Genomic DNA, 115,343 nt, shown 5'->3' on the forward strand with positions numbered 1-115,343 from the left:
TAACCAACGAATTCCTAAGAAAAATAGGTCTTCAGTCGATAAACGAAAGGTATTCACAAGTACATTAATTCTATTGAACCGCCGTATACCGAACGGTGCGTACGGTGGTGTGAGAGGACGCTGAATTAATTAATTATTCAGCTCCTACTCGACTTAAATAATGAATCAAATATTTAAAGCAGAGCGCAATGCTTCTGGCAAAATTTTAATAAGGCTGTAGTTTTGGGTTTCCGTATAAATTCTAAATAAAGGTTCCGTGCCAGAAGGCCTAATAAGTACCCAACTGTCGTCTGCTAGAAGTATTTTTACCCCATCTATGCGAACAATCTCCTTTACATCAATTCCCGCTAAGTCCTTGGGAGCATATCCTTGTAATAAATTCAAAGTCTTTTCCTTAATTTCCCGGCTAGTATGAACATCAATTCTAGCACTGTGGAAACGGCCAAACTCATCGGCTAATTCCTGCAGATTCCTTTGCAAAGATTTCCCTGTAGCAGCTCTAATTTCCGCCATTAAAGCAGCCGCCAAGATCCCATCTTTTTCTGGAATATGGCCGGCAATACTTAAACCTCCGCTTTCTTCTCCGCCTAATATGCTGCCTTTTTCACGCATCATTTGTCCAATATATTTAAAGCCAACGGGAGTTTCTACAACTTCTTGCCCAAAGGAATGGGCCATTTTGTCTAAAAGGTGGGTAGTAGCAACAGTTCTAGCCACTGGGCCTTGTAGACCTTTCCTTTTGACTAAATGATAATAAAGAAGAGATAAGACCTGATTAGGGCTAATATAAGTTCCATCATCATCGATAATGCCAAAGCGGTCAGCATCTCCATCCAGGGCCAAACCTAAATCAGCCCTGTCCTGAAGTACTTTTTTGCGTAAAGTGCGTAAAATGGGCCCTGTAGGCTCCGGCAAGGTGCCTCCAAAGAGGGGATCACGATAATCATGAAGAGCTGCACAAATAGCCCGGTTCTCTAGTAACTTTTCTAAGTAGCCGATTCCCGCTCCAAACATTGGATCTAAAACTATTTTTAAACCGGCTCGGCCGATTTCCCCTAAATCTACTATTTTAGCTAACTGGTTTAGATAACTCTCTTTAGGATCTATTTCCTTCCAAAGTCCTGCTTCCAAAGACTTCTCTTTCGTGGTCTTGTTAACTTCCCCTGCTGCCATTACACTTTCCAAACATTCTTCAATGCGGTTTGTAATAGCCGGAACTGCCGGACCAGCATACCAGGGAATAAATTTAATGCCGTTATATTCAGGAGGATTATGGCTGGCTGTAATCATAATTGCCCCAGCCGCCTTCTCTTCTAAAATAGCATAAGCAGTAACCGGTGTAGGACAAGGAGCAGCTGTAACGAAAGCAGGAATTTTATTCCCAGCCAGTACTTCTCCTACCCTCTGGGCAAAATGCTCAGATAAAAAGCGATTATCATAACCGATAATTAAGCCTTGGGCACCTGAACCAATTTCGTTAACATAATTTGCAATACTTTGGGCTACAATTTCCACGTTAGCAAAGGTAAAGTCTTCAGCGATAATAGCCCTCCAACCATCTGTACCAAATTTGATCATTCTTTTCCTCCCTATCAAAGTCGTCTGTATATTTACATATTTTAACATGTAAATATATTCCATTCAACTACTTGATCATCCTTTTAAACTTTTTATAATCGATGCCTCTGCTTTTTGCCTGAAGGCTAAAATAATCTGCCGAAGGATACACTGTAAAGTGGGGTATTGGAGGAGCCTTCAGCTCTAAATCTTGCAAATAATGTTTAACCCTCTTGTTTTCCTGCTGCAGAGCAGCTAAAAATTCTTCGGGATCTTGAACTTTTTGCAGAGCATAGCCTAAAGCTTCGGCTACAACTTCTCTGCGGATAATTCTCCCTTGAGGCTTACTAGCAAACTCTAAAATAGTCCGAACAGCTTCTCTTCCTCCAATACCTCCTAAAGCTACGATGCTTCCCCGAACCACAAAAGGGTTAAAGTCGGAAAGGAGGGAGCCCAGTGTCAGTACACTTGACTCTTCCCCAATGAGTTGAATTAATTCTAAGGTATGGAGGCGAAATTCTTCACTTTGTTCTGTCTGTAAGATGGTATATAACTTAGGCAAAATAACGGGGTCGAAGATTTTTCGCAGAACCCCATATGCTTTGCAGCGAGTTAAATAATCCGGGTGCTTTAAGAGACTGCTTACAGCTAAAGCTTTTTCTTTGCTAGGGGTTAAACTTAACTGATCTAAATAAGCAATACATTCAGCGCCAGGCCGTTCTAAACTGAGTTTAGAAAGTATTTCTTGCTCATTCATAGCGCAGCAGCTCCCAAAGTAAAACTAATGCTCTTTGGGCAGCCTGGGCTTTAATACTAGTTCTGTCCCCAAAGAATTGTTCTCTCTCGATGACAATGTTGCCCCGAAAATTAATGGCAATATATACTAAACCAACAGGCTTCTCGGGAGTTCCTCCTCCAGGCCCGGCTAGTCCTGTAATAGCAATAGTCAAGTCGCTGTTAGTATATTCCCTAAGTCCTTTAGCCATTGCCTCAGCTGTTTCCGGGCTTACAGCACCATAAGCAGCTAATTTTTCCACTCCAACCCCCGCCAGCCTAGTTTTCCATCTGCTGGCATAAGTAACAGCACCCATTTGGAAATACATGGAACTTCCTGCTACGTTAGTCAGCCGATGGGCTAATAATCCTCCCGTGCAGGATTCCACAGTAGCAATTTTCAATTGATTACGAGTAAGTATTTCCCCAATTACTCGCTCCAAAGTTTCCTCGTCTGTTCCATAAATATAATCATCAAGCTTACTGCGAACCTTCTTTTCCATTTGCTTAATTAACTGCTGTACCTCCGAGCTATCCTTCCCTTTGGCTGTAATGCGTAAATGGACTTCTCCAAGTTTTACAGTAGGAGCCAGAGTTGGATTGGGGCAAGGAAGGAACTCCTTAACTTTATCCTCAACCTGAGGCTCTCCTAAACCTACTACTTTCAGCACCTTAGATTGAATGGTCTGATCCAAATGATACTTAGCCTGCAGATAGGGCATTAGCTGTTCTGTAAACATTATTTCCATTTCCCTGCTTGGCCCCGGTAAAAGGCAGTATGTACTCTCTCCTGCTGTTACTACAATGCCCGGAGCCGTACCTATTCTATTATCTAAAATTTGCGCTCCTTCAGGTGCTAAAAACTGTTTTTTCTTAATTTGGTCTAAGGGCCGGCCCTTTAACTTAAAATAGCGCTCCACAACAGCCTTAGCTTCGCTGCTTTCCACAAGCTTTAACTGTAAAGCATCTGCTAATGCTTCCCTAGTTATGTCATCTTCGGTAGGCCCTAAACCTCCATTAATAATTATTAAATCAGCCTTGCCCTGAGCCAAACTGATGGCTTCAGCTATTCTTTGTCTATTATCCCCAACTGTCACAAGAGTATAAAGATCAATGCCCATTTGAGCTAGCTCTTTAGCTAAATACCGGGCATTAGTATTGACAATCTGCCCCAGCAGCAGTTCAGTGCCTGTAAAAATAAGATAGGCTTTCATGGTTCCAACTCCTCATTTTTAACTTATATGACGAATACGACTGTAGTATAACACAAAAGCAATTGGTTATTTATTCTATAGAAAATTAACCAATTGCTTTAGCTGCAAAAATAATTTTTTAAATTTTTATAAATATTTATTTAATTTTTTGCTGCAATTCCTGAATTCTATTTTTTAAGGCTGCAATTTGCTGCTGTAAATTAAGTATTTTTTTAGAAGTGGCTTCCGTCACATAGCTTTTAGCAGCAATAGGGTCCTTAGCAGCAACATTTTCGTCAGCTTGTACTTTTTGTCCAAGCAAAAAGGCTCCTGCGAATAAACATAGGAAGGTTATGGATAAAAGCCATTTTTTCTTTAACATGTTTTATCCACCCCTTTAGCTTCTAGTTTTAAACTTCGGTTCCACAGCTGTAGGCAGCTGATAGGAAACTTTTCCCGATAAAACACCTAATTTGTTTGCCCCCACTATCGTAATCACAGTTAAAGCAATTAAAAACATATAACTATGGGCTGCTGAAAGTTTGCTTAAAAGTACTGCACTTCCCCCTAAGCACAGGTCAATAGCATAGATTACCAAAACCGTCTGCTTATGGGTTAAGCCTATTTCCAGCAAGCAATGATGCAAATGTTTTTTATCCGGTTGAAAAATAGGTTTGCCGTTATAAAAGCGGCGAATAATAGCAAAAAGCGTATCCATAATGGGAATTCCTAAAATCACAATAGGAATAAATACAGAGATAATTGTTGCTCCCTTAGTTAAACCTAAAATTGCCATGGCTCCTAGGTTGAATCCTAGAAACAGGGATCCGCTGTCTCCCATAAAAATCTGAGCCGGGTTGAAATTATAACGCAAAAAGCCTAAAATACTAGCTGCCAAAATCAAAGCTAAAACTGTAACTAAAATTTGTCCATCAATCCAGGCAACAACTGCCATGGTTACAGCTGCAATTGCTGAAGTACCTGCTGCCAAACCGTCTAAACCATCAATTAAATTAATGGCATTAGTTACTCCAATAATCCAAAGTATTGTTACCGGAATGGAAAACTGTTTGAGAAAAATTACCCCTTCCCCAAAAGGATAAGTAATAAAATGCACTCTATAGCCAAAATGCACCAAAATAAAAGCAGCAGCAATTTGACCTGCTAATTTTAATTTAGGTGATAAACCAAAGGTATCATCTACTACTCCGATAAGGACAATTAAAGTTCCTCCTAAGAGCAGTCCCACAATCTGAGTTGTCAATTCCTGAGTAAGCAGCACAACGGCCGTAAAAGATAAGTAAATGCCCAATCCCCCAATTCGGGGCATTAAGCTTTGATGCACCTTCCTAGCATCAGGTGCATCTGTAGCACCAATCTTGTAAGCCAGCTTTTTAACTAAAGGGGTTACCCCTAAAGAAATCAAGCAGGCACAAAGCAAAATCACCGGCAAAGAAATATGCAAAATTCTTTCCCCCTCTCACCAGCGACCACTGCAAAAACTGTTAGATATTAAGGTTTATGTAATTATTCATTTGTTAGATATTATAGTACTTTAGTTTTTAAAATTCAATAAAGAGAATTTTACTTTTCAATGGCAAACATTAATTCTACTTGACAAGCAAGCTCCTCTCCTACATAAGCTTCCCCTCTGGCTTTACCAATGTTGCCCCTTAATTTTAACAGTTCAACCTTTAGTTCTAAAGTGTCTCCAGGGAAAACTTGCCTCCGGAAACGGGCTCCATCAATTCCTGCTAAAAAAGCTATTTTCCCTTGATACTCAGGTTTACTTAGCATAGCAACTGCCCCTACTTGAGCCAATGCTTCAATAATCAGCACCCCTGGCATTACTGGATACTCTGGAAAATGGCCTTGGAAAAAAGGCTCGTTAATAGTTACATTTTTAATCCCCGTAATCTTTTTCCCTTCTTCAATAGAAATAACCCTATCAACTAATAAAAATGGATAACGATGGGGTAAGATTTTTTGAATTTCAACAGTATTTAACATAATTTCCTCCTTAATTTGCTATTTTATTTTTCCGCTTTAGTATAGCCAGAAAGGCTTGAATTTCATCTATTTTAAATGCTAGAACTAAAAGTACATAAAGTAAGGCACTGCAAGTGCAAGTTATAGTTAAGTTGATTAAATTACCAAGTTGGCTTATGCCGAACCAATTGCCCAGACCAGAATAAAGGGCTACTGCTACGGCTCCCATGGCTAAAGAAGCCCCAAAAGTTACTACAGTAGTTTTCACCAGCCCCTTGGAACCAATCCCTTTGACTTTAAGCTGCAAAGACCAATAGAGTTGAAACATATTTAAGACTGCTGCTAAAGAGTTGGCTAAAGCTAACCCATTATGACCCATTTTAGGCAGTAAGATTATACTTAAAACAATGTCAGCCACAACAGAAACTAGTCCCAAAAGAAGGGGAGATTTTAAATCCTGCATAGCATAAAAAGCTCTAGTTAAAATAGTATTGACGGCGATAAACCATAGTCCCAGACTAAAATATAATAAAGACGTTGAAGTCAGCACCGTAGCCCGGGCATCAAAAGCACCCCGTTCAAATACTAACCGCACAATTGGCTCTTTTAGAACTATTAACCCAATTGCTGCCGGGACAATGGCTACAGTCACCATGCCTAAACCTTTTCTGACAGTCTGGGCCAAAGCAGCAAAATCTTTTTTCGCTACTCCTTCAGCCATAGCTGGGAAAATAGCCGTAGAAACAGCTGCCGCAAAAATCCCTAAAGGCAAATTCATCAGCCGATTAGCAAAGTCTAAGGCAGTGATGCTGCCAGCAGTTAAATGGGATGCAAAAAACCTATTTAAAGCTAATAAAATTTGGTTAATAGAAATACTTAAGGACATAGGCACAATAGCGAAAATCATACTGCGGACCCCTGGATCCTGAAAATTCATTACCCAATGATAACGAAAGTTAATTTTCCTTAAATTGGGTATTTGAATTAAAAAGAAGCCCACAAAACCGGCTAAAGTACCATAGGCCAAACCTTCTACCCGGTATTCAGCACCAAAAACAAGCACCGCTAAAATAACAATAATATTAGCTAAAGCAGGAGCAAAAGCAGGTATGGTAAATTGTTTGCCTGCATTTAAAACGCCTGTTAAAAGCATTCCTGTTCCCATAAATATAATAGAAGGAAACATAATTCTGCTTAAATGAGCTGTTAACTCTACTGTTTGGCCGCTAAAGCCAGGAGCCATAATTCTAACTAAGAAAGGTGCAAAAATCATCCCTAAGATTGTTAATATTGTAAGGAGCAATGTAGTTCCATTGAGCATAGAAGAAACTACTTTCCAGCCCTGCTCTTCTTCCTTCCGCAGTAAATAACCGGTTACTACAGGTACGACTAAAGTAGCAAAAGCCACCCCTAAGATGGCTTGTAAAGAATATGGCAAAGTATAGGCAACTAAATAAGCATCGGTAGCACCACTTGCCCCAAATTGTTTGGCAATAACAGCGTCCCGGACAAAGCCAAGAACTCTGCTGATTAAATTCATAATTAAGACAATAAAAGCTGCTTTGGCAAGTTTGCTCATTTTTCCACCTCTAGCGATCCTCGTAATCTTTTCTTTGTCATTATACTGCCTAAAACAGCTGCTAGCAACAAAAGTGACTAATTCTGCCGGGGAGGTGTAGTGGTAAAATTAATAGTTTTCGTTGTCTCATCCCAGGAAAAACCAGCACTACAAGCTTCTGCTGCCAAACGCAGAGGAACCATTAAAGTACTGCCCATAATTTTCGGTGCTGCCTGTAACGTAACCTCTGTGCCGTTAAGAGTTGCCTTGGTAGAATTTAATTTAGCAATTGCTGTCCCGGCCCCTTTATAGACAGTTAATTGTTTGGTTTGTGGATCCCAGCTGAGTTTGGCTCCAAGAGCTGTGATGAATTCCCTAGCGGGCACAAAAATTGTTCCGTTGCTAATTACAGGCAATTTCTCAGAGTAGATCCATTGTCCATCTACATAAGATTTCATGGATTTATCATTAAATTCCACAACAGCTGATTTGCCGCTGGTATAACTAAGACTTAGATAGTATTTCCCATCATTACCTAAAGCTGCTCCCCAAAGATTCAGAATAGGCAGTGAATCTAAAACATCCTGCCAATAAATAATCTTCGTAACTTTGTTTTCTCGGTCTAAATCAATCATGCGGGCACTGTCTAAATCGATAATTGCAGTGCTGCCATCTTCATGGCGAACTGCCTCCGTTGGTCCCGAAAGTTTGCCTAAAGCAGTTCCTTTCTTGCCATCCCCATAGTGCCAAACAGTTTGACCAGCACTATCTACTTCAAAAACTCTGCCCCCACGATAACCTCGATCAACGATTAAAGTATGGCCGTTACTTAAACGATGGGCCTTGACAGGATTAACTAAACCCTGGGCAAAAGACCAAACAAGCTGTTTATTAGCCCCTACTTCCATAATTTTTGTGGGAGTAACTATTAAAACATTCCCGCTGGGAGTTTTTTCCGCATAGCGAGGTGCATTAGCCCGGCTAAGCAAATCATATTGCCAGATATTAACCCCCGAGGGATTTACCTCAATGACCCTTGGCTTACGAGGATACCCCGGAGCTCCGCTGTCAGCAATTAAAGTATTGCCATTAGGCAATCTCACGGCGCTATTGGCTTGCATCTTTTTATATTGCCAAATAGTTTTCTTTTCCCCGTTAACCTCCAGCACAGCCGGGCCGCTATACCCATTGGTTGTCACAAGTAGATTATTATTCTCTAAAACCTGTACATGTCCCGGGTGAGCTATACTAACAGTATTTCTCCATTCCCACATAACCCGTGAGGAAGCTGCCCAAGCATGTTCAGGTACAAAGGTGCAAACACTGAATAAAATTGCTCCAACTAGGAAAATACTTTTCAAGAGTCGACTCATCTAATCCCCACCTTATGTAAATTCTTTTTACTTAATCTCCACTGCATTTTTATCTGTCCAGTTTACTTCTTTCCCTAAGGCAGAGCTAATAAAACGAATAGGCACTAAAGTCCTGCCTCCTACTTCTTGAGCCGGCACATCCAGGCTTACTTCCTGTCCATCAATCAAAGCTGTACTGGCTCCAATGGTAAATTGAACCACTTTGCCGTCCTTCCGGGCTGTAATTGATTTACTAGCAGCATCGTATTCTACCTGAGCACCAATAGCCTCTAAAATGCCTCGAAAGGGAACTAATACTCTGCCTTGTTTCATTTGAGGAGGAACATCGAAATCGATTCTTGCTCCGTCAAGATAAACAGGAATACTTGCTAAAATTACAATTCCATTGTTGACGGATCTTTCCCTCCCATCGGAAGGTTTATTTACAACCTGATTATTGACAACCATTTCACTGGAGCCTCCGCCATCTAAGCCGATGGCTTCCTGGGCTCCTAAATCTGCCATTAGACAAGCTAATTCTTCTAAATTCAACCCTGCACTGCGGCCAGACTGCCGGCCGTCAACTACTAGTAATAACATTTGCTGATCCCTAGTTACACCTAAAGCAGTGCGAGGTGCTCTCTCTAGAACACCGCCTGTAAATCCTTCGGCTACAGCTTCCAGTACCGGCTGCCCTTCCTCCACCAGAAGCGGTCCGGCAGTAATTAAGTGTTTTAACCCTTGCCAATAGGCATCTGTACTGCCTGCCTGATAGCAGCCGACTTTCACAGTCTTATCGTTAAAAATACCCAGGCTGGCTCGAAGTATATCGGAAGAAGCCACAGTCTTTCCATTAATAATTAAATTCCCCACAGGATTATGTGGACTGGACATGCTAAAAAAGCCTCCATTAATGGCCCCTACAGCACCTGTTCTTTTGGCCATGGAACTAACTTTTTCAACGGAACCTTTGCCTCCCGCTGCTAAAACAGGCTGAACTTCTATATTATCCTTGGTTAAATCAGCCTTTAAAACATAAACCCTAAGGGGCGATCCTGCTGCTGTAGATCCTATATAAGTAGTATACACAACTCCAGGGGCTAGGGTTTTGGTGCCGCTTTGTTTCAATTTAGGCTGAAGCTGACTATAATCTGCCCAAGCTGCAGTTACAGCTAGGAACATACAGACTAATGTACTTAAAAGCATAAATAAAAATTTTCGGGAATGTTTTTTAACCACGCAATTGCAACCTCCTGTACAACTATTCCAATTTTTTTCAAACTACCACATGTTTTGACGAAAATAAATTCTAAATAGTTGCACTTTTCCAAAATAAAGCTAGAAAATAAGTTCTATCATATTTTGCGACAAAATACAGCTTGACATACTTTTGAAATTTTGTTAACTTGTTAATTATTAACATGGTAGATATATGCATATTGACTACTAATTGACTGCTATTAGATATCTACTGGAAAGAGGCGATGAAAATGGCAGAACATCATGCAGAGCACCAGTGGGATAACATGAAAGGTTATGCCTGGATTAAAGATATGCCCAGTCACTTATTAATTAATTTCGTCCGCACCTATAACATGATTGAGTTTATTCTCAATAAACACTATCAGGAATACGGCTTATCTGAGACCAAATTCAACGCTTTATTTTTACTTTATAAAGCAAGCGACGGATTGCTGCTCTCAGAACTAGGGGACCTAATGCTGGTTACCAGGGCCAATATTACAGGCCTGATGGACCGGCTGGAAAAAGATGAGTTGGTGCAAAGGCTTTACCATCCTAATGACCGGCGCAGTATTATTGCCAAAATTACGGAGAAAGGCCGAGAAATTATTGAGAAAATTATTCCCCGGCATATTAAGATTAACCAGGAATTGGTCTCTAATTTATCCGAGGAAGAAAAAAAAATAGCCAATACCATCTTAGAAAAACTTTATCAGCATCTGCTATCTATGGCAAATAAATAAAAGGGGGAGATTAATCATGCATAAACTGAAAAAAGTCCTTCCAGTCATTACATTTCCCTTGGTTTTAACTTTTTGCTCCTTTGGGTTAAGCCAGGCTGCCCAGAATAATGAGCCGGAGAAATTTACTTTGGATAGGGCTGTCCAATATGCCATTGACAACAGCTTAGAAATGGAGCAGGTTTATTTAACCTTAAAAGCAAATGAAGAAAATCAGGATAAGGCCTACTACAATGCTAAAAAACTGCACAAAGGAGAAAATTCCCTTGATCAAGGGAAATCCAGCCTAAATACTGCTAAAGACCAATTGGAAAATGTAAACCAAGCAATTGCCCAAATGGATGCTGCCGGGGCAGATAAGAATAGTCCGGATTACAAGAAGCTTGTCAGTACAAAAGAAAAGCTGGAAGCAGGAATTGCAGCTGGGGAAACTAATCTCAAAGCGGGCAAAGAAAGTTTCCAGGAAGGAATTAAAAAAGTCAGTACGGAGCTTAATTTAGCAGGTGTAACCACTAACAATTTAACTGATGCCTCTTCTGCCGCCGATTTAATGAAAACCAGTGCCGATATTGCTTTAAGTGTAACTAATGCCGGAGTTTTAATCCAAAAACAAGGTTTAGCCTTACAAGTAGAAAATGCCTACTACGATGTCTTAGAAAAGCAGAGATTAGTTAAGGTACAACAAGATACCCTTAACTTAGCAACGCAGCTATACCAATTCGCCAAGAACAGCTACGATACTGGTTTTAGCGCCAAAGACGAATATTTATTGGCACAGCTTCAGGTTAAGGCCGCCAAAATGAAGCTTCTACAGGCTCAACATAATTTACAGCTGGCCAAAAACCAATTAAAACAGCTGATGAATTATGACCTAAAAAAAGATATTGTCCTAGAAGACAACTTTACTACTAAAGCAGAGGAGCTTAATTTAGATCAAGGCTTGGAAAAAGGTTTAAACAAAAGATTAGAAATCCTTAAAGGCAATGGTGAACTTTTAATTGCCCGGCTTAACCTGTCAATTACAGCTAAATCCTACACTCCCAACACTTATTACTATCGGGAGGCAGAACTGCAGCAGGAACAAGCGGAACTTAATATTAAAAAGCAAAAAAGTGCAGTAACTAATTCCATTTTAAATTCCTATAACGCAGTTCAAACTGCAAAAGCTGCCTTGGAAACTGTCCGGGATATGGAGAAATTGGCTCAAGAAAATTTAGAAATTGCTACATATAAGTATAAAGCCGGTTTTGGAGAAGATTCAAAACTCTTAAAGCAAATGGATACGGAAAATTTATCCGGAACTATTGCGGAAGTCTTAGCAGCCCAGGAAAAAGTCAGCGAAGTCCAGGCAGCAGTTGTAAATGCTATTTACAATTACAATTTATCTTTAGCTAAATATAAATTTGATACTGGGGAGTATTAAAGCTTGTTGAACAAATGAGGAGGTAAAACCATGAGGAAGTTTGGGAAGATATTATCCATCTTAGGGATTCTTTGTTTAGGTTTAACAGGCTGTACTCAGGAAGCGCCAATTACAGGAGGATTTAACCCAGCTGATGGGCTAATTGTCAGCGGCAATGTGGAAACAGATGAAGTAGATCTAAATACTAAAATTCCCGGGAAAATAACGAAAATTTATTTTGAAGAAGGTCAAGAGGTTAAAGCAGGTGCACTCGTTGCCCAAATCGATAATTCCCAGCTATTAGCTAAGAAAACCCAAGTAGAAGCCCAGGTCAAGGCAGCCAAAGAAGCTGTTAGACTGCAAGCAAAAATTGCCCAGTCCAACATTGAACAGGCCGCAGGAGCCTACAAAGCTGCTCAAGCTCAGCTGGCTAAAGCCAAACAAGGAGCCAGGAGCCAAGAATTAGCCCAGGCTAAAACTGCTTATGAAGTAATGTTGAAAACATATAACCGGGTTCAGGAACTATATGCCAAAGGGGCTGTCTCCGCTCAAAAGAAAGACGAGGTAGAAGCCCAGCTGAAAATTGCTGAGGAAAAATATTCTTTAGCCAAAGAAGGTGCCCAAAAAGAAGATATTGAGGCAGCCAAAGGCTTAGTTGATCAAGCCCAAGGTGCAGTAACAGCTGCCAATACCAGTAAACTCCAGGTCCAACTGGCCCAGCAAAAGTATGAAGAAGCTTTGGGAGGACTACAGGAAATCCAATCCTTATTAGCAGATACTAAAATAATCGCTCCCAAAAACGGTACCCTTACGGAATTAAATTGCGAAACTGGAGAACTAGTTTCTACAGGAATGCCTATTGCCACTATTGCAGACTTGAAAAACATTAAAGTCAATTTGCAAGTTTTAGAAAGTGATTTAAGTAAAATAAAAATCGGCCAAAAAGTTAAAGTCCGTTTTGCCAGTACCGGCAATAAAGTCTTCCCAGGAGTAGTACATAAAATTGCCGCCAAACCTGACTTTGCTACTAAAAAAGCTGTTAACAACCAAAGCAGCGATATCTTAGCCTACGAGGTTAAAGTAGTAGTCACTGATTTACACGAATCTTCTATTTATCCTGGAATGACAGCTTATGTGCAGTTTGCCAAGTAGCTCTAAACAGGTGGTGTAACCATGAAAGGAATTTTTTTGGAATTTAATTCTATTCTTAAAAACCGCTGGAAGGCGGTCTTACTTTTACTTGTTCCTTTGATGATCACAATCTATTTTGACCTACTCTTTCAGCAAGGTACTGTCCAGCAAATTAGAACGGTCATTGTAGATCAGGATCAGAGTTCCCTCAGCAGAGGACTAACCCAGGAGTTTGCCAATCAAGATATTTTTCGGATAGTTCAGTACTCTAACAATTTGTCTGAAGCAGAAGAAGCTATTAAAAAGGAAACAGCGGACTTTATTGTCTATGTGCCTCCTAAGTTTAATCAAGATTTAAAAGAGGGCCGGTCTGTAGCCTGCACTGTCATTGCAGATACCAGCAATATGGCTGTTTCATCTACAGCACTGAAGGCAGCCAGCCAAATCGTTTTGGGCTATAATGCCATGGCTCAAGTCAGTATCTTGGAAGGGAAAGGCTATTCCAAAAAGGAGTCTCTTAATTTAGCTATGCCCATTACCTTCGAGCATTTACAATTGGCCAATCCCTCAGGCAATTATCCGGATTTTTTAATTTGGGGGCTAATTGGAGCTACCGGCCATTTTCCACTAATGCTCCTAAGCGCCTCAGCTTTAAAGGATGCTGATGAAAAATCCAAATGGACTACTGTGCTGCAAAAGATTTTTGTTTATGCTTTCTTGTGCTTTTGTGAGCTGACATGCTGTTTTCTAGTAACAGTTGGCTTTTTCCCTGTAACTTTTACATGCAGCATTGTCTATGTACTCCTTTTAAATATTTTCTTTGCTTTGGCAGCCGCTTCCTTTGGAGTATTTCTCTCGGCAGTTATTCCTAGTCCCTTTGTGGCCACAGAATTAAGTGTCATAATTGCCTTGCCGGCTTTAGTAATTTCCGGCTTTACCTGGCCCATTAGCAAATTCCCTTGGCATATCCAAATTTTAGGCTGGGCAGAACCATTAACCTATTATGTTAACCCTTTGCGAGAGGTACTGCTGAATTCAGTACCTACCCCCTATTTTTGGAACTGTCTGCTAGTTTTGGGCTCCATGTTTATGGGCTTCACCCTAACGAGCAGTTTAGTATTTGGAAGGAAGGTTAGGAAATGGCAAAAACAAGCTTTAGCCGCTTAATGGGACGAGAACTAACTAACTTTCAGGAAAATAAAATGGTTTTACTAAATATGCTTTTTACAATTACAGTTGTCTTTTTAATTGGTTTTGTTTATTCAGCAGCCGTAGTAGATGAAATTCCAGCAGGGATAGTAGACTTAGATCATACTTCCCTGAGCAAAAATATTGTCCGTCAGTTTACGGAAAATAATAAATTTCAGACTACCACCATCAGCAATTATGCTGCTTTAAATCAGCTGTTGAAGACAGATCAAGTAGACGTGGGAATTGTTATCCCCCCTGGGCTGACTGAGGAAATTAAAAAACAGCAAGGAGGAAAAATGCTGTTAATTGTAGATGGCACCAACTATATTGTAGCCAACTCAGCTTATGTGAAAGCTAATGAAATTCTCCTAACTATGAATGGAGGAATTACCTTACAAACACTAGAGGGGAAAGGTATTTTGCCGGCGGAAGCTGAAAAGTTAGTGCAAAATATTCAATTTAAGCAGAAGTTACTATATAATCCCACCAATAACTACAGCTATTATCTTACTTATGGAATAATTGCCACAGGGATCTTTAGTTTAATGATGACTGCCTCAGCCATAACCCTAGCCCAAAAATTCCTGAAACATGGCAAAGCTTCAAGCAAGGAACTTCTGGCTAGCATGATAGTTTTTGCTATTTTCGTTGCCCTTTCCTTAAATATCTGTTTTTTGACGGCAGGATTTTATTTTTCCCTGCCTCTAGAAAACTATCAGGGCTTTTTGCCCATTAGCATTGGGGCAGCAATGCTCGTTGCCATTTTAGGGGTTCTGCTTTTTGTCTTAGCCCGGAATGAACTGGCCATTTTTCAAGCCGGAGTATTTTTCTCCACTACTTTTATTTTCATTACTGGTTTTACCTGGCCGGTCCAAAGTTTCCCCCCTTTTCTGCTGCCTATTTATTATCTCTGCCCTCTAAGTCCCATCCTAAACGGCATTAGAGCAAGTTTAATTATGGGATTGGATAGTGCTTATTTAGTTAAATATTTCATTTGGCTAGGCTGCTTAATTGTACTTTATTTGCCTTTAGGAATCTGGTTATATGCTAAAAAGGCTTAAAAAAATGCAGCTCCTTTAGGCAAAGGCTGCTGCATTTCTCTACTTTTTATTTGCTATTATTTTAAAAGCTTTAAAGCTAAATTAGCCGTTTCCCGAGCCTCTACCCTCAGTTCTGCCACTCTCTCAAAGAGTTTAGCAACAATCTCCTCCCGGTGAGCTAAGGTCTCTTCTACTTCGGCGTTTAAAAGCTCATAATCTAATGTTTCTACCCGTCCGGCATTAGGCTGTTCAATTAGCTTAAGTATACTGTCTATTTTAGGATCATAGGAAATGCCAATGGCCGGCACCCCCATTACTGCTGCCATTATTAAAGCATGGAGGCGCATCCCAACAATTAGCTGCATTTCTCCGATAACACCTAACATTTCCACTACACCGCATTGTTCTTTAACAATGACAGGCTCTTCCTTCATTAACCTGGCAATTTCCCGGCAGACGCAAACGTCATCCGGAAAATGGAAAGGCAAGAGAACTACTTTATAACCTTGTTGGGTCAAATTATCTCCTAGCCGGGCCAATACCTTTTGGTAGCCCGTCAGTTTTTTCCACCCTCGGACAGAAATACCAATTAGTGGAGTTTTTTCCTCCAAGTCTACTCCGCTGCGAGTCAAAAGTTTCTGCCCCTGATCCCGCTCTATTTCCCGGTGGTATAAACTAAAAACCGGGTCAGCTGTCACATAAATTTGGGGATTAGTCACTTTTAAGCTAGTTAAAAGGTTTTTAGAATCCTGATCCCGCACAGTAATCAAATCCACGGAATTAGAGACTTTGGGCACTAAATATTGTCCCAAGCGGGTATTGATGGGGCCTATTCCTTGGGCGTAGTAAACTACAGGCAAACCAAGTTTTTTGGCCAGCCAGACTATTCCTAAATAGTAAATTAGACTTTTAGGACTAGTTACATCCTGTAAAAGGCTGCCTCCGCCGCTAATGAGTAAATCCGCTTGACGCAATGTTTGCCAAACCTCTTTTGGATTCCAGCGGTTAACTGCTTCTACATTGTACAGCTTACTTGTTTTAGCCGGATCGTTGGATAAAACCGTTAACTTTAGTTCCGGCCGCTGGGCCCGTAAAGTCCGTAAAATGCTAAAAAGTACCCCTTCATCCCCCAGGTTATTAAAGCCATAATATCCGGACAGTACAACCTTAGCCATGAAGTCCCCCCCGCCTTCCTAATGAGGCAACAACTTTATAAAGTAAAATCAGAATCACTCCAATCAAAATCCCCAGCCACAAACCATGAAAGGCTCTCAATAAAGATATGACAAGAGGAGTATGGATATGAGCAAAAGTGTTGACCATAGAGATCTGTCCAATTATGCCCAATACTAAAAGAGGCAAATAGCGATGTTTATATCCCAAATAGAAGGACAGCAACATTAAAGGATGTCCAATTAAAAATTCTTTTGTCCTAGGTCGAACCAGTAAAATTTTGTCCAGCCAACTTCTAAAAGTAAGTTCTAAACCGGATACCGGTGCCGCATCGTTGCCTGTACGCATAATGTAAATTGCCAAAGCTAAAGTCAAAAAGACTGCCATCAGCACCATAAACACTTTAAGATTAGCATTTAATATTTCTCGAATTTTATGCCAAAGATTATGCTTTTCAAGACGCCAAAATAAAGCACCGATAATCAGCACTATTGGGATCAGATGGGCTATTTTTACCCCACTAAACTGATCCAGCTTCAACATAAAGTTGCTGTCAGCTAAAAGGCCTACCATCAAAAGAGCGCCAATTAAGGAGATACATGAGGTACGAACCAGTAAGAGAATACTTTTTCCTAAATCCACACCTTCGTTGCGCAAGTTAAGCAACACGGCAGCACTGGGAAAAATAATTACTGACCCTAAAGCAAATAACTTTCTGACCATTATACCGTGTCCCGTAAAGAGCAGCCCCAGCCAGCCTAGTAACCCTAGGAGGCCTAAAAGGTAAGATAATTTTCCAAAACCTAAGAGCTTAAGAAGAACAATGCCTCCTGCTATAACTCCTAAGCCAATTAAAATAGTTAACCGCGCATGATATAGGGGACCTTGAATAGCCTGAGGGCTGCCTAAAGTATACCCCTGATTAGTTATGCTGTCCTTTAAACTCTCTAAGTAAAGTGTATTATCTCCTAACCAGTCTGTTGATTTGGTATTGAAAAACATTCGTACTAAAATACTGCGGATATTCCTTTCTGTAACTGCCAGTGTATATCTATCCCGAGCTGCATTGGGAGTCATTTTGCTCATCTGAGCCGGGGCAATAGAATGAAGCCTAACTACGTTTTTCTCCAAAGCATTGGCTAGCTGATTAAAACCTTCTTGAGGATAAAACTCAATTAAGCCGACAGGTACTCCCAACTTTTTAATTTCATTAGCTACGAGTAAATACTTTCCGGGGAAACCGGGAATAGTTTTATCGTTAAAAAGTACTAAATCCAACCTCTTTATTTTTTGCAAAGACGCAAAAACAGCAGCAATGTCTTCATCTTCTGTATTTGACCAAGACTTAATTTGCACTTGAATATTTAAACCTAAGCCTTCTGCCAAAGCAATTTCCTTTTCTGGAAATCCAAGTCCAATACTCCGCAAACTGCTTTTCGTTATCGGAGCCCCGATTAGGTAAGGTCCTTCCGGGCTGTGAACCATTTTCATAGTAGGCAGCTTAATGCGCAGCTGATAGTTCAGCCGCTGAGCTAATTTCTCATCCATAGTCAATAAATAGTTATACCGGGGGTTAATTTGCTGTTTGACTTTAGCAAAATTAGCGTCTGTCTGCAGCTCACCGCCCCCTTTTATCCAAACTAAAGGATCTAAATCATCGGCTGACTGTTCTTTGAAAAAGACCCCTGTAACGCCAGCCCCCTTCAAATTCTCTAATACCTGTTCGTAGCTTTTACCGCTCTGCTGGGCGATTTGCAGCACCTCAGCATATTCTACACTCATCTCAACTTGACGATTTTTCGTTTCCTGCACATACCGTTGATACCCCAAGATCCCTGCCGCAATGGCTGCTGCAATGATCGTTAGTAATAAAATGGCTCCAACTAACTTTCTAGCCATACTCTGCCTCCTCCACTGAGACTATTACTGCAAGTCTTGCCAAATCTACAATTCACTAAAAGTATAGCATAGATAAGGTAACTTAGTATACTTTCCCTTAAATTTTCACATCTAACTCTAAATTTGTACTTTGAGGTATTGTGGTAAATGTCACCCAGCCTTTTTTAACTCGATACATTTGGCCGTTAATTTCCAGCATTACATCATCAATAGGTGTCTTTTTCTTTTTATCCCGCACAGAAATGCTAATATAGTTAGGTTTATTGGGCTCAATTTTCCGGGATACAACCCCTACTAAATAAGGAAAATTCTGCGGAACACTTCCCCCTTGTTCCACATCAAAAAGCTGTATCTTTAACTTATAGCAGGACTCCCTTAACCCCCATTGTTCCAATGCAGGAGAGCTGTAGACAACTACCTCCCAGGTACCCGCATCCGGATTGGGCACAGTTTCCGCTACCCATTCCTTGGCATTACTGCCATCAAATCCTTTTCCGGCAAATTCGCTCATGGCATATTCTTGTCCATCAGGTTTGATTAGATGCATGCGCACCTGCCCATGTAAACCGACAGCATCTTCCGGTACATTTAAAAGAGCCTCAAGACTGCCTGTCCCTTCCGGCACTTTAAAAAAGTATCTTTCAAACTGAGCCGCTCCTAAAATTCCATTGTAGTCCACCCTGTAATTATTGTCTTCATTTAACAAGGATGGCTTAATCACCGTAGTCAGCATAGATACCTCGGGCCCAGGAGAAGATAAAAACCGGCCATTTAAAAATGCTGTATAAATCCCCGGTTGATCAGGCAATTCATAATCTACAGGCAATTCTCTTTGGGATCCTTTCGGCATAGAAGTCATTTTAAACCAGGGTTTTAACCAATCTGCTGTACTGCTCCAAAAAACTACCTGATCCTTTGGTGCTGTATTTTTAACTAGGAAGGGCACCTGCCTCGGCAAGTATTCCCGAGCATATAAGCCCTCACCTATGCCTAACTGCTTGTTCCAAGTGTGGCTGGCTAAAGTCGACTGGAAATCAAACTTAGCTAAATTCTTCCAAGTTTGATTTATACTGATTAAGCCATAGCCTTCTTCAGCTTCATTAAAACCGCTGAGCTTTTTAGCCCCATTGGCTAAAGCTTTCTTCATTAGATCCGGGCTTACTTTCAGCCCCTTTTGATTAGCTCCTGTTAAAAGTAAAGCAGCAGCTCCGGCAACATGAGGAGCAGCAATGCTTGTACCTTCAGCCAACTTATATGGAGTTCCCGACCAGGTTGGATAGCAGGAAATAGCACTGCCTGGTGCCACAATAGTAGGCACCACCATTCCATCTTGGCGGGGCCCCATAGAGCTGAAATACCACAGGCTCTCTTTCTCCACATTCCAACCATAATCACTTTCCCACATTTCAGGGGAAATATATGCACCTACCCCTATAGCTCCTTTGGCATTTCCCGGCGTAGCCAAAGAACCTATGCCTGGCCCTTTATTGCCTGCCGCAGCAATAAAGAACATATTATTTTGCTTACTATAGTTGTCAATCAAATAAGTTAAAGTGTTATTGCCAAAAGTATTATCTTGATAATAGCCTAAGCTAAGGTTAACAATATTTGCTTTTTTCGCAGCCGCAACCCGTACTGCCTCTTCCAGCATGTCCCAATCAGTTTCACCCTGTTTATCCAAAACCTTAATGATAAGAAGTTTGGCCCCTGGGGCAACTCCTTGCAAAGTACCATTGGCTGCAGCCACTCCTGCAACTTGTGTCCCATGTCCATTGGCATCAAAACCTAGGTTGACTTTTTGTCCCGTACTTGCAATTCCACTAACTACAAAACCAAATTTAGAGCCAACTTTAGCTGACTTAAAGCTTAATTTCCCATGGCTTTGGCTATAAACTTGGGAAGGGGGTTCATCGATTAAACTGCCGTTGCCATTAGTATCTACATAAACAGTATCATATTTGCCTTTAGTCACCCGATCTGTAACTACAACCAAAAAATTCTCATCTTTTTGTCCATCAAAATTTATATCTAGATCGATTTGTCCTTCCTGCAAAAAGCCATAATGATAAATGCCGCTTTGGGTTGGAATGGTGCCTAGTAGATAATTTTTTTGGTTAAAAGTGATACTTTGCCCCTTACCAACCGAAGCTTTTGTATCAATTTCTCCCTCTTTGGAAAGATCGATAAAGTCAACAATCTTTTCCTCTCCGTGAGTTGTCTTCTGCAAATCGGGATGCAGCGGGTCTACTCCGCTGTCGATAATAGCAATAGTTTGTCCGCGGCCATCTACTTTCAGATCATCCGCAAATTTACTGACCCCCATTACATTTTTCGTAATATTTAAACTCTTGCCAGCTTGGACAGCTGTAACAGGCAGCTCATTCTTGACGATTTGCAAAGAATCATCATCTAAACTTAGTTTTCCTCCATTTTTAGAAGCTGCAGAATCGACACTCTTCCGGGCAACTGTTTTTTCCTGGAAACCGTAAGTTAAAGTTAAATTTTCCGGAACCTTTTGTTCCACCACTTCTAAATAACCAACTTCCCCTGTAGCTGTTAGGACAAATAAAGCATTACAAGGAGCCAAGTCCCTTAACTCCTGAAGGGATATTTTTTTCCCTTGGCGGTAAGCCACTGTTTGTCCTGAATAGGTGAAAGTTGTTGTTTCCTTTTGCAGCTCCACATCCATGGTTTTGGTAGTTAATTGGACTTTTTTCACTAGGCCATAATAGTCAAAACGGCTCTTTCTCTGATCTAAAAAATTGTTAATAAAGACAGCTGCCTGAGCCCTGGTCACAGGGGAGGAAGCACGAAAGGTACCATCGGCAAAACCTCCTACCAATCCCCACCGAGCAGCCAAAAGAACGCTGTCTTTGGACCAGGCTGGAATTTGCCCTAAATCCTTAAACTGAACATTCTTCTCTCCCTGCCCAATATAGCGCAGTGCCCTAACTAGGGTAGAGACCATTTCATCCCGACGAATTTTTTGATCCGGTCGGAAAGTACCATCAGCATAACCGCTGACTATTCCCAGCTCCCAGGCTAACTGGATATAATCCTTGGCCCAATGATTGCCGGGAACGTCACGAAATAATTTAGCGGAACCATGGACAGCTTGGACGCTATATTTCATATTTAAGGCTTTAATTAACATGACGGCAAATTCACTTCTAGTTACTGCTTCGTAAGGCATAAATCTGCCGTCCCCATATCCCTTAACAATATCCTTCGCATTGGCATAATCTATTCCTTGACTAGCCCAGTTTGTCTCTCCAACATCAGAAAAGGCGTATGCCTTTGGTGATAGGACAACACAGAAAATATGAATTAATAGAATCACCAATGCATAACGCCTTATTTGTTTCACGATTTTATCCCCCACTTAGTATTTACAATTACAACCAATTGTTGCTGCTGCTTAGAAAAAAAGTCCATATCGGAATTGAGCTGCCGCTAAATTATAAGTATACAGTGCTTCCATTACTGCATCCTCTTGTTTATGTAAACTATCGGCGGCCATTTCCATTTCAATTCTAGTAGCTACACCGGCCTTATATCTTAAAGCTGCCACTCGGTAAGTTTCCTGGGCATTTTTTAAACTAGTTTCCAAAGTTTTATATGCTTTTTCTGCAGACAACATATCAAAATAAGCCTGACGGATTTTCAATTCCGCATTCGCTTTAGTATTGGTGTATTGGGCTTTGCTGTTAGCTACATCGAACTCGGCCTGCCGGTAAGCAAAAACAATGGAAGGATAGTATTTTTTAGTTTGTTCAAAAGTTGCCTCAGCTACTTTAATAGTTTCCTGGGCAGCGATGACTTCCACATTGTTTTTTAAACCCCGTTCAATTTCCGCAGCTAAATCAATTTTAGCCGGATTATATGTAAATTTAGTAACCGGCTCAAAGGAAGTATCTAAGCTAAGCCCCAAAGATTTAGCCATAGCAACTTTAGCTTTGTCGTAACTGTTTTGAGCCTGAAAAACAGCCGCTTCCTGATTAGCTACTTTCACCTCATCTGCTATCACATCGCTTTGGGCAGCTACCCCTGCTTTATATTTGCTTTGAGTCAGCTTTAATTGTTCATTAGCCCTAGTTAAAGCAGTCTGGGCATTTTTCAAAGCCGCCTGCTGTTTCAACATTTCATAATAATTTTTTTCAACTTCCAGCTTTAAACTATCGGTACTAACCCGAGCCTTATTTTCAGCAATGAGCAAATTCATTTCAGCACTGATTGGGACTACATACTTTAACTTTGCTAAATCCAAAGTTGTTAAATACTCGTCTTTATATTTTTTGGCAGAGTACTTGGCCTCTTCCAGTTGAAGTTTTGCTTTCTCAACACTTAACTTATCAAGTTCCATTTGGTGGTTATTTTTTACAGCCAAATCCAAAGCTTGATCTAAAGTCAGCTGCATTTGACCACTTTCGGCAACTGCAGCGCCTGAGAGCATAATGCTCATGAGAAATAAGGAAACAAGCAATAAAGCGATTTGTCTTTTTTTCTTCACTCTGGGCAACTCCTTTAATTTTTTCTAGTTCTTTTCTATCCCACTTAATACTGAATTTGGACACTTACTCCTTTTACGGAGCTACTTTTAAGTAACAATATGTTCCTTTAATTATACACATAATCATAACCATAAATATAGCTATAAATATAGACGTAAAAAAACCGGCAAAGTTCCCCAAAAGGGAAACTACCGGATTTATTTAACTAACATTATTTCTTGATTTGTTTTATCGTAGCTGACTGTATAGCCTAAAAACTTAGCTGCATAGCGTAAAGCGATATAAGCTTTGCCTTGGGCAATTTTTACCGGAGCCGTCATTTTTACTCGATAACTGCTGTCCACAGCTTTTTCCTTATCTACAGCAAAATTAACTACCTTAGTTCCTGTTCTAAAAACGATTTGATTATTTTGTTTTTGCCAGGAGACTTGCCCATTTAATGCCTGGGCTAAGCCTTGCACAGGGACCATAGTTACACCGTGCTGTAGGTACGGTTTAGGTTTCAAAGCAACTTTTTGGTCCCCAATTATAAACCGGTTCTCTTGCAAACTAAGTATGACTTTATTTGATGAAATGCTGGAAGCTGCACTTTTTAACTGCTGTTTCAGCAATTCTACTGCTTTGGTTAGCTGGGCCTCTTCACCTTCCACAACATAGTCAGGTTTTAATCCTATTTTATTTATTTCCCTGCCCTTGGGAGTTAAGTAATTAGCTGTAGTAAGTTTTAAGGCGCCTCCGTTACTTAATTGAAAAACTGTCTGGACACAAGCTTTGCCATAGGTTTTGGTACCTACTAATCTGCCTGCCCCCTCGTCTTGAATAGCACCTGAAACAATTTCGGAAGCGCTGGCAGTTCCTCCGTCTACTAAGACAATTGTAGGAATTCCCAAAGGTTTGGTCAGGGATTTGAAGCTGCGTTTATGATTATTCCTATCTACTATAGTTAAAAGTATATGATTCTTCCGGACAAACATTGCTGCCACATCTAGTCCCGAATTTAAATAGCCTCCCGGATTGCCTCTCAAGTCAAAAATTAGGGCTTTCATGCCTTGGGATTTAAGCTTTTTAATTCCTTCCTCAAACTCCTCTCCCGCATTAGTGGAGAAAGTTGTCAGCTGCAAATAACCTATTTGCTGATCAATCATTTTTGTTTCTACTACATCCATAGCAATAACTTCTCTAGTTAAGGTAAAAATTAAAGGTTCTTTTTCTCCATCTCTAGCAATTTTTATATCCACAACAGTGCCTGCTTCTCCCCGAATCAGGCCTACCACATAATCTAAAGTTTTTCCTACTACATTTTCCCCATTTATTTCCAAAATACGGTCATTGGCTTTAATTCCGGCTCGCTCTGCAGGAGAATTTTTTAGAGGCAAAACAACAGTAGCATATTTATCCTTCAACTCAACTTGCATTCCTACACCAGTAAATTCCTGTTCGGTTTGTTGAATAAAATTGCTGTAATCCTCCGGTGAAAAATAAACACTGTAAGGATCATTTAGGCTCTTAACCATGTCCTCCACGTTATCTTGGTTCAGCTTACTTGCATCTACAGGAGTAACAAAGCTTTTCAAAATATGTTCTTTCACTTCTTGCAAAATCTGCTGTTGGTTTTCCCCCTTCCCAGCAGCCTGGGCCCAGTTAGGTGTAAAAACAGCAAAATAAGCAAAACAGAGAACAAAGCAAACTAGGAAACGACTTAATTTTACAAAATATTTATCCAAGTTAATTCCTCCAAGCTAACTTTAATTTTTAAGACTTCGACATCAGAAATTAAAATCCTCCCTTGCCTGGTTTAAGTTAGCTTGGTAAAACAATTTCTGCAGATCCATTTCCACCCTAATCAAATCAAGGGCTTCATTCATTTTTTGCCTTATTTTTTGTACCCTATTTAAAACCAGCAGCTCACTGCCGTCCTGAAAAGACAGCTTAGCTTTTCCTCTTTCTAGAGGCCGTACTTTATCTACGCTTTGCAGTACTACATAACCTAAAGTACCTTCATCTTTATACGTTGCTTCCCGGACTTTGACAGGAATTAAAACCAGGTGGTGAGTAATCAGTAAAGGCAAATCCTTGCTGTACCCTAAGATTCGTTTGGACTGCTGCCGGACTAGAACCAGATCTTTGGCATAAAGTCTGACTAGGTGGGCCAAAACTGTTTTGCTCTTTTTACTGATCTGAATTTTTTCCGGTCCCTTCAGCCAGATTTCTGTGTAATTTCCACCGTCTTCTCCAGTTATAGGGATAAAGCCGTTTAACCTAGGCAAGAATTCAACCATTTTTGAATTATCCATTTTTTTCACCACCTTGTTTTATTTACTATCATTATACCAAACACACGTTCTTAGTCAAGGAAGAACCTTAATGGCCTGTTGGAGCTCTGTAATAGCTGTTGTTAAATCATCTAACTTTTTTTCCACCCGGACTAACAAATATGCTGCCACCACCATGGGAAAGCCATAATTAGCGAATTGGGCTAACAGCGTATCCACAATCTCTCACCCCTTACAATAAAGAAATTTAGTTAAAGAAATGGGACTAGCTAAACTAGAGCCCCATTTCTATATTCTAAGCAAATCTTAGGCAATAATCTCCGTAGTATCCGTAGATATAATGCGGGCCCCGGCAATACTGGTTAAATCTCCTCCTGTAGTTTCAAAAATATTTTTTGCAATAATCGTTTCCATAGCTGTCTGTACTTCAGCAGGGGTCAACCCATCTTTGGGATCCGGCAGAGAAAGTGTTACCTTACTTCCCTTAGCATTTTGAAAGACTAATTCTAGCTTTTTAGCCATTAGATCACCTCCTTTCCGGTGTTTAACTTAGCTAATGCCTGTGGCTCTTAGCTTTCAGCTAAATCATTAGTGCCAATGCGGTGAATAGACTGAACCATCCGCTGCTGTAAACCGGCTAGGGCTTGGGCCGTATCAAAAACATCCTGGTCTGTTGCTGCTGTTTTAACTTTGCTGAAAGTAATGTTTTTTAAAATTGTGTTCCCTTTCCCATCTACACCGTTTTCCACTACAATACGTAAAACCGATTGAACAGGAGTTGCTACAACTGCCATGTGCCTCACCTCCTTCCTGATGGCTTTATTCTACCTGGGTTCTTGGGAAAACAAAAAAATCGCTCCCAAACGGGAGCGAAGAAGCTTTGGCAAATTTTAAATTGAGTTTTTAAGTTGCTGCTCGCCTAGGCTAGCCAAACTTTCTTTTTCAGCTAGATACCTACTTTTTCGTAAAGCTAATCCTAGGCTGAACCTTTAACTTGCCTTGCTGATCATATATTTTCAATTTTAAATAGTCAGTTTCCCAATCATTTTTCCCCTCCTTAATATTGTTTTAATTATGTAATTTTTTAGGAGGTTTTACTCTTCAAGCTAAATTTTAAGGCAAGGAACCTAAAGAAGCTTATTATTCCCCAGGATGACATTAAAATTAACATGGGCAGTAAGGGGAAAATGTATCTAGGCTGGCCTTCGAAAATAAAATAAAGGCCGGAAAAAAACATGATTGGTAAAAGCAAGGGCCAGTGGCTCCTAAGGCCAATGCCTTTGCCGGTAAAAAGCATTCTGCAGAAAAACAAGGCATAGAGGAGCAAAGAGTATGCCAAAAACTTATAAGCCTGGCGGGCTGTTCGATAAACCCACCAACGGTTCTCGAGGGGTTTGCCGTTAGTCAGCTTGTCTACGCTGTAGCTCACGTCCCAGGCATCGTTATAAATGTAATACCATTTTTTTAAGCCCAGCTTAATAAAGTCTCCCGGGTTTTCTAAAATCCATTTCCCGGCCAGCTCTTTACCTACCTTATCTACAGCCAGCTCATCCCAAAAACCTGTCTTAGGATTTTGATACTTAGCTAAAGGGCTGTTCGGCAGTTTAAAGGGATCCTGCCAGTGTCCTTGGGCATAAGGATTATTATTCAAATAAATAGTTATGCCTCCATTGGTAGAAATAGGAATAAAACGGTGAAAAACGTAATAGTTTCTAATAGTCCAGGGGCAAATAGTTAGGATAACAAAAAGAGTAACCCATAAAGTTTTTTTGCAGGAGGCTAAAAAGCTCATCTTCCGAACCAGAAGCAGCAGAAAGATAACTCCTGGGAAAAGCAGCATAAAAGGTTTAGTTAAGGCTAAGATCCCCGCTAAGATCCCCAGGATAGGGCCACTCCATTTGGCAGAAGTATATTTTAATGTAATAACTAAACTTAAGAGCAGGAAAAAAGTAAAAAATATTTCCGTACTTAAAACGCTTGTATAAGTAATGTTGCGAGGGGATAAAGCCAGCATCAGGGCGGCAAGAAGACCTACCCCCCTGTGAAAAAGTTCTCTGCCTAAAACGTACCCTAGGTAAATTATGCCTAGGGACATGAAAACATTAACTACTTTCGGCACTATTAAATAAGGGCCAAATATTTTATAAAGGAGTGCTAAAAAGCCGGGATAACCAATAGGCTCAAAAGCCGTGGGCAAACCATAGAGTTTATAACCTAACCCTTGGGCGATAGACAAAGCTCCCTGGTGGTATTTTAAAAAGTCGTAAACCGGAGCAGTGGGCACATTAAGGATCCAAAGGATTCTCAGTACAAAAGCTACTCCTAAAATTAATAATAAACTTTTCTTCATAGGACACTCCTAATGTTTTTTGATTTTACGTAAGGAAGAGCGAATTTTTAAAAGTTCCCAAAACATTTTGAGAGAATCTTTTAAGGCACTGACCCTAGTATCAGGAGAATTGACCCACTCTACAGGGTACTCGCAAATTTTGTAACCTAGCTTCCGGGCAATAAACAAAACTTCTACATCAAAACCAAAGCCCCAAATCTGCTGCTTCGGAAATACTGCTTGGGCTGCCTCTTGGGTAAAGCATTTAAAACCGCATTGGGTATCTTTAATCCTTGTCCAAAAAAGGAACCTTACGATGACATTAAAAGTCTTTCCCATAAGCACCCGGTAAAAGGGCTGGCTAACTTTAATTACTGAATTTTTTAAGGCGCGGGACCCAATAACAACTTGGTATCCTTCCTGAAACTTAGACCAAAACTTGTCCAGTTCCTCAATGGGAGTTGATAAGTCACTATCGGTAAAAAGGAAATACTGCCCCCGGGCCTGCAGCATACCATTACGGACAGCATATCCTTTACCCATATTTTGGGGGTTATCAATAACTCGTATATTAAGATCTTTTTTTTGAAAATCTTCGGCGACCTGCTTAGTTCCATCTTTGCTGCCGTCGTTGACTACCAGGATTTCGTAAGCATAATCCTTACCCTGTAAAAAAGAACTGATTTTTTGTAACGTTTTAGGCAAACGTTTTTCTTCATTATAGGCAGGAATAACTACAGATAAAAATATTCTTTGGGACACTATTTACACCGCTCTCGACTTGAAATAATTGCTTATACTTTTCAGATTAAAAACAAAATATTTGCTCAGTACATAGTTTAAAACTATGATAACAACATTAATCAGAATTTGACTAATGAATTTATCTATTTGCAGAAACTGTACTAGAAAAATCAAGCCAACTAAATTCACTAGAAAAGTTAAAATCCGCACTCCCAAAAATGCTGCTGCTTCCTGCCAAATAGAAGCTTGGCCCACAAAAACATACTTGCGGTTAGTCACAAAAGCAAAAGCAACTGCCAAAATGAATGCCAGAAAGGCACTTACTCTATAATCCAAATTAAGGTCCAAGCAAATTTTGTAAGACACAATATTAATCACCGTGGTTAAAACTCCAAAAACCAAATAAGCAGATATATTTAGTAGTCTTTTCACTCCATTAATCCTTTCTCTTACCCTGTCTTTAGTTATTGTACACAAAAAAAATGTAGTATGCATTGCTAATTTTTATTTAAAGCATTTTTCTTACACGGAGGAGTTTTAATTTGCTAAAATATTTTTATAGGAATTTGGCAACCCTGGAACATTTTTGTTTTATTCTAAGTCTAAATAAGTAGAAGCCTTTTAGGAGGTGAACCATTTTAATTCCGGCTTATTTGAACTACATAAATTATGGTTTTAAAGGGGTGTTACAATGGGTTTAGAATTAAAGAGTATTGGAAAGAAATTTTGTGCCGCATTAGTGACTTTAGGCATGGTGTCCACAATCGTTTGTGCCGCACCAGCTGCTTCTTATGCCAGCAGTCCTGAAATTTCATCTTGTGATCCGGAAAATAGGGATACAGATATACCGGTAGATACAGATATTACTATTAGATTTTCCAAAAGTATGAAGGCATCCACTTTGGAAGATGAAGACAATATTTATTTAGTTAAAGATGGTTCCAGCAGACATGTGGAGTGTGATTATGACTACAATAGTTCCACCCGTACGGTTACCATTACGCCTCATGATGACCTGCAGGAAGATACCAAATACTACATTTACGTTACAAATGATGTAGAAGATTCCGACGGAAATGCATTTGAGGGCGATGGCTGGTACTTTACTACAGAAGAAAATTCGGATTCAGATTCCGAATATATTGAAGATCGGGATCCAGACGATGGGGATGATGATGTCCCAGTAGACACTAAAATCACTTTTTACTTCACCGAAGATATGGATGAAAATACAGTAGAAGATACGGACAATATTTATTTACGGAAATCAGGCTCCAGCAGGGATATTGACATTGATATTAGTTATAGCACCTCATCAAATAAAGTAACTATTACTCCCGATGAGGATTTAGATGAAGATGAAAGTTATATAGTTTATGTTACCGATGACGTGAAAACAGAAGATGGAGACCGCATCGATAGCGAGAGCTGGGAATTCACAACAGAAGCAAATTCTAATGATGAAAGCAATGTAGAAATATCCAGTACAGACCCTGATGCTAATGATACAGATGTCCAAGTTGATGCGCCTATTACCATTAAATTTGATGGGAAACTGCGTTCCAGCACTGTGACTACCGATAACATTTATCTGCGCAAATCCAATTCAAACTCCGATATAGATTGTAATATTAGTTACAACAGCTCTACTAAAACAGTAATTTTATCTCCTAAATACGATTTAGACGAGAATACTACTTATACAGTCTATGTAACAGATGATGTCCAAGATGAAGATAGGAACAATTTGGACTCATACAGCTGGAAATTTACAACTGAATCTGCGGAAACAGATGCTGAAGTTTATCTAAAAAGTCCTTTACCGGGCAGCACAAGTGCACCTATTTCAGGAGGAAACTTTTATGCCATATTCTCCAATGGCTTAGAGGAAAGTACAGTTAATGAAAGCAACGTTTATTTAACGAAAAAAAGTACTCCAACTGTCTTAATACCTGTTAAGGTCAGCTACACCAGCAGTTCCTATACTATCCATATTACACCGGTAAGTAATTTGGAATATAACACTGAATATACCATCTATTTATCTTCTTTCATCCAAGATGAAAATGGCAAATATATTGAACCAGTTAATTGGAGCTTTAAAACCGTAACTAATCCTAATCCGCCAAGTACCACTCCAAGTACTAACACTGGCACTAAACCAAGTACTGGTTCAACGGGAACAACCGTAACTGTAAAACCAGGTAATTCCAAAACTACAACAATTATCGTTAACGGAAAAACCTTAACCTTGACTGATGCTGCACCTTATACTAAGAATCAAAGAACTATGGTGCCCTTCCGGGCTCTCTTAGAAGCTTTAGGCGCCACCGTCCAATATGATACCAGCACACCAAAGCAGCCAAAAATTATCTGCAAATTAAACACAACGCAAATTGTGCTGAAAATAAATCAAAAAACTGCTATGGTTAATAACCAAACTAAAACCTTAGATGTGGCTCCGGAAATCGTCAAAAGCAGAGCCATGATTCCATTGCGGTTTGTCAGCGAATCCCTGGGAGCTACTGTAGTTTGGAATAAAACAGCTAATACTATTACAATTACGAAATAAGGGAACCAAGGGGACGGTTCTCTCGGACTAAAAATGCTAACCAAAAAGATCCTAGTTGGAAATAGGTGAAAACCTAAATCCAATCTTGGGGTCTTTTTTGTTAGGCAGTTGCGTGCAAACCAAGGGAACCGTCCCTTTGGTCATTATGCCATTTACTGCATTTTCTGCAATTAATTCACCATTGTTGACAGTAGCCCATTTTGTTAAAATAAAGCAGTTAACAATATTATGTTAACCGGTAATAGCATTTACCGATTCAACTTTTAAAGCCTAGCTTTAGCACAGCTAGGCTTACATAATTGCTCTATGTACTTTCATTTAAGCTTAAATGTAGAAGTAAGCATAAAAAGCACCTGTTAACAGATGCTTTAAAGCAGATCTTGATATTTTTGCCGACCATATAAAACACGCATGATAACCACAGAAATATAGCTGTAAATCTCGTCTAAATCATCACTTGCTTTTGGGGTGAATTTTATGCGGTAGTTATTGTCTGCCATGCTTTTTTCTCATCTTTGCAAAAACATCTTCTCCATCTAAAAGCGGCTCCCCATTTTCAATTTGTGCTTCTGCTTCAGCCAGTTTTTTATATAAATCCGCTCGGGCTATCTCTCTCTTATAGGTGTCTATACTCATTATGACTAAATCTCCATAACCGTTTTTAGTTATAAAAATTGGCTCCTGTTTGCTATGACAGAGTTCTGAAATTTCAGCTGTATTTCTCAAATCCTTTATTGGCCTCAGGAACCAAGCAGGAACCAAGGGGACGGTTCTCCTGGCTCAAAATGTACCTAAAAGGTCTTAGTGAAATGGGATTAGAAAACAAAACCCATGAAAAAGGACATTGAAGAAACAACCTCCTATTGTAGAATCTACAGTAGGAGGTTGTGTTATGATTAAGAAATGTTAACGCTTTTAAAAATTTTTTAACTTTATCTAATTGAATACAAAGATACCTATAGCAAAACCTTATTGCGGTCAAAGGTACATTTTAATTTTTTAATCGTCCCAATGTTTTAGTCTATTGCCCTGAAAACCAGAGGAACCGTCCCTGCGGTCCCCTACGTGATATGTTCTGCTTGCTTAAAAAGTGTTAGCTGCTTTAAAGTAGCAAAAACTATTACCAAATCTGATTCCAGCAGTTTTTCATCAGCAGTAGGATTACTTATTACTTCATCACCACGGCGTATTGCTAATATATTAATGCCATATTTTTGTCTAACCTTTACTTCCTGCAAAGTATGGTCTATTAATTCTGACCCGTTAGGGATAACTAACTCGTCAAGGCACAGCTCTTCCGAACTATGCAATATGTTATCTATATATTCAATACTGGCAGGCTTTAAAAGAGACATTGCCATTTTTCTTCCTCCAATGCTTGAAGGATTAATAACCTTATCCGCTCCTGCACGTAATAATTTGTCTTCCGACTCTGCTTTTTCAGCTCTTACCACAACTGTTGCATTATTGTTTAGGCCTTTTGCTGTTAATGCAATTAAAACGTTATCACCATCCTGAGGCAAAGCCGCTATTACCCCTGCACACCGTTCAATCCCTGCAGCAGAAAGGACTTTGTCCTCTGTTGCGTCCCCAATAATGTAAGGGGCCTCTTTACTTAAATTTTCTAAGATTTCCCCATCCTTTTCCTCCAAATGGTTTTTGATATTTTCCCCTCAACGATTGATCCTGCTATGGCCCCAGTTATATAAGTAATAAGACCTATTCCAAGGGGTATGATAACTAAAGCAAAGATTTTTCCTAATGTAGTTTTAGGAACTAAGTCACCATATCCCACCGTTAACACAGACGTAAATGTCAACCACAGCCCTTCAAAAAAACTAATTTTTTCAGTGGCACAAAAGCCAATAACCCCAACCACCAATAAGATTACCATGCTAAATACAGAAATAAGTATTTGTTTTCGTGAAAACATAAAAGTCATCCACCAATCGTGACTAGGATGCCAAGGGGACGGTTCCCCTGGCTTTCTCTTTATCGCCCTTGAGCTCATACTAGACCTTTAAAATTACCCCTCTGCTTATACCCGTTAATCTTGCTATTTGCCTTGTGGATAAGCCTGCATTTTTGAAAGCTATCAAAAAGCTGTTTCTTTTATTTTTATCTAGAGTTTGAACTTCCGTACAATGCCGTACATTAGATATTCTTTTAATAATTTCAATTGCTTCATTATCCGTCAATTTTCTGTATTCTTCTATGTCTAAACAATGATCATTGTTACTTGCCAAATGAAACGCTTTAAACCTTTCTACAGCTGTTTTTCTATCATTACTAAATAGGTCTAATGCAAAGTCAGTATCTAAAACTGTACTTTCTTTTAAATATTCTGAATAACTACTCCATTTATAAGTTGCAAAATCCTTTACTATACCTGCCTGTAAAGGATTTTGATGGATGTATCTTAATACAGTTAAAAAATAGCTTTCATCTTCAACTGTTTCGCTTTTATATCTATCCTGAAATAAATGTCCGCAACGGCCATATTTCCAATTATACCAATACACATAGCTAGCCCCTATGCGCCGCATAATAATTCCTAATTCTTCTTGCCCTTCCTTAAGAAGCAAATGAATATGATTTCCCATTAAACAATATGCGTATATCTGATAACCACTTTTTTCTTTGAAATCTTGTAATGTTTTAAGGTATTTTAAAGAGTCTTCCTCTTCCTCAAAGATTGTCTGTCGGTTAATTCCTCTTAAGACAATATGGTATATTCCGCTTTTACTTTTTTCCCTTCCTGTTCTTGGCATCTTTTAACCACCTTTTACCATAACATGTATAACGGAAATATGCAACCAGAAGAACCGTCCCTTTGGTACCTTCAACCAGAAGAACCGTCCCTTTGGTACCTTTGGTACACATGTACCCCTGTCTTATTTGAGCCTTTTTGCCAAAGCCCTTGTTGCTGATTTCTGAGCCCTTGAAAATCACTATAAACAACATCTAATAAATATGTTATTTCATCATCACTTAAAATTTTGTCGTCTCTTTTTCCAGCCGTAAGGGAAAAATCGTCTCCTTGCACTTCAAAGTATAAGCTGATTCGCACTTCTTCACCATCATAATAGCAATAGCCTGTAAACGTAACAAGATTACCTTGTTCCTCCCAATTAGGCTCAGCAAAAAATGAATCAAGAGCTACGCCAACTTCCACCTCCGGATAATCAGCAAAATAGCCAAACCAGATAGTGTCCAAAGGTGTAAAATAATCTTCAGCAAAAGTAGTGGCTGAAGCAACATTGCTCAAATCAGAGGTTAGGCCATCTTTTACAGCCGCCACCCGATAATAGACAGTTTCATTATTATCATAGCCGTAAACAAGCACACAATAATCATCATACCAATAAAAGCGCTGTTCTGCCCCGCTCTCATCGGTAAAAGCCTTAAAAGGGCCTGTCGGACTGTCACTATAATAAACATAATAAAAATCAGCATCCTCCACCTGATCCCATTTTAATTCAACGGCATCAGTTGAGACAGCTGTTGCTATCAAATTTTCTGGGCTATGTAAAAGGGCAGTGTTGGACTTGGTCCAAAAATTTACGATTACTCCATTTTTCAGTTGACTCTTATCCTCAGCCAACAACCCTTTATTGATTAAAATGCTATAGTGGGAATTAGGCAAATAATCTCTAGTTGGTATTACTACAACAGTCCTCTGATCATCATTCAGAGCCACCTTACTAGGATGCTGCAGCAAATTATTATCGACAATATTAATATTATTGGAATTAACAGTATAAGGATTTAAAGTCTTATTAAATTTTATTGACCAAGCTTTAGTCAAATCAATGTCGTTAAATACGGTGGGCCCTTGAAATTCGGTATATTCACTTAACTCTTTACTCTCTACCTCAACCTGGCACACAGCACTTAAACTTTCATTTTCCGTAGTTGCGACAATTTTGCAATTACCGCGTTGCTTAGCAAGCACATAGCCAGTGCTGTCTACAATAGCAATATTCGTATCACTGCTTGACCACTTAACATTTTTAACGCTGGCATCTTGCGGCGAAAGGTTAGCCACAAGTTGATAACCCTCTCCTTCTTTTAAATTTAATTGACTTTGATTTAAGGAAATAGCAGTTACAGGTATATAGTTTTCCAAACCAATAAACTCAAAGCTATCGTTTTCCGGATATACTTGGACATTAGAGTTGATGACTTTATTCTTAGTATAATAGTAAATTTCAAAGAGCGATATTTCTCCATCATTATTACGGTCTGCAGGATAGTAATTGGTTATGTATCCGCAACCCTTGACCAAAGCATTTGTAAATTCACCACCAAAGCCCCAATCCGGCGCATAGGCTGTATCAACTGAAGTTTCGTCTTTTGAGGCTGCAGTTAGCACCTTGAATTGGGAACTTGTCAGAAAGCCCTTTAATTGTTCTTTGCCAAAAGCTTTTTTGACGGCTTCGTTAAATGCTGCTTGCTGCTCTTGGAGCACAGGATCCGTTTGACTAGTATCTTTATTAATAAAGCCGCCGGAAAAACAAGAATCTAGGATAACTACTTTAGTACCTGGAATAGAACTTAAAGCGCTTTCTAGTTCATCGACATTTAAGCTGTCCTCATAATAGTAACTATCGACGGCCCACAAATACGCTTGGCCATAATTATCTAGAGCTCCATGGCCACTGTAATAGAAATAGGAAACATCATCGTCATCGGCATCTTTAAAAGCTGCTTTAATAGCTGAAAGCATTTGGGCTTTAGTTGCATTATCAACCCGCTTAATTGCAGAAAAGTGCTCTTTAGCAGTGCCAAATCTACTCTTTGCTAAAATATTATCCATTCTATCCAGATCAGCAGGAGGTCCATTTAAATCGTTGCCATCAATGTACTGATAATTGCCAATCAATAAGGCTCTGTAAGTTCCTTGGGCATTTGCATAACTGGGAGTTAATAAAAATAAAAACAGAAACACCCCAAGCAAAAATATTTTTTCTATCCTTCTTTGCCAAACCATAGCTTTACCCCTTAAACATAATTTACTTTTTTTGTCTTAACTTTTTTTATTATACAAAATTTAATTGCTAATTCCTACCTTTTTTCTTACTAAAAATAGCCACAGTCAGCAGATCATGTTATTTGCTGCATGTTTTGCAATTAATCCCCCATTATAAATATACGATTTTTGATAAGATACGGACAAGGTTAACAATATTGTGTTAACTGGTAATAGCATTTACTAATTCAACTTTAAAGTGGGGTATAGTGGTCTAAAAAGCATGCTCACACAAGCCAAGCTAACCACCTGCGGTAAATTTAAAAGAGGATAGCCAATTTGGTATCCTCTTTCAGTGATTTCGGACGGTCCACGGTCCCCTTGGTTCCAGAAAAAAAGAAGAGCCAAGAGAACCGTCCCTTTGGCTCTTTTTTTTGTATAATTTATGAAAATTGAAACTTTAACATAAAAATTTTTTAAATGCAAATACTATTTATAAATCAACAGAAATAAGGGCTTTCCATTAGTAAATTTCAAAAGACTTTGGTAGCATCTATGGAATTAATATCCAAGTATGTTAAATATGGTGTCATGTTTGAATAAAGAGGAAATAAATAATTTTTCGAATGGAAAAACGCTATCAAGAGCGTGAGCAAAACGGGTTTACACCCAAATGAAAAAAACATAAGTTCAAGCAATGAAAGTAGTGTTATAAAAACAAGCACAGTAATGCTTGTTCAGCTGTTGACCGGTTAAGTCAACAAGTTGTTTTTATGTAAGCGTAAAACAAGCCAGAAAAACCGCCCCCTGGTTTCCTGGTGTTTTGGGAAGATTATCGCATTACCGAGAGAAATTAACTAGGTGGGTAGTATTTGACGCTTACGTCCCCTTGGTTTTAAATTGCTTTGAAGGCAAAAAAACACTGCCATGTTATTTACTGCATTTTCTGCAATTAATCCACCATTGTTGACAAAAGGGTATTTTGCTAAGATAAAAACAGGTTAACAATATTATGTTGACCTGTAATAGCATTTACCGATTCAACTTTTAAAGCCTAGCCTTAGCACAGCTAGGCTTACATATTTTTTTAGGTATAACGAAAAAGCACCCCAAACAGGAGTGCTAAGAAATAAAAACGTTTTAAAAATAAATGAACCAGGAGAACCGTCCCCATGGTGCAACCCATGGTGCAACCCGTGATGCAACTTGGAGTCTTGCACTATTGAAGGAAGCAAGAGAGCCATCCCCTTGGTCAATTACAAAGGCCCAATCCAACCAGACTCATAATCTGTTACCACTGCACCAGCACTAGTTTCTCTCCAATCACGTATACACGACAATACTTCAGTTATCAAATCACCAAACATTATGTAATAATCAGGATTAACAACATATACTGATAATAGTTTATCCTCCTGGACATTCATTATAATTTTTTTATCAAGTAATTGTTCATAAGATGGGTCTTTGCTTGTTCCTTTTGTTTGTTCGTTTACTTCATCTTCCTCTCTATAATATAGAGAGTACATACCTACTCTACCCATTGGGGAATCTTGATATTCTGATGCCTGGAGTGCAAATCCTTTAATTTTTATGTTAGTCCGTAAAAATAAATCATGTTTATGATGTTCAACAAACGAGTGAAGCATCTTAGAAGCCTCTAGTAAATGAATTATTATAGAACTTTCTTCATCATCCATTCTCTCCATTATAAAGGAGTGTTTAAGTAGTTCATCTAAACGATCAACAATATCTTCTAAATCAATATCGGCAATTTGATATCCTAGATATTGAACATCTGCAATTACCGGACCTACTGAATCTTTTTCTAATTCATATAAATCGAATGTATCATGTTTAACTTCATCACAGTATTCTAGCTGATATTTTAACTGATAGGGTTCTCCGTCTTCATCATATAATATTTTAGCTTCATCATTCATATGTAATATGTAATTTTCGGGGTTACTATCATCAATTATGATATCGCCATAATCGAAATATACACAATATCCTTCTAGTAGCATTTCCATGTATTTTCTTATTTCAAGCATTGCTTGACTCATTTCGTTTTCAGCATATCTGTATACTCTCTCATTTAAGGCTCTATGGCTTTTTTCATTCCAAAGTTCATAAGCAATAAAAATTACTGGAATGGAAATTAGGCTAGCAGCTACATTTACTAGCAATCCTTTAATATCTTCTGGTAATCTAACAGCCAAGAAATATAATAGTACACCAAAAACAGTAACTACTGATTTTGGCCATATTTTTAACCATATTCTTTTTATAGAATCTTTCACCTAATCACACCCTTTTTAATCAAACCCTGTTTATTTTCCTATAGGCACTTTATCCTATTATACTACAAAACCTGGTAGGAATTGTTGAAACAGTTGAAAAGGCGATTGGTTGGAGGAAGGATGGGTTGTTTTTCAGTGGGTTTTGAAGAAGTTTTTTATCCAGCAGAAGCAGGTGGACATGAACTAATAGAAAAAGACCCTGGAACTCAGGATTGCTCCCTTGTCCACAAGGTCTTTTTAGCTGTTACTTATAACCCAGAAGAACCGTCCCTTCGGTCACCCTTCGGTCACACTTCGGTCACAGGGAAAATAAGGCCCGGACTTCTTTTTCAAAGCCGTATTTTTTGAAAAATTCAATTAAAGCTACTTCAAATATCTCTCTTTGGCTAATATTTTTTTCTTTACTAAAATCCTTAACCATTTCGGCTAAATAATGGGACATACATAGGGATTTAGTAATGGTAATCCCACCAATAACGTATCTGGGAATTGTTCCACTTTCATTTATGGCAAGCAGCTCAGCTAATCTATCTCTATTTTTGTTAATCATTTGCAACATGGGTAAAAGATTTTTGATAATAACCTCTGTTTCATATGCGTCATCCTCTGGATTATCATTATCCAAAGGCAAAGGCTCTGCCTCTGTAGGCTGCTCTTCAGTTACTGTACATTTATTAAGAACATAATTTTTCTGTTCTAAAGACCAAACATAACCCTTCCCCTTCATATACTCAGCCAAATCATGATGATCTCGGAAGCTTAACTTTTTGGCAATTTCCCGTGGATCTAAACCAGACTCAAAAAAACTGATGACTTTGGAAACTTTACTAGTTTCCATATTTAGCACTGGATAATCTAGTTCAGCAGTTTTTAGAACATATGTCTGTTTGAAATTGTCCCACAAATAACCATGCCTGCGCATATACATATCCAAGGTACGATAGCTTTTATGCCCTAGTTCCGAGGCAATTTCATCCCTTGTTTTTCCTTCTATTAACCTTTTTAAAATAAACTTATCATCATAATTCTGAAGACCCTCACATTTCTCTGCTGCTTGCATAAACTCAATCCCCTTTAATAATTAAAGCATATTTATGGAAGCGCTTAAATCTTCTAAACTGGCGTGGGTATAAATTGAAGTTACTTTTAGATTAGAATGTCCTAAAAGCTTTTGCACATGGACCAAATTAACACCTTTCTTTATTAAATTAGAAGCAAAGCTGTGCCTTAAAATATGGGCCGAAACCTTCTTTTTCCACCCCAGTTTTTTCGTGGCTTCCCTTAAAATACTATTTACATAAACGTCACTTAACCCTCCCGTTTTGGCTGTTACAAAAAAAGTTGCAGTAGCTACCCTAGGACGTTCACTCTCTATATAACTTTTTAACTTTGTGTGTAAGTTGTCATTAATGGGTATAAAACGTTCTTTCTTTCCTTTACCGTTTTTAACGTGAATCACTTTATCTACTAAATCCACATCCTCAATTTGTAAGTTCAGACATTCACTAATGCGCATGCCCGTATAGAAAAGAGTAAATACCACTAATTTAACTAAAGGCTGCTCAATTTCTTGTAATAATTCCTCGAACTCTTGTTCAGTTAAAAAAGTTCTTTCCTGCTGCTGCATTTTGAGAGGTTCGATTTCTAAAGTAATATTCCAGTTGCAGAGTTTCTTTTTATACGCATAATTCCAGAAAGACCTTAAAATATATAAATTTCTATTTCTGCTTGCGGTTTTCAAATTTCTAGTACTCTTTAAATAAAATAGATAGTCCTCAATATCGCTACTTTTAATTTCATCTAAATACAGTGGGCAATTATATTTTTTTTCTAAAAAGAAATTAAAAGATTGTAAATCCAAACTATATGCTCTGATAGTCGCCTTACTTTTATCCTTAGTTATGAGGTAGTTTATAAAACTTTCTATACTTTCGGTGAATAACAAAACTGTGCAACTCCCTTGAAGTATCTAACTAATAATAATTAAATACATTTCTGCCATATTTTGCACCTATTAAATTATTTTATGACCATTTTTTATAAAAACAAGTCAAAATAGACTTATTAATTAATAAGTAACAATGAATTTATAAGGAATTTTTTACATTAATAATTTGTGAATTATTTTATATTTTATACATTTCTTTGAACAACTTCGATGGTTAAAAAAAGTTACACCCATTAGGTGTAACTGGAAGTAACATTCTAACTAATTTGACTTATTTTAGCCTGAAAGTAACAAGAAAATAGAAAAACAAAGTAAATTATAATGAATAAGCTTGTAAGCCTATAATTTATCATAAATATCATTTAATTTTCTTTTATAAAAGCATTATTTATCCACATATTTAATAATATAGGGATAACAAATATTCATTTATCCACAATTCTCTAACCCCTGCTGCTATTAGCCTTTTGAATTACATAATTTACTGCGTATAATTTTTGTATAAGTGCTATTAACGCAAAGGAGATCCAAATTAAATTTAATAAGGCCATTGACAAAGCTACACTAATTAACAATGGTGGGTCTACACAGAATACAAGTGATGATACTTTGGAGGATGGCGTAGTATCTTTTACGCCTATGAACGGAGCGCCCGCTGTAAATGCTGATAATGCACTAGCAACAATCAGTAATGATAACAAGACTGTTACGATTACAGCCAGTGGTGCTGAATTTTTTAATGGGAAATACAACATTGTTATAACTAGTGCTGTTGAAGATGCCGACGACAACGCAATGGCTGAGTACACCTACATTCTTGATGCAACTGACAACACCAGACCTACCTTAACTGGCCCTGTTTATGAGGCAAATGATCAAGCTAGATTTACCTTCTCAGAGGCAATGAACATTGCTAGTGATGATGCTCTTGAAGCTTTATTAACTGTTACTGATGAAAATGGCGACCCTGTTGATGCAGACGCTAATGACTTAACTGATTTAGCTGCTGATGGCAAGTCGTTTGTATTTGATACCACTGCTATTCCTGCAGGGGAAACTTATACAATTAAACTTACCGGTGCTGCAGACTATGCAGGTAACTTAATTACTCCAAACCCTGTAACATTCACTGTTGAGAACAAAGATGTTGACACCACTGCTCCTAGTGTTACTGCCGAAGTAGTCAGAGAAGGAGTAATGAAACTTACATTTTCCGAAAAAATTAATGTTCCCGTAGGTGGTGTTATCGGCACATATGACATTGGTGGTGGTCCAGTTGATATTGATACTATTGATGGAAATGCTACCATCGATGCTACTGGTAAGGTAGTAACTGTTAATTCCGCAGGCTTCACTGGTTTGTTAAATGTGACTATTGCTGGCTATAACGATTTAGCTGGTAATGCTGGTACAGCTACATCAAAGGTATTAAATTTTGTACCTGATAATGATGGTCCTACTGTTTCTAGCTTTGAAATTAAAAAGATTGATGGTGTAAACAACATAGTAGTGACCTTTAATGAAGACGTTGCATTATCTGCTGGCGATGTTGATATTACTGGTACTTTTGTAGATGAAGATGGTGTTGAGGCCGCTGTAGCCTTTGATGATGCAACCTCTGCACTTTATGACCCTGATGAAGATGGCTTTACTAAAATGATAAGAATACCTTTGACTGGTGCTGAACTGGGCACCTATGAGGTAACTATTAACACTGGTTTTGCTACAGATTTACTTCTGAATGGCAGTGTGGAAAAGGAGATTACCTTCACATTATCTTCGAACACCAATGATGATACTGTAAAGCCTAAAGTAAGCGACGGTGTTCAGGCTAATTTAGCTGATGATGATCCTACTGACGGTTGGGACGGTATTGATGTACAAGTTGCTGACAACAACACTGTAGAAGTGGAATTCTCTGAAGAAGTAGATCAAGCTACAGCTCTAAACGTTGCAAATTACCTGGTTGAAGGAAAGCAGGTATTCACAAAGGCAGTATTTACTGATGCGAATAAAGATACTGTTCGCTTAACTTTAAAAGAGGGCGAAGTTGCAATTAACTCTAATTACCAGTTTACAATCAAGAACGTTAAAGATGTTGCTGGTAATGTCATGGATACTGTAAATACTAACGTTCTATTTACTGAAAACGTAAGACCTACTGCTACAGCAGAATTAACTGATCTTAACACCATTACAGTCACTTTCAGTGAGCCTGTAACAGTGGCTAACTTCGATGGTACTGATGTTGATGTATTTGTAGGGACAACCGCTGAGGGTGAGGGTGCACCATTTGCAGTAGCTCAAGTAAATGTACCTTCCGCTACTGACAAGGAATTCACAATTACTTTAACAGACGATCTAACTCCTGAAGAATATGCTCAAACTATTACAATTAGGTTCGTAGCTGGTACAGATATAGATGATGCGAATGGTAACGTTTTATCTCCTGTAACTGTAACAGTTCAGAAGTAAGACATACTTTAAAGGCAAGACTCTCAACGAGGCTAGGGGAAACCAAGGGGACGGTTCTCCTGGTTTGAAGTAAAAACTAAAAGACTCTGTGGACAAAGGAGCAATCCTAAGTCCCAGGGTCTTTATCGTTTTCCCCTATTTAGTCGGTAAGTAACAGTAAGAAGGTAAGCGTCAAATACTACCTACCTAGTTAATTTCTCTCGGTAATGCGATGATCTTCCCAAAACACCAAATAGGGAGGACTATTCTTTATGACAAAAGCAGAAAAACTAGAGCTAAGAAAAGAATGGGAAGCACGGGTAACTGCTTTTAGAGCCAGTGGGCAGAGTACGTCAGCATGGTGTGCAGAGCACGATATAAAACTTCCTCAATTACGGTATTGGCTCCGGAAGTTTAAATCCGTAGATACTACCTATACTCTAAAAGATAATTGCGGAAATTAGTCGAATTAAAAATACATGAAAAATATACCTATTGCCACCACAAATACAATTAATGATTTGCAAAAGCGTTGTGAACAACTGGAACAGCAAAATGCTGAACTAACCGCCAAGTTGAACTGGTTTGAAGAGCAATTTCGTCTCAGCCAACAACGGAGATTCGGATCATCAAGTGAGCGAACAATTCCAGAACAGCAGCAGCTTTTTGAAACCAATGAAACCAAGGGGAATGAAACCAAGGGGACGGTTCCTCTGGTTTATAAGTAACAAACAAAAAGACTCTGTGGACAAAGGAGCAATCCTGAGTTCCAGGGTCTTTTTCTATTAGTTCCATATCCACCTGCTCCTGCTGGCTAAAAAACTTCTTCAAAGGAAACCACGGAAACCAAGGGGACTGAAAATGAAGTGTTTAACCTTGCAACAGCCTGGGCAAGTCTAATTGCTTTAGGATTAAAGCATATAGAAACTCGGAATTGGAGTACAAAATATCAAGGAGATTTATATATCCACGCTGGTAAAACTCTTGTTCCTTTTGACTATTTGCGTACTAAGCTAACAAGGGAAGATCAAAGTGCTGTTTTAGAGGTTTTATCCTGTAAGTATGGAGAGTATAATAAGATTCCCACAGGATTTATTATTGCTAAAACATATTTAAGCGACTGTCTTCCTATTAGACAAAAATTTGCGGATTACGCAATTGTCGGGGACGATTTGCAGAGCAAATACCAAAAAATTAGTGGTTTAGAGTTTCAGCTGGAGACTATAGCCTGGGAAGAAACGCGTGGATACTTGAAAATATTAAGGAAATTGAAGCTATACCGGCTAAAGGAAAATTAAATATTTGGGAATATAAATAGAAATCCAAAAAAGATTAAAACCATTGAAGATAGCCTGGCTCAATCGTTAGATAAGAAAATGTTATAATCGCGGATCTAACCAAAGGGACGGTCCTCTCGGTTATAGAAACGTTTTCTAAAATAGAATCAACAGAGTGAAACCAAGGGGACGGTTCCTCTGGTTTATAAGTAACAAACAAAAAGACTCTGTGGACAAAGGAGCAATCCTGAGTTCCAGGGTCTTTTTCTATTAGTTCCATATCCACCTGCTCCTGCTGGCTAAAAAACTTCTTCAAAGGAAACCACGGAAACCAAGGGGACTGAAAATGAAGTGTTTAACCTTGCAACAGCCTGGGCAAGTCTAATTGCTTTAGGATTAAAGCATATAGAAACTCGGAATTGGAGTACAAAATATCAAGGAGATTTATATATCCACGCTGGTAAAACTCTTGTTCCTTTTGACTATTTGCGTACTAAGCTAACAAGGGAAGATCAAAGTGCTGTTTTAGAGGTTTTATCCTGTAAGTATGGAGAGTATAATAAGATTCCCACAGGATTTATTATTACTAAAACATATTTAAGCGACTGTCTTCCTATTAGACAAAAATTTGCGGATTACGCAATTGTCGGGGACGATTTGCAGAGCAAATACCAAAAAATTAGTGGTTTAGAGTTTCAGCTGGATACTATAGCCTGGGAAGAAACGCGTGGATACTTGAAAATATTAAGGAAATTGAAGCTATACCGGCTAAAGGAAAATTAAATATTTGGGAATATAAATAGAAATGCAAAAAAGATTAAAACCATTATCGGATAGTGAGTGTCACTCATCCAACTTAATGCTTAGTTATTATTAGTTACAGATTGGCCTGCAAAGTTAGCAACTACGTTGCCTTTTGCATCTTGCAAATCAGTTGTACCAGTTGCAGCATAAGTTACTTCAATAACATCACCATTTGCAATTGGAGTTCCAGCATCCAAAGTGATAGTTACCGTAGTTCCAGATACAGCGACACTGGATACTGTAAGGTTAGAAGGCGTACCTGCAGGATCTTTTACTACAGTAAATGCAGCAGGATCCGCAGTAGTGCCAGCCAATGCTTCATCCAAAGTCAGTTCAACTGTAGTTGTCGAGTTAGATGCAGCGGAAGCTACAGTCGGTACCAGACCTTCAGGAACTGTGATGTTGAATGTTTTTGTATCAGTTACAGAACCTTTTGTGATAGTTGCAGTCATAACTACAACATCATCAGTGTTATCTGCAGTGCTACGAGTTACTACACCAGCGTTGTTAATGATTGCTGGAGTATTAGAGTTCCAAGTGATTGTGGAACCGTTAGCTCCTGTTGCTGGGAGAACCAGGTTGCCTGTACCAGAGTATGTCAGATTCAGAGCCGCTTTATCGGCAGCTACTGAAGCGGAATCTCCAGCTGTGATGCTATCTACTTCTTTCGCAGTCACGTTCAGAGTAGTACCAGTTGTAAGCTTGTTACCGGCAATGTCTTTCACGTCTACGGAAGTGTTAATCGTGTCAACACCAGAAACAGTTACAACAACTGGTTGGCTAACGTTGAACACTGCTCCAGTTTGAAGCATCAGTACATCATCACCAGGTACAGTATCTACCACAGTTACTGTTTGCTCAACACCGTTAACAGTTACTTTAAAGTCTTTGTTAAGATCTACTGCTCCAAGAACGGTGTTCAGATCTTCGGAGAAATACAATTTGATTTTGTCTGTTGTAGTAGCGGTGCTGCTAGAAACAAACAGTTTTGCGTCATCCAATGTAGGTTTCACATTATCAGTGAAATTGGTAATCATTGCTTCTACAGCTACAGTTGGGTTTACAGAAGCTGCAACAATTTTACCAGCTTTAGATTTCACAGTTGGATCAATTTTTACTAATCCAGTGGTGTTCGCTGGGAAGTAAGCTGCTGGAAGAGTAATCTTCACAGTTTGCTTGTTACCATAGAAACCAATTGTAGTTCCTGCTGGGAAAGCATTGCCATCAAGCTTGTAGTTAGCGAGAACAGCCGCGCTATCTTCCATATCTTCACCAAAGTTGATAGTCAATACGTTTGGTTCTGCAGAGTTGATACCAATGCTTTGGTTTCCAACAATACCATCATTATCAGCCGCAATTACGAGTGCTGTTGCAGCTCCAGTGTATTCAGCAGTGGTAGTAATAGCTGCATTGTTATTCAGAGACAAATCCTTAACTGCTCCTGCTGCTAACTCTACAGTGTAAGTTCCTGGAGTTACAGTATGATCTGGATCAAGTGTAATCACAACTTTGTCTGTTCCAGAACGAACTGCTTCTGCAACTGGAATTGTAATTCCATCTTTCTTAACTGTAATCAGACCCGCAGTTACAGCTGCATCAATATCCTCGTTGAATTGAAGAGTGATAGTTTTAGCACCTGCATTAACTGTATTGAGGACTGGAGACTCAATAGTTGGACCAGTAAGATCTTTAGAGAGAGTTACACTTCCATTATAGTCAGCACCCAACAAGTTGCTTGCATCTTTATAACCAGTTACTTTAACAGAAAGATTTACGCTGTTTTCGCCAGTTGCAAAGAGAGGGTTGTCAGTATCAGCAGCAGTCAAGGTAATCAACCATGTTGCACCTGTAGGATCTGCTACAAGGTCTTGGGTTTCAGCTACGCGCGCAGCTGGGAAAGTGAAGTTGCCTTTCTTAATTACCAAGTTAGCGTCAGCTACACTCGCAATTGGCTCACTAAAAGTTACATAGAATGTATTTGCAGTGTCTGCCTCAATAGAAGTAACACTTGGTGCAGTAGTATCAGCAGTTGCAGTATAGGTAGTAGTCAACACTGATTGAGTGTTAGGTGTACCAGATACTATGTCAGCTACATTGTACAGTGTTACTGTATGGGTACCAGGAGCCAACAGAGCGCCGGATACAACAGGAGTATCAACGTAGTATTTTCCAGCTGTTGTGGAAGCTGTCAATGCACCTACAACTGATTGTCCGTCGATCTTAACAGTGAAAGTTGCTGCTACTGGTTCATTGAACCAAACACGGACTTTATTTGCAGAAGTCAGTTCAGCTTTTACTACAGAAGGACCAGTAATATCGCTGAACAGTTTCAGAGTATCTGTGAATTCAGCAATTTTGTTGTAGTTGGTGTCAAGTACATTTTTCACGTTTACTTTGTAAGAACTACCAACTGCAAGGGTACCACCTGTGATTGGAATAATAACTGTTTTACCATCATCTTGAAGTTTTGGAGTTCCAAGAGCCAAAGCGCCTGGAAGTGTTGCAGTGTAGTTGAGTGCAGTTTCTGCTGAAGTCTTGTTGACTTTTGTACCGAACACTACTTGAATTTCAGCAGCGTTAATAGCACTTACCGATTCAACTTTTAATTCTTCTTGGGTTGGGTCTGTAACTACATCGCCATCGCCAGCAGCATAACTTTCAGTTGTACCATCGCCTTTTTTCAGCGTAACTGCTGGTATGGAGCTAGCGTTGATAGCCTCATTTAAATCATTAACCCACTGGCCCGTATAGCCTTTGTAATTGAATGTATAATCGGCATCTTTATAAGCTTGGCTAATTTCGTTAAATAAAGCCACGTTAACCAAGGCATCCCCGTCATAGGCTTTATTGCCCAGGACAATTGAGCCGTTAGGGAGAGCTGCGAATGCGGCAACACTTGAGCTAAGAACGAATGCAGTGGTCATGCCAGCTAACAATAATTTCTTACTCTTCATTGATTCTCCTCCTTGTAATGCTTCATTCATATTTAGTCATATATTGGTAGTAAAGAGGTTTTTTTGAAGGATGCAATGGTTTAATCCATTACATCCTTCATTTTTAATTATATTTACTTATTGTACTGTAAAGTTTTTTGTACCAACTACTGTTGTACCGTCAGCTTTCAAAACTTTAACAGTAACTACAGTGCCAGTTGTTACTTTTACAGGATCCATAGAGGTTTTTACACCTAAATCTTTAACTGCACTAACCTGAGTTCCATTAGCATATACTACATATTTTGCAGCATCTGTAATATCAGAAGTAACAGTAATAGCTTTACCTACAGCTGCGGCACTAAATGTAGCAGTGATGTCGCCTTGTGGGTCTGTCGGATCTGTTGGATCATTACCAACAACATTATCCTCATCAAGGATTAATGCAACTCTGATTAATTTGGAATTATCTTCGTCAGTGATGATAACGATTTGATCGCCATCGTTGATATCGTCGTAAGATTTAACTTTATCGATATCGCCGTCTGCATCTAAGGCATAGACAACTGAATCGCTGTCAAATCTGTAAGCAGCTTTTGTTGTGCTTCCGGATTTCTTTAGATCTGCAGTTTTGCCATCAATGTTATCTACAGTGTAAGTAGCATTTGTAGAACTATTAGTTACAATTTCATCAAAGCCAGAGATCTTGTTGCCGCTTAAGGTAAATTTAACAGCAGTACCTTCTTTTAAGTCTTTTTCATGTGTAATGCCTGATTTTGCTACGATGTCACCGTCTTTAACGTCATCGTTTTCAACAACGTCCATTTCGTAACCATAATCTTCGTCGCTGTTGTAGAAGGCATCGTCAAGTATAACACCATAGTAGTAATCTTCGCCGCTAACGTCATCGTAATTGTTGTAGAATACTACAAAGTCAGCATCGTCACTTTCGTCACCGACTACGATCAATTTAGCTACATCACTTGTGCTGTCAGAAATATCAGCCCATTTAACGATTTCTGGGTCAAAGTCCGGATCAGTGCTATCGTAGTTCATCATTGGTGTTTCTTCGTCTACATAGTAGCTGTCGCCATTTAACTCAATAAATCCATCTTCGTCGAAGTTAATTTCATTGCCATTAGCTGCAAGAATATTAGCATCTTCGTCGTAGAGTAAATTAGCATTATCTAAGTCAGCCAAACCTAATTCAGCTAAGTCTGCGGCTTTTTGAACTAAAACTTTCAAGGTATCTTCTTTAATTTCGCCGTCTTTAGTTAGTTTGTAGCTAACCGGAATACCCATATCGTAGTTATCAGTATCATCGTAGAAGTTGTTATAAGGTGTTGCATCATCGCGTTCTTCTACTGTGTAAGTTACTTCTTTGTCATCTTTGTTGTAAATAGTTACAGAATCTCTATCAGCGTCTCTCATAACACCATATAAGGTGCCGCTGGTAGCTTCTGCAGCGCCGCGTAAATGACGCAGTTCGCCTTTTAAGTCTTTAATTGCTACAACATCGCTGTCTAATAAATCGTTAACTTCGTCTTCAAGAGCATCTGCATAGTATACGATATCTTCGTCGTCGTTGGAGGAAACAGTTGCAGCGTCACCTTTATCGATGGAAGCATCTCCAACTTTGATGCTGGAAGAACTTGCTTTAGCAAGGTTTCCTTCTACTTTGTCGCTGCAATCGATGATGAATAATTCATCGTCATCGTTTTCTACAGCATTAATAACATCATCTGCTTTAATTTCTGTAATAGCCATTGGCTCTAATTTTGCATTGTAAACATAAACTTTATCGTAGTCGCCGGTTACAATCTTTTTGTCTGTACCATCATTAATTGTGTAAGCAATCTTATCAGCTGAAGCTGAATCTACAACTCCATTTTTGATTGAGAAATCAAAAAGAGCAACGTGTTCAATTTTTCCGTCGTCATTCTTAACGAACATACCATAGGCATTATCTAAATCTTCAAAAGCGTCTGCCCAGTCTTCAGTTTTCATATCTTCGTTGATTACAGCTACTTGAGCATCGTCAGCTACTTTGTAATCATCGTCTGCAACATATAGGTATGCAGTATCTTCATCTGAATCGCCTGCTACTAAGGTATCGAAGTAAATATCGGAGCTTTTGGTTTCTCTGGTAATGGAAACGATTTCATCATCGTCATTAACCCAAACGTCTACTTTTTGGCCATAGTAGGTTAAAGCGTCGCCATCGAGTAATGTGTAGGTATCGGTAACAGAATCATCATCGCTGTCATCATACTTAAGTGTTACTTCATCTTTTTTCAAGTCGCTGTTTAAGCGGCCAGTGTCTGTTACGATTGCATCGTCAATTTTAGTTAAATCTTGTTTGTCTTCTAAAAGGGTAACACCTTTTTCAAAGAAGTCATTTTTCTCGTTATCGAAGTAAACAACGTCTTCATCTAATGCTCTGCTGGTCATGGTGAATACATCGCCACGAACGGAGAAAGCTTTAGAATCTACGTTGATACCAGTGGTGATGCCTAATTGTCTTGCTTTTGCAAGATAGTTTGCAGGCCATTCACCGGAAAGGTTATCATTGTAGCCTAAGATTTTAACTAACATAGTAACGATTTCTCTGTGTTGTACAGGATCGCTAGGACGGAATGTACCTGTAGGATCACCTTTTACCCAACCTTGTTCAGCTGCCAGGTTAATCCAACCTGTGTACCATTGGCCGGTTTTAACATCGCTAAATTTGCTAGGAACATTTTTTAAAGAATCTGCTGCGTCGCCTAAGCCGGAAGCTTTAGCTAAAATAACGCAAATTTCTGCACGTGTAATTTGTTTGTCTAAACCTAGTGTGCCATCTGTATAACCTTCAATTACTTTTAGGTTAAGCAGTCTTTGGCCGGCTTCTTCTTGAGCGGTTGTAGTAGCAGCGAATGCGCCAGTCGGTACAACCATGCTAAAGAGAAAAGCTATTGCTACAACTAAGTATAGCGCTTTTTTCATTTTTCTTAGCTTCATTACTGAAAATCCCCCTTAATTTTGGTTTCTCCTCGTGTTTCAACTATGCTGTCGAGTTTCCTAAATAAAGCTGACTGGTCGGTTAATCACTCCTTTCAAATAATTTATATGCAATTAACCTAAGGCTTTTTTATGCTGCCAGCTATCAGCTGCAGCCGAGTACGGTCATCATGTAATAAGGTATGGGGACACACCTCTGATGAAAGCATCAAGTATGGGAGGAATGTCCCCAGAACATCCTACGTCTTAATCGGCCAAGTTTTGTTCAAGGAATATTTCTGATTAACGGTACTCGGCTAACGCTGTAGCTAGATGGAGGCTTAGGATTTTTAGTTATCAAAGGTACGGGGACATACATCTGATGAAGGAAGTATGCATTTGGAGGTATGCCCCAGAATTTTTTAATGTTCTACTATGTAGTACGCTGTTTGCGTTTGGTTTCTTGCAAAATTTTTAACATAAATTTCGGCAATGCTAACATTCTTTTATAGCGCCAGGGTTCTTTGATGAGGCGGTAGAGCCATTCCAGCTTAAGTTTTTGGAAAATCTTTGGTGCTCTTTTGACTTTCCCGGCGATGACGTCCAGGCTGCCTCCTACCCCTATGCAAACGGGTACTTTTAATTGGGCCATGTACTTTTGTATCCAGTATTCTTGTCTGGGGGCACCAAGGGCTACAAAGAGAACGTCGGGTTTTACTTCATTAATTTCTGCCAAAAGAGCTGGCATTTCATTAGACGAAATAAAGCCGTGGGATGTTCCAACTATTTTTAAGTTTTTGTTTAAATTTTGGTATTTTTGCTGCAATTTCTTAGCTGCAGTTTCAGCAACGGTTGGCGCAGCTCCAAAAAAATAAAGTTTCCAGTTATATATACTAGCTTTTTCCACAATTTCCTGCAGTAAATCTATCCCGGTTACTCTTTCAGGAAGAGGTGTGCCAAGTTTCCTGGCTGCCCAAACTACTCCAGCTCCATCGGGAGTAACTAAATCTGCATTGTTGATTAAAAATTTAAGTTTTTCTTCACTTTGGGCCCGGTATATAATCTCCGCATTGAGAGTTACTACTTGGCGGGGAGTGCCCTCAGCAATGAAGGAGCTTATTTTTTCCAAAGCTTCATCCATGGTTACTTTATCTATTTTGGTTCCAAGAATTTCAACTCTCATTATGTAATACGCACCTCACTTAGATTTTCTTGCAAACTTTTTTAAAAAAATCCAATAAATTTTTAAATGCTAAGAAAAAAGGCATACTTCTCAGCTTAACTTTAAGGAAGTATGCCTTGCTGTGTTCTTTTTCTTTACTGAATATTATCTGATAAAGATGTGTCTGTATCTTCTGCTGTCGCTGTGGCATTACCGGAGTAAAGGTCAACTAAGTCTGCAACTTCTTCTTCATCGGGCAGCCAGTAGCTAATGCCTCCTATATATTTAGGTGTGCCGGGAAGCATTGATGTTTGGATAGTTGAAGCATCACATTTTCGTAAAGAATTACCTAAAGAGAGCATTTCTTTAGTAGTTAAATTTGTTTTAACACTGTCATTTATTTCACCAACTAGTTTAGGCAGCCTGAAAACGGTATTGAGGCTCATAGCTTCTGATGCTACTTCTTTCATGAATTTCTGCTGACGTTTAATCCGGGTAGTATCGTCGCCATCGCTGCGGTAGCGGACATAGGCTAAGGCATCCTTGCCGTTCAGCTTTTGCACGCCCGGCTGCAAGTCGATGCCGTCTGCTCTGCGCACCATTCTTTTCTCTACGTCAATTGTTACTCCGCCCATAGTATCAATAATTTTTTCAAAGTTTTCAAAATTTACTTCTACATACTTGTCGATTTGCACACCTAAAAGGTCGCTGACTGCTTCTGCTGTTAGTTCCGGGCCTCCCAAAGCGTGGGAGTGATTAATTTTTTGGCTGCGGTAGCCCGGAATATCAGCATAGGTATCTCGAGGTACGGAAATAATGCTGACTTGGGATTTTTCTAAATCCAGAAAAGCCACCATAATTGTATCGGCTCGGGCATTTTCCTTTTCCCTTTGGTCTACGCCTAGTAAGAGAACATTTAGTTTACCTTTCATCTCCGGGTTTTCATCGGCTACGGCGCTGGGCTCTTGGCTTTTCAGCCAATCTGTCAGTCCTAGTTCCGAGGCTTTATAGCCGGCAAAAGCGCAGGCCCCAAAAGCTAAAAAGAAAAGGAGGAAAACAGAAAACGCTGCTCGCTTCTTTTTCTTTTTTTTACGTCTTTTTGGAACACCATCTGTATACCAATAATCTTGATTAGTTCGATTTCCCATTAACGGCAACTCCTTTTAAAAACGGGTTTTTAGCCATCTTCATATAGTTATACTTCATCTTTTTTAGCCTGGCAAGTAGTATTTTTGGCAACACTGCATATTTTTAGGTGTTGTTTTTTTAGGGTGTTATTTTGATAGTTTTAGCAGCGCTGTTCCACTCTACAGTTGCTCCTAAGTTTGCAGAAACAAAGCGCAAGGGGACCAGAGTCCTGTTATTGACAATGCTGGGGGCCACATCCGTTTGCACTGTCCGGCCGTTGACTGTAGCTGTTTTAGAACCAATTTTCAATTCTATTTTAGTGGAGGATGTTTGGAAGGTAACAGTTTTTGTTTCTTTTACCCAACCCACATTTGCTCCTAATACTTGACCAACAAAGGCAAAAGGCAGCATAGTGGTATTTTGCACAATGAAAGGTGCGGTATCTAGCTGTACTGTTTTGGAGCCAATGGTGGCAGTCTTACTGCCAATTTTTAAAACAGCAGTTTGGCCGCTGTTAACAGGTGTACCTGGATTTGAGCCGGAACCTGTACCCAGCTGCCCTTCTAATTGAGCAACTTTGGCTTTGAGGGACTGCACTTCTTTTTCTAAACTTCCGATATTATCATTAATATATTTATCCACATAGCTCTTGGTAACTAAAGGATCATTACTGCTGCCCGGGGCCGGTTGATCAGCTAGGGCTGTACCTGCTGTATAGCCAATGAGGACTACTCCCAGGGCAGTTATGATAAACTGCTTGGCATTCATTTTTAATTTAACCCCTTTCAGGAAATTCGCATATTTAGGCTTATTTAATATTGCATTCGACACTAAAGGCAAATTTCCTGTTCAAGAAAGGGTGGCAAATTAGTAGAATTCCAGGTTTTATTTTACTTTTTTGTTAAGTTACTACGATCATGTTGCCCAACTAACCAACCTGCAGGTATACTAATTTGTAATTATTATTTATTACTGACAATGGCGTATACTACTAATTATAAAGTCAATACTATAGTTAATCGAAAATATCCAGGAAAGGAGCAGCAGCATGACTAAAACTCTTTCAATTTTGGAACAAGAAAGAAATTATTTACTATATAAATGGATTAAAGCCAGCGGCAGCGAGAAAGCTAAGCTGTTGGTGAAAATAATGGATTTAGAAGAGCAGTTGGAATTTGGCAGGGAAAGTGAGCCCGTAAAAATAGGATAATTAGACGAAAGCAGGGATGTCTTTTGAGGACTAACCCTGCTTTTAAACTTTAAACTACTTTTTTGGAAAAAGCCCCTGTTTCCTGCAAAACATTAATCATAGATAATGCTTTACCTGTACCCAGGGCCACACAAGAAACAGCATCTTCGGCTACATTGACAGGTAAGCTTGTTTCCGACTGGAGCAATACGTCCAGCCCGTTTAATAAGGAACCTCCCCCGGTCATGACAATGCCTCGATTGATAATATCTGCCGACAGTTCCGGCGGTGTTATTTCTAATACTTCTTTGACTGCCGCTACAACTGCTTCTACCGGCTCAGCTATAGCTAAATTTGTTTCTTTGGCTTTGACGGTAACTGTTTTGGGCAGCCCACTAATTAAATCCCTGCCTCGAATGGCCATTTCAGCATCTTCAGCTCTTTCTGAAGGGCAGGCAGTGCCAATGGTTTTTTTCAGTTCCTCAGCAGTTCTTTCCCCAATCATTAGGTTGTACTCCCGGCGAATATAGCGCACAATAGCTTCATCGAATTTATCGCCGCCTACCCGCAGCGATCTGGAACAAACTACGCCTCCCAGGGAAAGTACAGCTATATCCGTAGTACCTCCTCCAATATCCACAATAATGCTGCCTGTAGGTTCGGAAATATCTAATCCTGCACCTAAAGCAGCCGCTAAAGGTTCTTCTATTAAATATGCCTTTTTTGCTCCTGCCTGTAAGGCAGCTTCCCGTACAGCCCTTTCTTCCACTCCTGTCACTCCAGATGGTATACAAACCATTACTCTGGGTTTAAAAATATATTTTCTGCCGCAAGCTTTTTCGATGAAATAACGCAGCATTTTTTCCGTTGTATCGTAATCGGCAATGACGCCTTCCCGTAAAGGGCGAATAGCTACAATATTTCCCGGAGTCCGGCCAAGCATATTGCGTGCTTCCTCCCCTACTGCGATCAGCTGTCCCGTCCCTTTATCAATTGCTACAACAGATGGCTCATTAAGGACAATTCCTTTACCCTTCAGATAAACTAATACACTCGCAGTGCCTAAGTCTATCCCGATGTCCATCCCTAAACCAAACATGCAGCATGCTCCTTCCCAACGTTTGAAATCCTTTAATATATTCATTTAGGCCCGTCCTAAATTTGTTAAAAAAATATATCTTTGTTCAATTCGTCAAAATATACCAAATTCCTTTTAAATTTATCAAGAAACTTCAACATCTTTGAATTTTTTTCTGGTAGCTTCTCCGCCTCGTAGATGCCGCTCAGCTTTATTTTGATCTAAGACATTGCGTACTTGCAGATAAATTTTTTCATTTATTTCCGGCAGCCGCTCCGTCATATCCTTATGAACTGTACTTTTGCTAACGCCAAAAACGTTGGCAGCCTGACGGACTGTGGAATTAGATTCAATGATATAATGACTGATTTCAAGCACCCTCTGACGGATATAGTCTTGCATGCTTGGGCCTCCCCTTTTTCTGTTTCTTTTTAAATAATATGAAGGGGTAGCCAAAAGTAGAACGTTGCAAAATAGGTTCTAAAACAAAAAGCAACTAGCCGCTTTTGTTAACAGCTAATTGCTTCACTAGTTACTTTTGGTTAAGATTTAATCTTACTTTAACGTAAATACTTATTGGGATCAACAGGCTGTCCATTGTTGGATAGTTCAAAATGCAAATGAGGCTGCAAATTTTCCTCTTTGGGATTATTTCCATTTAAGTAGCCTACGATTGCTCCTTTTGGGACACTGGTTCCTTCCGTTAGGTTCGTATTCAGGGAGCTGTAAACAGTTTTCCAATTTTGGTCGTGGAGCAATGTAATCTCTTGCCCTCCCCCGGAAAGCTGCTGTACTTTTTGTACAGTTCCTGCATAGGCGGCCACAACTTCTGCCCCCGGAGCTCCTTTAATATCTAAACCCGAATGCAAACGGTAATCTCCGTAGGATTTAGAATAGCTTACTCCGTAGGATTGAAGAATTTCTCCATTTAAAGGACAGCGCATGGCAGCAGGGTCAAAGGCAGCTTCTTTTGGCCGGGTATTTTCCGGAGTTTCTTGGGTTTTTTCTGCTATACTTTGACTAGTGCTCTCTGGGGAGCCTTCTTTGGAGCTTTCTTGTGCTTCCTTAGTACCTCCAGTCATACTTTCTGCAACATTTTCTTTTACCCTTTCCCCGGCACTTCCCTTTAAAACTACCTGGGTTGTATTTTTAGTCTGGAAATCAAAAGCCAAACCAATGAGCAAGCCAAAAATAAATATTCCCGCTGCCAGTATAAAAAAGGGCGGTTGCTGCTTTAGGGAATTTAATTGGGGAAATTTTAAATTGGTTATTTTCTTTTCCTTAAACTTTTGCAATTTAAACATAGGATATATCACCTCTTAGTATAATTATTTTCCATATCTTGGGCGATATATACCTATTGTTTATTCGCTTATCTTCCTCAGCTCTATGCCTTTGTAGTAATGCTGCAGGATCTGCTTATAGTTTTTGCCTTGTTTTGCTAAGCCATTGGCCCCGTATTGGCTCATGCCGACTCCATGTCCGTAGCCTGTAACATGAAAGGTAATTTGGTCCCCCCGGGCCTGCCAGGTAAATTTGGCTGAATTTAAACCTAATAAACGTCTGAATTCTTCCCCTTTGAAAATCTTTCCCCCTACAGAGATAGTTTTAATTCTGCCTGTACCAGTTCTAGCTATCACTTTTAGTCCTTTGGACCGGCCTTGATTAATGGTTGCTGCGGGCACAGCTTGGAGATTTGAGCCTAAGGCTTTATCTATTTGGTGCAATGTTAAGGTAAGGCTGGTTTTGTATTTGGGAGAATTTTTATCGCCTGGAGAGGAGACGCTCTTTAAGTAAGGTACATCTACCTGCCAAATATCCCCGGAATTTTCCGTCTGTCCTACACCTGTGGAGTGATAAACAGGATCAATTAATCTTCCTTGGTAAACAGCTACAATACCTTGGGTCAGGCGTACTGCCTGGGCAATCTTTTGGGAGTATAAGGTGTACTTAACAACTCCCCACTTTTTCTTCATCTCTTTTTCCGATAACCATGCTTGACAGTGAGTTGGGTCAGTGCACACCTGGGCCGTAGGATGTTTCTCATTTATACTTTGTTTACTTAATTCAACTTTTTTGACTGCATAAGTCCGAGCTGCAACGGCTTGGGCCTTTAAAGCCTCCGGTTCAAAGGAAGCAGGCATTTCTGCTGCCAAAACTCCTACTAAATACTTTTCTAAAGGCAAAGTTTGCACTTTCTTGGTAGTTACATTAAACATCTGAATATTGGGTCCCCGGATAGTTTCCACCTTTATTTTTTCCTGCTTACCATGCCAGACTACTACTGCCGGAAGAACAACCAAAGCTAACAGCATACTTAAGATCAGTACGAAAATTAATTTTTTCACATAATCAATCCTTTTATTATACTTACTTCATAATTATTCTGCCGGAAACTTATTTATGTTTAATTGAACTGATAAAATAAAAAAGGAAATTTCCATAATTTAGCGAATAAAGGAAGAGGAAATGGTTACTAATTTAATATCTACCAACCAGTCAAGGAAAAGGATGTTTGCTATGGAAAATGAACTTAAGTCACAAGAGGAACTGTTAAACGAATTGCAGGAAGAATTGCGGGAGCTGAAGGAAAAATATAATCTTTTAGCAGACGAGAAAATGGTACTAACGGAAAAAATTGCGTCTTTAGAGAAATCTGAAAAGCATTGGGAGCTGGAAATAGCCCAGCGCAAGCAGGCGGAAAAAAGGGCCATTAAATTAGGTGACTATTACTCAACCCTTTTTAACTACTTTCCAGGGCTGGTTTGGATTTCTGGCCCCGATCATAAAACTCACTATTTTAATCGTGACTGGTTAGCTTTTACGGGTAAGACTCTGGAGCAGCAAATTAATAGTCAGTGGATGCAAGGGGTTCATCCCAAGGAAAGGGACGCTGTTGCTCAAATTATGTGGGAAGCTATGCATAACAGAAAACCTTTTGATTTGGAATTCCGGCTGCGCCGCTCAGATGGAAAATACCGCTGGATTAACAGCCATGGCAGGCCTTATTACGACTTGGAAAACAACTTTGGAGGCTATATTTGTTCCTGTTATGATATTACCAACAGGAAGAATATCGAAAAAAGGCTTCGCCAATCGGAAGAAAGGTTTTCTAAGGCTTATCAATGCAGTCCAAACTTAATGTGCATTCTCACTTACGAGGATGGAAGCTTTTTAAGTGTCAATGAAACTTTTGAACGTGTAACCGGCTATCGTTTTTATGAGCTTCTTGCCCGCAATCCGGCGGAAGTTGGCCTATTAGATAGGGAATTTCTGACTCAAAGTTTACAAATGTTACACAAAAAAGGCACTTACCAGAATTTTGAATATAATATTTGCACTAAAAATGGTGAAGTTCTAACTGTACTTGCCTCTGCTGAGCAAATTACTTTAAATGGCCAAAAGTGCTTTTTATTAGTAGTCAACGATATTACAGAACACAAAAAAATGGAAAAAGAAATGGCTCGGCTGGACCGGCTCTATTTAATTGGAGAAATGGCTGCATGTATTGGCCATGAGGTTCGCAACCCTTTAACTACGGTGCGGGGCTTTTTACAGATGCTGGGCAGGAAAAATGAATGTCAACAATTAACAAATTATTACGATTTAATGATTGAAGAGCTAGACAGGGCAAATAGTATTATTACTGAGTTCCTTTCTTTAGCTAAGAACAAAGTTGTGGAAAAAAAGGTCAGTAACTTAAATACTGTTTTAGAAGCTTTAAAACCTTTAATTCAAGCCAACGCTTTGGAAAAAGATATGAATGTAGCTCTGGATTTAGGCAATCTCCCTGACTTCTCCTTAGACGAAAAAGAGATTCGGCAGCTTATTCTCAACTTAGTAACTAACGGTTTGGAAGCTATGGAACCCGGCAATTCTCTGTTGATAAAAACTTATGCCCAAAATGGAGAAGTAATCTTGGCTGTCCAAAACCACGGCCCTAAGATTCCTGCTGACATTTTAGAAAAACTTGGGACTCCTTTTTTCACTACCAAAGAGAAGGGAACCGGTTTAGGTTTGGCAGTTTGCTTCAGCATTGCCTCTCGGCATAATGCAACGATTAAAGTTGATACTAATACAGATTTTACTACTTTTTTTGTCCATTTTAAAATTTAATTAGAAATACTATAAAAAGCAACAGGCAATTAGGTTGATGGTTTATCTACTCCTAATTGCCTATTTAATTCTACTTTATAAGTTTACTTTAAACGTTTCCATAAACCAATCATCATCATGTTTGCGAATTTGCTTGTATTTACTGCGCTGCCGCCAGGCATCGCTAAACATTACATCTACCAGGATTTTGCTAAAATGGCCATATTTTTTAATTTGCTCTACGACCTTACTGATTCTTTCTGGTTTAAAATGGACAAATGCCATATGCAATAAATTGAAATAATAGTCATCCATAGTGACTTTATAAGGGTGGCTTTTGCGGAAAATATGGATAACCTTTACGTTGGGGTTAACAGCGCAGGTAAAACCCATAATCCAGGTCCGATAGGAAATTTCGATATCTTCATATCCCCAAACCTGAAAGCCTTCATTAAATCCCCCTACTTGCTCAAAAACATCTTTGGGATAGGCTACACAGCCCCCCGGCAAAAGGGGTACATGAGTAATTTTCCTTGGATTAGTTGTAATCCATTTAGCCTCAACTTTTTCGTTTAAAATTTGACCATAGCCAATGGCTACCGGGTTATCATGGGCGGCTATGGCAGGAGAAACTGCATCAACGCCGGGAGTTTTAAATGAAACAAGAAGCTTATCCAGCCAAAATGCTTCTACAAAAATATGGGCATCGCAAAAAACTAAGTACTTTCCTCTTGCCTGCTGAGCTCCAAAATTACGTGCTTTAGCTGATCCTAGCCCTTCTGTGGTAAAAAATTGTACTGTTCTGTAATTAAGGCTGTCTTTAATTTTTTCCACACACCCATCTTGGGAGGCATCATCTACTACAATAATTTCATATTTAACTGTTGTAGTTGTACTTAAAATTGAATCCAAAGTGTTTTTTATATTACTTCCTTCGTTTTTACAAGGCAAGATAATGGAGGCCAAGGGATTTTTGTTTGGCATTAAACCATCACCTTCTTTTTAAAAATAAAATCTTTTTTTAAAGCAATACTTTATATAAAAAGCAGGCTAAGCCTGCTTTTTAGAGTTTATTCCTCTTCTTCCGCTGCTACAGCTAAGGTTTCCGCACCGCAGCCGTGGTCGTGGCGGCTATGGCTGGAATCTGTTGGAGGCGGGCATTGATCGCAGTTATCAGGTTTAAAGACTTCATCTTCTCTACAAGGATATGAACATTTTGTTGGTCCCACAAATGGAGGACATGGTCCCACAGGTCCTGCTGTAGGTGCCGGGCAGTTTCCAGGAGCGCAAACCGGCAGACAAACAACTTGTGGTCCATGTTCGAAAGCCTGGAATACTTTCTCAATGACTACTCTCAGCCGAGAAGGGCATCCCGGGCATGCTTCCTGATGATCTTTGCGAGCATCGCTTTCTAAAACAGCTTCAACGACTTCTAACCTAGTATTAACTGCACAAATTTGCGTACCTAAGGTGTTACCATCTTCACAAATAATTGGATTACAACCGCCTTCAATTTCAAAAATAGGAACTTGAACGTTAAATGGTACTCCCAAACGTTGTACTTGCCCGATCATTCTTTGGTTGTTAAATCGATACCAAACAAATATGTCATATGTACCCGTTATTTTTACACAACCGTTAGTTGGTGTAATAGAGAGGATTATTAAATTATTGACTAAAGCGTTGAATGGGCAAGCGTCGCTTGGCAAGCAGTCGCCTTCCATAGTTTCACAGATGTAATGGGTATTGTGAAAACATTTTTCACCGAAAGCACAAAGTACATCTTTCAACACGGGTCGGCATTCAAAATCGATATGCTTAGACACTTTTCTTCCCCCTTAATTTATATTAGCTTCTAGGCTAATTTATTCTATGAAAGGGGGTCTTTAGTGGTTACTTCCTGAAAGCTTTTTCTTTGGGTTTAAGGCAACAACATTTTTCCAACCATATTTATCGATGGTAAAGACCGGCTCAAATTCATCACCCCAGCGCTTTAAAACATCCCGCACATTCCATTCGATCATATAATTATAGATAAGCATCTGATGGGTCTGATTATAGTCATGGCGGCGATGAACATAGAGTACTTCATCAATCCAATAAAAACGGTACCTCTCTATTAAACGGCATAATATCCTTTTGTCCTCTAAATACCGCCCCTCGTAAGGATCATCTATAGGCCATCCTCCCACCTGCCGCAGAGCATTTGTACGATAACAGCGAGGCCAAACTGAGGAATTGGAAAGCAAAAAATCGTATTTATTTTTAAACATTTGACCTTTGCGCACATAGCTAGGGGAGTTTTCCCCTCTTTCTTCCATAACAATTTGAATATTACCGCTGAGCACAGCTACATCCGGGGGTTGTTTCTCTGCTTCCCTCATCAATACTTCCAGTGTATTTGGCAAAAACCAGTCATCGCTGTCCAGTTGAACCACATATGGAGTATCAACTAAGTCTAAACCCGTATTCTGGGCTTTGGATTGCCCTAAATTAACAGCATGCTTAACAAGTGTAACCTGGGGATGGCGCAAAAAAGGGCTTACCTGAAGTAAACTTGTATCTGTGGAGCAGTCATCAACAACAATAATTTTCCAATGGGGATATATTTGTTGAAAAACACTTTCTAGGGCATGAGACAAGTAAACTCCCGGGTTATACGAAGGAATAAGTACTGTTACTTGTGGTTCCATGTCGGTTCCTCCTTAAAATTATCAATATGTAGAGTTATAATCGGCCGAAAGAGAAATCAAAGTCGAACCCTTCCTCGCCATCAATGACAATGTCTAAAGCATGGCCAAAATCAAGGGCACAGGTTCTATATTTTTCAGCAATACGAGGGCAAATAATAGTTGCCGGAACACCGGCAGCTGCTAAAACTAGATCGAAGGCCGGTAGTTTACCTAACGAGGCCAAGGTTGGATTAATTTGCTCATACCCTTCTAAAGGCAAAGCAGCAACTACTTTAATTCCCCGCTGCTCAAATTTAGCAGCACCTTCGGCCCCTCTCCTTCCTAGTAAAACTATTCTTTTACCCTGAAGCAGTTGAAAAAACTCCTCTGATTTAACCATTTGATGGGAAATCCAGGCACTGCAGCTCCGTTTAATAACTAAATCATAGTGTTGGAATATTTTGTTCATCACAATTTGCCAAGAAGGTGTGTGATCCCCCAGTCCGGCAATATCTGCTTCCAGAAGTGCTTCAATAATATCCCTGCTCATGTTAGGCAAGGGACCTGTTATACCGCAATAGGTACTATATTCTGAAAAGTCCCAGCTTGCTTCCGGCCAAGTAGCCTCATTAATTACATACATTTCCGCATGGCCAAAACGTACAATGGAAAAGGGCTGCCGCTGTTCTAGGGCTTGCTTTAAGCGGGATAATACTTGGTTTAGGTTAAGCATTGGGGTTCCGTAATCAACCATCTTTCTCCCCCCTGTTTAATTTCTTAAAGAACATATATATTGCTGCCTGCTTTTTGTTGGGTATAAGCGTAGGCTGCATCTAAAAGGCAGGGGCAATTTCTTTGGAGTTCATTTAAGTCGTAGGAACTATGGGCTGTAACTAATACAACTAAGTCCTGATTCTTTAAAAAATCTGGCGTTAAGCTGCTGGATTTTAGCTCTTCTTGCTCTACAGTTAGCTGTTTAATCCAGGGATCATGATAAGAAACTTTTGCTTCTTGGCTTAAAAGCAGTTTAATAATTTGTACTGCCGGCGATTCCCGAAGATCGTTAACATCTTTTTTATAGGTAACTCCCAAAAGAGCAATACTGCTGTCTTTTAACTTTTTCCCTTTGGACTCCAGTATATTTTTAATTCTTTCCACCACTAAAAGAGGTCTTTGAGCATTAATTGCTCTGGCAGTCTTTGCCAGGTAAGGTATTTTTCCTTTGGCTTCGGATGCTGTCGTGTATAAAATATTGTCTTTAGGAATACAATGTCCCCCTACACCAGGTCCCGGGTAAAAGGGCTGAAAGCCAAAGGGTTTAGTGGCAGCTGCTTGAATAACTTCTTGAATATCAACGCCGCTTAGACGGCAAAACTCTGCCATTTCGTTGACCAAAGCGATATTTACATCTCGGTAAGTGTTTTCCAGCAGTTTTGCTAGTTCGGCTACAGCAGGGATTGAAACGGGTACAGTTTCGATTCCTAACTTCTGATAAAAGGATTCTGCTAAAGAACAGCATTTAGGGGTTACTCCAGAAACTATCTTGGGGGTATTTTCCGTTTTGTAAACAGGGTTACCCGGGTCTACCCGTTCAGGAGAAAAGGCCAGGTAAAAGTCTCGCCCTACTTCCAACCCTTTTTTTTGGAGCCGGGGTAAAATTTTTCCTACTGTTGTACCGGGACTAATGGTACTTTCTACTATAATCAATTGCTGGGGTGTAAGTTGAGAGGCAAGAGCATCGATAGCAAAGAACAAGTAGGAATAATTAGGACTTTCATCTTCATATAAAGGTGTTGGTACACAGATTAAAAAAATATTACACTCAGGGGCTCGTTGATAATCCCAGGCAAATTGGATTTGTTCCTGATTTGGCGACGGCAATTCTGTATCTTCAATATCAGATAGATAGGACTTTTGACAATTCAAGCTGTCGATCTTGCTTTTATCTACATCTATTCCTAAGACTTGAAAACCTTTTTTCCTGCAGAGCAGTGCCAAGGGCAGCCCTACGTAGCCAAGTCCAACTACCCCTACCCGTGCTTCCTTAGTCAGAATTTGTGTTTGCAGCATCCTCTTCACTCCTCAATAAAGAGTCACTTTTCTTTTAACTTATATATGTATATGCAGCAAAATAGGTAAGTGTTTTCCTGTCACTAAATTAAAGGAACCTCATAAAATAAGGTAAAAGATTTGCGAGAAAGGAGTTTTTAGATTGCGTTATTTTATTACCGGAGGGGCAGGTTTTATCGGAAGCCACTTAACTCTGCGCTTACTATCCCAGGGTCACGAGGTAATTGTTCTGGATAATTTCTCTGCCAGCCCTAGAGACCGGCTTGCTAAGACAAGTGCCAAAGTTGCTGAAGGTGATGTTTTAGATAAAGATTTAGTTTTTACTTTAGCTGAAAGTTGTGACTATTTAATTCACTTAGCAGCAGTAGTAGGAGTACGTCTAGCTATGGCCAAAGGCAGGGAAGGACTAAAAGTAAGCTGCCAGGGAACGGAAAATGTTTTGGAAGCAGCAACTATCTTGCAAAAGCCCATTTTTCTTGCTTCTTCTTCTGCCACCTACGGAAAAATTCTAAAAACACCTGTGGCCGAAGATGCCGATTGTTTATTAGGGACTAGCAGCAAAGTTAGTTGGCTTTATTCTGTAGCAAAATTAGTGGAAGAACACTTAGCTTTGGCATATTTTCGGGAGTTGGGAACTAAAATTAAGATAGGACGTTTTTTTAATGCAATTGGACCTAACCAAACAGGGGCCTATGGAATGGTAGTACCTACCTTTATTAACAAGGCACTCCATAATCAGCCTCTTCATGTCTATGGCACCGGCCGGCAGACTAGGACTTTTGCCTATATTGAAGATGTCTTAGATGGCTTGGAAATAGTTCTGCAAAGGGGCCAGGTAGGCGAAATTTATAATATTGGAGGTACAGAAGAAGTTTCTATTTTTTATTTGGCGCAAAAAATTAAGGAATTAGCTCAATCTTCTTCTCCCATCCAACTAGTTCCCTATGAGGAAGCTTTTGACGAGAATTTTGAGGAAACAATGCAAAGAATGCCAGACATTACTAAGCTGCAAAAGTTAGGTTATACTCCAAACTGGTCTTTAGAACGGTCTTTGCAGGCATTAATTAATTATCACCGTCAAAGGACAGGTGTATTTAATGTTGTATTTTCTAAGTGAACAAGAACATAACCATTATTTTCGAATTTTTAATCAGGCAGTCCGGAGGGGGCTGACAGAAAACAAAGTAGTTTTTCAGGAGATACCTTTGAGTTCTCCAAGTTTTAGCAAACCTAATCTACATATTCTCAGCCAACTTAAACCTACACCGGAGGACTGCTGGCTTTTAGCTTCTGCTCATACTCCTATTATTCATTATTTAGCAGAAAAACCTGGAATTAAGTTAGGGCATGTGCACTTTTTAGAAGCAGCACCTTACGAAGGTCTCCGTTTACTGGGCCTTTCTCTCAATGAACTAAAATATTTTCAATTATTTGACAGCTTGTTTGTTAATTCTCAAAGGGCCCAGGATCTCTTAGCAGCTAAATACCCCTCTTTAGCTGCTAAAGTTATAATTACAGGGTTTCCTTATGACGAAGAAAAGTTAAGGCCTTATGAAAATACCAGGAAAGATGAAGGCTCAATTGTTTTTACCCAAAGTTTTAGTCTAGCCAATTTACATATCCTGGAAGTGTATTTAAGTGATTAGCAGCCGCTCCCCCAGTAACGGGGCTGAACTTGGCGGATTATAGGCCAGAAAAAATAGTCCAAAAAGTATTTGCCAATTCGGACTGGTGCAAAACTTGTTTGCTTAGATCTTATCCGGAGCTAAGGGGACGGGTAGTTGTCACTGGATTTCCGTTTGATTTTTCAGTTTATGAGCCCTATCTAAGGACACCAAAAGAAGAAAATTTAGTTGTTTTTAATCAGCGTTTTTCGATCGAAAAGTTACATATTATAGAACTGGAAGCAGCCCAAAGATTAATTGCCAAAGGGTATAAAGTACAACATTTGTCAGGACAGCCTGAAAAAGAATTGGCTAAACAAAACATTTCTCTGGGAGTCCTCTTGGAACAGGCTCAGGAGATAGGTTTAGAGTTAGTTTTTAATCCTACTAAAAATGACTATCACCGCAATTTAGCCAAGGCAACTTTTGTCATTACTACTTCTATCGCCGATATGCTGCCTGTTTCCTTAATAGAAGCAATTTTTTTACGGGTAATTCCTATTGCCCCCAAAGCTTTTTGTTTTCCAGAGTTTGTTCATCAGCATAATCTTTATAGGCCTTACGACTTAGCTGATATTGTGCGGATTATAGAAGAGAAACCTCAGCGCAGGCATAAAATTGGGCAATACGCCCAGGAGAAGGTTATGGATAAATATTTTGCGGCTATGGAACTTAATAGGGCAGTAAAAAAAAGGTAATTAATTATCCGGCTTGTCCTATGATAATTAATTACCTTTAATTTTGCTTGATTTCCTACCTGATTTCCTACTTTATTTTCACTTTTGCTCAGTAATCTTTATTTTCCGGCAAATTGCTGTGTAAACATGGTACCGTAAGGTCCACCTTTGATAATTCCAATGCCGATATGAGTGTAACGGGAATTTAAGATGTTAGCTCTGTGTCCAGGGCTGTTCATTAAAGCTTGATGGGCTTTTTCTACAGTTTGGTTTCCTGCAATATTTTCCCCAATCACGCTGTAGTCAGTAACTCCTGCTGCTTTAATTTGCTCATAAGGTGAGCCTAGAGTTGGTGAAACATGTCCAAAGTAGTTATTAGTAATCATATCTTGGCTTTTAGCCCGAGCAGTTTTTACTAAACGCATGTCCACTTGCAAAGGCTTCAAACCTGCTTTTGTTCTTTCTTCATTGACTAATTTAACCATTAAGGCTTCATCGGCTGTTAAGCCTGCAACATTAGTTGTTGTTGCGGGTTCTTGGGCAGCCGGTGTAGTTGTATTGGTATTAGTATTAGTGTTTGTATTAGTATTAGTGTTTGTATTTGTTGTTGGTGCCGGTGTTACTTTAACCGGAGTTGTGGTATTGGTATTTGTTTTGGGGCATATCCAATTTACAACTGTTTTAAGACCTGTAGTACATGTTGGCGCCTTAGTTTTATAATTCAAGGTGAAAGCATTTGCTGGCAGCAAAGCTGAGGAAACCATGAAACCTGACATTACGGCAATAGCCATTGCTTTTTTAATCGCTTTTTTCATAATAAATTCCTCCTTAGGTTAAGCATGTTATTTCATGCTAAATTAGTTTTTTAATACATTTTTTAACAGTAAAAAGGGTAAAGAAATAGCTCCTAAGTTAACATTAGGAGCTTTTAATACCGACCAAGTGTTATTGCTCCTCTTTAGACGCTTACGAGGTTAGCTGACGGATGCGGGCCAAAGAGTAGCCCTACCAATGAAATAAATCACTGGATTAACCCCAGAAAAACCGGTTCCCCCGCTCCCTTTCGGAATTAAGCGAATCAACTATTTTGTTTGTACTTATATTAGCATCCCCTCTAGAGCTTGACCAGCTGTAATATTTTCCAGTGAATATAAAACGGCACCATCCCGGTGCCTAGCAGCTTCTTCAAACCCGGTTTAAATAATGGTAGCCTTGAGCGGAAATACAATTGGCAATTCGATCAAGGCTGATCTTCCGGGTGTCGTAACATATTTCTATTCTATGGAGTTCTAGGAGGGGGGAAATTTGCTTAATGCCATCCATAGCTTGTAATTCCCCGGCAATTTTTTGATAATCCTCCTCTGTGTACATGTCTGTAACAATCATGGTAATAGTGCTTTCTAAATCAATTATGCTTTGCGCAAAATTTTCCTCACTTTTAGGTACTGTTAGGTCAGCCCATTCTTTTCCCAACTTACTTTCCATAAACCAGCTCAAAGTAGTCAACTCCCATCCGGCAAGCAGCCGCTTACCTAATCTCTTCAACCTCCTTGGCGCCGGAAGTTAATATTTTTTTGACTTAGTAAGTAATCAATAAAAGATGGCGTAATGCGACTAGTATCATATGTAACCTGCAAAGTATCAGGTGAGATTAAGACTAACCCCTTAACATAAAAACTAAGGAGCTGGTAAACTTGCAGCTTTACATTTTCCTGCTCTAAATTTTCAATGACATAATTTATCTCGCAAAAATCCCCTGTAGTCAGTTCTTCTTTTTGAGCATCTATCCACATTTTAACTTTAGGTTCCACTAGTTTTACACCCCTCTCCATACTCTAAGATATATTATTAAAAAGGACAGATGCAGGTTCCTATTTGGCAGTTGGAATTAGCAGCAATAATTAACATATAATTACATGACCCGGCGGCATATTTTTAGTCTCACCTAAGTATGATTTAACAATAGATTAAGCAGATATTGAGGTGACTCAGATGCTGCAATATTTAGCCTCTCCCGGTGGGGATTTTTGGTCTTTTCGACACCAGCAAGAAAATTTGCATTATACTTTCTGCATTAAAGGCCATCAGGTACCTGACATTACGGAACAAATACCTATTTTAGATTTGACAGGGTGTCTTCATCTAATCCTCCGGCATAAGCAAAAAAACACTTCTTACGCCCTTTGGGATGGTTTCCAGTGGCAAAAAAAAGAGTTCCCGCTTCAGCACTGGGACTCTTTGATAACTCATGTAGATGAATCTAATAATTTATATTTACTAATTAAGAACCAGAGAAAATTAAATTTAGTCCTTGGCTCGAAAGATAGAAGCTGGGAAGTAATGGAACTTCTGCCTAGCCATCTGTCTAATGAGTACAATGAACAGCACTATGAACCTATTTTTTTAACGACTAAAGAAGGGCAGCTTTGGCTGTATATGGTGGATAAACTAAAATCTGCTCTGACGGCATGGACTCTTTTCCCTTCTACAGAACAAATGCGCCGGGAAAGAGAGCTTTGGGTGAATGAGGATTTGCAAATTGAAGGGAAATGGCTCAGCAATAATCAATTGCTGCTCCTTTTAACAGAAAAGGAGCTGAAAAGCTCCCTTTATTTTTTACACATTAATCTTACCAATTTTGAACCAACTTTGAGGATAATTGGCAAACGCCCATTACTGGGTAAAACTTTTTATCATTTACTAGAGGAAGCTAATAATTTAATGCTCATTATTACCGGACCCCGTCTTTCTCCTGCCCAGTCTAAATTTTATTATTGTTTTTCCTTCGACAGCGGGGGCAATTGGACTACAGTAAAATCATCCAGTTTATTTGCTCCCTTAGCCCTAGCGCCTGTTACAGAAATCAACCATATTCCCGGAAAGAGAATTGCCCTAGATACTATTTATGGAGTGCCCTTACACCAGCCTTTAATTTTAGACTATACTGAACTTGCCGCTATTTTAGGCAAGCAGTCCCTAATCAAGAAAGAGTTCTATTATTCCAAATAAGCAAACTGCTTATCGGCAGCTGCCTCAGCCGCCTCCTTTTTTTCTTGGCTTGTCTGTTGTTTTTTCAGTTCCATTTACTTCGTTATATACTACTTGAAAGCCTAATTTATTTAAGATCAAAGGTATGTTGATAATTGGTGCTTCTAATGTAGAATAAACGATTAATTTTTTACGGGCTGTGTCTAGTTCAGCTTTGAAAAAGCCGGGTTCTTGGGATAATCTTTTAATGATTTTCTCCCCATCTGCTTGATTTTTTAAATTAGGCAAAATATATTCTTGAATTTTTTTCGTTTGAATAGTCTCATTATACCAGCTCATTGCTCCACCTCCGGTGTCTTATATAGTAATATATGATTCATTTCCATTAAATGTAACAAATAAATTACTCATAACATGAATAGTAGATTTACTTAGAAAGTGAGGGGAAAAAATGAAAAAGTTATTTCTGTCCAATAATACTTTTGCCGTTTTAAAAGAAGAAGAAGCTCAATATTTTTTAAGCATCCTCTCCTCTTCCGGTTTAGACTATGTCTTAGACGAGGAGGAGAATATTCAACTGTTCCCGCAATTGAAAGAAACTTTTTTTATCTTAAAGCCATTGAAAGAGTATCGAGAATTTTATTCTTTTGCCGAAAGGCTCCATAGCTTGCTGCGCCGCAATGGTGCTGCAGTAATGCTTAATGCTCATGCCTGGGTAAATGCAAGTTTAGCTAATTTACCAATTATGCAGCTGGCTTTTAACGTCTATTCCCGGAATGCTGCTCTCACCCGGAAACAGGAACAAATCCGCTTTTATTATTCACTAAAGCATAAGGACACTAATTTGCGGCTCTTAAGTTATTTAATCAGGGAGATAAGTACTAAGAATGCTGCTTTAAATATAGTTGTGCCTTCTTACCAGCAGCATTTGTTCTGCCTTAAATACCGCAAGACTATTATGGGTGATGTTCCTACTATTATTGTTGAGTTCAGTAGTTTTAGCTTCCTGGAGGAAATAGAGGAGCTTTTAAGCACAAGTTTGGCAGAAAGCATTATTAAATGCTGGGGAACTTATGTTAATACTCAGCATTTAGCAAAGCTGGAGGAATTCCTGAAGTTAACTAAGAAGGCATTTGAGCCCCAGGTTTTATTGGAACATAATATAACGGAGGATGAAAAAGTAGAGGAAGAAAAAGTAGAGGATAAAAAAGTGGAAGATGAAAATGTTGAGGAAGTAAAAATGGAGGAAGAAGAAGTAGAGGAAGAAAAAATAGATCAAAAAAAACCAGATGAAGAAAAGGTGGTTTTACATACTTCGCAGGTTGCTGCACAAATTCCAACAGCTGCCCCGGTTCAGCAAAATCTTGGGCAGCTGCCTCTTAAGCGAAAGAAAAAATTAAACCCTTTAGCAGCCCCAGAAGGAGCGCCGGCTTTCCGTTTTCCTCGTGAATATATTACTACTAATCCTAATCAAAGTAATTTTGCCAACTCTATTTTAGATGTGAATCCTCTTACCAGCCGGATTATTTCCAGCTTTAATACTCAAGCCGAGGAAGTGCTTTCTCACAATAAGGAAAAAAACATCAAAAAAAGCATTACCGCTGTCAAAGATTTGGCTAAAATACTGGAGAGTTAGATCAAACGGGAAATAGAAAAAAGCACAGCTCTGATTACATCCGGAGCTGTGCTTTTTTTGTTTGGACAAACTTAGGCAAAATAAAAATGCAGACGCTTGTCTGCATTTGAGACATATTAGAAGTTAAAAGCATTGAGGTGCCGGCGTCGGCGGACATACTCCCGGCAGAGTGACGCAAGGAGAAGGAGTGCAAAAACCATAGCTGGGAACTAAGAGCTGTACTTCTAAAATACATTTAATAACTAAACATACTTGGAAGTCGCAAGTTACTTCTATATATTCAGAAGCGACATCAGTTACGATACAATTGCAGAAGAGCAATGTGGTTTCAGAGCAGTCAGGGCTTACGCCTTCCGGACAGCAGAGAGTAACTGTTTTCGTAAATGTAAATGTTCTATCGGCAAATTTCGGAGAAGAAGCAGGTGCCTTAGGGTTAGTTAATCTTACAGGAATCTTAACTAATAATGTAATTGTGGAAAAGCCGCCGCCAGCGGAAGCTCTTCTAATTTCTTCACAAGTAATGTCTCCATAGAGACGGCAGGGAATTTTATCTCCTACAGCAAAGGGACCTGTTCCATAATCTGCGGTTGGTATTCTAGTTGTTCTAGTTTTGTCATCAACTTGGAAACAGCTATCATACACTTTATCTACCTTAATACACTCAATTCGAGTTGGGGGAGGGCAGCCATTAGGTGGACACACACCTGGGCGAATAGGATCTGCCATTGAATTACCTCCTTATTTCAATTTATTTAGGATAAATCCTACTCTATAATATTGATGGTGTCTGTTAGCTGCTACTATATTCTTAGAAGTTTTTCAGAAAAAAATAAAAGCTGATGGTTCAACCAGCAGCTTTAAATAATTTGTTCCTTCTCCTCACAATCTTTGTATATGGTTAATTCAACTGTTTCTGTGAGTACATCTGTATAGCTATAGGATACTCGGCTAACTTTGCTATTGTTTTCCTCAATTTTAACTACAAAAATATGAGGGTAGGTTTGTTCCAACACTCCTAACCGTTCTATAATTTTTTTCCGGCCTCGGTTTGCCTTTAGCTTTATCTTTTTCCCTACACTGGCGTCAAGATACTGTTTAATTTCGCTAAGTGCCATTTTTGTTGCCAACAAGACCACCTCTTTTCTTAATATACATAGTATAACATGGTTTGGCAGCCTTGTCAAAAAGATTAGTATACTGCAATATTTATTTCGAGTCAATCAAAAAAATTACACTCATAGCTACAAAATTCGACATTTTTATTTGCACTATTTTTGCTCCCTACAAAACAGTTCTAGGATAACCTAATCTGTATCTGCCTCTAGTCTGGACTCCCCCTACCCCTTTTTCGCCAGTGATTGTTTGCTGGACAACTTCTTTTACTCCAATTGTCTTTTCAATGGAAGTAAAGGCTACTTTTTCCGCAATAAAGACTGGGTCTAAGACGTTAATCAATACTCTTTGGGGGGAACTGGCGAAATTTGCTCCTGCCTGCAGCAGTTTTTCGTAATTAGACTGACAAGCTCCTGCGAAAATAACCAAATCATCTAAACCATTATTTATTTCTCTTGCTTTTTTTACACTTGCAACATAATATTTGGAATTGCGGTAACTGTTGAGGCTGGATAAATCCTTAGCACCTTTAAACAAGGCATCGTGGCCCGTTAAAATTAAAATATCCGGCTTATAATCACGGAGCAGTTTTTGCACAACTTTAGGCTGCTCACTTTCGGCAACGTAAAAACCTTGTGCAGGAATATTTAATTGGCGGTAATATTCCATACATTTTTGCAGATAATCGTTGTCACCATCTATATGCAGTACTTTTCCAGGAAAATCAAAAAAATTTCCCGTTAACTTTTCTCCTCTGCTTTCCGGAATTTCTTCATTTCTTTTGGATTTAATTTTTTTGATATTTGCTATATTTATTTGAATCTTTCTTTGTTTATATTGTAAAATTTCATTAGGTTTTTTTACTTCTAAATCACTGATAGGTGCATCAGCAATTAAACGTACATCTAAACCTTTAATTGTACAGACTCCTTTTTGCACATCAATTATTCTAAAATATATATCTCCACCGTAAGATTTACGTGTAACAATATCGCCGGGCTTAATTACAGGCATAATTTAACCTCCCAAATTATCTTATATGTTCATCTTATGGTAAAATATATATTTTGTGCAGGAATATGTCTTCTTTTTGTATATACTATATATGATATTGGTTATAGATCTAATTATAGCTTTAATCCGGAAAATAGTGCTGCCATTCTTATTGGAAAATTTTGTGTAATGCAAGTGATAATAATTTGAATTATAATGGACGAGACCAAGTAGCTCCTCTAATGTAAAAAGTTAGATGGAGGTTATATTTATGCGCATAAAATTAATAGGGATTGTCCTTTTGATTTCGCTCATGATTCCTACTTTTGCTTATGCCGCTACATATTATGTAAAAAGCGGCGACTCCCTTTTCAAAATTGGCCAAAAGTATGGGGTATCTGCAGAATATGTTCGTCAAACTAACGGTTTGAAAACATCTGCTATTTATGCAGGCCAGAAATTATGGGTACCAGACCGTAAAGTAAATGCCATTAATTATACGGTTAAAAAGGGAGATAGTTTGTATACTATTGGCAAAAAATTTGGCACCACTGCAGAAGCAATTAAACAAATGAACTGCCTAAAATCGACTCAACTTAAACCAGGACAAGCACTATTAATTCCCAAACGTGCAAGTTATAAGCCAGTTATTACTGCGAAAAATACAGCATCCCGCGGAGGCAGTTCAAGTGGAAGCAGGCAAACTGCAACTGCCAATAAGGTTTCAACAAAGGAACTTACTTTACTGGCTAAGCTAGTTAATGCTGAGTCTAGAGGGGAACCTTTTGAAGGCCAAGTAGCTGTTGCCGCTGTGGTTTTAAACAGAGTTAAAAGTCCTCTTTTCCCTAATACAATTGCCGGGGTAATTTATCAGCCAGGCGCATTTACCTGCGTTACTGACGGACAACTATATTTAACACCTAGTGACACAGCCTACAAAGCTGCTAAACAGGCTATAGCAGGCTGGGATCCAACTAATGGTGCTCTTTATTACTGGAATCCAGCTAAAAGCACCAGCAAGTGGGTTTGGTCCAGACCAATTACCTTTCGTATTGGGAACCATGTTTTTGCCAAGTAGTTAGACCAAATTTAAAATAGTTTTTAAGCCAGCCTTTAAAAAGGTTGGCTTTTTCTTTTACTGATGCACAAGGTATAAATTTTGCTATATAATGTTACCAAGCAGGTAATTTATTCCATTAAGGGAGTAGATGTAGGCTGTAAGGTTGGAAATATTGTAGAGAAAGATTTGAGCTTAGCTATTACTAAATATATGTATGAAAGAGCTAAAGAGTTGGGCTTGAAGTTGAACTAACCCGTATTGCTGACCGTACTTTAGTTCCTTTACTTGAAATCTAAAGCTCCAGTTCCTTACCGGGTTATCCTTATAGACAAAGAAGGAAACCAAAAAGAACTAATACCAGCACCTTTGACTTTAGCTTTTAGAAACCTTTTTTTGCCTTCTAATTGTACTAGCTACTTGCAAAAATAAATCCAGCATTTCTATTCTATTTATAGGCTGTTCTTTTGCTTTGCTTTTCATTTCCGGCACCTCCAAATTAACTTCTACTTTTATTTTTGCCGGAAATATTTTTCTTAATCAGAAAAAATTTTTGTTAATAGTGCATATTCCTCTAGACTTAAGGTCTCTCCTCTGCGCTGGGGATCGATGCCACAGGACTCCAGCAGTGCAGTTAGCTTCTCCTTGGGCAACTGAGTGTATTTGTGGCTAAGAGCGTTTAAGAGAGTTTTTCTTCTTTGGGCAAAAGCAGTTTTAATTAAAGAGAAAAATAGTTTTTCATCTGCAACCTGGACAGGGGGCTTGGCCCTAAGAGTTAACTTCATGACTGCTGACTCTACTTCCGGAGCAGGTATAAAAGACGACGGGGGAACTTTAGTTATTAATTCCGGCTCCGTGTAGTACTGTACTGCCAGGGATAAAGCTCCATAGTCCTTTCCTCCTGGCCGGGCTGCCATTCTTGCTGCAACTTCCAATTGAACCATAATTGTTATGCTGGAAATATGGTATCTTTGTTCCAGTAGATGCATAATTATAGGCGTAGTAATGTAGTAAGGCAGATTGGCCACTACCTTGTAGCTTAGCTCTTGGCCCGGAGGGATTTCTTGCCGGACAACTTCATCTAAATCTATTTTTAAGATATCCTGGTTAATAACCTGTACATTAGAAAAATCACTTAAAGTTTCAGCTAGAACCGGCAGCAAAGTTTTATCAAGCTCCACTGCCAATACTTTTTTAGCATTGGCTGCCAAGAATTGGGTCAAAGTACCTAAACCAGGGCCGATTTCAACTACAATATCCTCAGAGTCCAGTTGGGCACTTTCCACAATGGTCTGTAGGACTTCTTCGTTGGTTAAAAAATTTTGTCCATAACTTTTTTTTGTATGAAAATTATATTTTTGCATTAATTTTTTCACATTTCGGGCAACAGTTAAATTGATCATTAGTTCACCTCACCCAACTAGTATACAGCATTTTTTGCTAAATATAAGCAAAAATGAGGCTGAAAAAGCCTCATTAGTTGCGTGAAACGCCTTAATCACTCTAGAAGATACACCTTCACTGTCCGTACTCCCCAGCGGCGGGCTTCCCTTTGGCTGTTCATAAATACATCAATCCTGTTTCCTTGAATAGCCCCTCCTATATCCAGGGCTCTAGCAACGCCGTAGCCTTCTACATAGAGCCGGCTGCCGAGAGGTATTACCCCTGGGTCTACAGCCACAGTTCCCCGGCCAGGTTTTGTCCCTGAAAAGGTAGAATTACCTGTTGCACTGTAGGCTGTAGCAGTGACAGTTAAGGATTCCCTAAACCTGTAGCTGTCTCCGCCTCTGGAGACTACAGAACGGGTTCCATAAGCAATGCATTTGTTCACGGGTTTTTTTACTACTTTGGTGTCTATTACCTGCCGGTTTACTTCTACTCCATCCCGGTAGGTAATTTTAATAATTTTTCTCTCCAAACCTTTTTGCCCGGCAGTTGTAACTTTCTCCATACCTCTATCCCAATTTGCCATTTCTTTGCGTTCAATTTGGAAAGGTATTGGTACTTCTTTAGTTATTTTTTTGTAGCCAATTCTTTTAATTACAATTTTGGTGGGTTCTGCAATAAGTGTCCCTAATGCCGGTGAAATTTGATCCTCCGGACCAAGAGTAACTCCCGACTGCTTTAATATTTCTTCGACTTTGGCTGGTGGTGTTTCTGCTTTGAGCAGTCTTCCATCAACTTTAATTACAACCGGAAAGGCTCTTTCAATTGCAACTACCATTCCATCCTGCAAAGCAGTTTCCAACTCATAGGAGATGCTATCTTTAGGATTTAAGGCAATTCTTTTTTCCTTCAAGACCTCTCCAACTTGTTTTTTAAAAGTGGACACTTGCTCTGCTTTGCCATCCACCGTAATGGTTATATCCTTTCGTGCCCAAGTATAACCGGTTAGTCCTAACAAGACTAAGACGACAAGTGCTAATATAGAAACAATTATAATTTGCTGCTTATGCCGGGCCTGAATACATTGTTTTACCCAATTTTTAATCCAGGCATCCATTTTTTCCCTCCTCGAAATTAATTAAGAAACGGTACTATTAAATATTCTCCAAAAAAAAAAGGATTCCTGCCTAAGCAGGAATTCCCCTATTTTAATGTAAAATATATACTTTTACGACTTTTCTTCCCCAATTTAGAGCTTCATTAACGCTATCATAAAAAAGATCAATTCTATGGCCGTTGATGGCTCCTCCCGTATCCTGGGCCACACAATAGCCGTAGCCTTCTACATATAATTTTGTTCCCAGGGGTATGACATCTGGATCTACAGCAATAATTCCTCGATAGGGCATAATGCCCGTTGCTGTTCTGTTACCAGTGTGAGTATAGCCTGTAGCTTCCATGAACAGCATTTTTCTCCCCTCTAAACTTCTAGAGGCAGTAGCAACTACTGGGTTTTTAGTGCCATAGGCAATGAGTTTAGTTTGGGGAGCTTTAATAACGGCACTGCTGATGATCTTTCTACCTTGCTCTTGCCCATTTTTGTAGGTAATTATAACTATTTTTTGCATTACGCCTGGCCGGCCTTCCTGAAGTACTTTTGTTTGGCCTTTGACTAAAGATTTTTTGGGCTGTCGCTTAGTAACAAAATCAACTTTTTGATACTTAACCACTTTTTTTTCAGTTATTCTTGTAACAATAAGCTTTTTAGGCAGCTCCGAAGTATTTAAATTGTCTGTGACCTGATCTAAGGAGCCCAGGCGAATCCCGCTATTGGTCAAAACTTTTTCCCGGGTAGGCTTGGCGACCATAATTGTTTTGCTTTTGCCGTCAGCACTGACAATAACAGGAATTGCCTTATAAATACGAACTTCCGAACCTTCCTGGATTTTAGCCATTTCCCCTGGTTCCACTAAATCATATTTGCTTAGCTGTATTTTCTGCTGCCTTAGAACCCCTTGAACATTGCGGGCTAAGGTTCGTATTTTAATTTTTTTCACACCCTGTACTACAGTGACGGTTTTAACCGCTTGGGCATAACAAGTTAGGGACATTCCACAGAGCAAAAAAAAGGCAGTGATTAAAAGCAGTATTTTTTTGCCCGGCGGAGCTTGGCAATTTGCAGTTTTTAGCAATAGATCACCTCGAAAGATTATTTGAAAAAAAAGTGTGTTAAATTATCATATGCAACATCCTTATACTTAGGCTATTCGTATTTTATGCATGGGTTATGCAAATTATTCCTTTTATGCTATCAGAGGGAAAAATAAAGGCTCCGGACCGTTGTCTTCATTGGTCCAGAGCCATTGAAAGTTTATCAATGTTTAGAGAATACCTCCACTCTTAGCGTAGGTGGGGAGGTTCACCTTTTAATTATTCTGTTAAATAACTTGTGCAATAATTTTAGGCTAAAAGAAATTAGTAAATAAACTGTGAAAAAGGCTAAAAAGCCATATAAACCCGCTTCCGCATCTTTTAGTTCCATATTGCCTCGGCCTGTGATTTTTTGTTCTATTTCCACGGCAAAAACAAAAACTACTAAAAGTGTAAAGGTATAAATAAAGGAAAGGGCCGTTATGCTCCAGCGGGCAATCCTTTTAAAAAGCAGATGAATGACGAGGAAAAATGCAATTCCCAAAAGACCTACCAGCCAAAAATGCAGCTCCTTATCGGTCATGGAGAAATCAAAGGTCCGTGCTACCGCTAAGACTAGATCATGGAGTGCATTAATAAATTCGGCTAACAGCCAAATGCTTCTTTCCATTTTTACACTTCTTTCATTGTTAAAGCAATTCTTTTCCGTTCTAAATCTACTTCCATAATTTTCACTTTCACAATATCACCTACATTTACAACTTCCAGTGGATTTCGCACGTATTTTTCCCCTAATTCGGAGATGTGAACTAAACCATCCTGATGGACTCCTATATCTACAAAAGCTCCGAAATCCACTACATTTCTAACGACGCCGTTTAAGACCATTCCAGGTTTTAAATCCTCCAGCTCCATAACTCCTGCTTTAAAAACCGGCGGCGGCAGCTCTTCTCGAGGGTCTCGGCCAGGCTTTTCCAGCTCCTTTACAATATCTTGCAGGGTAGGGAGCCCTATGTTTAATTTTTGGGCCAAAGCAGGTAAATCAGCCTGGATCTTTATGGGCAAGTCCTGTCCCAAATCAATGCCTAATTCAGCTAGGAGCTGATAGGTTACTGCGTAAGATTCCGGGTGGACAGCAGTGTTATCTAAGGGATTATCGCTGTCTGGCAAACGCAAAAAGCCTGCACATTGGACAAAGGTTTTGGGCCCTAGGCCGGCAACTTTCAGCAATTCCTGCCTGTTTCGGAAGAAGCCCTTTTCTTCCCGATAAGCTACAATTTTCTTGGCAATTGACGCTGAAACACCGGCTATGTAGTTTAACAGAGAGGGTGAAGCAGTATTTAGATCCACCCCTACAGTATTTACACAATCTTCTACTACACCCTGCAAGGTTTCTCCTAACCTTTTTTGGTTTACATCATGCTGATACTGTCCTACTCCAATGGCTTTAGGGTCGATTTTCACCAGCTCTGCTAAAGGATCTAAAAGCCTGCGGCCAATAGAAGCAGCGCTGCGCAAAGTTACGTCAAACTGGGGAAATTCCTCTTGAGCCAGTTTAGAGGCAGAGTACACTGATGCTCCTGCCTCGTTGACTATAGTATAGAGTACTCTTCCATTAAATTCCACCAGCAAATCGGCTATAAATTTTTCACTTTCTCGAGAAGCTGTGCCATTGCCAATGGCTATGGCTGTAACTCCATGTTTATAAATCAGCTCCTTGACTTTTTCGGCAGCTTCGGCGATTTTATTTTGAGGCGGTGTAGGATAGATAACTGCAGTATCTAAAACTTTGCCGGTTGCATCTAAAACAGCTATTTTGCAGCCTGTCCGATAGGCAGGGTCTAAACCTAGGACCGTATGCCCTTTGCAAGGGGGCTGGAGTAAAAGTTTCTTTAAGTTGGCGGCAAAGACTTTAATAGCCTGCTCTTCCCCTTTTTCAGTCAGTTCTTTGCGCAGTTCCCTTTCTAGGCTAGGTTCTAACAGGCGCTGCCAACCATCCTTAATGGCATCTTGCACATAAGCTGCTCCTGCGATGCCTTTCGGGAGAAAAACCTTTTCTAGGTAGGCAAGTATTTCAGCTTCAGGAAACTCTATTTTGGCTTCTAAGAATTCTTCTTTCTCACCTCTATTTATAGCTAAAACCCGGTGAGGAGGTATGGAGCGTACTGCTTCTTGGTATTCATAATACATTTCATAGGGAGATCTTTCCGTACTTTTGGTTTTTTTACGGGAAACAAGGAGTGCCTTTCTTTTGGCTAACTGCCTCAAATATTTGCGAGCTTCTGCGTTGTCGGAAACCATTTCAGCAATAATATCCTGGGCTCCTTGGAAAGCTTCCTCTCTCGTATTGACGCCTAACTCAGCATTAATAAACTTTTGGGCTTCCTCCTCTAGATTTCCCGAAGTAAGAGTCAACAAAAGCTCCGCTAAAGGCTCTAGTCCTTTTTCTTTGGCTGCTGAAGCCCTGGTTTTGCGCTTGGGCCGGAAAGGACGATAAATATCTTCCAGCTCCACTAGTGCTTGGGCCGCTGCAATTTTTTGTTCCAGCTCAGGGGTTAGGACTCCCTGCTCGTCCAAAAGACGGGTAATCTCCACTTTGCGCTCTTCTAAACTGCGCAGGTATCCTAGACGTTCAGTTAAGTCACGTAACACTTCGTCGTTTAAGCCACCTGTCATTTCTTTCCGGTAGCGGGCGATGAAGGGAACAGTATTTCCCTCATCTAAAAGCTGTACTGTGCTTATTACTTGTTTTTTTGCTAAGTTAAATTCCGCAGCTAACTGTGCTACTATATTCAAAATGCTCTCCCCTTTGCGTTAATCTGTTTGAACAGGCAGACATCGAGGTCAGCTAACTAAAGTCAAGTAATTTTATTAATAAATGTTTAACTTAAAGATAAGCATAGCAAAATAAACCTGACAAGAAGGTAAAAAATCCCAACAAGCCAAAACGTATCTACTTTTGAAATGGATAGATTTTCCCAATGGACGGGCATAGAAAAATCTTCCCTGGGACGGTTACATTTATATCCGATGTCTGCCTACTCTTGTCTCGCCCCGTCAGTTTTACTGTTTATTATATCTTTGGGCAACTATGGCCCAATCTATGGCTTTAAAGAAGGATTCAATATATTCCGGCCTTCTGAGCCCATATTGGGTTATGTAGGCATGTTCAAAGACATCCATGACTAAGAGGGGACATGCTCCCGCCAAATGGCCTGTATCATGTTCGTTGATCCAGGTGTTAAACAGCCGTTTCCCTTGGGTGTCGTAATATAAAATGGCCCAGCCAATGCCCCGCATTAAGCCTACTCCTTTGAAATCCCGCTCCCAGGCTTCCCAGGAGCCAAATTCATGTAAAATAGCTTTATAAAAAGCACTGTTTCTGTCTAAGCCGGAGCCTCCTTTTTTCATATTACCAAAGTAGTACTCATGAAGCCTCATTCCGTCAAATTCCCAGCCAAAGCGCCTTTTTAGTTCTGCATATTGGGGTAAATTAGTCCTTCCATCCTTTAAGTACATTTTTAGCAGCTCATCTAACTTATTAGTATTTTCTACATAGCCTCGGTATAAGGTAAAATGCAAATTTAAAAGCTGGTCGGAGAAGCCAGGTGTTCCATAAAGGTAATCAAAGTTTTTAGGCTGATACTTCATTCCGCAACACCTCTTTTAACTTGTATTTACCTTACATTCTATGCCTTTAGTCAAATTTAATTACCGCTGTCCAATTTTGGCATTGGCATGGGCAAAAATCGAATAGGGTATTCCATGCATATTGATATATTGATTCTACCACAAAATTTGCTATCCAGTTACCCAAAATATTCCATCTAAATTATAGTATTGACTAATCTCTCCTGCATTATTGGTTACAACAAGAAGTATTTAGGTGTTACCATTGGCAATAGCCGTATCAATGGAACAAATATTTTTTCTTTTAGGTAAAAGATTATAGGATTTGCCAAAAAACAAATACTAAAGCAAAGTAGGCAAGGAGAGATAAAAATGGATTTCACAGGGTTTAGCGCCGAAGATTTTGCTGTTTTTGATTTAGCAGGTTTTGAAGAGAGAATGTTAGCCATTCGAAGTTTAATTAGGCCCAAGTTACTTGCTTTAGGGGAAATTTTAGCGCCGGGGCTTTCAGCTAAAAGCCGGCATTCCTTTTATCCTCACGTGGCCAGCCATGCCCGGAGAACAGTTAATCCTCCTGACGATACTTGGCTTGCCCTTGGCCGTTCACCCCGAGGCTATAAAATGTATGTCCATTATGCCGTGGGCATAGCAAGAGACTATGTTTACACTCGATTAGTTTTAAAACCGGAGGCTAAAGACAAGGAAACCTTAGCTCGTAATTTACAAGAAAATGGGCCCCAGCTCTTGAATAGCTTCAAAGGGAAAAATATTTTTTGGTATGGGCTGCCTAAAAAGCTTGGAACTACTGTACCTATAGAAGATATGGATAATATTTTGGGACAGGTAGTGGAAGACCTGCAACAAAAAAAATCTTCTTGGCTAGCCGTTGGTCGAGAATTAAAACCTAATAATCCCCTTCTGCAGCAACCAGCTAATTTAGTGCCGGAAATTGAAAATTTTTTTCTGCAACTGCTCCCCCTTTACAGGGCAGCTGCAGAAAAAAAATAGCCTTTTGCAAGGCTATTTTTAACGTTTTCTATTTACTTCAATGGCTACATAATCAAAAATTCCTGGAATAGGTGCTTCCGGTTTTTTGACCCGTACTAATACTTCTTGGACTAAGGTCTGCTTTTCTAAAATATTTTGGGCAATAGTTTCCCCTAAGGCCTCGATTAATTGAAATTTTTGTTTTTCCACGATTTCTTTAATTTGCTCATAAACATGGGCATAATTAACCGTATCTTCAACTCGGTCACTTCGGCCAGGCTGTTGTAAATTTAAGTGCAGTTCTACGTCGATAAAAAATTTTTGTCCTAAAACATTCTCCTCCGGCATAACCCCATGGTAGCCATAAAAAGCCATATTCTGCAGTAGAATCTTGTCCATCTGTTAATCTTCCTAACTGCCAAAGTTAATCAAGGACATGGCTTCGGCTCGAACTTTAGCATCGGAGGCAAAGATGCCCCGTACAGCTGAGGTTAGAGTTTTAGAACCGGGCTTTTTAACTCCCCGCATGGTCATGCACATATGTTCAGCTTCAACAACTACAATTACTCCATAAGGTTCTAATTTGGTCATAATTGTATCAGCAATATTAGCTGTGAGCCGTTCTTGCAGCTGAGGGCGGCGGGCAATGGTTTCTACTACTCTAGCTAATTTACTTAAACCGGTTAGTTTTCCCCCTTTTGGGAGATAGCCTACGTGAGCTTTCCCAAAGAAAGGGACTAAATGGTGTTCGCACATGGAATAAAAAGGTATGTCCTTAATCAAAACTAATTCTTCATGCTTTTCTTCCTGAAAGAAAATTTCCAAATGCTTGCCAGGGTCTTCTTTTAAGCCTACAAAAATTTCTTCATACATTCTTGCTATTCGCTTGGGAGTATTGACTAATCCTTCCCGATCAGGGTTTTCTCCAATAGCTTCTAATATATCCCGGACTGCTTTTTCGATTTTTTGTTTATCCATTTTAATCCCTCATTTCGCAGTTATTAGTTTGGAAAGCTTAGCGTAAAGGAAATTTTCCTTTGGCCCAAGTGGTTAATTTTCCACCAAAAGGAGTAAGAACATAATTGAGAATTTCATGTAACTTTTCTAGCTTTAAGTTTTGTTCTCCTTCTAGTAGAAAAGATTGGCATAACTCAAAAAGACTTGGATCTATTTTTTTTATGGCTGCTAAAATTTTTTTATTTTTCGGGGCATCAAGTTGATGCAATTGAAAATAGGCTTGCAAAATACTATTTAATAAAGTATGTGCTAAATAAATAGCATTTAATAAGTCTTCCTGGCGGTTGACTAAATCCTCCCAAGATTGGGTAAGTGTAAAGCGCAGATACCGGATTTCTTCGTCAGTAATCCTTAGGGGCTCCTGGAGCCATTTTTGCACTTTGGTTAATATTTCCTCCACCCAGGGAGGTTTCTGATAAATAACTTGATAGTGCTTAAATATATTACGCAAAAATAACCAATTTTCCTCCATTCCTTTGTACAGTAATTCTACAGGAAGGTAGGAAATGTCATATTTAATTTGGTTCTTGGTATAAACTGATCTTTCAAAATATTGGCTTTTTTCTGTAATAACTAAAAAATCTAAATCGTTTAACAATTGCAGTGCCGACAAATTTTCTGTGGCTGCAGCACCAATTAATAATACTGCTAAAGGACTTTCTAGGGCAAGTATTTGATCTAATTCCATTTGTAAAGTAACGCTGGCAAACATTGTATCACCTTTTAGATTTGGCTTTACCTCCTAATTAGTTTTCCAGTTTATTATAGCATTTACAGATGTATTTTTTAAGGTATCTCTCATATTTAGCATAGAAGGTTTCGGTGACATCCTTCTACCTAGGTTCTTAAATCTGTTGTATTTTCTTACCTTCTAATCCTTAATGCCTGCCTTGTTTTTTAATTGCTGATATTCTTCTTCTGAGACTATCTCTACAATTGTAATGGTTAAATGTTTTGCTAAGTTTAAATCGTAACGGTTCTCGACCGGTACTCCATTATCAAATAAAATTGTCACAATAGGCCGAATGGTTAATTTATTAATGAGATCCACAACTATCCCAATTTGACCCGTACTTAGTCTGACAATAGTGCCTTTGGGATAGGGTGCCAAGTGGAATAAAAAGGCTTGGACAAGATCGTAATCAAAAATATGGTTTCCACAGCCGGCAATATATTCATAAGCTTCGTGAGGAAGATAAGCCTTTTTGTATATTCTCGGGCTAACTAAGGCATCGTATACATCTGCCATTGCTACAATTTGTGAATAGCGGTGAATTTCCTTTTTAGTTAAACCCCTAGGATAACCACTTCCATCAATTCTTTCATGGTGTTCCCAGGCAATTCGGGCCGATAACTTATGAATATCCCTTTGCTTGCTTAAAATTTCATAACCAAAAGTAGTGTGTTTTTTCATTAATTCGTATTCTACATCTGTTAATTTGCCTGGTTTATTTAAAATATCTTCAGGAATCATGACTTTTCCGATATCATGCATTAAAGCCCCTATGCCTAATAAATTTAGATTTGCCTCAGTAAGATTTAAGGATACCCCCAGGAGTAAAGATAAAACACAAACATTGACACAGTGGCTATAGGTATAATCATCTGTAGTACGAATGTCTGTCATATTTACAATTAGGTTTTTGCTTGAACCTAGCTCCTCTGTGATCCTCTTGACGGAGCTTAAAAGCTTAGGGACGTTAATATTAAAGCCTCTCTTGTTTTTCAACTGAGTTTTAACTTCGTTAGTTATTTCTTTAACTGCTTTTTTTGACTCTAGTCTAGTTCTTCCAGAAACAAGGTCATTTACTTGTACTTCCGGTAAAAAGCCATCTTCAATATACACAGCGGGGACTTTAAAATAGCGCAGTTTATTAATAAATTGTTCACTGAGGACTACTCCGGCGCTGAGCAAAGTATATCCCTCTGAACTATACACATTTTGGGCAATTTTCATTTTTGTTGTTAAAAGATCTATGTCAACTTTCCTCATTATTTTCCAGCCTTTGTAAGTTATTGATAAGAGGAACCAATTTTAAAATTAATATATAGTATGTAAGCTATTTAATTTGGTATATTTCGCTAAATCATAATTTTATTCCTTTTTTAGAAAATAAAAAAGCCTCCACCGAGGCTCATTATTTGTCTATCTTTTCAGTTAAGTACTTCCAATACTTTTTGGGCATATTCTGCATTTGCAGCTTAGGATTTGTGCGATTGGGCACAGCTATGCTCTCAAAGTAACTTTGCCACAGCCGAGAAAAGTTCTTATTTTGAGGAGCTTGTCCTGTTAAATCCGTCACAGGAAGAGGCGGCAGCTCCGCCAAGTACCATTCCCGGGGTTGATAAACTGCTGCTAAATTCCTTTGGAGGTCATGGATAATCCATTTTTGGTCAGCAAAGCGCTTGGCAAAATGGGGTGCTAAAATACTAACGATGTTCCCTTCTGGCTCAAACTGGGCATAATAAATTTCTCCCTGCAGCTTAACAAAACGCAGAAGACCTAAATAGCGGTGCCTTTCCCTACGGACTTTTTGCCCTAAGGTATGCACGGTGAAAACATCTTGCCGGGCTAGATCTAAATCTATTTTTTCTCCCCGCTTAAATCCCAGCTGCAGGTATTTATAAATTGCGGTTGGAGCTTCCGGATGTTCTGCCAAGTAAGCGTAATAAATATTGCTTAAAGCGGCAGCGGAAATTTTGCTGCTTACTGCTGCTAAGACTTTTTGGGCCTTGGCCTCATCCGTTTTGATATGTATGGCGGAGTCAAATAAACTTAATTCTAACTGGCCCTGAACTGTTATGCCGTCAGGTTTCTCCGGCTGGTAATAACTTTCGTAAATTGCTGTCAGTAAACCTGGAAAAGTACCATCAAAAGTAAAGTAGAGCATTATAATTCACCTGTATAGCTAGAATAGCCGTCGTCTCTAGGTAAAGATAATTGAGGCCGGGAAAAAATAGTCAACTGTTCATAGGGGGACTGGCGTTGATTTTTTTTACCTCCCTGGAGTAATGCGCTGCGAATAAAGTCGTCTTGGAAAGTAATTCCCCCTGGATATTTCCCCTGACAGGTAATAAAATATTTGGCTCTTTTTAAAACTACGCCTAACCTGGCTAAAGCTTCCACATCTAAAGCCCGCATTTTCCGGGCTACTATGATGCGCTTGGCGGACCTAACTCCAATGCCGGGAACCCGCAGCAGCATTTCATAGGGTGCTTTGTTAATTTCTAGGGGAAAGTGCTGCAAGTTGTTTAAAGCCCAATTGGTTTTAGGGTCAAACTCCACAGCAAAATCCGGGTGTTCCGAACTTAGCAATTCCTTAGCTTGAAAGCCATAGAAACGCAGGAGCCAATCTGCTTGGTAAAGCCGATGCTCTCTTAATAAAGGGGGCTTAGTTATACTTGGCAAATTGCGATGTTCCACTACCGGCACATAGGCTGAATAATAGACTCTTTTTAAGTTGTATTTGTGGTACAGGTTTTCCGATAAAGTTAAGATATTTAAATCATGCTCAGGGGAAGCCCCAACAATGAGCTGGGTAGTCTGCCCCGCCGGTACAAATCCTTTAGGGCTTTCTGTAATTTGGTTTTTGATATAATCCATAGGTTTTAAAATAGTTGTTTTGTCCTTTTGAGGAGCTAAAAGCTTTAGACTCCGGTTAGAGGGAAGCTCTATATTGACACTCATTCTATCTACCAGCTGCCCCGCTTTTTTAATGAGCTCCCCATCTGCCCCAGGAATAGCTTTTAAGTGAATGTAGCCATGAAAGTGGTACTCCTGCCGCAGCTTTTGGACTGTCTGCAGCAAAAGTTCCATAGTACGGTCGGGGCTATGGAAAATTGCCGAGCTTAAGAAGAGGCCCTCAATATAGTTACGGCGATAAAAATTAATTGTCAAGTCCGCTAACTCCTGAGGAGTGAACATGGCCCTAGGCACATCGCTAGTGGATCTATTAACACAGTAGGCGCAGTTAAAGCTGCAATAGTTTGTTAGAAGAATTTTCAGCAAAGAAATACAACGGCCATCTGCCGCCCAGCTGTGACAAATACCGCTAACGTGACCATTGCCTAAACCATCGTTATTTTTACGTTTACTCCCGCTGGAGGAACAAGATACATCGTACCTAGCCGCCTCCGCTAGGATTCTTATCTTTTTTTCTAGGTCCATGATCTACCCTCTAAAATAAGTAATATATTTTTATTGTAACAAAAAGCATGCCTTTTAGCAAACGTATGTTCTAAAGACAATTTTTATTTTTCCATAATATGGGGTTTTATTCAATAAAATTTTCTCTTGATTTTATAAAAAAATCATTATATAATTTTTATTAATTCAAATACTAAAACCTGTGATGGAGAAAAGTAGGTTTGGTTCAGTCTTTAAGGGAGAAAGTGCCGCCGACTGAAAGCACTTTTAAGATCTGCCCATACTGAAGTTCCCTCCTGAGGTGCAAGCTGAAACTGTATAAACAGAAAGTAGGTAAGCCGTCAAACTCTAGACGTTACAAGAGAGAGGGTATCGGATTTTTTCCCGTACTTAATACTTGAGTGGAACTGTTTTGTAGTTCAACTAGGGTGGTAACACGGAAAGCTTAGCTTCTCGTCCCTAAGGGGCGAGGAGTTTTTTGTTTTATTTACGGAAAATACTCCTGTACCTTATAGAGAGAGTCTATATCACTGTAGACTAATTAGGGTGGTACCACGGAAACCTGCCGTTTCGTCCCTTAGGGGATAACGGCAGGTTTTTTATTGGGAAAATATCAAACTAATTGGAGGAATTAAAATGATTATTGTTATGAAATTAACCGCTAAACAAGAGGAAATTGCCAATGTGGAAAAAAAGCTGAAGGATAATGGCTATCGTTTACATCTTATTCAGGGAGTCAAAAGGCTGGTTATTGGAGCTGTAGGTGATAGAAAAGTGCTGCTGGAATCTTTGGGTTTAGAAAGAATGCCGGGAGTTGAAAAAATTGTACCTATTATGCAGCCCTATAAGTTAGTCAGCAGGGAAGCTAAAGAAGAAAATACCTTAGTAAAAGTTAAGGATGTTGTTATTGGCGGGCAAGAGGTTGTGGCTATTGCCGGACCATGTGCCGTTGAAAATAGGGATCAACTTTTAACTGCCGCTAAGAGGGTAAAAGAGGCAGGTGCCAAGATTTTGCGAGGCGGTGCCTTCAAACCTAGAACCTCTCCCTATAGTTTCCAAGGTTTAGAGGAAGAAGGTTTAAAACTATTAACTGAAGCATCTCAGGAAACGGGGCTTCCTACTGTAACGGAAGTAATCGATGAGGCTAGTTTAAATTTATCTGTAGAGTATGTGGATATGCTGCAAATAGGGGCTAGGAATATGCAAAATTTCCGTTTGTTGCAGTTAGCCGGCCGCTCCGGCAAACCCATTCTCTTAAAAAGAGGCGCTTCTTCGACTATTGAAGAATGGTTAATGGCTGCCGAATATATTGCCTCGGAAGGCAATGGAAATATTGTACTATGCGAACGAGGAATTAGAACCTTTGAAAACGCAACCCGCAATACTTTAGATTTAAGTGCCGTTGCCGTTGCTAAGAACTTAAGCCATTTGCCGGTTATTGTTGACCCCAGTCATGCAACAGGCCAAACCAAACTCATTGGTCCTATGTCCTTAGGAGCTGTGGCGGCAGGCGCCGATGGTTTAATTATTGAAGTCCATCCAAATCCAGCAGTTGCCCTTTGCGATGGGCCCCAATCTCTAACAACGGAAGCTTTCTCTGATTTAATGGGGAAATTGCAGCCGGTGGCACAAGCAGTAGGGCGCAGTTTCTAAAAACTTGCCTTTTGCCAAATCAGCAGTATAATTAAAAAAATCTCTAAAATAACTTGGCTTTTGCCAAGTTTTTTTAGTTTCAAAAAAATAATAGTTTTTTTCTATTTGCTGTCACAAAATATAGCATAAAATTGTTTATATAATGTAAAGCTCATGAGCAGAACTGCAATATACAAGTTTAAAAGGGGTGGGTAAAAATTATAGCCGGGGAATCGCTGCCAAACATAATAACAAATGATCTTAAGAGTACCAGTTTCAATGAATTATTTGCTAGTTATTATGAGATTATTTGCCGCCAGTTACTGTATTTAACAGGGGACCCAGGAACTGCCGACGATTTAGCCCAGGAAACTTTTCTAAAACTTTATACCTCACCCCCTAAGGAATTAACTAATCCCGGCGGCTGGCTCCGCAAAGTGGCTACGAATTTAGCCTATAACTATTTAAAAGGTGAAAAAATTCGCAAATCTAAAGAAATTAATACGGAATACGAACGCCTTGATAAAATAATTTCTTTTGATGAAATCTTTATCCGGAGTCAGGAAGTCAGAGAAGTACGCGGGGTTTTAAAGAAAATGTCCCCTAGAGATCGAATAGGGCTGCTGCTTAAATTCTCTGGATACAGTTATCAGGAAATTGCCCAGGTCCTCGAAATCCAAAAAAGTTCAGTAGGTACTATACTGGCACGAAGTATGGCCAGATTTAAAGAAGAGTACCTTCGGCAGAAAGGTTGTGAATAAAATGTGTCCTGATTTAGGTACTCTGCAAGCATATTTAGACGGGGAGTTGTCAGTGGAAGAACGGCAGCAGTTGGAGAAGCATTTACAAAGCTGCCACCTTTGCCGCGAACATTTCCAGGAATTAGGGGATAATGCTTTTTTTACTCAACAGCTTATTACTAACTATGGCCAAGAGATGAATAAAGCTAATTTTGATCGAAAAGCAGCTTGGCAAAAAATTGTGAGTTCTCAAGTAAAACAGATTAACTCAGCGAAGCTTGAAAAAAGGAAAGGAGTATTTCAAATGTTCAATAAATATAGGAAATGGGCTGCTGTAGCAGCCGGAGTTGCGGTACTTTGCGGCTCTATGAGCTTTAGCCAGGTACGCAGCGCTGCAGCTAGTTTTTTAAATATCTTTCGGGTAGAAAAATTACAGACTGTAACTTTAACTGCTGAAGATTTAAGTGAAGTAAAAAATAAGCTGGATAACAAAGGCACCATTAAGCTAAAGGATTTTGGTAAAGTTAAGATAGCTAATGATTATAACAGCACAGAAATAACCCTTGAAAAAGCCCAAGGAGAAGCAGATTTCGATTTAAAATTCTTTGCTGAAAACAAAGTTGATCCCGCAAATATTTCCCTGCGTAAAGAATCGGGTAATCGAATCGATTTTACTTTAAATGTTGATAAGGTTAATAAATTAATTGAATCTTTAGGTGGGAAAACTTTACTGCCAAAAGAATTAGACCAGAAAACTTTTTCCATTGTGATTAATGAAGCTTACGTTATGGATTATAACTCTGATGAAAAAGGGAACAGAAATTATTTTAATTATGTGCAAACTAAAAGCCCTGAGGTTTTAGTTCCTGAGGGTACGAATGTGGAAGCTTTACGCACTGCTTTGCTTGCCCTCCCCTTTTTACCTGAAAATATACGTCAGCAGTTAGCAGGTATAAAAGATTGGCAGCACACTTTACCTATTCCAAATTTTGAAGGGAATACGAAAGAAGTTCAGGTTGACGGAACGCAAGGAGTTTATCTAGGCAGAAATAGTAAATGGGGCCAATTATTCTGGCAAAAAGATGGTGTCCTAAATATCCTTAGCGGAAATCTAAATATGGATGAAGCTTTGGAATTAGCCAACGGGTTAGAGAAATGATTATAGAAACTCAGAATTTAACCAAACAATTTAATGGTCAAGGCGGGTGCCGAAATATTTGCCTCTCTGTGGAGGAGGGGCAAATTTTCGGTTTTTTGGGTCATAACGGTGCTGGTAAAAGTACCTTAGTGAAAACCTTAGTAGGTCTTTTACATGCAGACAGCGGCAAAGCTTGGCTTCTGGAAAAACCTTTAGGTGATTTAGAGTCCCGGAAGAAAATAGGTTTTTTACCGGAAAATTTTCGTTACCATGATTGGATGACTGGCTTTGAGTTACTTGCTTTTCATGCTTCCCTATATAAATTGCCGCAAAATATTATTCGCCAGCGCATTCCGGAAGTTTTATTACAAGTAGGGCTTAAAGATTTTAGCAAACAAAAAATAGGCACCTACAGCAAAGGGATGCAACAGCGTATTGGTTTAGCCTGCGCTTTGCTTTCAGACCCAAAACTATTGTTTTTAGATGAGCCTACTTCAGCTCTCGATCCTTTAGGCAGGAGAGAAGTTAGGGAGATTATGTTGAAATTGCGGGCAGAAGGAAAAACCATCTTTTTAAACAGCCATTTACTAAGCGAAGTTGAAAACGTTTGCGACCATGTGGCAGTAATTAAAAGAGGACAAATTGTTGCAGCCGGGACTTTACCGGAATTGCTTCAGGGTTCTGTTGAAGTTACAGTAAGAATAGGCAATTTAAATCCGCTGATCCTAGAAGCTATAGGGAATTACGGTAATATCTTGAAAGTAGAAGGGCAAAAGGTAACTGTAGAATTGACAAGCAGAGAAAAAATTCCTGGTTTAAGTGAACTAATCATTAAAAAACATGGGCAGCTTTATGAACTGGCAACCTACAACTTATTGGAAGAGCTATTTCTAAAATTAATGCAGGAGGAAACTGAAGCATGTTAGTCATAGCCAAAAATACTTTTCAGGAAATAATCCATAAAAAAGTTTTTTTGCTGGTATTATTCCTAACTATAGCTTTTTTAGGTTTGTACGGTACAGCCTTATACTTTGCATACAAAAATCCCGGCAGTGAAGATATGCTTTACCGTAGTCTGATTCTATCCCAGCTGCTATCCGCAGGGCTTTATTTTGCTAGTTTTATTAACGCCTTCTTGGTAGTAGTTGCTTCAGCCGGGGCTATTTCCGCTGAAATTGAAAATGGAACTTTATATGCGATCATACCAAAACCTATTAAACGCAGTTCTATTGTTATTGGTAAATTTTTAGGCCTTGGGATTATGCTAATTGTTTATGCAGCCCTATTTTTTGCTTCAATAATCCTTTTAACCCAAATTTTAAGCCATTGGAGCTTTACTTTCTTAACTACGGAAGGAATAATTAAAGGGTTGCTGCTTTTTTGTTTGGAGCCTTTAATTTTACTAGGTTTAGGTATATGGGGAACAACTTTTCTGCCAACAATTAATAATGGAATTTTAATCGTCATGCTTTATGGTCTGGGAATGATTGGTGGAATCATCGAACAAATTGGTGCCTTAGTTAAAAATACAACAATGGAGCAATTGGGCATTGCCTCTAGTTTGATTATGCCTACGGATGCTATTTACCGCAAAATGACGGGAGATTTGTTCAATACCGGCCTTATCACTTTCCAAGGAGCAGGTCCTTTCGGTGCGGTTAACCAGCCCAGCAACTGGATGGTTGTCTATGCATTACTTTATTTCATGATTTTCTTAATCTGGGGTGTCCATAAATTTAAACAGAGGGACATTTAATGCATGGGGGTATTCCCCCATGCATTTACTATAAGCATGGAGGCATGACCCCATTCTGTTTTTCCAAATTCATTTTTACCCTTTCGGTATTTTTTTCACATAAGCCCTAACATCTTGGACCAACTGGACCAATTTAGGAAAAGCCTTAATAGTTCCTTTAATTACAATGGGTCTGCCTATAGATTCAAGCTGCAGTGTCCGAGAGGTAAAGCCGCCAATATTCATTAAAATGTTTACGGCGGGCATGGTGTTAACAAATTTAATTTCTTCCACATTTTTTAAGAAACTATTAAGGTCTTGGAGAGCAGGCAGCAGCAATTTATCCGCACTTTTCCTCCCTAAAGTTGCTACTGTATTTCCCCATTCATCCTGACCCCAGATTTTAATTCGGCCAAAATCTTTATTGGTTCCCCGGTCATAAAGGGGTATGGCCATTAGGTCTTTTTCCGTGGGAACTTTATTTGGAGATAAGCGTTTTAAATGAAGCCAGGCAGCTACAACAGTTGAGTGTGTTCCACCGTAATCATGATAAATAACTAACATATTTTACTCCTGTAACTTCAGCCACTTCCGGCTGAAGGGCAACTAAATCTGTCTTGGTAATATCCCGTAAAGCTCCTTTGCCTAATAGCCTGGCTGCCATCTGCATTTCAGTTACAGCTGCCTGTAAGAAGTTAGCTAAATGCTGAGCTGCTTCGTCTACATTTAATTGATCTGTGTGTTTTCCAGTATATAAAAACAGTTGCGTAGGATTTGTGCCGACAGGCATTTTTTCCAGCTGAAAATAAGTCAGAGCTACAAGACTAGGCTGTCCTACATAAACTGCATCAGCACCTAGGGCTAATGCTTTTAGAAAATCGCCAGGGGAGTGGGCCCCGCCGGCAGCAATTAAAGCAATCTTTTTCCGTACATTTTTTTTAACTAAATACTCATGAGCTTTAGGAATGGCATAGACAAGAGGAATGCAGAAATTATTAATTGTTAATTCTAGACTATAGGCAGTTCCACCGCCTCCTCCATCTAAAACAATTCCATCAAAGCCTGCCTCAATAGCCGCATCTAAGTCCCCTGCTAAATCACCAGCAGCTATTTTCACAACTACGGGAACATCTGGATTAATTTCTTTAATGCTTTGAACAAGTTTTTTCCAATCCCCAGGCCCTTTGACTTCGGGGAAAGTATTTGGGCAAACAGCATCCTGGCCTGACTTCATTTCTAAATGCCGGCGTAAATGTTCTCCAGCTTCCTCATATTTTACTTCAAATCCATCGCTGGCGGAGGCTCCTTGCCCTACTTTAACTTCGATCATTTCCGCCTGCTGCAGTTCTTGAGGCGTATTACCCCATTTACCCCGGTTATATTGGACAATATATTTATCTGCTAATTCCCTTTCCTCGGGGATAAAACCTGCTTCCCCTGAATTAACAGCTGTTTGGGCAAGTTTAGCAGCTCTAGCCATTGCTTTTTTTATTTCCATGCTGACAGAAACTCCGTAACCCATTCCAGTGATCATCAAAGGCATGGAAATTTCCAATGGTTTGGGGCAATTTAAGCCAATTTTTACTTGGGTATCGATTTGGGCATCCCTTTCTAAGGGCAATTCTTTCATTTGCTTGGGCAGAAATACTAAATCTCGAAAATCAGGATAGTTTTTTCGGGTAGTTCCTTCCGGCGCATAAAGGGGATTGCCGTTTTTGGCTCTTTGGGCAATCTCCTCCATCAGCAGCCAGGAAAAGTTGTTAACCATAGGCAACATTTTGGCCTGCTCAGCTTTAGACATTTGTTCTAAAAATTTAGCCATTATATTTTGTAGTGTATTTTCAAACAAAGTTAAACACCCCTTCAGTTCACTTTTTTTAGTTTTAACTTTGTTTGCAAAATTATACATAATTTTTTATAGCAAGTCTGCTGCCGGTTGAGCTAACTTTGAGCGTTCGCCTCTTTAATAAAAGTTACATGTCCAGAGCACTGTTGTTGTTTAAATTTTTCCGCCACGTTAGTTAAACCATTTGGAATGTATAAACAAAGCATAATGCATTAAGTGTCCTTGATCTATCCTAAAACTTCCTCTATACACTCTGCACACACGTCCACCACAAAACACATATCCTCTCGGCTGATAGTGAGAGGCGGGTTAAAATATAACACATCTCCCAGGGGACGCAGCAGGGCGCCTTTTTTCAGCGCCTTTTTATAGATTTGATAGCCATACCGGCGCTTACTGTCAAGCGGTTCTTTGGTTTCTTTATTTTTCACAAGCTCAATGGCGTTGATTAAACCAATGTGACGGATATCACCTACATATGGATTAGGGGAAAGTTTTTCCTGAATAAGGGAATTAAAATACTGGGAATTATCGTTGACATTCTGAATGATGTTTTGATCTTTCAGTATATTCAGCACCTCAAGGGCGGCGGAACAGGCAAGCGGATTACCGCAGTAGGTATGGCTGTGCATAAACGCTTTGCCCTCATTGTAATCGGCATAAAACGCATTATAGATTTTGTCGGTGGTAACCGCAATGGCCATGGGCATGTATCCGCCGGTCAACCCTTTTGACAGGCACATCATATCGGGAGAAATGCCGGCGTGTTCACAGGCAAACATTTTTCCCGTTCTGCCGTAACCGGTAGCAATTTCATCGGCAATCAAATGCACATTATATTCATCGCAAAGCCGCCGCAGCTTTTTCAGATATGGGGCCGGATATATTTTCATGCCGGCGGCAGCCTGTATAAGCGGCTCTACAATAAAGGCGCAGGTTTCATTTCCGTACTGCGCAAACGCTTTTTCGGCATTCTCAAAACACTCGGCATTGCAGCATTCACGGCACTTACCGTATTTGCACCGATAGCAGTCCGGGCTGTCCACCCGGATAATGTCCAACAGCATAGGTTTATAAATTTCGGAATACAAATCCACGCCGCCTACGGACAAAGCGCCCAGCGTTTCCCCGTGGTAGGCATCGCTCAATGCCATAAAGCGCTTCTTTTGAGGATTCCCTGTCTGGTAATGATACTGGAAGCTCATTTTCATGGCCGCCTCAATGGCTGACGATCCGTTATCGGTGAAGAAGAATTTTGTCAAGCCCTTGGGGGTAATTTTAGAGAGCTTATCGCAGAGTTCAATGGCAGGTGCATGGGAAAAGTTGGCAAAGATAACGTGTTCCAGCCGATCAATCTGTTTTTTGACCGCTTCGTTGATTCTGGGATTGCAGTGACCCAAAAGGTTACACCACCACGAGCTGACCACATCCACATAGCGTTTGCCGTCAGCCTCATACAGATATACGCCTTTCGCATGATCAATGACAATAGGAGGAAGTTCCTCATAATCCTTCATCTGGGAGCAGGGATGCCAGATATGCTCCAAATCTTTCTTTATGTAGTCCATATTTATATCTCCTTATACAGATCCGCTAACCTTTTGATATCTAATTCCAAATCCGTCGAATTTTGCCCGACACAGGCGACAACCGGGATACCCGTAAAATGTTGGATCTGCTTTTTGTTATCGCTGTGCAGGAAATTATCCGGTTCATAGCCGTTCAGGATAATGCCTCGGAGGCGAATACCCTGCTGCCTTGCGTACTCCACCGTAAGCACAGTGCTGTTGATGGTTCCCAGGGCAGCAGATGCGACTAGGAGAGCATCAAGCTTTAAGGATTTGATAATATCAGTCAGCATAATGGTTTGCTCATCCATTCTGATGGGGCAGATAATGCCGCCGCTGCCTTCCACGGTTATGAAATCAAACTGCTTTTTCATTTTTTCAAAATCAGAGAGCACTTTGCTCATTTCCACCGGCTTGTTTTCTATCTGCGCCGCCAGATGGGGGGATACTGCTGTTTCATAAATATAGGAAACCAGGCTGTTGGGATCCTTGTCAAGTCCGGAAATCCGGCACACATAATCGGCGTCTCCCGCAACCAGCTTTCCGTTTTTATATTCAGCCCCGCTAAGCGCCGCTTTGTAATATCCTGTGTTAAACCCATGCTGCCGAAGCTTCCTGGTGATAAGAGCAGTCACAAAGGTTTTTCCCACATCGGTTCCCGTGCCTGTTATAAAAATCCCTTTGCTCATAGCATTTTCACCTCAAATCCCAATTCTTTCAGCATAGCCATATCATCATCAATGTTAATTCCTGAAGTAGTCAGCATATCCCCGGAAATAGCCGCATTTGCGCCGGACATAAAGATAGATTTCCCCTTATCCTCCATCAGCCCTCTGCCGCCCGCAAGGCGAATAGCGGCATCCGGGATGATAAAACGGAAAATTGCAACAATTCGACGTACTTCATCCGTGGTCAGTACCGGCATATGCTCCAGAGGAGTGCCCGGAATGGGATTCAGGATGTTGACAGGAACAGATTTAATTTCTAAATCGCGAATATCCATTACCATGTCAATCCGGTCTTCCATTGTTTCGCCCAGGCCCATAATGCCTCCGCTGCACACCTCCAAACCGGCTTTCTGAGCGGCTTTGATGGCGTTGATTTTATCGTCGTAAGTATGGGTGGTACAAATATTGGGGAAATGTCTGCGGGAGGTTTCCAGATTGTTGTGGTATCGGGTAACTCCCGCACTTTTCAGCTTTTGAAACTGCTCAAAGGAAAGCAGGCCGTGAGACGCACACAAAGAGATGCCGCAGGTGGCCTTTATTTCCCCATAGCTTTCACAAAGCGCATCCACCTCAGCGTCCGTAAGCCTTATTCCTGATGTGACGACAGAGTAACGCAAAATGCCTTTTTGGTGATTGTACACCGCCTCTTTTTTCAAGCGGTCACAATCCAGCAGAGCATACTCCTCCACTTTGGTATGATAGTGGGCGGACTGGGCACAGTATTTGCAGTTTTCCGAGCATTTCCCGCTTTTCCCGTTTATAATGGTGCAAATATCAAAGGAATTCCCGCAAAAATGGTGCCGAAGATCGTTGGCGCAGCCCCATAATTCCTCTAAATCTTCATTGATTAAAGATAACGCATCCTCTTTGGTAATTTGATACCCATCCAGAATTTTATTTTTCAGTGCAACTGCAATCTTCATATTTAACCTCTTTTCATAATTGGAATTAACCGTTTAGCGAGTATCGCGCTGGCAAAACAGATGATAATATCACCGGGCACCGCAAGAATAAAGCAATACAGGATCAGGGACCATACTCCTAAGGGAGAATTCATGTAGTAATTGGCGATGATATAGTAGTAAAGCATTCCAAGGAGATACACAATTACCAGTCCCGCGAATCCTGCCAGGAGCAGCCTTTTAAAGGTTGGTATTTGGGATTTTTCCGCTATGTACCCCGTCAGCCAGGTGCCTGCCATAAATCCGATGATATATCCGAATGTGGGCTGAAAAATATATCCAATTCCACCTCCGTTGGTAAAGACAGGAAGGCCCAGCAAGCCTACGGCGATATACACCCCCACCGAAATGGCTCCATACCTTTTTCCCAACAGCAGTCCCGCTAAGTTTGTAAACAGAAATTGCAGGGTGAAAGGCACCACGGGAATCGGTATTTTGATAAAAGCACCAACGGCAATCAGCGCGGCAAACAGTGCGCATAAAATCATATTTCTTGTGTTAAAGTTTTTTCCCTGTGTCATTTTCTCTCTCCGTAAAAAATAGATTTTTTTAATGACATAATTTTACTACCTGTGCTATTTATTTTATTGCAAAATTGTTCTATTGTCAACCATAAACGTATATGTAGTTGACAATATGCCGGTGATTATTAAATCGCCAAATGAGCAAAACACATAGTTGCCCCTGAACTGCGGCAACAATAGAAAATCTGACTTGCCCCGAATACGGCAAAAGCCACGAATACCATAATGGTACTCGCGGCTTTGTGCTTTAGGGCAGTTTTACAATATAACCTCTCAACGGATTTGCTGACAGCCTTGAATTTACTCGGCTTTCTAGAGCTTCCCTATGACGTTCACACTTTAGCCCATGTTTTTTATTTTTAGTTGATTTTAAATAATTTTTGAGCGTTAGCTTTGGTCGCTGCTGCCAGCTCTTCAAAAGGCATTTCCCTTAATTCAGCAATTTTTTTGGCAGTTTCAACTACGTAAGCCGGTTCGTTCCGTTTCCCTCGATAAGGTTCTGGAGCTAAGTATGGACAATCGGTTTCAACCAGCAGCCAATCTAAGGGTACTTGTTGAGCAACTTCCTGTACACGTCTTGCATTTTTAAAAGTTACCGGTCCAGCAAAAGAGATGTAAAAACCAAGTTTTAAGCATTCTTTAGCCATTTCCCAACTGCCGGAAAAGCAGTGCAAAATGCCGCCGACTTCATTGGCTTTTTCCTCCTGCATAATCTGCAGAACATCCCCGTGGGCATCCCGATCATGAATAATGATAGGCAGCTTCAGTTCCTTAGCCAGGTTAATTTGGGCCCGAAAAATTTCTTGCTGCTTGTCTCGAGGGGAGAGGTCCCGATAATAGTCAAGGCCTATTTCCCCAATAGCTACTACTTTTTCTCCCTGGGCCAATGTTTTTAATTCCTCACAATGCTCATCATACTGGAAGGCATCGTGAGGATGGATGCCAACAGCAGCATACAGATTAGAATATTGGGCAGCTAATTCTGCTGCCTTTTGGCTAGAAGGAAAGTCATAACCAATATTGACGATTTTTTCAACGCCAGCAGCCGCTGCTCTTTGGAGTACTTCCGGAAGATCCTCTAGTAATGTTGGATCATTTAAATGGGCATGGGTATCGATGAGCATTTACTTCACCTTGGCCCCGCTGGGAACTACGTCCCGATCTAAAGTAAGGACGCTAAGCTTGCCTTCAACTGAAGCAGCTAAAAGCATGCCATAGGAAGTAATGCCCCTTAATTTAGCAGGTTTTAAGTTAGTTACCATAATTATTTTCTTCCCAACTAATTCCTCAGGTGTATAATGTAAGGCAATGCCTGCCACTACTGTCCGCTTCTCTTCTCCCAAAGCTACCTGTAATTCTAATAATTTATCTGCTTTTTCTACTTTCTTGGCTTCTAATACTTCGGCTACACGCAGCTCTACTTTGGCAAAGTCGTCAATAGAAATTAAATTTGCCCCTTCTTCTTCAATTTGAGGATCTGTTTTTGGCTGTGTTTTTAACGGTGTTACTGCTTGTTTTTCTTCCACTTTTTTCATCTCCGGTTTTGTGTCTTTTTCTTCTTCTATCCTCGGGAAAATAGGTTCCCCTCTATTGATTTTAATTCCAGTCGGCATTTTGCCCCAGGACAAAATGCTCTCCCAAGTCTGGGCTTCAGTATGTTCTGTTAATCCTAATTGGGACCATACTTTTTCAGGGGTATGGGGTAAAAATGGTGTCAGTAAAACTGTACTGATTCTAATTACTTCCGCTAAATTATACATAACTGTATACAGCCGCTCTTCCTTGGCGGGATCTTTCGCCAAGGCCCAAGGGGTATTTTCTTCAATATATTTATTTCCTTTGTTAATCAATTCCCAAATGGAGGCGAGAGCTGCTCCGAATTCAAATTTATTTAAGGCCTGTGCTACTTTTTCCGGCAGTTCTGCGGCAATTCTTTTTAGTTCTGCATCTTCTGGAGAATCATCTCCAGGAACTGGAATCCTGCCTGCACAGAATTTATTCAACATAGATGTAGTACGGCTTAAGAGATTGCCGTAATCATTGGCCAAATCTGTATTGGTTCGTAAAATTAAAGCATCTTCCGAGTAGTAGCCATCTGCACCATAGGGCATTTCTCTAAGCAAGAAGTAGCGGATCGTATCGGCACCGTACTTAGCAATTAGGGCCATAGGATCAATCACATTTCCTTTGGACTTAGACATTTTGCTACCGTCTACTAACAGCCAGCCATGACCAAAAACAGCATTAGGCAGTTTAATTCCCGCAGCCATTAAAATAATCGGCCAAATAATTGTATGGAAACGCATAATATCTTTGCCTACTAAATGAACAGCACTAGGCCAATATTTTTCAAATTTAGGATCTCCACTGCCATAGCCTAAGGCGGAAATATAGTTAGTTAAAGCATCGAACCAAACATAAATGACGTGTTTCTCATCAATTGGGACAGGAATACCCCAATCAAAAGTCGTGCGGGAGATACATAAATCTGCCAAACCTTGTTTAATAAAACTGATCATTTCGTTTCTACGGGTAACTGGTTGAATAAATTCCGGATGTGTTTCGATATATTCTAACAGCCGATCGGCATATTTACTCATCTTAAAAAAGTAACTTTCTTCCTTTAGAACCTCTACCGGCCGGCCGCAATCCGGGCATTTTCCTTCAACTAACTGCCGATCTGTAAAAAAGGTCTCACAAGGAGTGCAATACCAGCCTTCATACTCTGATTTATAAATATCCCCTTGATCGTAAATCTTTTTAAAAAGCTCTTGGACGACTTTTTGATGACGTTCTTCAGAAGTACGAATAAAATCATCATTGGAAATGCCTAGTTTAGCCCATAAGTTTTGAAAAGTAGCAACAATTTTATCTACATATGCTAAGGGAGTTACCCCGGCTTCTTTAGCTTTCCGTTCAATTTTTTGCCCATGTTCATCTGAGCCAGTTAAGAAAAATACATCGTAGCCCTGCATCCTTTTAAACCTGGCTAAGGTATCTGCCATGGTGGTGGTCAGAGCATGTCCGATATGTAATTTATCGCTAGGATAATAAATAGGTGTTGTTATATAATAAGTCTTTTTTTCCATAAAACAGCCTCCCGTACCTGCTTCACTATTTTGTAAAAGTTTTCATTATTCAATTTTACTACAAATTTTCCAAGAAAAAAAATATTACCCTTCCTATATTTTACCCATTTTACGACTAAAAGCCATTTTTATTTTAGAAGGTTTGGCGTAATCATGTATTTATTTGTAAAATTTTATCTAAAAGCAGAAAAAAAAGTATTAAATTTACAATTAAAGGGTTGACTTTTACTGGAATTGTTGGTATCATCTAGTCAAGATGTCGAAGTATGTTGAACCAGGGGGGGAGATAAAAATGATTAAATCCACGGGTATTGTTCGTAAAGTTGATGAATTAGGTCGAGTTGTTATTCCCATTGAATTACGCCGTACCTTAGGTATTGATGAAAAAGATGCTTTAGAAATCTACGTTGACCACGAAAAAATTATTTTAAAGAAATATGAACCGGCTTGCGTATTTTGCGGCAACGCAGAAAACGTACATAATTTCAAAGGTAAAAATATTTGTCAAGACTGCTTAAATGATATGTCCAACCAAGCTGTTTAAAAAGACGCCAAAAGAAGCGTTCACTTAGGGATTTGAAGAAAAACTTAACTGAACAGCTTCAAGCGGGGCAAAAAAGACCACATAAGAGTTTTTATAATCCTGTGTGGTCTTTTTTTACATTCAGCTAATTTTGTCCCAATAGTTCTATAATTAATAGTTTATCTGCAATATCCTTAATAAAATGAGGAATTTCCTCTATATGTTGTGCAATAGCTTTAGCTTTTCCTGGTTTTGAAGAAATATGATATTTTTCAGAAATGGTTTGTTCCATTGAAGTATAATCATCTATTGCTGTACGCAAATAGGATTCAAAGTCTTTACCGAAGTATGCATAATCGGCTCTAACAATACAATTTTCAGTTTCCGTATCCCATTCTTCTTCGCAAAAGATGCCATTAAACACATCCCTAGTCTTTGATGCATTCCTGTCACAATCAAATATGGCATAACAATTGTAACCGTATGCTTTAAATAACCTCCAGTACAAAGGGATTGCCTCCTTACCACGACAATTAACAATTTCGGTTCCATGTTCAGCTAAAGAATACCCACTACGTTTTAAATATACTGGCAGAGCAAAATATTCAGTAGCTCCCTCCACTAATATGATTGTTTCTGCAAACATTCCTTTTAACTGGTCTGAAAATAGTTTTGTTGAGTAAAAATCAATTATGTTTTCTGGTGACACACAATTCTCTGGAACACCTGACCCTATACAAAAATCGCAAAGTTGTTGAGCGAATAGTTGTATTGCTTTAGTAACTCCACCTTCTTTATGTACTCGTACAAGTCCATCTAAGTATTCTGCATCTATGAATTCTGCGGAATGTGTTGAAATGATTACTTGAATGCCACATGAACACATATCTACAACATATTCCTTTAACCATCTTTGAGCTAAGGGATGGAGATGGGCTTCTGGTTCTTCAATAATCAACACAAAGTTTTCACCAGTGAATACTTCCATATATGCTTTAACAAAAGCCATTAATAAGACTTGCTGTTCACCAGTGCCGAATTCTTCAAATCCACGAATATTATCTCCCTCTTTTGCATAGATCCGAAGTGACTTTGCATAATTGTTTGGATCATAGGCTGAAAAATCCACAGCCAATGAATGAACAAACCCTTTTACCGCCCCCTTTAGAGCTTCAGAAAATCGATTAAAAAAACCAGAGAATTCATCAGTCTGTTCAAAGGATGCTGTAATTTGATTAAAGGCTTGTGATAATTCATCTTTATGCTCTGTACTTAAGGCTTCATGTATCTTCTTTGAAAACTTACTTAACAGAGAGTAGCTACTACTATAATTAAAAGCACTCTGGATATTTCTTTCAGCATCAATCAAGTAGGACTGACAGGCAGAACGCTGTTCGTTTGTGGGATATATTTTATTTCCACTGCCATCGTGCAAAAGATTATTATTAGCCTGTCCATTATAACCATAACTTACAGCTATAACGTCATATCCATTTCCTCTATTATCATAATATAAAGGCTTAGTAAATTTAGCGGTAATATGTGCGGTAGGATATTCATTTTGATTACGTTTAAAGTAATCACTTTCCAACATTTCAATATAAGTTGGATATCTTTCACCAAGTATTCTATTTATAGCTGATAATATATTAGATTTTCCTGCGTTATTCGGTCCGAATAGGACAAGTGGCTTATTTGGAGGAAGTTTAAGAGCCACTCTTTCTATCGATCGATAATGTTTAATTACAATTGCTTCTAACCTCAACCTTTCATCCCCCTAAATTAAATTACTCTGCCAATACTTCTTTAATAATCTGAGCCATTAGCTTATTGTTTACTGGTCGAGAAAGTAATCATTATACTTAAATGGTTGTTTTCAAATATTTTGATTGCTTTTAAGAGATATCTAATTAATATATGTATTTATTAGGTGTTCAACGACTTTTGAGATTTTTTCGGACTCAATTTTCTTCATAACCATCCTCATATATTGCCAATGAGGATTTCCATTTTTATCTACTGGTAATATTATTTTTTCCTGCCTAATTCTTTTATCATTAATTTCACGATTAAAAGAATATTTTTCTTCTAATCTTTTTATAATTGAAGAAATAAAAAGATAAATATACTTGTCTGCATTATTTGCATCTTTTAACTTTAAGCTTGTTACATGGTCACTTGCCACAAATTCATAATGATGATAAAAACAAGCTCCAACGCTTCCACTATTTGCAACAGTTAAGCAGTTTTTAAATTTGCGCACATTATCCTCATTATTTATAAAGTTATCTACTCCGTTATTCATTGCTGTTGATGATATATAGGGTGTATTGCCCTCGATTTGATTGCTTTTAGTAAGCCTTTTTCCTCGCTGTATCTTCTTGAATATTTTTTCAAATTTAAACTCTTTCCACTCTACATTTTCAAAATCAAGCAGTTCAAAACAATATTCAATCATTCTCTGTTTATAATAATTAACAATTTTTTGAGCCTGTTCTTTCTGTTTTCGCTTAATATAATCCTCCATAAATCTCCAGTTGGGGTTGCCATTAGAATCAACTGGGAGTAAAATTTTAGTTCTATTTAGTCTAGTTAGAGTTGCTCCAGTGCTACCCCAGCTAAACTTTCTCATTTGAATTTTTAATAATGGTACTAAAAATAAAGCAATTTCTTTGTTCAAAAGTTTATTTTCTACAATTTGAATATTTTGTCCAGTAAAAAAGTTCTTTGGCTGATAGAAGACGGTTTGAGTATCTAAACCAATTGTTATTACATTTCCTCTGTCAATGCTAAATCCAGTGTTCTGTTTTTCACCGACAAAAATATCAATCCCATTATTAAGGTTACTCCTAGTGACATATGGGATGTCTCCATTAGTCTCAAGAAGTTTGTTTTTGTCAATTCCACTATTAGTTGAACGAATATTAAAAAGTCCTTCTTCGCCACCTATAAAAAACTCTTTCCATTCCACACTGTCAAGTTCAAGTCTATTCATCACTTTCACCTGCCAGTTCTTCTGCAACTTTTAGAATATCTGGTTTTTGTTCTATGTAATATTTAGAGTTATCATCTTCTAGGCCAAATAGATATCCTCTGCCATGAGTAATCATATTAACCTCAAATGTAATATAATCGGCAATTGTATTTCTAAAATCCTCTTCAGATGGAATTTCATCATTAAAATAATAAAAAGAGTGTAGCCATTCATCATCAGGCTCAATGGTTGTTTTTACGCAGAATTTCGTTTCTGGCTCAATTCTATCAAACCATACATCAAGCAGATGTTGCTTTTTATCCTTTGCGCTTGCTGTTTCCACTAATCCTATATGTTTGGATACTTCATATCCATCATTTTCAAAACTGATAAACTTGCATATTTTATCTTTGTGATGAGGCCTTCCCGCAGTAAATACGACAATACAAGGATTCGTACCTACGCCGTAGAAAGTGTTTTTATTCAGAGTGATTACTCCTTCTAGAGTATGTTTTTTTAATATATTTCGTTTAATATTTCTTTCCTCTTTGGTTTTGCCCGTAACAGCACTTTGTGGCACAATAACTGCAACCCTACCATCTTCGACAATAGAATCTAATAAATGCTCTGTGAATGCAATCTCGTAAAGGTCAGGATTTTGTTTTGACCCTTGTGAATATGGCGGATTCATCATTCCTACAGTACAGCCTTTTTTCTGTAGCTTAGCAGGGTTTTGCTTCAAAAAATCTTCGTTCTCTAGGTTACTTTTCCCATCCCCTCGGAGAATCATATTTGTTGTAGCTATAGTAAACATATAGCTTTGGTCTTCAATGCCATGAAGTTGATTTTTTCTAATATTTAACTTCTGAAAATCATCATCTGTTTGTTTCAACATATGGCTCATGGCTGCTATTAAAAATCCGGCTGTTCCACAGCAAGGATCCAAGACATTGTCTGTTGGCTTTAAATCTAGCAATTCACAAAACAATTCTGTTATATGTTTTGGTGTGAGTACAATTCCTAAACTTTGTCCATCTCCACCTGAATAACTCATAAACTCTCCGTAAAATCTTCCTAAGTAATCCTCTGAAGAACGATGGTATCTAATGCTTTGATAGATACTTTTATAGAGAAACTCAGTATAATGTTTCACTGGAGTTTTTCCAAGTGTAGGGTTTATCTGATTGATTTTTGCTGTATCCTTGATAACAGAAAACTGTCTCAATAATTTATCTTTTTTTACTTGTGGAGATACATTAGCACGAGCTAGGTTATCTTCTATAGCTTTATATATCTTTGCTCCATCGGTTACGATTTTATCACCATTTAAGTTGTTTATATCAAAGTTTTTGTATTCCATTTCTCGAAGTGCAAGTAAAATACCCGAGACAATCAAAGGTTTATCCTTATCTTGAATACTGCCATAATTACGCAAATCTTCGTGAAGAGTAGCTGCGTCTTTTAGAATTTCAGTAGTTTCCTTTTCTTGGTCAGTGGCCTCTTTTAATATTTCCTTAATATAGTACTCATCAATATTTTCTTCTTTGAAAGATATAAATGTTTCTATTTCCGGTAGTTCTTTATAATTTAAGCGTTCATCTATAAAAATTGGCGTGATACGATGCCGCTTTTCATTTCCTGAAACTCCAATGGCGATAACTTTTTTATATGTAGTATTTTTTATGAGATGTTTGCCATAAAATAAAGCTCCATTAACTGCGTAATTAACATTACTTGAGGTATCCTCTTTAAGTAGATTTTGTTCGTCTCTTGCTACGTGAAATGACAAATCTGCTTTATCCTCGATAACGATTAAAAAGTCTTTTACTACACCTGTATATTCTGGAAAACCAACATTATTAGTTCCTGATTTTGATGCAGTTTTTAAGGCTCTATGTATTTCTTTAATATCGCTTCCTTGTGGAGTAAAGTAATCAAGATTTGCTTCTTTTAATAAATCATAAACCCATAAGTCTGTGCTTGCTTCTTTTCTCATAATTATAGTACTCCTTACTATATATTTTCATTTTCCTTAATGTGTTCTACTATATCTCCAAAATCACAATCGAGGACATCACATATTCGACTAAGAATACCAAGACTAACTACTTCATCACGACCCAGCTTTGTCATTGTATTTGGTGATATTTTTGCTTCTTTGCGTAAATCTGATTTGCTCATCTTTTTATCAATTAATAACTTCCATAATTTATTGTACGAAATCGCCACAACTTCTCCCTCCATAACTATATACTGTTCGTATATTATAACAATAAAATCGCAACTTTTCAATAATTAGTCGCAATAATATGCGATAACTTTGTTTTGTATTGCTATGTGATTCTAAGTGTCAAATCATTTTAATTTATCTTGACTTTACATTTTTAGTTTAGGTTTTATACTTCATTAATTTATTCGATCATTGCAATCCCATACTTTTAGACAAAAAAGTCGAAAAGTCTAATTGAAAAATCCAAAACTACAGCATTCAGCCTCCTTAAACTGAATACCACTTTCGCTCAAATTTGAGTAAAAACACAATCATTACAGTCGTCTTTACCTTAGAAAAAAGACAGGCTGTTTTTTTATTTTAAGGGTTCGAATCAATAGAATTCTTCGCTTATAGATGAGGAAGAAAAATATTTTTAGAAAATCCTCAACTAATGTGTTCTACCAAGGCTATAAGGTGAGAGGAAAATACTTTGCATGACCTTCCGAGTTAGCTATTTACTGTGATATTAGCTAGGGGGTTAATAATTTCGGCTATTAGTAGAGGAAAGCAATTCACAGAAATATTTGTTCCGATACTCAAACTGTAGGTTTATGTCCTGTGGATGAGAGAGGAAATAGCATTCAAAACATACTCTGCTGATTTACCTTTCTTATGAACTACAAATGAAAGCATAGTTTTTCTCTCACAGCTCCTTGACAACTGAATACCCCGAAATGCAAGAGATACTTCAAGCAGAATATGCCATGACGATAATTCCGAGCGTATTCCTTGAAAGATAACGAGGTTGTGTCAAACAAGGCAAACCCTCTGGAACCGTAGCGTTTCGGGTCATTTATAACAGGCAAGGAGGTGAAATAACTGAAAACAAAATATGATAACTTGCCACATGTGCTTAAAGATAAGCCACAGTTTTGCTGTTGGAAATATGAAGAACGAAATGGTAGAAAGACCAAAGTTCCTTATGACCCGGTAACAGGAAGAAGAGCAAAACCAGATCAGCCGAGTACTTTTAAAGAATTTAATTCAGCGGTATCGGCTGTTAGTAATTATGATGGCATCGGCTTATTAGTCGGTTATGACATATGTGTTATCGATTTAGATGATTGCTTTGATAGCAGCGGTAAGCTTAAGCCTATTGCCCAAAGTGTTGTAGACGGTTTTAGTGGTTGTTATATGGAACACAGTCCATCTGAAAAAGGGCTTCATATTTTCTTTAAGGCCACTGGCTATGACTTTGACAAAACAAAATATTATATCAACAACAGAAAGCTGGGAGTTGAGGTCTATGTGGCTGGAGCGACTAATCGTTTTGTTACCGTAACGGGCAATGTATTTGCAGATGGTGATATACCGGAGAAATCGAATGAGCTACAAATGATACTAGACAAGTTTATGCTACGTCCTACCCCTGTGAAGCAACTACTGGATACAGAAAGTCAATCCTATCTGTCTGACAAGTCTGTTATTGAGAAGGCTTTAAAATCGGCAAACGGAGAAAGGTTCAAAGCATTATGGCAGGGAGATACATCTGGTTATGCTTCTGCCAGTGAAGCTGATTTGGCACTTTGCGGTATGCTGGCATTTTGGTGTGGCAGAGATGTTGGACAGATGGACAGACTTTTCCGAAAAAGCGGCTTAATGCGAGATAAATGGAATAGACTACAGTCCGGCAGTACTTATGGAATGATAACCATAGAAAAAGCAATCGCAAATGTTACCGAAATATACAGACCGGGTGGTAAGCGTTCATCAGCTACAGAGGATTTTGGTGAATGCTCTCTTACTGACTTTAAGCCTGAGAGTAACGGTCGATACCCTTGGACAGATATTGGGGCAAGCAGGCTGTTTGCTGATTATTATAAATCTTTTGCCCGCTATGTTCCTGAAAGGAAGATGTGGTTTTGCTATGAGAATGGCATTTGGATTCCCGATGTAGGGAATCTCAAAGTGATGGAAATGTGTAAATCATTGGCTAACCAACTGCTAACCTATGCTTTGACTATTCAGGATGAACATCAAAGAAAGGCGTACATTGACTATTGCCGAAAGTGGCAGTCAAGAAGATACCGAGAAACGGTGCTTAAGGATGCACAGAGCGTATATCCCATATCAATGGCTGAATTTGACCAAGACCCGCTTATGCTCAACTGTGCCAATGGGACGTTGTTTTTAATGTCTATGGATTTTCGTCCCCACAACAGCGAGGACAGACTCACAAAGATATCTGGTGTTAAATATGACCCAGAAGCAAAAAGCGAGCGATGGGATAGATTTATTCATGAGATTATGAGCGGTGATGAGGAAAAGGCAAAATTCCTCCAAAAAGCCTTTGGCTACAGCATCAGCGGAGACACTCGGTATGAATGCCTGTTTGTTCTTTATGGTGCTACAACTCGAAACGGTAAAGGTACGCTATGTGAGAGCATTCTTAAGGTATTAGGAAGTTATGGCTGTACCGCAAGGCCAGAGACTATCAGTCTGAAAAAGAACAATAACAGTTCAAGTCCAAGTGAAGATATTGCCCGGCTTGCAGGAGTACGCTTTGTGAATATCTCCGAACCTAGCAGAGGACTTGTCCTAAATGCTGCACAGGTAAAAAGCATGACGGGTGGTGACACCATCAACGCAAGGTTTCTCCATGAGAATTCTTTTGACTTTTCGCCAAAGTTTAAGCTGTATATCAACACTAATTATCTGCCCGTTATTACGGATATGACGCTGTTTTCCAGTGGCAGAGTGGTGATTATCCCTTTTGAACGACACTTTGATGAAAGCGAGCAGGATAAAAACCTAAAACGTGAATTCGCCAAACCGAAGAATCAGAGTGCTATCCTTAACTGGCTAATTGAAGGCTATCAGCTGTTAAAAAAGGAAGGCTTGACTTTACCTGATTCCGTTAAGACAGCAACGGAGGCTTATAAGCGTGACAGCGACAAAATAGCATTATTTTTCGAGGATGCCTTGGAGGAAAGTCCTAATAGTGAGGTGCGGACATCCGAAGTGTATGCCCGGTATCAGCGTTGGTGCAGTGCCAATGGAAGTTATTCGGAGAATGCAAGAAACTTCAAACAAGCATTAACAGCTATCGCCCGTGTAGAACGGAAACGACCACGTTCTGGTGGTGGAATGACCACAATGCTTATCGGATATAAGCTGACTGAAGAAGAATTTTTTCTTATTTAAACACAGTGTAGCAGCTTGTAGCAAGAAAAACAGGTTATATAAAAAATCGCTCTCGTATAGAGAGTTTAGTTTTTACCTGCTACATCTTGCTACAAAGCTTAAAACCACAAAAAACACTGAAACAACCCCATGTGTTAATACCTGCCCCCTAGGGGAGGTCAAATCTCCACACCTTTACATTTGGACAACGGGCGTGGGACAACGCGTAAAAAAATGCGGTTTCAAACGGGGTATATACCCCACAATCCATTTTAATTTAGGAGGTAAACGATTATGGCAACATCAACAACTTATAATAGAGCGTTTTGGAATGTTATGAAAGGAAAAGAAGAAAACAATCAAAATCTAAGCGAGGGCTTTGATAATGTAGGAGCCTATGTCGCACCAGATGAGTTCAGAGAAGGCTTTAACACTGCTTTGGCAAAGGAAAATATATTCCGCAGATTTGCTACTGTTATCAATCTATCTTCTGCAGAAGGTAAAATTCAAGCGGTATCCTCAACGGGTACAGCAGATTGGGTTGAAGACGGAGATCCAATCCCCGAAAGTGCCGATACATTTACACAGTTTCTAGTGAAATCATACAAGCTGGCATCTCTTGTCAAACTAAACCGCTCATTCGTCACCGATATGAACTTTAATCTAGAAAAATATCTGATGGGTGATTTTGCGAAGCGTTTTGGCAAGGCTGAGGAAAATGCATTATTTAATGGAAATGGTACAACTCAGCCAACAGGTATCCTTACAACAGACGCAGATGTAACTACAGCAGATAGTGCTACCATCTCTTTTGACGAGATTATCTCTCTGTATTTTTCATTAAAAGATGAATACCGCAATAACGCTGTGTTTATCATGCACGATAATACAGCCATGTTTCTTAGAACCCTTAAAGACACAAGCGGCAGTTATCTGTGGAATTCTTCAGATAACACCATCTTCGGAAAGCCTGTAGTTACCTCTCCATATATGCCTACAGTATCTGCAGGAGCAAAAAGCATTGTATTCGGAGATTTATCATACTACTGGCTGATTGAACGTCAGCCAATAACAATAAAGAAATTAAGTGAATTATATGCATTGCAGGGGCAGGTTGGCTTTTCTGCTTACGAGAGATTGGATGGCAAGCTAATTCAACCAGATGCTCTGAAAATATTACAAATAAAAGCTTAAATAATGGATTAGGCACTGGGTCATCAATTCTGCTCAGTGCCAGTTCCTTCAAATCATCGGACAGGAGGTCACGATATGGAAAACCAAATTAACAGCCGCACAACCAAATCCGATATCGGAGGTACGGTCTATGTGGTGGAATCACGAATAAGTGATTCAGCAAAGGAAAGTGCATATTCCAAGCTGAAACGACTGATTACAGTCAACGCAAAAAGCCTTTCAAAGTTATCAGATAGTTCATATAAACCCACGGAAATCAACTCGACATCTTCAAGGTAGTACGGTAATATACATAGTGCTAAACCGCTTGAAGACTGTCGGAAATGGAGGAGAAAAATGAATAGACAGTCAACATTTAGCACTATACGTAAATCAACATTAGCATTTGAAGAAGCAAAAATTACTGCTCTTTACTGCAGGCTTTCCCGTGATGATGAGCTTGCAGGGGACAGCAACAGTATAGTAAACCAGAAGGCAATTCTAAAAAAGTATGCTGAGGACAACGGCTTTCGCAACATCGAATTTTATGTGGATGATGGGGTCAGCGGCACAACTTTTGATAGACCAGACTTTAACCGCATGATTGCTGATGTAGAGTCCGGTAGAATTGGAACGATTATCATCAAGGATATGTCCCGATTCGGCAGGGATTATCTTAAAGTAGGCTATTATACAGAGATTATGTTTCCTGAAGCAGATGTACGATTCATTGCTATTAACAACGGTATTGATAGTGCAAACCAAGCAGACAGTGACTTTACACCGTTTCTTAACATTATTAATGAATGGTACGCTAAGGATACTAGCAAGAAAATCCGTGCTGTGTTCAAATCCAAGGGACAGTCCGGTAAGCCGCTCTGCACCAATCCGCCTTACGGTTATATTAAGGACCCTGAAGACAAGTTGCTCTGGATTATAGATGAGAAAGCCGCCGAAGTGGTCAGAGATATTTTCCGACTGTGCATGGCTGGCTTTGGACCCACGCAGATAGCAAAGCAACTTGAAAAGCGATGCATTGATACACCTACGGTTCATCTTCGCAAAATGGGTATTAACACTCCAGCAAGACCACCTGAAAATCCATATGCTTGGTCGGCTCGTACCGTAGCAGATATTCTGGCTAAAATGGAATATCTAGGTTACACGGTAAATTTCAAGACTTCTAAAAAGTCATATAAGAGCAAAGTCAAGATATTGAACAATCCAGAAGATTGGCTGGTTTTCAAAAATACCCATGAAGCAATTATTGATGAGGGCACTTGGGAAACAGTGCAGAAAATCAGAGATGGCAAGCGAAGACCATCGCGATTAGGTGAAATGGGAATGCTTTCTGGTATGATGTTTTGTGCCGACTGTGGAGCAAAGCTGTATCAGGTTAGAGGCAAGGGATGGACACACGATAAGGAATACTTCGTTTGTGCTACTTACCGCAAGAAAAAGGGTATGTGCAGTTCACATCAGATACGCAATGTTGTAGTGGAACAGCTTTTGCTAGAAGACTTAAGACGTGTAACCTCCTTTGCCAAAGACCATGAACAGGAATTCATCCGTATAGTTATGAATAATTCAGAAAAGGAACTTGCCAAGGAACTCCGCCAAAGTCAAAAGGAATACGAACAAGCACAGGCTCGTATTGCTGACATAGACAAAATCATTCGAAAGCTATATGAAGACAATGTGATGGGCAAAATTCCCGAAGAGCGTTTTTACAAGATGTCGGCTGAATATGAAGCCGAGCAGAAGACATTGGAAGAAAGGATAACCAAATTAAAGCGTACTATTGATACAGCAAATGAACAGTCCCTCAATACCGACCGATTTTTGGCACTGGTTAAAAAGTACACAGAAATTACAGAATTGGATGCAGAGATTATCCGAGAGTTCATTGACAAAATTATAGTATTTAAGGCTGAAAAGGTAGATGGCCGCAGAACCCAGCGGATTCAAATTTTCTATAACTGCATTGGTGCTATCGACTTACCAAAATAAACGAAAAAACGGCATAGCCGAATATCAACGACTATGCCGAATTTTTTAGGAATTATAAATCCCTATCTGACCGCTCCAAATGGTGTCTTTTTTTTGCTTGCTGGGTTCTTTAGCTTATGCTTGATTTTTTTCCTTGGTAGCGATTACAGCTTGGTACAGCTCCCGTTTGGGGAGAGAGTATTTCTGGGCTAATTCCTTAAGTACTACTTTGCGATCTAAGCCTTGTGCTTCCATGCTAAAAATTTCTTCCACTATCTCTTGCAAATCTTTCTTTTCTGCTGCTACAGGCACCTGTTCCCGCCCGGCTACAATTAATGTAAACTCTCCTTTTGGATCATGGTGTTGGTAATACTCTAGAAGTGACCCAATGGTACCCCTTTGTACTTCCTCATACTTTTTCGTTATTTCCCTTGCTGCTGCAGCTTTTCGATCTCCCAAGCAAGTAAATAAGGAACTTAAGGTTTTTTTCAGGCGATGGGGAGCTTCATAAAAAATAAGAGTCCGTTCTTCTTGGCGGATTTGCTCCAGCCTAGCTTTTTTAACTTTTTCCTCTCGCGGCAGGAAACCTTCAAAAGCATAGCGATCAGTTGGCAGGCCCGATACCACTAAGGCTGCAATAGATGCAGAAGGTCCCGGAATAGGAATCACCTGAATGCCCTGCTCTTGGGCCATTACCACTAAGTCATATCCTGGGTCGGAAATACCCGGCATCCCCGCATCTGTAATTAAGGCAATGTTTTGTCCTTGCAAAAGCTGCTCTATTAAAATAGGTCCTTTTGCTTTTTGGTTATGTTGAAAGTAGCTAGTTAAGGGAGTGTGAATATCGTAGTGAGTTAATAATTTCCGGCTGTGTCTTGTGTCTTCAGCTGCAATTAAATCAACCTCTTGTAATACTTTGACGGCCCTAAAGGTCATGTCTTCCAGGTTTCCTATAGGGGTGCCAACCAAATACAAGGATCCTGCTTTCTTTTCCATTAAAATTTGCCCACCATCCTACATGTTTTTTCCGTTAAAGATGTTCTGCATTTCTAAAGAATATTGACCAAAATCATCGTACACAAAGAGAGGAGATAGTATTTTTAAGGTTTGGACTGTTCCTTTAACTGCTTCTAATAAAAACATAGTTGCTTCCTGTCCCTGCTTAGGATGAACAAATTTAAGCCTGGTAGGCTGCAATTTATAATCTGAAAGTAATTTAAATAACTCAACTAGCCTTTCGGGACGATGAATAATAGCCAAGGAGCCTTTGGATTTTAGTAAACGGGAACCTTTAGCAACTATGTCCGCCAAAGAACATTTTATTTCATGCCTGGCAATAGCTTGACTCTCTCCCTGGCAAACCTTACCCGTATCCAGCTTAAAGAAAGGTGGATTAGAGATGACTAAATCCCATTTGCCATTATAGGCGCTGGGAATTTCATTTAGATCTTGGTGCCAAATCTGAATGGCTTTTTCCTGCTGATTAAGGGCAACGCTTTTTTTAGCTAAGGTAGCCAAAGATTCTTGAATTTCTATGCCTAAGATGTGAATATCCCTCGCCCTAGTTGTTAGCAGCAAGGGAATTACGCCGCTGCCTGTCCCTAAATCAATAATTTTAAAACCCGGTTTCACTGAAGCAAACCGGGCTAAAAGTACTGCGTCCAAAGAAAAACGATAGCCATACTGAGGTTGTAAGATGAGCATGCCATTTTCCGTTAGTTTTTCCAATTTTGCTTGATCACAAGTCTCCATCTGCTAAACCTCCTAACTGCGCTGTAAAAAACCCAGACAAAATAAACAATCTTCGCCATCGGTTCTAGCCCTGGCAAAATGGGCCGGGCAAATATGAAAGCCTTCTTCATAAAGTCGTGCTAAATTATCATAGCCTTCCCCCGGCACTTGGCTTTTTTTGGCATATAGTTCTGCCCTTAGCTGGGTATTTTGATCCTCTAGAGCATAGACCCGCATTTTTAGTTCCCTAACTTCGTCCAATATGGAAGCTATTTTTTTTTCTAGCTCAATCACAGTTTCCGTCAGCTTCATGACATTTTCCTCCAGGGCACGCCGGTATTTCTAATGCTTTACCCTCGATTGTAATCATTGAAGTCGGAAATTCTTCGATTTGGTTATCTGGAAAAACTACTCTA

At 39.3% G+C, this 115,343-nt stretch carries 109 protein-coding genes and 1 riboswitch (1 of these 110 running past the window's edge); of the genes, 31 read left to right on the top strand and 78 right to left on the bottom strand.

What is annotated here, in order from left to right:
• Nucleotides 1-165 precede the first annotated feature (165 nt).
• The 9 genes from RDV78_03915 to RDV78_03955 form a co-directional block, all read right to left on the bottom strand.
• On the bottom strand, nt 166-1,578 hold the full coding sequence (locus RDV78_03915; GenBank protein ID MDS1029651.1) for a phosphoglucomutase/phosphomannomutase family protein: 1,413 nt from the start codon (nt 1,576-1,578) through the stop codon (nt 166-168).
• A gap of 67 nt (nt 1,579-1,645) precedes the next feature.
• Nucleotides 1,646-2,314 carry a HEAT repeat domain-containing protein gene (locus RDV78_03920; protein ID MDS1029652.1) on the bottom strand — a complete coding sequence of 223 codons (669 nt, stop codon included), beginning with the start codon at nt 2,312-2,314 and terminating at the stop codon, nt 1,646-1,648.
• On the bottom strand, nt 2,307-3,545 hold the full coding sequence (locus RDV78_03925) for a competence/damage-inducible protein A (GenBank protein ID MDS1029653.1): 1,239 nt from the start codon (nt 3,543-3,545) through the stop codon (nt 2,307-2,309). The genes RDV78_03920 and RDV78_03925 overlap by 8 nt, the downstream gene beginning before the upstream one ends.
• 136 nt (nt 3,546-3,681) lie before the next feature.
• Nucleotides 3,682-3,906, bottom strand: a complete 225-nt coding sequence (locus RDV78_03930; GenBank protein MDS1029654.1) for a hypothetical protein — start codon at nt 3,904-3,906, stop codon at nt 3,682-3,684.
• 15 nt (nt 3,907-3,921) lie between these two features.
• Nucleotides 3,922-4,989, bottom strand: coding sequence for an MraY family glycosyltransferase (locus RDV78_03935; protein MDS1029655.1), 1,068 nt, complete (start codon nt 4,987-4,989; stop codon nt 3,922-3,924).
• A gap of 119 nt (nt 4,990-5,108) precedes the next feature.
• Nucleotides 5,109-5,534, bottom strand: coding sequence for a 3-hydroxyacyl-ACP dehydratase FabZ (fabZ, locus tag RDV78_03940; protein ID MDS1029656.1), 426 nt, complete (start codon nt 5,532-5,534; stop codon nt 5,109-5,111).
• Nucleotides 5,535-5,544: 10 nt separating this feature from the next.
• Nucleotides 5,545-7,092, bottom strand: a complete 1,548-nt coding sequence (gene murJ, locus RDV78_03945; GenBank protein MDS1029657.1) for a murein biosynthesis integral membrane protein MurJ — start codon at nt 7,090-7,092, stop codon at nt 5,545-5,547.
• Nucleotides 7,093-7,169: 77 nt separating this feature from the next.
• Nucleotides 7,170-8,444, bottom strand: a complete 1,275-nt coding sequence (locus RDV78_03950; GenBank protein MDS1029658.1) for a copper amine oxidase N-terminal domain-containing protein — start codon at nt 8,442-8,444, stop codon at nt 7,170-7,172.
• A gap of 27 nt (nt 8,445-8,471) precedes the next feature.
• Nucleotides 8,472-9,662 carry a phosphodiester glycosidase family protein gene (locus RDV78_03955; protein ID MDS1029659.1) on the bottom strand — a complete coding sequence of 397 codons (1,191 nt, stop codon included), beginning with the start codon at nt 9,660-9,662 and terminating at the stop codon, nt 8,472-8,474.
• A gap of 251 nt (nt 9,663-9,913) precedes the next feature.
• On the opposite strand from RDV78_03955, the gene RDV78_03960 reads away from it, so the two are divergent.
• Genes RDV78_03960 through RDV78_03980 form a run of 5 tightly spaced genes read left to right on the top strand, consistent with a single transcriptional unit; the run spans nt 9,914 to nt 15,190 of the window.
• The gene (locus RDV78_03960) at nt 9,914-10,408 is read left to right on the top strand and encodes a MarR family transcriptional regulator (protein MDS1029660.1); all 495 of its coding nucleotides are present in this window, start codon (nt 9,914-9,916) and stop codon (nt 10,406-10,408) included.
• A 16-nt stretch (nt 10,409-10,424) separates the two neighbouring features.
• Nucleotides 10,425-11,828: a TolC family protein gene (locus RDV78_03965; GenBank protein MDS1029661.1), complete on the top strand. Its 1,404-nt coding sequence runs from the start codon at nt 10,425-10,427 to the stop codon at nt 11,826-11,828.
• Between the two features lie 30 nt (nt 11,829-11,858).
• Nucleotides 11,859-12,959: an efflux RND transporter periplasmic adaptor subunit gene (locus tag RDV78_03970; protein ID MDS1029662.1), complete on the top strand. Its 1,101-nt coding sequence runs from the start codon at nt 11,859-11,861 to the stop codon at nt 12,957-12,959.
• Between the two features lie 21 nt (nt 12,960-12,980).
• Nucleotides 12,981-14,105: an ABC transporter permease gene (locus tag RDV78_03975; GenBank protein MDS1029663.1), complete on the top strand. Its 1,125-nt coding sequence runs from the start codon at nt 12,981-12,983 to the stop codon at nt 14,103-14,105.
• The gene (locus RDV78_03980; GenBank protein ID MDS1029664.1) at nt 14,078-15,190 is read left to right on the top strand and encodes an ABC transporter permease; all 1,113 of its coding nucleotides are present in this window, start codon (nt 14,078-14,080) and stop codon (nt 15,188-15,190) included. The genes RDV78_03975 and RDV78_03980 overlap by 28 nt, the downstream gene beginning before the upstream one ends.
• 56 nt (nt 15,191-15,246) lie before the next feature.
• Here RDV78_03980 and csaB read toward each other — a convergent pair whose 3' ends face one another.
• From csaB to RDV78_04040, 12 genes are all read right to left on the bottom strand, one after another.
• A complete protein-coding gene (gene csaB / locus RDV78_03985) occupies nt 15,247-16,344 on the bottom strand; it encodes a polysaccharide pyruvyl transferase CsaB (GenBank protein ID MDS1029665.1) in 1,098 nt (365 codons plus the stop codon).
• Nucleotides 16,337-18,241, bottom strand: coding sequence for a DUF5693 family protein (locus RDV78_03990; protein MDS1029666.1), 1,905 nt, complete (start codon nt 18,239-18,241; stop codon nt 16,337-16,339). The genes csaB and RDV78_03990 overlap by 8 nt, the downstream gene beginning before the upstream one ends.
• Before the next feature lie 97 nt (nt 18,242-18,338).
• Nucleotides 18,339-21,608, bottom strand: a complete 3,270-nt coding sequence (locus RDV78_03995) for a S8 family serine peptidase (protein ID MDS1029667.1) — start codon at nt 21,606-21,608, stop codon at nt 18,339-18,341.
• Nucleotides 21,609-21,659: 51 nt separating this feature from the next.
• Nucleotides 21,660-22,751, bottom strand: a complete 1,092-nt coding sequence (locus RDV78_04000; GenBank protein ID MDS1029668.1) for a TolC family protein — start codon at nt 22,749-22,751, stop codon at nt 21,660-21,662.
• A 198-nt stretch (nt 22,752-22,949) separates the two neighbouring features.
• Nucleotides 22,950-24,476, bottom strand: coding sequence for a S41 family peptidase (locus RDV78_04005; GenBank protein ID MDS1029669.1), 1,527 nt, complete (start codon nt 24,474-24,476; stop codon nt 22,950-22,952).
• A gap of 42 nt (nt 24,477-24,518) precedes the next feature.
• Nucleotides 24,519-25,046 carry a hypothetical protein gene (locus RDV78_04010; protein ID MDS1029670.1) on the bottom strand — a complete coding sequence of 176 codons (528 nt, stop codon included), beginning with the start codon at nt 25,044-25,046 and terminating at the stop codon, nt 24,519-24,521.
• A 54-nt stretch (nt 25,047-25,100) separates the two neighbouring features.
• Entirely contained in the window at nt 25,101-25,244 is a 144-nt protein-coding gene (locus RDV78_04015; GenBank protein ID MDS1029671.1) for a YvrJ family protein, read from the bottom strand.
• An 87-nt stretch (nt 25,245-25,331) separates the two neighbouring features.
• Nucleotides 25,332-25,547, bottom strand: a complete 216-nt coding sequence (locus RDV78_04020) for a DUF2922 domain-containing protein (protein ID MDS1029672.1) — start codon at nt 25,545-25,547, stop codon at nt 25,332-25,334.
• A gap of 47 nt (nt 25,548-25,594) precedes the next feature.
• Nucleotides 25,595-25,819: a DUF1659 domain-containing protein gene (locus RDV78_04025; protein ID MDS1029673.1), complete on the bottom strand. Its 225-nt coding sequence runs from the start codon at nt 25,817-25,819 to the stop codon at nt 25,595-25,597.
• A gap of 290 nt (nt 25,820-26,109) precedes the next feature.
• Entirely contained in the window at nt 26,110-27,375 is a 1,266-nt protein-coding gene (locus RDV78_04030) for a glycosyltransferase family 39 protein (protein ID MDS1029674.1), read from the bottom strand.
• Nucleotides 27,376-27,384: 9 nt separating this feature from the next.
• Nucleotides 27,385-28,116, bottom strand: a complete 732-nt coding sequence (locus RDV78_04035) for a glycosyltransferase family 2 protein (GenBank protein ID MDS1029675.1) — start codon at nt 28,114-28,116, stop codon at nt 27,385-27,387.
• A gap of 3 nt (nt 28,117-28,119) precedes the next feature.
• On the bottom strand, nt 28,120-28,530 hold the full coding sequence (locus RDV78_04040) for a GtrA family protein (protein MDS1029676.1): 411 nt from the start codon (nt 28,528-28,530) through the stop codon (nt 28,120-28,122).
• Nucleotides 28,531-28,789: 259 nt separating this feature from the next.
• Here RDV78_04040 and RDV78_04045 point away from each other — a divergent pair, with 259 nt between their 5' ends.
• Nucleotides 28,790-30,670, top strand: a complete 1,881-nt coding sequence (locus RDV78_04045; protein MDS1029677.1) for an Ig-like domain-containing protein — start codon at nt 28,790-28,792, stop codon at nt 30,668-30,670.
• Between the two features lie 486 nt (nt 30,671-31,156).
• Here RDV78_04045 and RDV78_04050 read toward each other — a convergent pair whose 3' ends face one another.
• The 8 genes from RDV78_04050 to RDV78_04085 all read right to left on the bottom strand — a co-directional run bounded on the left by RDV78_04050 (nt 31,157) and on the right by RDV78_04085 (nt 39,890).
• Nucleotides 31,157-31,432 (bottom strand): type II toxin-antitoxin system Phd/YefM family antitoxin, encoded by a 276-nt coding sequence (locus tag RDV78_04050; protein MDS1029678.1) that lies wholly within the window; start codon nt 31,430-31,432, stop codon nt 31,157-31,159.
• Nucleotides 31,433-31,731: 299 nt separating this feature from the next.
• On the bottom strand, nt 31,732-32,322 hold the full coding sequence (locus RDV78_04055; protein MDS1029679.1) for a TrkA family potassium uptake protein: 591 nt from the start codon (nt 32,320-32,322) through the stop codon (nt 31,732-31,734).
• A complete protein-coding gene (locus tag RDV78_04060) occupies nt 32,295-32,603 on the bottom strand; it encodes a potassium channel family protein (protein ID MDS1029680.1) in 309 nt (102 codons plus the stop codon). The genes RDV78_04055 and RDV78_04060 overlap by 28 nt, the downstream gene beginning before the upstream one ends.
• Before the next feature lie 79 nt (nt 32,604-32,682).
• Nucleotides 32,683-33,441: a transposase gene (locus RDV78_04065; GenBank protein ID MDS1029681.1), complete on the bottom strand. Its 759-nt coding sequence runs from the start codon at nt 33,439-33,441 to the stop codon at nt 32,683-32,685.
• Between the two features lie 71 nt (nt 33,442-33,512).
• Complete coding sequence (locus RDV78_04070) at nt 33,513-35,663, bottom strand: caspase family protein (GenBank protein ID MDS1029682.1); 2,151 nt, start codon at nt 35,661-35,663, stop codon at nt 33,513-33,515.
• 1,235 nt (nt 35,664-36,898) lie between these two features.
• A complete protein-coding gene (locus tag RDV78_04075; GenBank protein MDS1029683.1) occupies nt 36,899-37,945 on the bottom strand; it encodes a hypothetical protein in 1,047 nt (348 codons plus the stop codon).
• Nucleotides 37,946-38,243: 298 nt separating this feature from the next.
• A complete protein-coding gene (locus RDV78_04080; protein MDS1029684.1) occupies nt 38,244-39,005 on the bottom strand; it encodes a hypothetical protein in 762 nt (253 codons plus the stop codon).
• 21 nt (nt 39,006-39,026) lie between these two features.
• Entirely contained in the window at nt 39,027-39,890 is an 864-nt protein-coding gene (locus tag RDV78_04085) for a tyrosine-type recombinase/integrase (protein MDS1029685.1), read from the bottom strand.
• Nucleotides 39,891-40,502: 612 nt separating this feature from the next.
• Here RDV78_04085 and RDV78_04090 point away from each other — a divergent pair.
• The 5 genes from RDV78_04090 to RDV78_04110 all read left to right on the top strand — a co-directional run bounded on the left by RDV78_04090 (nt 40,503) and on the right by RDV78_04110 (nt 44,407).
• Nucleotides 40,503-42,368 carry an Ig-like domain-containing protein gene (locus tag RDV78_04090; GenBank protein MDS1029686.1) on the top strand — a complete coding sequence of 622 codons (1,866 nt, stop codon included), beginning with the start codon at nt 40,503-40,505 and terminating at the stop codon, nt 42,366-42,368.
• Nucleotides 42,369-42,619: 251 nt separating this feature from the next.
• On the top strand, nt 42,620-42,811 hold the full coding sequence (locus tag RDV78_04095) for a hypothetical protein (protein ID MDS1029687.1): 192 nt from the start codon (nt 42,620-42,622) through the stop codon (nt 42,809-42,811).
• Between the two features lie 15 nt (nt 42,812-42,826).
• Complete coding sequence (locus RDV78_04100) at nt 42,827-43,075, top strand: transposase (protein MDS1029688.1); 249 nt, start codon at nt 42,827-42,829, stop codon at nt 43,073-43,075.
• A gap of 138 nt (nt 43,076-43,213) precedes the next feature.
• Entirely contained in the window at nt 43,214-43,645 is a 432-nt protein-coding gene (locus RDV78_04105; GenBank protein ID MDS1029689.1) for an ASCH domain-containing protein, read from the top strand.
• Nucleotides 43,646-43,975: 330 nt separating this feature from the next.
• The gene (locus RDV78_04110; protein MDS1029690.1) at nt 43,976-44,407 is read left to right on the top strand and encodes an ASCH domain-containing protein; all 432 of its coding nucleotides are present in this window, start codon (nt 43,976-43,978) and stop codon (nt 44,405-44,407) included.
• Between the two features lie 80 nt (nt 44,408-44,487).
• On the opposite strand, the gene RDV78_04115 is transcribed toward RDV78_04110, so the two are convergent.
• The 5 genes from RDV78_04115 to RDV78_04135 form a co-directional block, all read right to left on the bottom strand.
• The gene (locus RDV78_04115; GenBank protein MDS1029691.1) at nt 44,488-47,382 is read right to left on the bottom strand and encodes an Ig-like domain-containing protein; all 2,895 of its coding nucleotides are present in this window, start codon (nt 47,380-47,382) and stop codon (nt 44,488-44,490) included.
• Nucleotides 47,383-47,499: 117 nt separating this feature from the next.
• Nucleotides 47,500-50,361: an S-layer homology domain-containing protein gene (locus RDV78_04120; GenBank protein MDS1029692.1), complete on the bottom strand. Its 2,862-nt coding sequence runs from the start codon at nt 50,359-50,361 to the stop codon at nt 47,500-47,502.
• Nucleotides 50,362-50,773: 412 nt separating this feature from the next.
• Nucleotides 50,774-51,523 (bottom strand): WecB/TagA/CpsF family glycosyltransferase, encoded by a 750-nt coding sequence (locus tag RDV78_04125; protein MDS1029693.1) that lies wholly within the window; start codon nt 51,521-51,523, stop codon nt 50,774-50,776.
• 134 nt (nt 51,524-51,657) lie between these two features.
• The gene (locus RDV78_04130) at nt 51,658-52,650 is read right to left on the bottom strand and encodes an LCP family protein (protein ID MDS1029694.1); all 993 of its coding nucleotides are present in this window, start codon (nt 52,648-52,650) and stop codon (nt 51,658-51,660) included.
• Between the two features lie 118 nt (nt 52,651-52,768).
• Nucleotides 52,769-53,398, bottom strand: a complete 630-nt coding sequence (locus RDV78_04135) for a copper amine oxidase N-terminal domain-containing protein (GenBank protein ID MDS1029695.1) — start codon at nt 53,396-53,398, stop codon at nt 52,769-52,771.
• Between the two features lie 280 nt (nt 53,399-53,678).
• Here RDV78_04135 and RDV78_04140 point away from each other — a divergent pair, with 280 nt between their 5' ends.
• Nucleotides 53,679-53,840 (top strand): hypothetical protein, encoded by a 162-nt coding sequence (locus tag RDV78_04140; GenBank protein MDS1029696.1) that lies wholly within the window; start codon nt 53,679-53,681, stop codon nt 53,838-53,840.
• A 49-nt stretch (nt 53,841-53,889) separates the two neighbouring features.
• Here the strand turns inward: RDV78_04140 and RDV78_04145 are convergent, their stop codons facing one another.
• From RDV78_04145 to spoIID, 4 genes are all read right to left on the bottom strand, one after another.
• A complete protein-coding gene (locus RDV78_04145) occupies nt 53,890-54,918 on the bottom strand; it encodes a rod shape-determining protein (protein ID MDS1029697.1) in 1,029 nt (342 codons plus the stop codon).
• A 123-nt stretch (nt 54,919-55,041) separates the two neighbouring features.
• Entirely contained in the window at nt 55,042-55,299 is a 258-nt protein-coding gene (gene spoIIID, locus RDV78_04150; protein ID MDS1029698.1) for a sporulation transcriptional regulator SpoIIID, read from the bottom strand.
• A 158-nt stretch (nt 55,300-55,457) separates the two neighbouring features.
• Nucleotides 55,458-56,201: a M23 family metallopeptidase gene (locus tag RDV78_04155; GenBank protein ID MDS1029699.1), complete on the bottom strand. Its 744-nt coding sequence runs from the start codon at nt 56,199-56,201 to the stop codon at nt 55,458-55,460.
• Between the two features lie 60 nt (nt 56,202-56,261).
• Nucleotides 56,262-57,245 carry a stage II sporulation protein D gene (gene spoIID / locus RDV78_04160; protein MDS1029700.1) on the bottom strand — a complete coding sequence of 328 codons (984 nt, stop codon included), beginning with the start codon at nt 57,243-57,245 and terminating at the stop codon, nt 56,262-56,264.
• Nucleotides 57,246-57,417: 172 nt separating this feature from the next.
• Here spoIID and RDV78_04165 point away from each other — a divergent pair, with 172 nt between their 5' ends.
• Entirely contained in the window at nt 57,418-59,013 is a 1,596-nt protein-coding gene (locus tag RDV78_04165) for a PAS domain S-box protein (protein ID MDS1029701.1), read from the top strand.
• A gap of 75 nt (nt 59,014-59,088) precedes the next feature.
• Here RDV78_04165 and RDV78_04170 read toward each other — a convergent pair whose 3' ends face one another.
• From RDV78_04170 to RDV78_04190, 5 genes are all read right to left on the bottom strand, one after another.
• Complete coding sequence (locus RDV78_04170) at nt 59,089-59,976, bottom strand: glycosyltransferase (protein MDS1029702.1); 888 nt, start codon at nt 59,974-59,976, stop codon at nt 59,089-59,091.
• Nucleotides 59,977-60,062: 86 nt separating this feature from the next.
• Nucleotides 60,063-60,818 (bottom strand): hypothetical protein, encoded by a 756-nt coding sequence (locus RDV78_04175; protein MDS1029703.1) that lies wholly within the window; start codon nt 60,816-60,818, stop codon nt 60,063-60,065.
• A gap of 60 nt (nt 60,819-60,878) precedes the next feature.
• Nucleotides 60,879-61,685, bottom strand: a complete 807-nt coding sequence (locus RDV78_04180; protein MDS1029704.1) for a glycosyltransferase family 2 protein — start codon at nt 61,683-61,685, stop codon at nt 60,879-60,881.
• A 34-nt stretch (nt 61,686-61,719) separates the two neighbouring features.
• A complete protein-coding gene (locus tag RDV78_04185; GenBank protein MDS1029705.1) occupies nt 61,720-62,418 on the bottom strand; it encodes a GT-D fold domain-containing glycosyltransferase in 699 nt (232 codons plus the stop codon).
• A gap of 23 nt (nt 62,419-62,441) precedes the next feature.
• On the bottom strand, nt 62,442-63,734 hold the full coding sequence (locus RDV78_04190; protein MDS1029706.1) for a nucleotide sugar dehydrogenase: 1,293 nt from the start codon (nt 63,732-63,734) through the stop codon (nt 62,442-62,444).
• A 142-nt stretch (nt 63,735-63,876) separates the two neighbouring features.
• Between RDV78_04190 and RDV78_04195 the strand changes: the two genes are divergently transcribed.
• From RDV78_04195 to RDV78_04205, 3 genes are read left to right on the top strand one after another with little or no spacing between them, the layout of a single operon-like run.
• Nucleotides 63,877-64,851, top strand: coding sequence for an NAD-dependent epimerase/dehydratase family protein (locus RDV78_04195; GenBank protein MDS1029707.1), 975 nt, complete (start codon nt 63,877-63,879; stop codon nt 64,849-64,851).
• Entirely contained in the window at nt 64,832-65,380 is a 549-nt protein-coding gene (locus tag RDV78_04200; protein ID MDS1029708.1) for a hypothetical protein, read from the top strand. The genes RDV78_04195 and RDV78_04200 overlap by 20 nt, the downstream gene beginning before the upstream one ends.
• Nucleotides 65,381-65,409: 29 nt before the next feature.
• Nucleotides 65,410-66,096 (top strand): glycosyltransferase, encoded by a 687-nt coding sequence (locus tag RDV78_04205; protein ID MDS1029709.1) that lies wholly within the window; start codon nt 65,410-65,412, stop codon nt 66,094-66,096.
• Nucleotides 66,097-66,194: 98 nt separating this feature from the next.
• On the opposite strand, the gene RDV78_04210 is transcribed toward RDV78_04205, so the two are convergent.
• The 3 genes from RDV78_04210 to RDV78_04220 all read right to left on the bottom strand — a co-directional run bounded on the left by RDV78_04210 (nt 66,195) and on the right by RDV78_04220 (nt 67,886).
• Complete coding sequence (locus RDV78_04210) at nt 66,195-66,890, bottom strand: CAP domain-containing protein (protein MDS1029710.1); 696 nt, start codon at nt 66,888-66,890, stop codon at nt 66,195-66,197.
• Nucleotides 66,891-67,022: 132 nt separating this feature from the next.
• Nucleotides 67,023-67,161, bottom strand: a riboswitch (cyclic di-AMP (ydaO/yuaA leader).
• A 99-nt stretch (nt 67,162-67,260) separates the two neighbouring features.
• Complete coding sequence (locus tag RDV78_04215; protein MDS1029711.1) at nt 67,261-67,572, bottom strand: heavy-metal-associated domain-containing protein; 312 nt, start codon at nt 67,570-67,572, stop codon at nt 67,261-67,263.
• A gap of 44 nt (nt 67,573-67,616) precedes the next feature.
• Nucleotides 67,617-67,886 (bottom strand): hypothetical protein, encoded by a 270-nt coding sequence (locus RDV78_04220; GenBank protein MDS1029712.1) that lies wholly within the window; start codon nt 67,884-67,886, stop codon nt 67,617-67,619.
• 181 nt (nt 67,887-68,067) lie between these two features.
• On the opposite strand from RDV78_04220, the gene RDV78_04225 reads away from it, so the two are divergent.
• On the top strand, nt 68,068-69,084 hold the full coding sequence (locus RDV78_04225) for a hypothetical protein (protein ID MDS1029713.1): 1,017 nt from the start codon (nt 68,068-68,070) through the stop codon (nt 69,082-69,084).
• Nucleotides 69,085-69,108: 24 nt separating this feature from the next.
• Here RDV78_04225 and RDV78_04230 read toward each other — a convergent pair whose 3' ends face one another.
• Nucleotides 69,109-69,402 carry a hypothetical protein gene (locus tag RDV78_04230; protein MDS1029714.1) on the bottom strand — a complete coding sequence of 98 codons (294 nt, stop codon included), beginning with the start codon at nt 69,400-69,402 and terminating at the stop codon, nt 69,109-69,111.
• A 112-nt stretch (nt 69,403-69,514) separates the two neighbouring features.
• Between RDV78_04230 and RDV78_04235 the strand changes: the two genes are divergently transcribed.
• The gene (locus tag RDV78_04235; GenBank protein MDS1029715.1) at nt 69,515-70,699 is read left to right on the top strand and encodes a hypothetical protein; all 1,185 of its coding nucleotides are present in this window, start codon (nt 69,515-69,517) and stop codon (nt 70,697-70,699) included.
• A gap of 123 nt (nt 70,700-70,822) precedes the next feature.
• Here RDV78_04235 and RDV78_04240 read toward each other — a convergent pair whose 3' ends face one another.
• From RDV78_04240 to yabG, 3 genes are all read right to left on the bottom strand, one after another.
• On the bottom strand, nt 70,823-71,425 hold the full coding sequence (locus tag RDV78_04240) for a hypothetical protein (protein ID MDS1029716.1): 603 nt from the start codon (nt 71,423-71,425) through the stop codon (nt 70,823-70,825).
• A 131-nt stretch (nt 71,426-71,556) separates the two neighbouring features.
• On the bottom strand, nt 71,557-71,826 hold the full coding sequence (locus RDV78_04245; GenBank protein ID MDS1029717.1) for a Veg family protein: 270 nt from the start codon (nt 71,824-71,826) through the stop codon (nt 71,557-71,559).
• A gap of 154 nt (nt 71,827-71,980) precedes the next feature.
• Nucleotides 71,981-72,826 carry a sporulation peptidase YabG gene (yabG, locus tag RDV78_04250; GenBank protein MDS1029718.1) on the bottom strand — a complete coding sequence of 282 codons (846 nt, stop codon included), beginning with the start codon at nt 72,824-72,826 and terminating at the stop codon, nt 71,981-71,983.
• A 250-nt stretch (nt 72,827-73,076) separates the two neighbouring features.
• Here yabG and RDV78_04255 point away from each other — a divergent pair, with 250 nt between their 5' ends.
• A complete protein-coding gene (locus RDV78_04255; protein ID MDS1029719.1) occupies nt 73,077-73,883 on the top strand; it encodes a cell wall hydrolase in 807 nt (268 codons plus the stop codon).
• Nucleotides 73,884-73,964: 81 nt separating this feature from the next.
• Entirely contained in the window at nt 73,965-74,117 is a 153-nt protein-coding gene (locus tag RDV78_04260) for a hypothetical protein (GenBank protein MDS1029720.1), read from the top strand.
• A gap of 281 nt (nt 74,118-74,398) precedes the next feature.
• Here RDV78_04260 and rsmA read toward each other — a convergent pair whose 3' ends face one another.
• From rsmA to RDV78_04290, 6 genes are all read right to left on the bottom strand, one after another.
• Nucleotides 74,399-75,265: a 16S rRNA (adenine(1518)-N(6)/adenine(1519)-N(6))-dimethyltransferase RsmA gene (gene rsmA / locus RDV78_04265; protein MDS1029721.1), complete on the bottom strand. Its 867-nt coding sequence runs from the start codon at nt 75,263-75,265 to the stop codon at nt 74,399-74,401.
• A 95-nt stretch (nt 75,266-75,360) separates the two neighbouring features.
• Nucleotides 75,361-76,365 (bottom strand): 3D domain-containing protein, encoded by a 1,005-nt coding sequence (locus tag RDV78_04270; GenBank protein ID MDS1029722.1) that lies wholly within the window; start codon nt 76,363-76,365, stop codon nt 75,361-75,363.
• Nucleotides 76,366-76,456: 91 nt separating this feature from the next.
• A complete protein-coding gene (locus tag RDV78_04275; GenBank protein MDS1029723.1) occupies nt 76,457-77,440 on the bottom strand; it encodes a 3D domain-containing protein in 984 nt (327 codons plus the stop codon).
• A 227-nt stretch (nt 77,441-77,667) separates the two neighbouring features.
• Nucleotides 77,668-78,069 carry a hypothetical protein gene (locus tag RDV78_04280; GenBank protein MDS1029724.1) on the bottom strand — a complete coding sequence of 134 codons (402 nt, stop codon included), beginning with the start codon at nt 78,067-78,069 and terminating at the stop codon, nt 77,668-77,670.
• A gap of 2 nt (nt 78,070-78,071) precedes the next feature.
• Entirely contained in the window at nt 78,072-80,198 is a 2,127-nt protein-coding gene (locus tag RDV78_04285) for a Tex family protein (protein MDS1029725.1), read from the bottom strand.
• 264 nt (nt 80,199-80,462) lie between these two features.
• Nucleotides 80,463-81,050 (bottom strand): Fe-Mn family superoxide dismutase, encoded by a 588-nt coding sequence (locus RDV78_04290; GenBank protein ID MDS1029726.1) that lies wholly within the window; start codon nt 81,048-81,050, stop codon nt 80,463-80,465.
• 351 nt (nt 81,051-81,401) lie between these two features.
• Between RDV78_04290 and RDV78_04295 the strand changes: the two genes are divergently transcribed.
• Entirely contained in the window at nt 81,402-82,037 is a 636-nt protein-coding gene (locus tag RDV78_04295) for a DUF1054 family protein (GenBank protein ID MDS1029727.1), read from the top strand.
• Nucleotides 82,038-82,055: 18 nt separating this feature from the next.
• Here RDV78_04295 and folB read toward each other — a convergent pair whose 3' ends face one another.
• The 6 genes from folB to RDV78_04325 form a co-directional block, all read right to left on the bottom strand.
• Nucleotides 82,056-82,415, bottom strand: coding sequence for a dihydroneopterin aldolase (folB, locus tag RDV78_04300; GenBank protein MDS1029728.1), 360 nt, complete (start codon nt 82,413-82,415; stop codon nt 82,056-82,058).
• Nucleotides 82,416-82,427: 12 nt separating this feature from the next.
• Nucleotides 82,428-82,994 carry a GTP cyclohydrolase I FolE gene (gene folE, locus RDV78_04305; GenBank protein MDS1029729.1) on the bottom strand — a complete coding sequence of 189 codons (567 nt, stop codon included), beginning with the start codon at nt 82,992-82,994 and terminating at the stop codon, nt 82,428-82,430.
• 37 nt (nt 82,995-83,031) lie between these two features.
• Nucleotides 83,032-83,745, bottom strand: coding sequence for a hypothetical protein (locus RDV78_04310; protein MDS1029730.1), 714 nt, complete (start codon nt 83,743-83,745; stop codon nt 83,032-83,034).
• Nucleotides 83,746-83,904: 159 nt separating this feature from the next.
• Nucleotides 83,905-85,026 carry an HD-GYP domain-containing protein gene (locus tag RDV78_04315; GenBank protein ID MDS1029731.1) on the bottom strand — a complete coding sequence of 374 codons (1,122 nt, stop codon included), beginning with the start codon at nt 85,024-85,026 and terminating at the stop codon, nt 83,905-83,907.
• Nucleotides 85,027-85,171: 145 nt separating this feature from the next.
• On the bottom strand, nt 85,172-85,924 hold the full coding sequence (locus tag RDV78_04320) for a TIGR03915 family putative DNA repair protein (protein ID MDS1029732.1): 753 nt from the start codon (nt 85,922-85,924) through the stop codon (nt 85,172-85,174).
• The gene (locus RDV78_04325) at nt 85,924-87,201 is read right to left on the bottom strand and encodes a putative DNA modification/repair radical SAM protein (GenBank protein ID MDS1029733.1); all 1,278 of its coding nucleotides are present in this window, start codon (nt 87,199-87,201) and stop codon (nt 85,924-85,926) included. The genes RDV78_04320 and RDV78_04325 overlap by 1 nt, the downstream gene beginning before the upstream one ends.
• Nucleotides 87,202-87,816: 615 nt before the next feature.
• Between RDV78_04325 and aroF the strand changes: the two genes are divergently transcribed.
• From aroF to RDV78_04350, 5 genes are all read left to right on the top strand, one after another.
• Nucleotides 87,817-88,833, top strand: coding sequence for a 3-deoxy-7-phosphoheptulonate synthase (gene aroF, locus RDV78_04330; GenBank protein ID MDS1029734.1), 1,017 nt, complete (start codon nt 87,817-87,819; stop codon nt 88,831-88,833).
• 227 nt (nt 88,834-89,060) lie between these two features.
• Entirely contained in the window at nt 89,061-89,573 is a 513-nt protein-coding gene (locus tag RDV78_04335; protein MDS1029735.1) for an RNA polymerase sigma factor SigX, read from the top strand.
• Between the two features lies 1 nt (nt 89,574).
• The gene (locus RDV78_04340; GenBank protein MDS1029736.1) at nt 89,575-90,711 is read left to right on the top strand and encodes a zf-HC2 domain-containing protein; all 1,137 of its coding nucleotides are present in this window, start codon (nt 89,575-89,577) and stop codon (nt 90,709-90,711) included.
• Nucleotides 90,708-91,616 (top strand): ABC transporter ATP-binding protein, encoded by a 909-nt coding sequence (locus tag RDV78_04345; GenBank protein ID MDS1029737.1) that lies wholly within the window; start codon nt 90,708-90,710, stop codon nt 91,614-91,616. Before RDV78_04340 ends, RDV78_04345 begins: the two co-directional genes overlap by 4 nt.
• Nucleotides 91,610-92,446, top strand: a complete 837-nt coding sequence (locus tag RDV78_04350; protein ID MDS1029738.1) for an ABC transporter permease — start codon at nt 91,610-91,612, stop codon at nt 92,444-92,446. The genes RDV78_04345 and RDV78_04350 overlap by 7 nt, the downstream gene beginning before the upstream one ends.
• A 75-nt stretch (nt 92,447-92,521) precedes the next feature.
• Here RDV78_04350 and RDV78_04355 read toward each other — a convergent pair whose 3' ends face one another.
• From RDV78_04355 to metG, 8 genes are all read right to left on the bottom strand, one after another.
• The gene (locus RDV78_04355) at nt 92,522-92,989 is read right to left on the bottom strand and encodes a DUF3189 family protein (GenBank protein ID MDS1029739.1); all 468 of its coding nucleotides are present in this window, start codon (nt 92,987-92,989) and stop codon (nt 92,522-92,524) included.
• Nucleotides 92,970-94,274, bottom strand: a complete 1,305-nt coding sequence (locus RDV78_04360) for an FMN-binding glutamate synthase family protein (protein MDS1029740.1) — start codon at nt 94,272-94,274, stop codon at nt 92,970-92,972. Before RDV78_04360 ends, RDV78_04355 begins: the two co-directional genes overlap by 20 nt.
• 224 nt (nt 94,275-94,498) lie before the next feature.
• Complete coding sequence (gene bioA / locus RDV78_04365) at nt 94,499-95,839, bottom strand: adenosylmethionine--8-amino-7-oxononanoate transaminase (GenBank protein ID MDS1029741.1); 1,341 nt, start codon at nt 95,837-95,839, stop codon at nt 94,499-94,501.
• Nucleotides 95,840-95,841: 2 nt separating this feature from the next.
• Nucleotides 95,842-96,528 (bottom strand): dethiobiotin synthase, encoded by a 687-nt coding sequence (bioD, locus tag RDV78_04370; GenBank protein ID MDS1029742.1) that lies wholly within the window; start codon nt 96,526-96,528, stop codon nt 95,842-95,844.
• A complete protein-coding gene (bioB, locus tag RDV78_04375; protein MDS1029743.1) occupies nt 96,525-97,490 on the bottom strand; it encodes a biotin synthase BioB in 966 nt (321 codons plus the stop codon). The genes bioD and bioB overlap by 4 nt, the downstream gene beginning before the upstream one ends.
• A gap of 2 nt (nt 97,491-97,492) precedes the next feature.
• A complete protein-coding gene (locus RDV78_04380; GenBank protein ID MDS1029744.1) occupies nt 97,493-98,050 on the bottom strand; it encodes a biotin transporter BioY in 558 nt (185 codons plus the stop codon).
• A gap of 362 nt (nt 98,051-98,412) precedes the next feature.
• Nucleotides 98,413-99,177, bottom strand: a complete 765-nt coding sequence (locus tag RDV78_04385; protein ID MDS1029745.1) for a TatD family hydrolase — start codon at nt 99,175-99,177, stop codon at nt 98,413-98,415.
• Nucleotides 99,178-101,142 carry a methionine--tRNA ligase gene (gene metG / locus RDV78_04390; protein ID MDS1029746.1) on the bottom strand — a complete coding sequence of 655 codons (1,965 nt, stop codon included), beginning with the start codon at nt 101,140-101,142 and terminating at the stop codon, nt 99,178-99,180. It abuts the gene before it with no gap.
• Nucleotides 101,143-101,434: 292 nt separating this feature from the next.
• Between metG and RDV78_04395 the strand changes: the two genes are divergently transcribed.
• Nucleotides 101,435-101,686: an AbrB/MazE/SpoVT family DNA-binding domain-containing protein gene (locus RDV78_04395; protein ID MDS1029747.1), complete on the top strand. Its 252-nt coding sequence runs from the start codon at nt 101,435-101,437 to the stop codon at nt 101,684-101,686.
• Between the two features lie 124 nt (nt 101,687-101,810).
• Here RDV78_04395 and RDV78_04400 read toward each other — a convergent pair whose 3' ends face one another.
• The 4 genes from RDV78_04400 to RDV78_04415 form a co-directional block, all read right to left on the bottom strand.
• A complete protein-coding gene (locus tag RDV78_04400) occupies nt 101,811-103,430 on the bottom strand; it encodes an AAA family ATPase (protein MDS1029748.1) in 1,620 nt (539 codons plus the stop codon).
• A gap of 141 nt (nt 103,431-103,571) precedes the next feature.
• A complete protein-coding gene (locus tag RDV78_04405; GenBank protein MDS1029749.1) occupies nt 103,572-104,660 on the bottom strand; it encodes a restriction endonuclease subunit S in 1,089 nt (362 codons plus the stop codon).
• Nucleotides 104,653-106,638, bottom strand: a complete 1,986-nt coding sequence (locus RDV78_04410; GenBank protein MDS1029750.1) for an N-6 DNA methylase — start codon at nt 106,636-106,638, stop codon at nt 104,653-104,655. The genes RDV78_04405 and RDV78_04410 overlap by 8 nt, the downstream gene beginning before the upstream one ends.
• Before the next feature lie 14 nt (nt 106,639-106,652).
• Nucleotides 106,653-106,883, bottom strand: a complete 231-nt coding sequence (locus RDV78_04415) for a helix-turn-helix transcriptional regulator (GenBank protein ID MDS1029751.1) — start codon at nt 106,881-106,883, stop codon at nt 106,653-106,655.
• Between the two features lie 868 nt (nt 106,884-107,751).
• Between RDV78_04415 and RDV78_04420 the strand changes: the two genes are divergently transcribed.
• The 4 genes from RDV78_04420 to RDV78_04435 all read left to right on the top strand — a co-directional run bounded on the left by RDV78_04420 (nt 107,752) and on the right by RDV78_04435 (nt 113,217).
• Nucleotides 107,752-110,055 carry a phage/plasmid primase, P4 family gene (locus tag RDV78_04420; protein MDS1029752.1) on the top strand — a complete coding sequence of 768 codons (2,304 nt, stop codon included), beginning with the start codon at nt 107,752-107,754 and terminating at the stop codon, nt 110,053-110,055.
• A 273-nt stretch (nt 110,056-110,328) separates the two neighbouring features.
• Nucleotides 110,329-111,228 carry a phage major capsid protein gene (locus RDV78_04425; GenBank protein MDS1029753.1) on the top strand — a complete coding sequence of 300 codons (900 nt, stop codon included), beginning with the start codon at nt 110,329-110,331 and terminating at the stop codon, nt 111,226-111,228.
• 75 nt (nt 111,229-111,303) lie between these two features.
• Nucleotides 111,304-111,507: a transposon-encoded TnpW family protein gene (locus RDV78_04430; protein ID MDS1029754.1), complete on the top strand. Its 204-nt coding sequence runs from the start codon at nt 111,304-111,306 to the stop codon at nt 111,505-111,507.
• Nucleotides 111,508-111,564: 57 nt separating this feature from the next.
• Nucleotides 111,565-113,217, top strand: coding sequence for a recombinase family protein (locus RDV78_04435; protein ID MDS1029755.1), 1,653 nt, complete (start codon nt 111,565-111,567; stop codon nt 113,215-113,217).
• Nucleotides 113,218-113,331: 114 nt separating this feature from the next.
• Here RDV78_04435 and rsmI read toward each other — a convergent pair whose 3' ends face one another.
• The 4 genes in view from rsmI to RDV78_04455 are tightly spaced (at most 18 nt apart) and all read right to left on the bottom strand, a layout consistent with a single transcriptional unit that may run on beyond the window.
• A complete protein-coding gene (rsmI, locus tag RDV78_04440) occupies nt 113,332-114,192 on the bottom strand; it encodes a 16S rRNA (cytidine(1402)-2'-O)-methyltransferase (GenBank protein ID MDS1029756.1) in 861 nt (286 codons plus the stop codon).
• Between the two features lie 18 nt (nt 114,193-114,210).
• Nucleotides 114,211-114,948 carry a tRNA1(Val) (adenine(37)-N6)-methyltransferase gene (locus RDV78_04445; protein MDS1029757.1) on the bottom strand — a complete coding sequence of 246 codons (738 nt, stop codon included), beginning with the start codon at nt 114,946-114,948 and terminating at the stop codon, nt 114,211-114,213.
• Nucleotides 114,949-114,960: 12 nt separating this feature from the next.
• Nucleotides 114,961-115,239, bottom strand: a complete 279-nt coding sequence (locus RDV78_04450) for a DNA replication initiation control protein YabA (protein ID MDS1029758.1) — start codon at nt 115,237-115,239, stop codon at nt 114,961-114,963.
• Nucleotides 115,214-115,343, bottom strand: partial view of a stage 0 sporulation family protein gene (locus tag RDV78_04455; GenBank protein ID MDS1029759.1) — the 3' portion only. 746 nt of this gene lie beyond the right edge of the window; 130 of the gene's 876 nt are visible here — the last part of the coding sequence; its start codon lies beyond the right edge, outside the window; the stop codon is at nt 115,214-115,216. Before RDV78_04455 ends, RDV78_04450 begins: the two co-directional genes overlap by 26 nt.

This window comes from Bacillota bacterium LX-D, assembly GCA_031628995.1.
Classification (GTDB): Bacteria; Bacillota; DUOV01; order DUOV01; family Zhaonellaceae; genus JAVLUO01.

Coding starts and splice junctions, on each gene's coding strand:
- RDV78_03915 (MDS1029651.1), bottom strand. CDS start 1,578: ATGATCAAATTTGGTACAGATGGTTGGAGGGCTATTATCGCTGAAGAC.
- RDV78_03920 (MDS1029652.1), bottom strand. CDS start 2,314: ATGAATGAGCAAGAAATACTTTCTAAACTCAGTTTAGAACGGCCTGGC.
- RDV78_03925 (MDS1029653.1), bottom strand. CDS start 3,545: ATGAAAGCCTATCTTATTTTTACAGGCACTGAACTGCTGCTGGGGCAG.
- RDV78_03930 (MDS1029654.1), bottom strand. CDS start 3,906: ATGTTAAAGAAAAAATGGCTTTTATCCATAACCTTCCTATGTTTATTC.
- fabZ (MDS1029656.1), bottom strand. CDS start 5,534: ATGTTAAATACTGTTGAAATTCAAAAAATCTTACCCCATCGTTATCCA.
- murJ (MDS1029657.1), bottom strand. CDS start 7,092: ATGAGCAAACTTGCCAAAGCAGCTTTTATTGTCTTAATTATGAATTTA.
- RDV78_03950 (MDS1029658.1), bottom strand. CDS start 8,444: ATGAGTCGACTCTTGAAAAGTATTTTCCTAGTTGGAGCAATTTTATTC.
- RDV78_03960 (MDS1029660.1), top strand. CDS start 9,914: ATGGCAGAACATCATGCAGAGCACCAGTGGGATAACATGAAAGGTTAT.
- RDV78_03965 (MDS1029661.1), top strand. CDS start 10,425: ATGCATAAACTGAAAAAAGTCCTTCCAGTCATTACATTTCCCTTGGTT.
- RDV78_03970 (MDS1029662.1), top strand. CDS start 11,859: ATGAGGAAGTTTGGGAAGATATTATCCATCTTAGGGATTCTTTGTTTA.
- RDV78_03975 (MDS1029663.1), top strand. CDS start 12,981: ATGAAAGGAATTTTTTTGGAATTTAATTCTATTCTTAAAAACCGCTGG.
- RDV78_03980 (MDS1029664.1), top strand. CDS start 14,078: ATGGCAAAAACAAGCTTTAGCCGCTTAATGGGACGAGAACTAACTAAC.
- csaB (MDS1029665.1), bottom strand. CDS start 16,344: ATGGCTAAGGTTGTACTGTCCGGATATTATGGCTTTAATAACCTGGGG.
- RDV78_03990 (MDS1029666.1), bottom strand. CDS start 18,241: ATGGCTAGAAAGTTAGTTGGAGCCATTTTATTACTAACGATCATTGCA.
- RDV78_04010 (MDS1029670.1), bottom strand. CDS start 25,046: ATGGATAATTCAAAAATGGTTGAATTCTTGCCTAGGTTAAACGGCTTT.
- RDV78_04020 (MDS1029672.1), bottom strand. CDS start 25,547: ATGGCTAAAAAGCTAGAATTAGTCTTTCAAAATGCTAAGGGAAGTAAG.
- RDV78_04025 (MDS1029673.1), bottom strand. CDS start 25,819: ATGGCAGTTGTAGCAACTCCTGTTCAATCGGTTTTACGTATTGTAGTG.
- RDV78_04030 (MDS1029674.1), bottom strand. CDS start 27,375: ATGAAGAAAAGTTTATTATTAATTTTAGGAGTAGCTTTTGTACTGAGA.
- RDV78_04045 (MDS1029677.1), top strand. CDS start 28,790: ATGGGTTTAGAATTAAAGAGTATTGGAAAGAAATTTTGTGCCGCATTA.
- RDV78_04060 (MDS1029680.1), bottom strand. CDS start 32,603: ATGTTTTCACGAAAACAAATACTTATTTCTGTATTTAGCATGGTAATC.
- RDV78_04065 (MDS1029681.1), bottom strand. CDS start 33,441: ATGCCAAGAACAGGAAGGGAAAAAAGTAAAAGCGGAATATACCATATT.
- RDV78_04070 (MDS1029682.1), bottom strand. CDS start 35,663: ATGGTTTGGCAAAGAAGGATAGAAAAAATATTTTTGCTTGGGGTGTTT.
- RDV78_04080 (MDS1029684.1), bottom strand. CDS start 39,005: ATGCAAGCAGCAGAGAAATGTGAGGGTCTTCAGAATTATGATGATAAG.
- RDV78_04095 (MDS1029687.1), top strand. CDS start 42,620: ATGACAAAAGCAGAAAAACTAGAGCTAAGAAAAGAATGGGAAGCACGG.
- RDV78_04100 (MDS1029688.1), top strand. CDS start 42,827: ATGAAAAATATACCTATTGCCACCACAAATACAATTAATGATTTGCAA.
- RDV78_04115 (MDS1029691.1), bottom strand. CDS start 47,382: ATGAAGAGTAAGAAATTATTGTTAGCTGGCATGACCACTGCATTCGTT.
- RDV78_04120 (MDS1029692.1), bottom strand. CDS start 50,361: ATGAAGCTAAGAAAAATGAAAAAAGCGCTATACTTAGTTGTAGCAATA.
- RDV78_04125 (MDS1029693.1), bottom strand. CDS start 51,523: ATGAGAGTTGAAATTCTTGGAACCAAAATAGATAAAGTAACCATGGAT.
- RDV78_04130 (MDS1029694.1), bottom strand. CDS start 52,650: ATGGGAAATCGAACTAATCAAGATTATTGGTATACAGATGGTGTTCCA.
- RDV78_04135 (MDS1029695.1), bottom strand. CDS start 53,398: ATGAATGCCAAGCAGTTTATCATAACTGCCCTGGGAGTAGTCCTCATT.
- RDV78_04140 (MDS1029696.1), top strand. CDS start 53,679: ATGACTAAAACTCTTTCAATTTTGGAACAAGAAAGAAATTATTTACTA.
- RDV78_04145 (MDS1029697.1), bottom strand. CDS start 54,918: ATGTTTGGTTTAGGGATGGACATCGGGATAGACTTAGGCACTGCGAGT.
- spoIIID (MDS1029698.1), bottom strand. CDS start 55,299: ATGCAAGACTATATCCGTCAGAGGGTGCTTGAAATCAGTCATTATATC.
- RDV78_04155 (MDS1029699.1), bottom strand. CDS start 56,201: ATGTTTAAATTGCAAAAGTTTAAGGAAAAGAAAATAACCAATTTAAAA.
- RDV78_04165 (MDS1029701.1), top strand. CDS start 57,418: ATGGAAAATGAACTTAAGTCACAAGAGGAACTGTTAAACGAATTGCAG.
- RDV78_04170 (MDS1029702.1), bottom strand. CDS start 59,976: ATGCCAAACAAAAATCCCTTGGCCTCCATTATCTTGCCTTGTAAAAAC.
- RDV78_04180 (MDS1029704.1), bottom strand. CDS start 61,685: ATGGAACCACAAGTAACAGTACTTATTCCTTCGTATAACCCGGGAGTT.
- RDV78_04185 (MDS1029705.1), bottom strand. CDS start 62,418: ATGGTTGATTACGGAACCCCAATGCTTAACCTAAACCAAGTATTATCC.
- RDV78_04190 (MDS1029706.1), bottom strand. CDS start 63,734: ATGCTGCAAACACAAATTCTGACTAAGGAAGCACGGGTAGGGGTAGTT.
- RDV78_04200 (MDS1029708.1), top strand. CDS start 64,832: ATGTTGTATTTTCTAAGTGAACAAGAACATAACCATTATTTTCGAATT.
- RDV78_04210 (MDS1029710.1), bottom strand. CDS start 66,890: ATGAAAAAAGCGATTAAAAAAGCAATGGCTATTGCCGTAATGTCAGGT.
- RDV78_04225 (MDS1029713.1), top strand. CDS start 68,068: ATGCTGCAATATTTAGCCTCTCCCGGTGGGGATTTTTGGTCTTTTCGA.
- RDV78_04230 (MDS1029714.1), bottom strand. CDS start 69,402: ATGAGCTGGTATAATGAGACTATTCAAACGAAAAAAATTCAAGAATAT.
- RDV78_04235 (MDS1029715.1), top strand. CDS start 69,515: ATGAAAAAGTTATTTCTGTCCAATAATACTTTTGCCGTTTTAAAAGAA.
- RDV78_04240 (MDS1029716.1), bottom strand. CDS start 71,425: ATGGCAGATCCTATTCGCCCAGGTGTGTGTCCACCTAATGGCTGCCCT.
- yabG (MDS1029718.1), bottom strand. CDS start 72,826: ATGCCTGTAATTAAGCCCGGCGATATTGTTACACGTAAATCTTACGGT.
- RDV78_04255 (MDS1029719.1), top strand. CDS start 73,077: ATGCGCATAAAATTAATAGGGATTGTCCTTTTGATTTCGCTCATGATT.
- rsmA (MDS1029721.1), bottom strand. CDS start 75,265: ATGATCAATTTAACTGTTGCCCGAAATGTGAAAAAATTAATGCAAAAA.
- RDV78_04270 (MDS1029722.1), bottom strand. CDS start 76,365: ATGGATGCCTGGATTAAAAATTGGGTAAAACAATGTATTCAGGCCCGG.
- RDV78_04280 (MDS1029724.1), bottom strand. CDS start 78,069: ATGGAAAGAAGCATTTGGCTGTTAGCCGAATTTATTAATGCACTCCAT.
- RDV78_04290 (MDS1029726.1), bottom strand. CDS start 81,050: ATGAAGTATCAGCCTAAAAACTTTGATTACCTTTATGGAACACCTGGC.
- RDV78_04295 (MDS1029727.1), top strand. CDS start 81,402: ATGGATTTCACAGGGTTTAGCGCCGAAGATTTTGCTGTTTTTGATTTA.
- folB (MDS1029728.1), bottom strand. CDS start 82,415: ATGGACAAGATTCTACTGCAGAATATGGCTTTTTATGGCTACCATGGG.
- folE (MDS1029729.1), bottom strand. CDS start 82,994: ATGGATAAACAAAAAATCGAAAAAGCAGTCCGGGATATATTAGAAGCT.
- RDV78_04310 (MDS1029730.1), bottom strand. CDS start 83,745: ATGTTTGCCAGCGTTACTTTACAAATGGAATTAGATCAAATACTTGCC.
- RDV78_04315 (MDS1029731.1), bottom strand. CDS start 85,026: ATGAGGAAAGTTGACATAGATCTTTTAACAACAAAAATGAAAATTGCC.
- RDV78_04320 (MDS1029732.1), bottom strand. CDS start 85,924: ATGCTCTACTTTACTTTTGATGGTACTTTTCCAGGTTTACTGACAGCA.
- RDV78_04325 (MDS1029733.1), bottom strand. CDS start 87,201: ATGGACCTAGAAAAAAAGATAAGAATCCTAGCGGAGGCGGCTAGGTAC.
- aroF (MDS1029734.1), top strand. CDS start 87,817: ATGATTATTGTTATGAAATTAACCGCTAAACAAGAGGAAATTGCCAAT.
- RDV78_04340 (MDS1029736.1), top strand. CDS start 89,575: ATGTGTCCTGATTTAGGTACTCTGCAAGCATATTTAGACGGGGAGTTG.
- RDV78_04345 (MDS1029737.1), top strand. CDS start 90,708: ATGATTATAGAAACTCAGAATTTAACCAAACAATTTAATGGTCAAGGC.
- RDV78_04350 (MDS1029738.1), top strand. CDS start 91,610: ATGTTAGTCATAGCCAAAAATACTTTTCAGGAAATAATCCATAAAAAA.
- RDV78_04355 (MDS1029739.1), bottom strand. CDS start 92,989: ATGTTAGTTATTTATCATGATTACGGTGGAACACACTCAACTGTTGTA.
- bioA (MDS1029741.1), bottom strand. CDS start 95,839: ATGGACTACATAAAGAAAGATTTGGAGCATATCTGGCATCCCTGCTCC.
- bioD (MDS1029742.1), bottom strand. CDS start 96,528: ATGAGCAAAGGGATTTTTATAACAGGCACGGGAACCGATGTGGGAAAA.
- bioB (MDS1029743.1), bottom strand. CDS start 97,490: ATGAAGATTGCAGTTGCACTGAAAAATAAAATTCTGGATGGGTATCAA.
- RDV78_04380 (MDS1029744.1), bottom strand. CDS start 98,050: ATGACACAGGGAAAAAACTTTAACACAAGAAATATGATTTTATGCGCA.
- RDV78_04385 (MDS1029745.1), bottom strand. CDS start 99,177: ATGCTCATCGATACCCATGCCCATTTAAATGATCCAACATTACTAGAG.
- metG (MDS1029746.1), bottom strand. CDS start 101,142: ATGGAAAAAAAGACTTATTATATAACAACACCTATTTATTATCCTAGC.
- RDV78_04395 (MDS1029747.1), top strand. CDS start 101,435: ATGATTAAATCCACGGGTATTGTTCGTAAAGTTGATGAATTAGGTCGA.
- RDV78_04405 (MDS1029749.1), bottom strand. CDS start 104,660: ATGAATAGACTTGAACTTGACAGTGTGGAATGGAAAGAGTTTTTTATA.
- RDV78_04415 (MDS1029751.1), bottom strand. CDS start 106,883: ATGGAGGGAGAAGTTGTGGCGATTTCGTACAATAAATTATGGAAGTTA.
- RDV78_04425 (MDS1029753.1), top strand. CDS start 110,329: ATGGCAACATCAACAACTTATAATAGAGCGTTTTGGAATGTTATGAAA.
- RDV78_04430 (MDS1029754.1), top strand. CDS start 111,304: ATGGAAAACCAAATTAACAGCCGCACAACCAAATCCGATATCGGAGGT.
- RDV78_04435 (MDS1029755.1), top strand. CDS start 111,565: ATGAATAGACAGTCAACATTTAGCACTATACGTAAATCAACATTAGCA.
- rsmI (MDS1029756.1), bottom strand. CDS start 114,192: ATGGAAAAGAAAGCAGGATCCTTGTATTTGGTTGGCACCCCTATAGGA.
- RDV78_04445 (MDS1029757.1), bottom strand. CDS start 114,948: ATGGAGACTTGTGATCAAGCAAAATTGGAAAAACTAACGGAAAATGGC.
- RDV78_04450 (MDS1029758.1), bottom strand. CDS start 115,239: ATGAAGCTGACGGAAACTGTGATTGAGCTAGAAAAAAAAATAGCTTCC.